Raw genomic sequence first — 112,055 nt, 5'->3', positions numbered from 1 at the left:
GGTGTCGACGAGGAACATCCGGCCCGGCTGCAACCGCATCTTCTTGACCACGGTGGCGGGGTCGAGGTCCAGGACGCCGGCTTCGGACGCCATGACCACCAGGCCGTCGTTGGTGACCCAGATGCGCGACGGGCGCAGCCCGTTGCGGTCGAGGACGGCGCCGATGACGGTGCCGTCGGTGAAGCACACCGAGGCGGGTCCGTCCCACGGCTCCATCAGCGAGGCGTGGTAGCGGTAGAACGCCCGTTGCGCCGGGTCCATCGACTCGTGGTGTTCCCAGGCCTCGGGGATCATCATCAGCACCGCGTGCGGCAGGCTGCGCCCGCCGAGGTGCAGCAATTCGAGCACCTCGTCGAAGCGCGCGGTGTCCGACGCCCCGGGGGTGCACACGGGCACCACCTGGTCGAGGTCCTGGCCCGCTCCGAACACGTCGGTCTTGATCAGCGCTTCCCGCGCCCGCATCCAGTTCTCGTTGCCGGTGACGGTGTTGATCTCACCGTTGTGGGCGACCCGCCGGAACGGGTGGGCCAGCGGCCACGAGGGGAAGGTGTTGGTGGAGAACCGCGAGTGCACGATGCCCAGCGCGCTGGTGAGTCGCTCATCCTGCAGGTCCAGGTAGAACGCCTTGAGCTGCGGCGTGGTCAGCATGCCCTTGAAGACGAAGGTCTGCCCCGACAGGCTGGGGAAGTACACGGTCTCGCGGCCCGGGCCATCCTGGCCGGGCCCCTTGGTGCCGAGCTCGTGCTCGGCGCGTTTGCGCACCACATACGCGCGGCGCTCCAGCTCCATGCCACTGGCGCCGGCCAGGAAGACCTGACGGAACGTCGGCATCGCGTCGCGCGCCAGTGCGCCCAGCGAGGAGTCGTCGGTCGGCACGTCTCGCCAGCCCAGCACCTCGAGGCCCTCGGCCTCGGCGATCTTGCCGACGGACTCACAGGCTGCCGCCGCGTCCTTCGACGACTGCGGCAGGAACGCGATGCCGGTGGCGTAGCTGCCGGGCTCGGGCAGCTCGAAGTCGCAGACAGCCCGACAGAACTCGTCGGGAACCTGCAGCAAGATGCCCGCACCGTCACCGGTGTGCGGCTCGGCGCCCTGGGCGCCGCGGTGTTCCAGGTTCAGAAGCGCGGTGATGGCCTTCTCGACGATGTCGCGGCTCCGTCGGCCGTGCATATCGGCCACCATCGCCACGCCACACGCGTCATGCTCGAACGCGGGGTTGTACAGCCCCTGAGCGTTGGGCGCCATTCCCACCTACCTTTTTCCATGCACACGCCGGGTCACGGCGCGCTACTGACGGCAATCGTCGACGAGGGCGTTAGCCGGTCTGGCGATTGAGGCACCTTCGTGCAGCACTGAACGACGGCCCTTTTCCCACTCGCCACAAGTGTTGAAAACGATATGACAAAGGGCCCCTGACATGCCAACTTAGTGCGACCTAACAAGTTTTGCCCGGCAATCTGCGGCACCGGCGCCGAGCCCTGCCGATCACGGATGAATAACGTTGCCCCGGAGGTCATTTGACGACGGCCCCGGCGCCCGACCGGCAAACCCGGCGGTTCGGCCGAAACCGACCATCGGAAGAAACCGTTTGCTGGAGCACGAGCATCGCTTTCTGTAGTGCGATGACACCATTGTCATACTTTGCGCGGACGCCGGACAGATTCTTAGAGAATTGACACCAGGATGCAGGCAAACGTTTTCCGGCCCCTCAGACGGCCAAAAACCATCGCCACCAGCCGAACCCGCTGCCGTTCAACGGTTCTGCCGATGCACCCGCAAGCCTACCGAGCTCATCGGCCACCTCCTGCCGACGTCGACGTGATCTGCCTTTCACTTTACCCGCCGGGGGTATACAGCGACGCGAGTGGCGCGTCAGGCTGCAGCAATGGCCTACCCGCCCAACACCCCACTCGGCCGCTTCGGCATCGAGACGCTCGAGCAGGGGCCCGAACGCTGCGTGGCCACGGTGCCGGCGGCGCCCCTGGTCAACCCGCTGACCCACACACCCACCGTCGCCACGCTGGCCCTGCTGGTCGACCACCTCGGCGGCCTGATCAACCACTGCCGGCGCGGGCCGGGCCAGTGGACGGTCAGCAGCGAGTTGTCGCTGGAGGTGGTCCCGGACGCGGTGGACGTCCTCGCCGCCTCAGCCGGCGCCCCGGTGCTGGGCGTGTCGCGCCCGCTGGGCCGTCGCGACAATGACGCGCTGGGGCTGTGTGAGTTGAGTTCCGAAGGCCACGCGCTCGCGACGGCGACCGTGCGGTCGTTCTACATCGCGGCGCCGGACACCGTCGCGCAGGACTGGCCCAGCGACTCCGCCGGCGTCCCTGCCGGGCCCACTCTGCGTGAGTTGATGACCCTGGATGTCGGCGAAACCGGGGGTGCGGCAACGGTTCTGCTGCAGGGCGAGGATCCGGCGCTGAACAACCTCGTCGGCGTGGTGCACGGCGGAATCTCGTCGATGGGTCTGGAACTGGCGGCGTCTGCCGAGGTGAACCGGGACGCCGAAGGTGAGCCGTATCGCACCGCGTCGCTGCGGGTCAACTTCCTGCGCCCGTTCCACAGTGGCGCGCAGGCGCGCTATGTGGCCGACCGCCTGCATCGTGGGCGCAGCACCGGGGTGGCCGAGGCCAGGGCGGTGGGCAGCGACGGTCGGGTGGCGATGCTCGGCCGGCTGACGGCCTACCGCTGACCGCCGCTGCCCCTAGGAGTCAGGACTTCTTCGCCTTGCTGGCGGCGGACTTCTCGGTCGAGGTGCCCTCGTTCACCAGCTCACCACCGGAGTTCTCCAGGTGGGCACGGACGAACCACTGGAACTTCTCCAGCTCGCCGGCGTGGGCGATGAGCATGTCCTGGGACACCAGATCGAGCTCCTCGAGCTGCTCGATCGACTTGCGGGTGTCCTCGATGACGCCGGTGTACACCAGGTCGAGAGCGGCCAGATGGGCCTGCACGGTGTCCCGGTTGACCGAGTAGTCGTCCCAGGTGCGGTCGTTGATGATCGCTCCGGGAGTGCCCTTGGGCGACGTGCCGAGAGCGGCGATCCGCTCGGCGGCCTCGTCGGCGTATCCACGGACCAGCTCGACCTGGGGGTCGATCATCTCGTGCACGCCGATGAAATTCGGGCCCACCACGTTCCAGTGCACGTGCTTGAGGGTCAGGTGCAGGTCGTTGTACCTGCTGAGAGCCTTCTGGAGCAGCTCGGCGACTTCTGCGCCCTGCTTGTCAGTCATTCCGGGAACGGTGAATGTAGTCATTTCAGCTCCTTCGTTCGTCGGCCGACGTGTACCCGAGCGCCTGGGCCGGTAATCGCCTCCGGTCCCATGTCACATTTCGGCCAGATTCGGGATCGGCATCCGTGGCCCGAAGCGGGCGTACACGGCCAGCCCGCTGGCGCCGAGCAGACGCACGGCGCGGTGCCGATGCGGGCGCATGGGTTCCAGCAGCTCGACCATCTGCGCGTCGTCGATCGGGCGCCCGAGCAGGCTGCGCCCCACCACGGTGGCCAGGTGGTAGTCACCCACCGACAGCGCGTCGGGGTCTCCGAATGCCCGCTGGGCGGTTTCGGCCGCGGTCCACTCCCCCACCCCGGGCAGGGACATCAGCGCGCGGCGGGCAGCCGCTGCCGGTCGGTCGACCAGCCGCTCCAGCGCATCGGCGCGCTGGGCGCACCCCACCACCGTCCGCGCCCGCCCGGGGTCGACGTTGGCGCGGTGGAACTCCCACGACGGGATGCGACGCCAGACGTCCGCGGCCGGCGGCACCCGCAGACGTGACGGCGCCGGCCCCGGGGCGGGGGCGCCGTACCGCGTCACCAGCCGGCGCCACGCCGCGAAGGCATCCTTACCGGCCACCCGTTGCTCGATCACCGCCGGGATCAGCGCCTCGAGTACCCGCCCGGTGCGGCCGAGCCGCAGGTGCGGCACCCGGCGCAGCGCCGCGGCGATGGTGGGCTCGGTGGGCTCGAAGCCGGACGCGTCGTCGTCGGCTCCGAGCAGTGCCGGCAGCGTGTCCGTGAACTCGACGGCCCCCGGCCCCCACGCCTCGCAGTCGACGGTGTCGACCGCTGCGCGCCGGATGCGTGCGGTCACGGGTCCGGTGCGCATCAGGCTGGTGCGCCAGATCGAGCCGTCGACGTCGTCGTAGTAGCACGGGTCCCCGCCGCCGCGCCGCAGCGGACTCAGGGTCAGGCCGGGGCTGGCGGGGCCGGCGAACACCACGCTGGCCGAACTGCGCACCTCGTCAGCCTAGGAGCCGACTCCGACATCGGCCTTGTCCGGATAGAACGCGAGATGGCCGGCGATCGCGGCAACCGCCGGGTAGGGCGCCTCGTAGGTCCATACCGCGTCCTCGACGGTCTGCCCGTCCGCGGTGGCGAGGTGGTAGTAGCTGGCGTCGCCCTTGAACGGGCAGTACGTCGCGGTGTCACTGCACTTCAGGCGGCCCTGCACCACATCATCGAGCGGGATGTACTGCACAGCGGGGTAGCTGGCCTCGCGCAGTGTCAGCGCGGCATCGGTTTCGGCGACCACCTCGCCGTTCACCCGCACCACGACGTGTCTGCCGGTCGGCTCGACGGTGATGGGGTGGGCTTCGGTGGGCTCCAACACAGGTCGGTCGGTCATGACACCATTCAACGCCTTCCGGACGGCGCTGCCATCCCCGTCAGTGCGGGCGGCCCGCGATCCGGTCGGCGACGACCGCGATCGGCGAGGTGCCGGCGCTGCCGCGGAACTCGTGCCAGTCGGCGGCCTGGTAGGCCAGATACATGCCGCGCACGCCGATCCAGCGCAGGGGCTCGGGTTCCCAGCCGCGCGACCGGTGCCCGACCCAGGGCAGCTCGGTCAGCGCCGACGACCGGCCGAGCACCAGGTCGGTCAGCGTGCGGGCGGCCAGATTGGTGGCGGTCACGCCGTGGCCGACGTACCCGCCGGCCCACCCCAGACCCGAGGACGCCTCGAAGTCGACCGTCGCCTCCCAATCCCGCGGCACGGCCAGCACACCACACCAACCGTGCGCGATCGGCACGTCGGCGACCTGCGGCAGGATCGAGTGCAGCGTCTGTCGCAGCCGCGTGATGGTGCGTCGCGGTACCTGACCGTCCCGGTCGAGCCGGGAACCGAACCGGTAGGGCACGCTGCGTCCGCCGATGGCGATCCGGTCGTCGACGGTCCGCTGGGCGTAGAAGAAACCGTGCGCGGTGTCGCCGAGCGTCTCCCGGCCCTGCCACCCGATGTCGTCCCAGATCCGTTGCGGGATGGGTGCGGTGGCGATCATCGAGCTGTTCATCGGCAGCCAGCGGCGTCGCAGCCCGGGCAGCCTCGCGGTGAAGCCCTCGGTGGCGCGCAACACGATCGGCGCGCGCACGGTGCCCCACGGCGTGGCGACGCCACCCGGGCCGATCTCGGTCGCCGGGGAGCGCTCGTACAGGTCGACCCCGAGGCGTTGCACGGTGTCGGCCAGACCGCGTGCCAGCGATGCGGGTTGGATCCGGGCGCAGTGCGGATTGTGGTAGGCGGTGAGCACTCCGGAAAGCCGGATGCGCTGCGCCGATTCGCCCGCGGTGAGAGTCGCGACGCCGTCGACGCCCCACCGGCTCTCGGCGTCGGCGGCCGCGGCCAGCCGGGTCGCCTGCGCCGGGTTGCGCGCGATCTCGAGGGTGCCACCCTTGACGATGCCGGCGTCGATGTTCTCCCGGGCGGCGACGTCGATCACTTCGTCGACAGCGTCGTTGAGCGCACGCTGCCAGGCCACGACGGCCTCGCGGCCGTATTGGCGCGCCATCCGCTCGCGGTCACCGGGAACGAGTCCGGACAGCCAGCCCCCGTTGCGTCCGGACGCGCCGAACCCGGCGAACCGGGCCTCGAGCACCACGATGCGCAGCGACGGGTCGGCCTGCTTGAGGTAGTAGGCGGTCCACAGGCCGGTATAGCCCGCGCCGACGATGCAGACGTCGGCGTCCCGGCTGCCGGGCAGCGGCGGGCGGGGCACCGGGGGTCCGTCGAACCAATGCGACACGTGACCGTTCGTGGGTGCAGGGGTGGGCGCGTGGCTGGGCACCGGGAGATTCTGACAGCTGCGCCGTGTTGCCTGTTAACGCTTGGCGGCCCGCAGACCCACCCAGAACGTGGCGGCCTCCCGGATGGATTCCTCGACCGGCCGCGGCAGCCAGTCCAGTTCGCGGCGGGCCTTGGTGCAGTCCAGCGGAGCCTCGGCGCGCATCAACCGCAGCGACCCCAGCGAGAGTCGCTCGTCGGTGCCCGTCAGCCGGGCTTTGAGGCTGCCCAGCGCGGCCATGGCGTAGGCCGCGGGAAGCGGCAGGGTTCGTGACGGGGCGGGAACGCCGGCGGCCTCGGCGGCAATTCGTACCACCTCGGCGTTGGAGATCATCTTCTCCGACACCAGATAGCGCTCGCCCACCCGGCCCTTGTCGGCAGCGGCGATCAGGGCCTGTGCCGCATCGTCGATCCCCACCGCCTCGAGTTCGATGCCTCCCATCACGAACGGGAGCTTGCCTAACGCGGCGCCGGCGATGATCGCCCCGTGCGGCGTGCGCCCCCAGTCACCGGCGCCGTACGTGGTCGACACGCACATCGCGACCGCGGGCAGTCCACGCTCCCGCGCGTAGTTCATCACCAGGTTCTCGGCCTGCACCCGGGACTGCACGTAGGGCGTCAACACGGTCGGATCGGGGATCACGTCCGCCTCGGTGGCGGTCCGACCGCGGCGCCGGTCCACGGTGACATAGCTGCTGGTGTAGACGAATTTCCGCAACCCGGCGGCAATGTCGGGCTGCACCGCGACCTCGAGGACGTTGCGGGTGCCCTCGACGTTCGTGCGGAACAGCGGCGTCGGGTCGTTGAGCCAGCCGCGGGTGTCGACGACGCAGTAGTAGACGTCACGCGCGCCGGTCATCGCCGAGCGCAGCACGGCACTGTTCCAGATGTCGCCGACATAGCGGGTCACGGTCAGGTCGTCGATGCCGATCGTGTTGGCCCCGTCGCGCACCATCACCCGCACGTCGTGTCCCGCGGCGACGAGCTGACGCGTGACATGGCTGCCCAGGTAACCGTTCGCGCCGATGACGAGCACGGGCGCGGTCACCGCGCGGCACCCATCTGGGCCATCCACGCCGCCGCCTCGTCCGGCAGCGTGCCCAGCTCCTGCGCCTTCTTGCACCATTTCAGCGTCGCCTTGACGAATCTCAGCGGGTTGTAGATGTCCTCCTGACGGCACCAGCGGCCATCTCCGGCGTAGGTGACGATCGAGATGTTGGTGGCGCTGATGATCGTGCCGTCGCCCGGGTCGCGCATCGGGTTGTCCAGCTCGCAGATGACCCGGCCGGTCGCGTCGTCGAACACAGCCCACAGGGACGGGAACGACGTCATGCAGCTGCCCGGGAACGTCTCCATCGTCTTCCAGATCCAGGGCCGGACCTGCTCGCGGCCGCGCATGGTGCCCGCCGCGTGTTCGATGTAGAGCACGTCGTCGGTGTACTGGTCGACCCAGGGATCCCAGTCGCGGGTCTGCGCCGCCCGGTCGACCGTCTTCTCGAAGCCCGCGAACGCCTCGACGAGTTCATCTCGGCTGAAGGTGTTGCCCGTCACACCCGAAACTAGAACATGTTCTACCGGTTGCTGTCGAGGGGTCTGCCGATGCGGATTAAACGCGCACGCCAGGCGGTTATACCGGCACCATGACTCAGCGATACCACAAGAATCCCCAGGCGGTGGACGCGCTGTCGCCGGAGCAGTACCGCGTCACCCAGCGCAACGGCACCGAGCGGCCGTTCACCGGCGAATACTGGGACAACCACGAACCCGGCATCTACGTCGACGTGGTGTCCGGGGAACCGCTGTTCGCCTCGGTCGACAAGTTCGACAGCGGATCGGGCTGGCCGAGCTTCACCCGGCCTCTGCGCGCGGCCGAGGACGGCGCCGACAACATCGTCTCCAAGCGCGACTTCTCCCACCTGATGGTCCGCACCGAGGTGCGTTCGGCCCACGGCGACAGCCACCTCGGGCACGTGTTCACCGACGGACCGCGTGAAGCGGGAGGGCTGCGCTACTGCATCAACTCCGCGGCGCTGCGGTTCGTCCACCTCGACGACCTCGAAGCGCAGGGCTACGGGCAGTACCGTGGGTTGTTCGTCGATATCGACGACACAGTCGAGAAGGAGCAAGCGTGAGCGACTACAAGCGAGCCGTTCTGGCCGGCGGCTGTTTCTGGGGCATGCAGGATCTGATCCGCAAGCAGCCGGGCGTGGTGTCCACCCGCGTGGGTTACACGGGCGGGCAGAACGACCATCCGACGTACCGCAACCATCCGGGGCACGCCGAGGCGGTCGAGATCGTCTACGACCCCGCACAGACCGACTACCGCGCGCTGCTGGAGTTCTTCTTCCAGATCCACGATCCGACGACGAAGAACCGCCAGGGCAACGACGTCGGCACCAGCTACCGCTCGGAGATCTTCTACGTCGACGACGAGCAGCGCCAGGTGGCGCTGGACACCATCGCCGACGTCGAGGCCTCCGGGCTGTGGCCGGGCAAGGTCGTCACCGAGGTCAGCCCCGCACCCGACTTCTGGGAAGCCGAACCGGAGCATCAGGACTACCTGGTGCACTACCCGGGTGGCTACACCTGCCACTTCCCGCGGCCGGGCTGGAAGCTGCCCAAGCGCACTGAGGTCTGACTCGATTCACCGCGGCCGGCGGTGCACGACCACCCGGCCTCCGCTCTTGGGCGTATAGGCCACGCCCCGCGAGTGGGTCTTCTCGGCGGGGGCGTCGGTGGGTTCGATCACGAAGTGCCGCAGCACTGTTCGCAGCACGATGTCCATCTCCACGTTGGCGAAGGCGGCACCCACGCAGCGCCGGGTGCCGCCGCCGAACGGGATGTGCGCGAACGTGGGCGGGCGCTGACCGATGAATCGGTGCGGGTCGAATCGGTCCGGGTCGGGGAAATCCTGGGCACGGTGGTGCATCTGGGACAGCGCGACGACGATGGAGTAGCCCTGCGGGATGGTGTACTCGCCGAGATCGAATGAGGGCGCGTACACGTGGCGTCCGGCGAAGTCGATGACGGTACGCACCCGCTGCACCTCGAGGATGACCGCCTGCCGGTATTCGTTGTCCTCGGTGTCGGCCTCGGCAGCCAACCTGGCCAGCACGTCGGGGTGGCGGCTGACGCGCTCGAAGGCCCAACCCAGCGTGGCTGCGGTCGTCTCGTGGCCGGCCGCGAGCAGCGTGAGCAGTTCGTCGCCGATGTCCTGGCGCGACATCGAGGACCCGTCCTCGTAGGTGCTCTTCAGCAGCAACGCCAGCACGTCGTCGCGGTCGTCGAAGTCCGGGTCGGCCTGCACGGCGTCGATCAGTCGGCCGATCACCTCGTCGTAGCGCCGACGGTAGCGCGCCAGCCGTCCCCACGGGCTGAACCGGCCGTAGGTGCGTGCCGGGGTGGGCAGCACCGCCAGTCGGGAACCGAGGGTGACCCACGGCGGGATGATGCGGCGCAGCTCGTCCAAATGCGCTCCGTCGGCGCCGAATACCGCCCGCAGGATGGCGTTCAGGGTGATGCGCATCATCGGTTCGAGGGTCTCGAACGGCGTGCCCTCGGGCCAGTTCTGGGCTTCGCGCAGCGTCTCTTCTTCGAAGATGGCCTCGTAGTTGCGAATGCTCTTGCCGTGGAACGGTGGGGTCAGCAGCCGGCGTCGCCGCCGATGGTCGGCGCCGTCGAGGGCGAACACCGAACCCGACCCGAGTACCCGCGACAGGTTCGGCTGGATGTTGCCGACGTCCTCGGTGTTGGCCATGAACAGTTCCTTGGCCAGTGCCGGGTCGGCGACGATCACGGTGCGGCCGAACACCGGCAGCTGCAACGTGAACACGTCTCCGCATCGGCGGACGATCTGTGCGACCGTCCACTTCCGTGACGTCGTGAAGCCCAGTCCCTGGATCAGCCGGGGCACGGGCGGGGTGGGTGGCAACCGCACCTCACGGGGCGCTGGGGCGCTCCGTTCGGCAGTGGTGATCGTCGCTTCGGTCATCCGCAATCGGCTCCGCTCTGGTACTTGGGTGTACCGCGCTCGTGTCCGGTACGGTACCGCTTGGTACCACGGGGTCGCAAGGGGGTGTCGCGATCATGACCGCCGTTCCCGCCGACTCGGCGGTGACCGCTCGGCTGCTCGACGGCTTGGCGGCCTCGGTCCGCGAGCGCGGCTACCGCGACACGACCGTCGCCGACATCGTCCGGCACGCGCGCACGTCCAAGCGAACCTTCTACGAGCACTTCGACAGCAAGGACCGCTGCCTGATCGAATTGCTACGCCGCAACAACGACGACCTCATCGCCGCCATCCTGGCCGCGGTCGACGCGCAGGCGGACTGGCCGGTCCAGATCCGTCAGTCCGTCGACGCCTACGTCGAGCACATCGGCGCCCGGCCCGCCATCACGCTGAGCTGGATCCGGGAGGCGCCGGCCCTGGGCGCGCAAGCGCAGCCGTTGCACCGCCAGGCCATGGTGAAACTGACCGACATGCTGGTGACGCTGACCGGGAACCCGGGATTTCGCCGTGCCGGTATCGGCCCGGTCTCCGCTTCCTCCGCGCTGATCCTGTTGGGCGGCATACGGGAACTGACCGCGCTCGTGGTCGAGGACGGTGGTGACGTCCACGAGATCGCCGGTCCCGCGGTGGCCGCGGCGACGGCGCTACTGGGTCCGCACTGACCTCACCCGAGGATCAGACGCGCCGACCTCTCGAGTCGGCGCGCGATCTCGTCGTAGGAGACGTAACCCATGCCCGCGCGGACCAGCACCCCGGAGTACAGCATCTCCAACGTGTCGATCACGTCCGGGTCGGTCTGAGGTCCCAGCGCGCCGGCCAACCGGTCCCGGATGTCGCGGCCGATGCGCAGCCGCAGCACCTCGACATCGGGATCCTTGCCCAACAGCGCGGTCGTCACGGCGCCGGCGAACTCCGGCTCGTCGGCGACCAGGAGCGAGATGTGCCCGAGCACGTCGACCACCCGGGCGACGGGATCATCCGACTCGTGATCGACGTGGGGCGAACCGGCCAGCCGGCGCCAGAACACCTCGGCCACGAGATGCTCCTTGGAGGAGAAGTACGTGTAGGCCGTGGCGGCGCCGACGCCCGCCTCCGCGGCGACCCTGCGCACGGTCAGAGCGGCGAATCCATCCCGGGCGAGCAGCTCGACCGAGGCCCGGCCCAACCGCTCCACGGTGTCGGCCTGTCGGGCCGTCAGACGGCGCCGAGTCGACTCCAGGGCCGGATCGGACACATGTCCGGACGCTACTACAACGACCTGTGACCAGCAACGGTAAGTTGGGCGCCATGAGCGATACGACGGCGCACCCCGACACCGCACTACCCCCGGCCGCCGCCGAGCTGTTCGAACTCGCCGAACGCGTCACGGGTTTCATGCCCGCTGATGAGGGCCGCGCCCTCTACGACACCGCGCTGCACTACCTGGGCGACGGCGTCGCGGTGGAGATCGGGACGTACTGCGGCAAGTCCACCGTCATGCTCGGCGCCGCCGCCCAGCAGACCGGTGGGCTGCTGTACACCGTCGACCATCACCACGGCTCCGAGGAACACCAGGCCGGCTGGGAGTACCACGACTCCTCGATGGTCGACCCGGTCACCGGCCTGTTCGACACCCTGCCGACGCTGCGCCACACCCTCGACGCCGCGGGCCTCGACGACCACGTGGTGGCGATCGTGGGACGCTCGCCGGTGGTCGCCCGCGGTTGGCGAACCCCGTTGCGGCTCTTGTTCATCGACGGTGGCCACACCGAAGAGGCGGCCCGCCGCGACTTCGACGGCTGGGCGCGGTGGGTGTCGGTCGGCGGGGCACTGGTCATCCACGACGTCTTCCCCGACCCCGCCGACGGCGGGCAGGCGCCCTTCCACATCTACCGCCGCGCGCTGGACACCGCAGAGTTCCGCGAAGTCGCGGCGACCGGTTCGATGCGGGTGCTCGAACGCGCGACGGGCGATCCGGGCACGCTCGGCGGCGCGCAGGTCAGCGCTCGCTGATCACGCACTCGCAGTCGTAGTCTCCCTCGAGACCCCGCGGCAGATCGGGACCGCGGAAGATGCCGCTGCCCGGCGTCGCGCAGGACAATGCATCCGCCGCGAGGATCACCGCCGCACCGGTCCAGGTGGTGCGTTCGACCGGCCAGCGTTTGCCGTCGGCGTACACCAGGCCGGTCCAGTACGAACCGTCCTCCTCGCGGAGGTGGTGCATGGCCGCGAACTGCGCATGCGCGCGTCCTCGGTCGCCGATCGCGTCCAATGCCATGACCAGCTCACAGGTCTCGGCACCGGTCACCCACGGCCGGTCGTCCACACACCGGATCCCCAGATCCGGAACCACGAAATCGTCCCACCGCTCGTCGATCCGGGAGCGCGCCCGGGGCCCGCGCAGCGCGCCGCACAACACCGGGTAGTACCACTCCATCGACCAGCGGTCCTTGGCGACGAACGCTTCGGGGTGTTCGACGATCGCGTGACCCAACCGCCCGACGGCGACCTCCCACTCGGGCTGCGGGTCGTCGACATAGTCGGCCAGCGCCAAGGCGCACCGGATGCTGTGATGAATGCTGGCGCAGCCGGTGAGCAGGGCCTCCTCGGCGATACCGGACGGGCTTGCCGCCCAGGCGATCTCGCCGGTGCCGGACTGAAGGCTCAGGACGAAGTCGATCGCCTTGACCACAACCGGCCACATCGTCTCGGCGAATCGGCGGTCGCCGGTGACCAGCACGTGATGCCACACACCGGTGGCGATGTAGGCGCAGAAGTTGCTGTCACTGTTGGCGTCCTCGATGACGCCGTTGCGCAACTGGATGGGCCAGGTGCCGTCGTCGCGCTGGGTGCGCAACGACCAGTCGAAGGCCGCCCGCGCCGGCTCGAGCAGTCCCGCGACGGTCAGCGCCATCGCGTTCTCGATGTGGTCCCACGGATCGGTGTGCCCGCCGTGCGACCACGGGATGGCACCGGACGGCTCCTGCGTCGCCGCGATGGACTCCGCCGTCTGGCAACACTGGTCGGGACTGAACGCCCCGGGCACACCGGGGATCTCAGGCATCGGCCGGAGGTTTCCTGAAGTAGAGCGCCACACTCTTGCCGATCAACGGGTTGAGCGCGGCCTCGGCAGTGCGGGTGAGCCACGGCCGGCTCATCATGTCCCACACCAACAGCTTGTGATACGCCGTCACCGCCGGATGATCTGACTTCTCGGTACCGACGGCGCATTTGAGCCACCAGTACGGCGCGTGCAGCGCATGAGCGTGATGGGTGGCAGTCAGTTCGAGGCCGTGCGCGAGCACCTTGTCGCGCAGTTCGTCGGCGCGGTAGATGCGGATGTGACCGCCTTCGTTGGCGTGATATTCATCCGAGAGCGCCCAGCAGATCCGCTCGGGCAACCACCGCGGCACCGTGATCGCCAGCGCACCACCGGGTCTGAGGACCCGCACCAGTTCGGAGATCGCCCGGTCATCGTCGGGCACATGCTCGAGGATCTCCGAGGCGATGACGCAGTCGAAGGTGGCGTCGGCGTACGGCAACTCCAGCGCGTCGCCTTTGACGGCCTCGCCCCGGGCCGAAGCGGGTGCCTCCCCCTCGGCTTTCATCGCCTGCAGGATCTCGTCGACATCATTGAGATCGGCGACGTTCTGGTCGAAGCCGATCACGTCGGCGCCACGGCGGAATGCCTCGAAGGTGTGCCGGCCGGCACCACACCCGACGTCGATGACCTTGCTGCCCGGCCCCACCTCGAGCCGGTCGAAGTCCACGGTCAGCATGCCGCGACCCGCCGACAGGCGCGCTCGTAGACCGAGACAGTCTGCGCGGCAACCGATTCCCAACTGAATACGTCCAGCGCACGGCGCCTTCCGTTGTCGCCGAGCCTGCGCAGCTCCAGCGGCGAATCCAGCAACTCGCCCAGTACCCTGGTCAACTCGTCGACGTCGGCGGGAGTGACCAGCCGCGCACATTCACCGTCGGGTCCGACCACTTCGGGCAGCGCACCGGCCCGGCTGGCGACAATCGGAGTCCCGCTGGCCATCGCCTCCACCGCGGGAAGCGAAAAGCCCTCGTACAGCGACGGGATGCACGCCACCTCGGCGGAGGCCAGCAGCTCTGCCAGTTCGGCGTCGGACAACCCGCTGGAACTGTGCACGATGTCGGAGATACCCAACTCGGCGATCAGCTTCTCGGTCGGGCCGTTGGGCTCGAGCTTGGCGACCAGCTGCAGCTCGAGATCACGCTCGATGCGTAACCGGGCGATGGCGTGCAGCAGGTGGCTCACGCCTTTGAGCGGCACGTCGGCGCTGGCGATCGCGATGACACGGTTGCGCACCCGGTTCGGCGCGGGTTGGAACAACTCGGTGTCCACTCCCAGCGGTACGACATGCAGCTGGTCGGGGCTGACCGCGAAGTCCTCGGCGATGTCGGCGGCCGAGGTCGACGACACAGTGACCAGCTCGGGAATCCGGCGTGCTACGTCCTTCTGCATCTCGGCGAAGCCGTACCACCGGCGCACCAGCGGCTTGCGCCACCACTTCGCCGCGGCGACGTCGAGGACCCGGTCCCGGGTGATCGGATGGTGCACGGTGGCCACCACCGGCAGCCCGGCCTCGGCGATCGCCAACAGACCGGTACCCAGGCACTGGTTGTCGTGCACGACGTCGAAGTCGGCGCGCCGGTCGGCGAGCAGCCGGGCCACCCGCATGCTGAACGTCTTGGGTTCGGGGAAGCCCGCAGTCCACGTGGTCAGCAGTTCGCGGACGTCGATGCTGGTCTTGATCTCGCTGGGCCGCGGGATCCGGAACGGGTCGGGCTCGCGGTAGAGGTCCAGGCTGGGCACCTTGGTCAGGCGCACCCGCGGATCCAGACCGTCCGGGTACGGCTGCCCGGAGAAGAGTTCCACGTCATGGCCGAGCTCGACCAGGCCGCGGCTCAGGTGTCGTACGTAGACGCCCTGGCCACCGCAATGGGTCTTGCTCCGATAGGACAGCAACGCAATGCGCATGGTCAGCTCACATACCCCGCGCAGCGCTCACGCGCATACCCCGCGCCGCGCTCACGCACATACCCCGCGCCGCGCTCACGCGCGAGGATCCGGATGGAATGCCGCACTGAGCAGGCCAAATCGATTGGAGCAAGGAATCCGAACCCTCCTGGACATGTGTCCAGACTATAGTTTGACGTGCTAGCTGACGCAACGCGTGCGCTAGCTCTGACTACCACAGTCACCTGTTGACGTCCCCGCCGACCTCGGCGCAGTGCGTCTCACCGGGGCGGGAACCCGCCGGTGGCGACCGGGCCCCAGCGCCGCGGGGTGATCCGGATCAGACATTTGCCCTGCTCGACCATCGCCCGGCGGTAGTCATCCCAGTCGGAGTGCTCACCGGCAACCGACCGGAAGTAGTCGACGAGCGGTTCGAGCGCCTCGGGCAGGTCCAGGACTTCGCCGTCCCCGTCGACCTGGACGTAGGGCCCGTCGAAGTCGTCGGAGAGCACGACGACGCTCGTGCGCGGGTCGCGGCGGATGTTGACCGACTTCGCCCGCTGCGGATAGGAGGCGATCACCAGGCGCCCGTCGCCGTCCACCCCACCGGTCACCGGCGAGCTCTGCAGCGACCCGTCGCGGCGGTGGGTGGTCAGCACCATGCGGTGCCGCGGTCGGATGAACTCGAGCAGGTCGGCCCCTGAAACCGGCTCGGCGGTCGCGATGCGTCTGGCCATCGGTTCAGCGTATCGAGTTGTCGGTCCGACTCCGTACTCTGTCGAACATGAGTTCGAACAGCCCGCTTGTCCGTGAAACGACCGCCGTGACCCCTGTGCTCGACGCCGCAGATGACGCTTTGAGCGCCTTTCAAGCCCTGACCGACCTGCCGGTACACACCCTGCGCCCGGCCGATCAGCGGGCGCTGCTGCTGCGCCTGGACGCCATGGAACGTCGGCTGGCCGCGCTGCAGCGGCGTCTGCTGGCGCGGTTGGTCACCGGGCCGCCCCCGGTGCAGTTTGCCGGCGCTCCCTGGGCCGAAGTGCTCGCGCGGCGGCTGCGCATCTCGATCGGTGAAGCGGAGAAGCGCATCGCCGAGGCCACGGCGGGCTCCGCCGCTCCGCGCGATCAGGCCGTGACAGCCCGCGTCGCGCCGCTCGGCAGCACGAAGGCGAAAGCCCGCGGAAAGCCGAGTCCGGTCAGGCGTCCGCGGCGCAGCGCGTCCACCGACACCGACCGAGTCGCCCCGGAGGACGGCTCGTAGCACCGCAGCGCGTCGCCACTGACCTCGACCAGCAGCACCCAGTGCCGCGGGACGACGCGCCCGATGAGCACCGCCACCGGCCGGCCTTCGCCCACCGCGGCGAGCACATCGGCCAGTCGGTCGCATCGCCCTCGCCGGCACCGCCACCGGTAGCGCAGCCCGCACACCCGGGCTCGTTCGGTGAGCGCACGTGCCATTCCCGCCGGCGTGGTTCCCAGACGGCGCGGCCACACGGCGTTCACCTGGGCGTGCACGCGCTGCTGTTCCCTGGCGAACCAGGCATCAGCCACGCCGGCCTCGCGCAGCATCGAACCGTACTCAGCGTCCAGCATCGCCCCGGCGACCACGGCGACCGCCGGCCCGCAGGTGATCCCGTCACGCTGCCGCAGGGCGCCCACAGCAAACTTCATGCGCCACGCCCTTCCCGCCGTGAATTTTTCGCCGGCTTTGGGTACTTGCCACGTTAGGCACAACGACGTGGGGAGATGCGCATGTTCACGACAGCGACGGTGGGGCACCGATGACGTTCAACATCACCCCGACAGCAGCCCAGCACGACCTGGCCCGCCGCACCCACGAGTTCGCCGAACAGGTCATCCGCCCCGTCGCCGCCGAGTACGACCAGCGCCAGGAGTTTCCCTGGCCGGTCCTGGAACAGGCCGCTGAGCAGGGCTTCTACAGTCCATTGTTCTACCGGGACCTGATCGGTGACCCGACCGGGCTGTCGCTGCCGATGTTCATGGAGGAACTGTTCTGGGGCTGCGCGGGGATCGGGTTGGCGGTGGTGATGCCGGCGCTGGCGCTGTCGGCCATCGGGCAGGCCGCCACCCCCGAACAGATGCTGCAGTGGGCGCCGGAGTGTTTCGGTACCCCCGGCGACCTGAAGCTGGCCGCGCTGGCGATCTCCGAACCCGAGGGTGGCAGCGACGTGCGCAACCTGCGCACCAGGGCGCGCCGCGACGGCTCGGGCCCCGACGCGGACTGGATCATCGACGGACACAAGATGTGGATTGGAAACGGCGGCATCGCCAATGTGCACGTGGTCAACGCCGTCGTCGACGAGGAACTCGGGCACCGCGGGCAGGGTCTGTTCATCGTCCCCGGCGGTCTGCCGGGCCTGGAGATGGTCCGCAAGCTCGACAAACTGGGCTGCCGGGCGTCGCACACCGCCGAGCTGAAGTTCAACGGCGTCCGCGTGCCCGCCGACCATCTGCTCGGCGGGCAGGAGAAACTCGAGCGGCGGCTGGCCCGCGTGCGCGAGGGCGGGCCCAAGCGGTCGGGATCGGCAACGTTGGGCACGTTCGAGCAGACCCGCCCCATGGTCGCCGCGCAGGCTCTCGGCATCGCCCGGGCGGCGTTGGAGTACGTCACGGAATACGCCAATCGGCGTGAGGCCTTCGGCGCGCCCATCATCGACAACCAGGGCATCGCGTTCCCGCTCGCCGACCTGGCCACCAGTCTGGATGCGGCGCGGTTGCTGACCTGGCGGGCGTCGTGGATGGCCGCCACCGGTGTGGCGTTCGAGCGCGGCGAAGGATCGATGTCGAAACTGGCCGCCAGCGAGCTCGCGGTGCGCACCACCGAACGAGCCATCCAGACCATGGGCGGCTGGGGATACATCTCCGACCACCCCGTCGAGAAGTGGTACCGCGACGCCAAGCTGTACACCATCTTCGAGGGCACCAGCGAGATCCAGCGGATCGTCATCTCCAAGGCGCTCGGCGCGGCCGACGGGAAGCCTCCGCTGCACGTCGACCTCGAACCCACCGGCGGTCCGCTCAACCGCGTCTTCGGCCGGGGCACGCCGGTGCGCACCCGTGTCGCCGACACCGCGCTGACGATGAAGGACCGGGTTCCCGCGCCGGTGATGCAGATGGCGATGAAAGTGCTTCGGCCGCCCAGCAAGTAGGGCCTGCGGATCGCGCCGGACGGAACCGGCGGTCACGCTAATCTACTGCTGTGACCAGTGACGACTCCCTGGAGCAGGCGCTCGCCGGTGGCGCGCCCCAGCTGGTGGGTTGGTTTCGCTTCCACTTCGCCGACGAACGGTGGGAGTGGTCCGACGAGGTTCAGCTCCTGCACGGCTATCAGCCCGGGACCGTGACCCCGACCACCGAACTGGTGCTCTCGCACAAGCACCCCGACGACTACCGGCAGGTCGCGGCGACCCTAGAGGAGATGCGCCGCGAGCACCGGACGTTCTCGACGCGGCATCGCATCATCGACACCCGCGGCGATGTGCACGAGGTGGTCGTCATCGGCGATCAGCTCCGCGATGCCGACGGCCGGTTGATCGGCACCCACGGTTTCTACGTCGACGTCACCCCCAACGAGGCAATGGCCAAGGCGATGGTCAGCGCGGCGCTCGACGAGATCACCGAGAACCGCTCCGTCATCGAACAGGCCAAGGGGATGCTGATGCTGGTCTACCGGGTCGATGCGGACACCGCGTTCGAGCTGCTGCGGTGGCGCTCGCAGGAGACCAACGTGAAACTGCGGATGCTCGCCGAACGGTTGCTGGTCGATTTCGCCGGCCTCGACTACGAGGAGACCCTGCCGCCCCGCGCCACGTTCGACCACCTGTTCCTGACTGCTCACCAGCGGGTGGACCGCACCAGCGATACCGTGGGCACGTGACCGCCTCGAAGAAAGCGCTGATCATCGTCGACGTGCAGAACGACTTCTGCGAGGGCGGCTCGCTGGCTGTCGCCGGGGGCGCGGACGTGGCGCGCGGCATCAACGCCCTGCTGGGCGGCGGCTCGAGGTACGCACACGTGGTGGCCACCAAGGATTTCCACATCGACCCGGGCGGGCATTTCTCCGACCACCCGGATTACGTCGACTCGTGGCCACCGCACTGCCGGGTCGACACCGGCGGGGTGGAGTTCCACCCCGACCTGGACACCGCGCCGATCGAGGCGGTGTTCAAGAAGGGCCATTACACCGCCGCCTACAGCGGCTTCGAGGGTGCCGACGACGACGGCACCGGACTGGCCGAGTGGCTGCGCTCCCGGGGCGTCGAGGCTGTCGACGTCGTGGGCATCGCCACCGACCACTGTGTGAAGGCCACCGCAGCCGATGCGGTCGCCGCCGGATTCGCCACCCGGGTGCTGCTGGACCTGACCGCCGGCGTGTCGCCGGCGACCACCGCGCAGGCGGTCGAGGCGCTGCGCTCTGCCGGGGTCGACGTCGCGTCCTGACCTGTGACCCACCCGACGGTTGCACCACCCCCTCGGGTGGGCATCCCATAGGGTCGCCACACGCCGTCATCCGACGAATCCGCATCGCGCTAGCACAGGAGAATCGCCTTGACCGAGATCGCCAGCTCACCGGGCAACGTCATGGCTGTCGAGCCGTGGCCCGGCAAGGCCTACCCCCTCGGCGCCACCTACGACGGGTCCGGCACGAACTTCGCGTTGTTCAGTGAGGCCGCCGAGCTGGTCGAGTTGTGCCTGTTCGACGCGGACGGCACGGAAACCCGCATCACGCTGCCCGAGGTGGACGGATTCGTCTGGCACGGTTTTCTGCCCAACATCGAGCCCGGGCAGCGCTACGGCTACCGCATCCACGGCCCCTATGACCCCGGGGCCGGCGTGCGCTGCAACCCGAACAAGTTGCTGCTCGACCCCTACGCCAAGGCCATCGACGGGACGTTCGACTGGAACCAGTCGCTGTTCAGCTACAACTTCGGCGACCCCGACAGCCGCAACGACGACGACTCGGCGGCCAGCATGCCCAAGTGCGTGGTCATCAACCCGTACTTCGACTGGGGGGTGGACCGCCCGCCCGGCCACGAATACGCCGACTCCGTCATCTACGAGGCCCACATCAAAGGCCTCACCGAGACGCACCCCGACATCCCGGAGCAGATTCGCGGCACCTACGCCGCGGTCGCCCACCCGGCCATCATCGACCACCTGGTCGCGCTGGGGATCACCGCGATCGAGCTGATGCCGGTGCACCACTTCGCCAACGACTCCACGCTCGTCGACAAGGGCCTGTCCAACTACTGGGGCTACAACACCATCGGTTTCCTGGCCCCGGACTCCAAGTACAGCTCCAACCCCAACCCCGGCGGGCAGGTGCAGGAGTTCAAGACCATGGTGCGCACGCTGCACGAAGCGGGCATCGAGGTCATCCTCGACGTGGTCTACAACCACACCGCCGAGGGCAACCACCTGGGTCCGACGCTGTCGATGCGGGGCATCGACAATGCCGCCTACTACCGCCTCGTCGACGACGACAAGCGCTACTACATGGACTACACCGGAACCGGCAACAGCCTCAACGTCGGTCACCCGCATTCGCTGCAGCTGATCATGGATTCGCTGCGGTATTGGGTGACCGAGATGCACGTCGACGGGTTCCGTTTCGACCTGGCCTCCACCCTGGCCCGGGAGTTCTACGACGTCGACAAGTTGTCGACGTTCTTCGAACTCGTCCAGCAGGATCCGACGGTCAGTCAGGTCAAACTCATCGCCGAGCCGTGGGACGTCGGACCCGGCGGGTACCAGGTCGGCGGCTTCCCGCCGCAGTGGACGGAATGGAACGGCAAGTACCGCGACACCGTGCGCGACTACTGGCGCGGCGAGCCCGCCACCCTCGACGAGTTCGCCTCCCGGCTCACCGGCTCGGCCGATCTCTACGAGAACACCGCGCGGCGACCCGTCGCCTCGATCAACTTCATCACCGCCCACGACGGTTTCACGTTGCGGGACCTGGTCTCCTACAACGAGAAACACAACGAGGCCAACGGCGAGGACAACAACGACGGGGAAAGCCACAACCGGTCCTGGAACTGTGGCGCCGAAGGCCCCACCGAGGACGCCGAGGTCAACACGTTGCGCGCCCGGCAACAACGCAACTTCCTGACCACGCTGCTGCTGTCCCAGGGTGTCCCGATGATCGCGCACGGCGACGAACTCGGCCGCACCCAGCAGGGCAACAACAACGTGTACTGCCAGGACAACGAGCTGTCCTGGGTGGACTGGTCGGCGGCGGACACCGATCTGATGGAGTTCACCCGCACCGTGTCACAGCTGCGTACCGCGCATCCCGTGTTCCGCCGGCGCCGGTTCTTCACCGGGCAGCCCATCGAGGCGGGCGGACTGCCCGACATCCTGTGGCTCAACCCGGACGGCTCGGTCATGTCGAGCGAGGACTGGGGCACCGGTTACGCGAAGTCGATCGCGGTCTACCTCAACGGCAATGCCATTCCCTACATGGACCTGCGCGGAATCCGGGTCACCGACGCGTCGTTCCTGCTGTTCTTCAACGCCCACTACGAGCCGATCAAGTTCAAGGCGCCGAAGAAGAAGTTCGCGCCGCAGTGGCGCCCCCTCATCGACACGGCGACCGGGGTGGTGCCCGACGACGCGAAGACCCTCAAGGCGTCGGCCACCTTCGAGGTCGCCGCGCGCGGACTGGTCGTCCTCGAGGCCATCCCCGAGTAGCCCGAGCACCGGCCACCTGAAAGACGTTGCGCGACACTGCGCTTAGCAGCCCAGTTCAGCGTTTTTCGGCGCGCTGTGTGTTAGCTTGAAGATGCTGTGCAACCGTGACCGCCGAGTCGGCGTCGGGTTCCCGACTGCCGCCGGCCGGGCGGGCCGGAGTAGGAGCCGAAGAGCGGCGGTGACCTACCCGGCGGTCACGGTTGCCAGCTCTGCTCTCGACCTCCGCGGATCAACCGAGAATGCGCTGGATCGACCGCATCGGGATCGGCAGCCAGGACGGCCGGAACTTGGCCTCGTACGCGGCTTCGTAGATCGCCTTGTCGAGTTCGTAGGCGGCCAGCACCTCACCCGACTCGCGGGGGTCGGTTCCGGCCACCGCCGCGTAGCCCTCGCAGAACGCGGTGCTGTTGCGCTGGACCCATTCCCGTGCCCGCGCGGCAACCTGCCGGTCCCGCTCGTGGTCGGCGGACAGGTCGACCAGCCGCTGATAGGCGGCGTACTCGAAGGATCGCAGCACGCCGGCCACGTCGCGCAACGGGGAATCGGGCCTGCGCCGCTCCTCCAGCGGCTGTCCCGGCTCGCCTTCGAAGTCGATCAGCAGCCAGTTCTCCGGCGTGCGCAGCACCTGCCCCAGGTGCAGATCGCCGTGCACCCGCTGTACCGTGATCTGCTGGCCGGCGAGCTTGCGGTACCGCTCCTCGATCAGGGCGGCGTGCCCGCCCAGGTCGGGCACGGATGCGGCGGCGGACTGCAGCCGCTCGAGCACGGTGTCGACCGGGAAATCCATGGTGGACGTGCCGAGTTCGGCGGCCAGCGTGGCATGCACGGAGGCCACCGCCTCACCCAGCCGGTAGGACTCGCCGGCGAAGTCACCGCCGACTTCGTCGGCATAGAGGTCGCCCTCGGCGAACAGGTCGCGCGTGCTGGCCGTGGCCATGTCCCAGCCCTCGGCACTGTTGGCGGCGAACTCGGTCACCATGCCGAGCGCACAGGGCTGCGAACCCGCCGCATCCCAGGCGGTCTCATACGAGCCGAGCAGCGGCGCGATGTGTGGGTTGCCCGCCCGGGCCAGCACCCGGTTCAGCTCGATGTCGGGGTTGATGCCGGGGGTGAGGCGACGGAAGACCTTGAGCACCGCCCGGTCCTCGAAGATGACGCTGGTGTTGCTCTGCTCGACGCCCGCCATGCGCGGAACAGCGGTCGTCGGCAGGTCGGCGCCGGGTTCCTTCTCGAAGCGCAGAGCACCGATGGAGGCCGACGAATCGATCAGGGACAGCAGCTGTTGCGCCGCGTCGGGATCGTAGAGCGCATCGCAGGCCACCCGCTCCCCGTCGGGTCCCGCGACGGTTCCGATGGTGGCGACGTCGCTGTACTCGTCGATCGGCTCGGCGCCCCAGCGCAGCAGCACCTGGTAACGCTCTGTGCCGCCGTCGGTGTAGGCCACGTCGAGCAGCACCAGTTCGACGCCGTCGGACAACGCGGTGACGGCCGAAGGTCGTACGGAGGCCAGTTCTCGGCTGCGCCCGGCGTACCAGCGCTGGCTGACGATCCAGTCGGCGAAGGGCAGATTGTCGACGGTCATCACTGCTCGCCTCCCTCGGTGGGGTCGGGTCGCAGCATGAACCAGTAGAAGCCGTGGCCGGGGAGGGTGAGTAGATAGGGCAGATTGCCGATGCGGGGGAACTCGACGTGACCGGTCATCTCCACCGGGATGTGTCCGTTCCAGGCCTGCAGGTTGAGTTCGATGGGCTGCGGGAAACGCGACAGGTTGTTCACACACAGCACGACGTCGGTGCGGCCGTCCTGCTCCAGTTCGCGCACATACGCCAGCACCGACGGGTTGGTGCCGCCCAACTCGCGGAATGACCCGACCGCGAACGCATCGTGCCGGCGGCGGATGGACAGCATCGTGCGGGTCCAGTTCAACAGCGAGGTCGAGGTGTCGCGTTGGGCTTCGATGTTGACCGACTGGTAGCCGTAGATCGCATCCTGGTTGGGCGGCAGGTAGAGCCGCCCGGGGGTGGCGGTGGAGAATCCCGCGTTGCGGTCGGGGGTCCACTGCATCGGGGTGCGCACCGCGTCGCGGTCGCCCAGCCAGATGATGTCACCCATCCCGATCTCGTCGCCGTAGTACAGGACCGGCGAACCGGGCAGCGACAGCAGCAGCGCGGTGAACAGCTCCATCTGGTTGCGGTCGTTGTCCAGCAGCGGCGCCAGGCGCCGGCGGATGCCGACGTTGGCCTTCATGCGCGGATCCTTGGCGTACTCCGCGTACATGTAGTCGCGCTCTTCGTCGGTGACCATCTCCAGCGTCAGCTCGTCGTGGTTGCGCAGGAAGATCCCCCACTGCGCCATCTCCGGGATGTCCGGGGTCTGGGCGAGGATCTCCGAGATCGGGAAGCGCGACTCGCGGCGCACCGCCATGAAGATGCGGGGCATCAGCGGGAAGTGGAACGCCATGTGGCATTCGTCGCCACCGGTCTCGGGGTCCCCGAAGTACTCGACGACATCGGCGGGCCACTGGTTGGCTTCGGCGAGCAGCACCCGGCCCGGGAACTCGTCGTCGATGACCTTGCGGCAGTGCTTGAGGAAGGCGTGGGTCTCGGGCAAGTTCTCGCAGTTGGTGCCCTCCCGCTCGAACAGGTAGGGCACCGCGTCGAGGCGGAAGCCGTCGATGCCGAGGTCCAGCCAGAACCGCAGCACGTCGATCATCGCTTCCTGCACCGCAGGGTTGTCGTAGTTCAGGTCGGGCTGGTGCGAGAAGAACCGGTGCCAGTAGAACTGCCGCCGCACCGGGTCGAATGTCCAGTTGGACTCCTCGGTGTCGACGAAGATGATCCGCGCGTCGGGGTAGGGCTCGCTGGTGTCACTCCAGACGAAGAAATCGCCGTAGGGGCCGTCGGGATCACGGCGCGATTCCTGGAACCACGGATGCTGATCGGAGGTGTGGTTCATGACGAGGTCGGTGATGACGCGGATGCCGCGGCGGTGTGCGGCGTCGAGCAGCTCGACGAAATCCTCGACGGTGCCGAACTCGGGAAGGACCTTGTAGAAGTCCCGAATGTCGTAGCCGCCGTCGCGCAGCGGGGAGTCGTAGAAGGGCGGCAGCCACAGGCAGTCCACGCCCAGCCACTTCATGTAGTCCATTCGCTCGGTCAGGCCGCGTAGGTCGCCGATGCCGTCGGAGTTGGAGTCGTAGAAGGCGCGTACCAGAACCTCGTAGAAGACCGCCTTCTTGAACCACACGCGGTCCTCGGGGAGGGCGCGCGCGTGGGTGAAGTCTTCGGCGGTCGGGTGTTCGACTACCCCGTCTTCGACGTGGCTGCCCTCCGCCGGGCCTGCTGAGCGGGTGCGAGTGCTGTCGTCCATAGGTGTTTCCAACCTACCCAGGTCTGACGGAAATGAATCACCCGAGCGGAGCGAGAATCAGATCACCGAGCACCCGGCCCGCGCCGAAGCGGGTCAAGGCAGGAAGCGTTCGGCGCCGGGGGTGCGCACGTATCGCAGACTGTTGGCCTGCCGGTATCCGATGACACCGCCGCCGAACGTCAGCAGCAGCAGTCCCGCGACGCCGGGCAGGGCCACCGCGGCCAGCTCGGCCAGCGTCGGGTTGGTCAGCGCGCGGGGATATCCCAACCGAGGGGGTGGGCCGGACAGCGGGGTCGACACCGACTGCGGTGCCGATTCGGCACTCGGCGGCAGCGAGCCACGGATCACCGGGGTGCGCACACCGGCGGTGCCGGGCGCCGTCACACCTGGCGCGGGAGCGGCGACCGCCTCCACCGGCCGGGCGCCCTGCCCGCCCACGGTGGCGACGCGGGGCACCGCCACCACGAGCGGTGCGCGCATCACCGGGGCTTCGGACATCACGCCGCCGCCTCCGCCGCCCGCGGTGGTCGTGCCGGTCGCCGCGTCGACGACGGGCTCCTCCTCCTGGGTGCGGATGGACGGACCCGGCGGGGCCGGCGTGGGGTTGACGACCAGCGACTGGAGGAATCCCTGCAGGGTCGGTACGGAGACCTCGACGGTCGTGTAGAACGACGAGACCGTCGGCCACGTCCCGGCGGGTATCTCGTCGGCCGCAGGCAGGCGAGGCACCGGAATCCTCATGGTGATCGAGGAGTTGCTGTAGTCGAACATCCGCGGGGTTTTCGGCGGCGGGAGCGGACCGCGGCTGGAGCCGTCACGCTCACTTGCGGTGTCCTCGTCGTCGATCGGGACCAGGGTGTCGCCGTCGAAGTCCCCGAAGTCCCCGGATTCCGCGGCGTCGTCGAGTGCATCGGAGCGGATCGTCGGCGGATCGGAGTCGCCGGTTTCCCCGGCATCACCGTCGTCATCCCCGGCGGAATCGTCCGCGTCGGCTTTGCTGGCGGTGCTGTCCTCCCCCGAGCCGTCACCGGCACTGTCGGAACCCTGGCTGCTGGTTCCGGAATCGGAGGGCTGCGCGACGGCCGGCGCCGCGCCCGGGCCGGCGATCAACAGACCTGCCGAGACCAGACCGGCGAGCGCGGCGGCGCGCAACGAAGGCTCGCCCATGGTGCCCCAATTCTTGCCCGGATCGGTTGCTCGGCAGGTCGGTGTTCTCACCGAGATTCTCGCACATCCGCACCGCCGAATCCGCTGAGTGCAGTTGCTGACGGGAGACGATCAATCGACGTCCGCGTCATTTTGTTTCGGCGCCACGCCGACCCGATCCGGCCACCCGCTATCGTGCCGGGGGTGAGCTCCGCAGGCCCGACACGCGACCACGGTGATCCCGGCGACGCACCCACCGTCCCCCCTGCGCTGACCGAACCCGCCGACACCCGGCGCCCGTCGGCGGCCGAGGAGGCGCGAACCATCGCGGCAGCCACCAACACCGGCACCCTGGCCTCGCTGACCGCCGACGGGGACCCGTGGGCGTCGTTCGTCACCTACGGCTTGCTGGGCGGGGCACCGGTGCTGTGTGTGTCGAACCTGGCCGAGCACGGCCGCAACCTCGCCCACGACCCGCGAGCCAGCCTGGCGATCGTCGCCCCCAGCAGCCAGGCCGACCCGCTGGCCAGTGGCAGGGTCACGCTCGCCGGGCACGTCGAGCAGCCCGTCGGCGACGAACGCGACGCCGCCCGGGCCGCGCACCTGAGCGCGGTCGCCGCCGCGAGGTACTACATCGACTACAGCGACTTCACGCTGTGGGTGCTGCGGGTGTCCCGGGTGCGCTGGGTGGGCGGCTACGGCCGGATGGATTCGACGACGGGCCCGGACTACGCCGCCGCCGAACCGGATCCGGTGACCCCGCGGGCGGCGGGTGCGGTGGCGCACCTCAATGCCGACCATGCCGACAGCCTGGTGGCGATGGCCCGCACGCTGGGCGGCTATCCCGACACCGTCGCCGCGACCTGCACCAGCGCCGACCGATACGGCTTGGACCTGCGGCTGGACACCGATCGCGGGATGGCCTACACCCGAATCGGATACGCCGGCCCCATCAATTCGATCGACGAATTACGTTCGGCCACGGTCGAGTTGGCGCAACGGGCGCGCCGGAGCTGAACTACCATCCCCGTCATGGCTGAGCACAACCCTCCGCGCCCGCAGACCTGGCAGGCGGCGTTCGAGTTGATCCGCGACCGCGGACACGAGCACCGCGCCGAACCGTTCCGGCTGGCCAGCGGCCAACTCAGCCACGACTACATCGACGGCAAGTACGCCGTCGACACCGGAGAGCGCCTGGCGGTGGTCAGCCGCGCCGTCGCCGATCTCGCCTCGGCCCACGGCATCGAGTACGACGCCGTCGGGGGACTGACCATGGGTGCCGACCCGCTGGCACACGGCGTCGCAATGGTCACGGGCAAGGCGTGGTTCTCCGTGCGCAAGGAACAGAAGCAGCGCGGCCGGGAGCAGTGGATCGAGGGCACGCGCCTGCAGGCGGGTGACCGGGTCCTGCTCGTCGACGACGTCATCAGCACCGGCGGCTCCACCGAGATCGCCCTCGAGCGCGTGACCGCGCTGGGCGCCGTGGTCGCCGGCGTCATTCCGATGGTCGACCGCGGCGACATCGCCGCCGGCCGCTTCGCCGCCCGCGGTGTCCCCTTCGTCGCGTTGGTCAGCTACCGCGACCTGGGCATCGAGCCCGTTCGCGACGTCTGATACCTCAGTCGCGGACGACTCAGTCACGAACCACGAGGACGCCGTCGGGTTCCACTCCGACGGTGACGCGGTCGCCGGACGCCAGCCGCCGGGCAGCCGAACTCGGCATCTGGGCCGTCAGCGCCACCCCGTCCGCGAGCGTGATCGCAACCCGGGAGACGGCCCCGAGGAACGCCACCGAGGCGACCGTGGCCGAGCCCGCGGGATCACCACTCACGGTGAGGGATTCGGGCCGGACCCGGGCCGTGCCGGCGCCGTGGTCCACCGACCCCGGCAGGGTCGGGACGCCGACTCCGAGCAGCGTCGCCCGGCCGCCGGACACGTGTGCGGGCACCTTGTTGTTCAGGCCGACGAAGTCGGCGACGAACGGCGTTGCGGGGTGGGCGTACAGCTGCGCGGGCGCGGCCACCTGTTCCAGTCGACCCCTGTTCATGACCGCGACCCGGTCGGCTATCGCCAACGCCTCCTCCTGGTCGTGGGTGACGAGCAGCGTGGTGGTCCCCACCTCGGACTGGACCCGCCTGATCTCGTCGCGCAACTGGACGCGCACCTTGGCATCCAGCGCTGACAGCGGCTCGTCGAGCAGCAACACCTGCGGTTCGATCGCCAGCGCCCGGGCCAGCGCCACCCGCTGCTGCTGACCTCCCGACAACTCGGTGGCGTACCTGTCCGCATAGGCGGCCAGCCCGACCAGGTCGAGCATCCGGGCCGCGCGGTCGCGTCGCTCCCTTCTGCCCCTGCCACGCATCTTGAGCCCGAACGCGACGTTGTCGAGCACGCTCAGATGCGGGAACAGGCTGTAGGCCTGAAACACCATGCCCATATCGCGCCGGTTCGCCGGCGTCCGGTGCAGGTCCACCCCCGCCACCGACACCGTCCCCGACGTCGCCTCGTCCAACCCCGCCACGATCCGCAGCGCGGTGGTCTTCCCACACCCGGACGGGCCCAGCAGTGCCACCAGTTCACCGGGCCGGATGTGCAGCGTCAGGCCGTCGAGGGCTCGTGAGTCTCCGTAGACGCGGGTGAGTTCGTCGATGTCGAGGGCCTGACCGCCGTCCTCGCCGCGGCTCATCGCGCCGCCGCTGCGGTTCTGCGGCGCCGCCGGGTGAGCAGCGACAGCGCCGACAACAGGACGAAACCGAACACCAGCGTCGCCAGCGACGCGGCCACCGAGGTGGGGCCGTCGCTCTTGCCCAGCAGGACGATCTGCACCGGCAGGGTCTGGTATCCGCTCAGCGAGGCGATGGTGTACTCCCCCAGCACCACCGCGGTGGAGATGAACGCCGCCGACACCATGCCCGGCCAGATGTTGGGCACCACCACCTGCAGCGTGGCGGTGAACCACCCGGCTCCCAGCGAGCGGGCCGCCTCGGTGAGGGTGCGCAGATCCACGGCGGACAGCGAGGCGTCCAGTGCCCGGTACGCGAACGGCAGGACGACGACCACGTAGACGAACGCCAGCGTCAACGCCGACTCACCCAGTAGGTAGGTCACCCACAGATACACGTTGCGCAACCCGACCACGATCACCAGTGCCGGGATCGTCAGGGGCAGCAGGCACAGGAACTCGACCGGGCGCCTGGCCCACGGGGCCCGCAACCGCACCCAGATCATGGTCGGCACCAGCACGCTCAGCATCCCGGCCACCGTCAGGACCGCCAACAGCACCGACACCGCGATCGCGTCGTACAGCGCCTCGTCGTGCACCAGGTTCGCCCACGCCTGCCACGTGCGCCCGTCCCGGTTCCGGGTGGAGAAGTCGGCCATCGCGTACAGCGGGAACAGGAAGAACAACCCGAAGCCGACCCACAACATCGTCCGCGTCCACCGCGCACCGACGGTCACGACAGCCACCGATCGCTGCGGCGCACCACCAGGCGGTAGGCGGCCATGACGACCGCCACGACGACGATCATCTCCAACGCCAGCGAATACGCGAATCCGGCCTGCCCGAGCACCACGTCGCTGGTCAGAGCGGTGCGGATGAGCAGCGGCACGATCAGGCTGCCCTGACTGACCAGTGCCGCCGCGGTGGCGTATGCGGCGAACGCGTTGGCGAACAACAGCAGGACCGAACCGAGGAACGCCGGCCTCAACAGCGGCACGGCGACGTCGCGCCAGTAGGCCCACGTCGACGCACCCAGGCTGACGGCCGCCTCGCGCCACTGGCTGCGCAACCCTTCGAGAGCCGGGGTGAACACGATGACCATCAGCGGGATCTGAAAGTACGTGTACACCAACACCAGTCCGCCGAGGCTGTACAGCCATCCCGACCCGGCCAGGTTCCACCCGGTGAGCTGTTGCACCCACAATGTCAGCACGCCGTTCACCCCGACGGTGGCCAGGAACGCGAAAGCCAGTGCCACGCCGCCGAACTGGGCCAGCACACTACACAGGGCCAGCACCGCCCGCCGCAACGTCGAGTCGGGCGCAGCGCTGACGATCAACCAGGCCAGCACCGCTCCCGCCGCGGCACCCACCAGCGCGCTGATCGCGGACAGCAGCAGACTGTTCGTCAGCGCGGACAGCGCCGTGCGGGTGAACAGCGCCGCGATCCGGTCCAGTGTGAACACCCCGTCGGCGTAGACCGCGCCGATCAGCACCGTGATGGTCGGGATGATGAGGAACACCACCACGACGATGCCGAACGGCAACAGCGGCAATGCTTCCCGGAGCATCCGCGCGGCGCGGCGACCGGAGATGACCACCCTCAGCCCACAGCCGCGGCCCAGTTGTCCGCGAGGTACTTCGACGCGGCCTCGGTCTGCTGCGGTGTCGGCACCGTCACCGGGCCGTCCACGACGGGCAGCGCCGCGGCCACCGCCGGGTCGAGCGTCCCGTCGGCCAGCATGTTGTCGGCCCGGACCGGGCGAACCCCGCCCTCGGCGAACAGGTTCTGCCCCTCGTCGCTGTACAGGAACTCCTGCCACAAGCGGGCGGCCGCCGGGTGCGGAGCGTCCTTGTTGATGGCCTGGTAGTAGTAGCCGGCGACCGGGTTGTCCGGTGGGACAACGACGGTCCAGGACGGCAGCTTCTTCGTCTGCGCGGCGTTCGTGTAGTTCCAGTCGATGACGACCGGCGTCTGCCCGGACTCGATGGTCGCCGGTGTCGGGTCGACCGGAAGGAAGTTCCCTGCCTCGTTGAGTTGGGCGAAAAACTCGACACCGGGGGCGATGTCGTCGGCCGACCCGCCCTGCGACAACGCGGCCATCATGACCCCGGAGAACGCGGCTCCGGCCTGCGTCGGGTCACCGTTGAGGGCCACGCTGCCCCGGTATTCGGGTTCGAGTAGGTCGTCGACACCCGTGACCGGCGGCACGGCGGCCGAGTCGAAGCCGATCGACATGTAGCCACCGTAGTCGTTGACCCAGGTGCCGTCGGCATCCTTGAACGCCGCCGGGATGTCGTCGAACGTCTCGACCCGATAGGGCGCGAACATCGAGGTGTTGGCCAGCGCCACTGCCTGGCCCAGGTCGAACACATCGGGTGCGCTGCTGCGCCCCTTCTGCTGGTTGGCGGCGTTGATCTCGTCCTGGCTGGACGCATCCGGCTGCGCCGAGTTGACCTTGATGCCGTACTTGTCGGAGAAGGCCGAGATGATGGCTCCGTAGTTGGCCCAGTCCGGCGGCAGCGCAATGACATTCAGCTCGCCTTCGGCCTGGGCCGCTTCGACGAGCTCGGCCATCCCACCGAAGTCCGCGGCCGACGTCGTCTGCCCGGCCTCGACCCCGGACGGTGTCTCGGTTCCGGAGCCGTCGCGTTCCGGAGGTGCGCAGGCCACTGCGCCGACGAGCAGTGCACCGGTTGCCACCACACCCACCATCCGGGCCAGCCGGGCTCCGCACGAGATCGTCGAGAGAATCACTGCCGAACCTTCCGATGGTCGGACGGCCGTGGGGTGTCGGCCGGGTTACCGGTGCTCGACGTCTCGGTGAATGAATTCGACCCGCCCGGTGCGCCGGTGGTGACCCTACCCTGGTCTCATGTCGGGATTCGATGCAGCAGCGGGGTTCGATGCGCCAGTGCGGTTCTCGAGCTCGCCGGTCGCGGTGCTGGGCACGGTCGGCGCCGACGGCGCACCGCACCTGGTGCCGGTGGTGTTCGCGATGCCCGAAGGCCGCACCGACGTGCTGTACACCGCTGTGGACGCCAAGCCGAAGTCGACCAGGCGGCTGCGCCGACTGGCCAACATCGAAGCGAACCCGTCCGTGAGCCTGCTCGTCGACCACTACGACGACGACTGGAACCGGCTCTGGTGGGTGCGCGTCGACGGCACCGCCACGATCCACCTGCGCGGTGACGAGGTCGCCGCCGGATACGCCGCCCTGCGCGCCAAGTACCCCCAGTACCAACGCGTCGAACTGGACGGCCCGGTGATCACCGTCGCGGTCCGGCGCTGGTCGTCCTGGCAGGGGGGTTAGCCGGAAGTTCAGGCGGGGGCAGTCCGGAACGCGAATGGAGGTCAACCGGGCAGACATCCGAGATGCCCAGCGACAGAGTTGGTTCATCCGATTCCGCCCGCCGAGGAGCCCCGATGACCACCATGCGTCTTGCCCATGACGACGACCTCACCACACGCTTCGCCCGCGACGCGGTGCCGGCGATCGACGGACTGTACCGCCACGCATTCACGTTGACCCGCAACCACGCCGACGCCGAGGACCTGTTGCAGGACACCGCTGCCAGGGCGTACGCGTCGTTCGGGTCGTTCCAGCGGGGGACCAACCTGTCGGGCTGGCTCTACCGGATCATGGTCAACACGCACCGCAACAATCACCGCCGGCAACAGCACCGCCCGACACTGTGGCTCACCGACGAGTTCAGCGACCCTCAGCTGCTGACCCATGCGCGCCGCACCGCCGGCCCCGGCTCGGCCGAGGACGAGGTGCTCGCACGGGCCGGAGACCAGCGGGTGGCTGCCGCGATGCGGGGACTGCCCGCAACATATCGGACCGCGGTGTATCACGCCGACGTCGAGGGCCGCACGTACAAAGAGATCGCCGCGCTGACCGAGGTGCCGCTCGGCACCGTCATGTCGCGCGTGCATCGAGGCCGCATCCGGCTGCGCCGGGCGCTCGCCGAGCGCGCGGCGGCCTGATCCCGCTACGACTTGGCGATCGCGGCCTCGAGTTCCTCTTCGTAGGCGCCTTCGTCGCGACCCAGCGCGATCGTGCCCGCCACCATCGCCGCGGTGGCCACCGCGATCGCCACGGCGTCCCACCGCCCCACGTCGAGGTGTTCGCCCAGCACCACCGCCCCGAGAAGTACCGCGATCATCGGCTCCAGCACCAGCATGGTGGGCACCGAGGTCTGCAGGGACCCGGCGTGGAACGCCGACTGCTGCAACAGTGTCGCGATCACCCCGAGCACGGCCAGCAGATACAACACCGGGGTCGTCACCACCGCCAGCACGCCCTGATGGGTCAGCAGGTGCATGACGAGCTTGGTCAGCACCGCGACCACACCGAACAGCACACCGACCGCCACGGCCAGCAACACCGCGCGCCGCCAGCCGGCGGTACGCACCGCGACGACAACACAGGCCAGCACCGCGACGGTGCACACCACCGCGACGATCGCCGACGTGGACAGCGACGCGGCATAGTCGCCCGGGCTGGCCTTGGCCAGCACGACGAACACGGCCAGTGCCACGGTCAGCAACACCGCCCAGGCCCACTCGCCACGGGTGACCCGCCGGCGTGCCAGCCGCGCACTCAGTGGCAACGCGAACAACAGCGCCGACACCAGGATCGGTTGCACCAGCAGCAGCGACCCGGTCGCCAGCGCCAGCGCCTGGAACACATATCCGGCGATCGCGGCCCCGGTGCCCGCCCACCACAACGGCCGGCGGACGAGGGTCTTGAACATCACGGCGCTCACGCCGTACTCGGCCGGGACGTCGATGGTGGCGCGCTGTCGCACGACGATGCCGACCGCGAGGAACACCGCGGCCAGGAGCGCCAGAAGCACTGTCAGACCTTGGCCGATCACCCGACTAGGACAGCACACTTGCCTGAGCGTCGCCCACTCCGGTCGGATGTCGGCGCGGCGGACGCAGCCGGGCCGTCGGCTAGGAGGCTTCCCGGCCGTCCACCACGCGGAGGGTGGGCCGGTCCGCGGGCTCCGGGGCGATCTTGTCGTTGACGGTGGCCACCACCGCGTCGACGCGGTCGACGGCGCGGTCACACATGCCGCGCACGCGGTCCCCGGCGGTGTCGACATCGTCGGCCGCGCTGCGCAGGTAGCCACGCAGGGTGAGGCGCAGGCGCTCACCGCGCAGACGCAGACGTCGCCGGACCCGGTCGTCGATCTCGACGGTGACGTAGGGCAACACCTGGAGCTTCATCGGCACGTCTTTCGCTCGGGGACTGCTGGCACCAGGGTAACCAGGCCTCACCCCACCTGGGTCATCGAACGACCCGCGGTCATTCCGCGCTGCCCGCGCTACACGCGGCTGCGCCGGAACGGTGCGCGGCCGGGCGGCTGCTGAGGGGGCGGCAGCAGCGGGTGGCGCGGGCGCACCGCGACCTCGGTGGGCTTCTGGGTGTCGAGGTGGAGGTCCTGTCCGGCGTGCCGGATGGTCAGCTCCCCCTCGGGACCGTCGCGCAGCGTGTAGGTGACCGTGTCGTGGTCGACGTCGACGATCACACCGAAGTTGCGCCACCGCAGCCGAAACCGCATCCCCGTGATGCCCGGCGGCAGGTGCGGGTCCAGGGAGAGCATCTTCTCGTCGTCGCGCAGCCCGCCGAAACCCTGGACCAGCGCGGTCCAGCTGCCGGCCAGCGAGGCCACATGCACCCCGTCGCTGGTGTTGCGGTGCAGGTCGCGAAGGTCGATCAACGCGGCCTCGTACGCGTAGTCGTGCGCCAGCTCGAGGTGGCCGACCTCGGCGCACATCACCGCCTGGGTACACGCCGACAGCGACGAGTCCCGGGTGGTGCGCCGCTCGTAATAGTCGACGTTGCGGGCCTTCTGCTCGTCGGTGAACGCGTGGCTCTGCCAGTGCATCGCCAGCACCAGATCCGTCTGCTTGACGACCTGGGAGGAGTAGAGCCTGAAGTAGGGCTCGTGCATCAACAGCGGGTAGTCGTTGCTCACGGTGAAATCCCACTCCCGCAGCGTGGTGAAGCCCTCGCACTGCGGGTGGACGCCGAGTTCCTCGTCGTACGGAATGTGCACGGCGTCCGCCGCGTCCCGCCAGGCGGCGATCTCTTCGTTGCCGGCGCCGAGATCGGCTGCGTCGTCGGGATTCCGCCCGCACGCCTCGGCGGCGATCCGCAGGTTCTCGGCGGCCATCAGGTTCGTGAACACGTTGTCCCGCACGACTGCGGTGTACTCGTCGGGACCGGTGACGCCGTCGATCCGCCAGCGGCCGTGACGGTCGTGATGGCCCAACGACATCCACATCCGGGCGGTCTCGACGAGCACCTTCAGCCCGCATTCCTGTTCGAGCGACTGGTCACCGGTCACCACCCGGTAGCGCTCGAAGGCCAGCGCGATGTCGGCGTTGACGTGAAACGCGGCGGTGCCCGCGGGCCAGTACCCCGAACACTCCTCGCCGTGGATGGTCCGCCAGGGGAAGCACGCGCCCTTCAGGCCGAGTTCGCGGGCCCGGTCGCGTGCCATGTCGAGGGTGGAGGCGCGCCAGCGCAGCGCGTCGGCGGCGGATCCGGGAGCGGTGTAGGTCAGGACGGGCAGCACGAATCCCTCGGTGTCCCAGAATGCGTGACCGTCGTACCCGGTTCCGGTCAGGCCCTTGCCGGGGATCGCGCGCCGTTCGGCGCGGGCGCTGGCCTGCAGGACGTGGAAGAGCCCGAAACGAACCGCCTGCTGACAGTCCGGGTCACCTTCGACCTCGACGTCGGCGCAATCCCAGAACTCGTCGAGGTAGGCGCGTTGCGAGTCCAGCAGGCCGTCCCACCCCGTGAACCGCGCGGCGGCGATGGCGGCGGCGGCCTGATCGTGCAGCGCGGGCCGGGACCGCAGGCTGGACCAGCCGTAGGTGATGTATTTGACGATGCGCAGCTTCTCGCCGGGTTTCAGTGCGCACACCACCGTGGTGCGTGCCCAGTCGTCGCCCGCGTCGCCACTGAGCTGAACCCGGCCGGGCGCCTCGACGAGGTGGTCCATCGCGGCCGCCATCATCAGCCCGCTGGCACGCGTGCGGTGCATCAGCGACGCCCCGCGTTCGCTCACTTCGTGGTCCACCGGCTCGAGCGGCTTGACCAGCAGCGCCGCCACCCGCGGATCGTCCGACGGGGCGGGCTGGTCTTCGTTGGCGACGAGTTCGGATTGCACGGTGACGCGCACGTCCTCGTCGAGGGCCTCGACGATGTACTCGATGGCGGCCAGGCCCCGCTGCGCCAGCGACACCAGCCGGGTCGACTCGATGCGCACGTGCTTACCGGCAGGCGAGCGCCATTCCGCGGTCCGGCGCAGGGTGCCCGCGCGCAGGTCGAGGACCCGTTCGTGGGCCATCAGGTCGCCGTAGCGGACGTCGAACGGCTCGTCCTCGACGAGCAGCCGGATCAGCTTGCCGTTGGTCACGTCGACGACCGACTGACCTTCCTCCGGGTAGCCGAAACCGGCTTCGGCGTAGGGCAGCGGACGGTTCTCGTAGAAGCCGTTGAGGTACGTTCCGGGAAGACCGAAAGGCTCGCCCTCGTCCAGGTTTCCGCGCATGCCGATGTGGCCGTTGGACAGGGCGAACAACGACTCGCTCTGCGGGAGCAGGTCCAGGCACAGCTTGGTCTCCCGGACGTGCCACGGTTCGACGGGGAAGGCCTCGTCGGCGATCATCATGGCAGCAGCTCCCCCAGATCACCCACGACGACGTCGGCGCCGTTGTCCCGCAACGCATCCGCCTGTCCGACCCGGTCCACACCGACGACCACCCCGAAGTCCCCGGCCCGGCCGGCCGCCACCCCGGACAGGGCGTCCTCGAACACCGCGGCGTGCGCGGGCGCCACGTCGAGCAGTTCGGCGGCCCGCAGGAACGAATCCGGGGCCGGCTTCCCGGCGAGGTGCTCCTCGCGCAGCGTCACCCCGTCGACGCGGGCTTCGACGAAGGCGTCCAGCCCGGTCAGCTCGAGCACTTCGCGGGTGTTGGCGCTCGACGAGACCACCGCGCGGCGCAGGCCCGCATCGGCGGCAGCCTGGAGATACCGGCGGGACCCTTCGAACACCTCCACCCCGTCGCGGTGCAGCACGTCGGTGAAGCTGTCGTTCTTGCGTTGTCCGAGTTTCTCGACCTCTGCGTCGTCGAGTGTGATGCCCCGGCTCTCGAGAAAGGACCGCACACCGTCCAGCCGCGGCTTGCCGTCGACGTACTCCTCGTAGTCGGCGCCGGCGTCGAACGGCACGAACTCGTCGCCGGTCTGGTCGCTGCGCGCACGAAGGTAGTCGTCGAACATCGCTTTCCATGCCTGCCGGTGCACGCTCGCGGTGTCGGTCAGGACGCCGTCGAGGTCGAAAAGGCAGGCACGGATGTCATCGGGTAGCCCCAGCATCCTGTTCACGCTAACCCGAACAGCGCCCGCAGTTCAGTCGTGCGCCACCAGATGAGCCCGGCGAAGACCAGCAGCAGCGTCACCGCGGCACCGGCCTGCACGAGGTCGCGCCTGGCCCGGGGCGCGTAGGCGAACGCCGCGGCGACGGCCGCACCGGTCACCAGCCCGCCGATGTGACCTTGCCAACTGATGTTCTGCGAGCTGATCAGCGGGATCACGAAGGTGAAGGCCAGGTTCAGCGCGATGATCACGACGACGAACCGCACGTCCATGTTCAGTTTGCGGCCCACCACGAACATCGCCCCGAACAGCCCGAACACGGCACCTGACGCGCCGGCGGTGGCCGCGTTCAGCTCCGACGCCAGGTACACCAACACCGAGCCGCCCAGCGCACTGAGGAAGTACAGCGTCCCGAACCGCAGCCTTCCCAGCGCCATTTCCAGGGGCGGGCCCACGATGTAGAGCGCCCACATGTTGAACAGGATGTGGGTCAGCCCGTAATGCAGGAACGCCGAGGTCAGCAGCCGGTACAGCTCGCCGTCGGCGACTGCCGGCGGCCACAGCACCAGCTCGCGTTCCAACCCTGCCGACGTGCTCTGTAGCAGGAACATCAGCAGGTTGACCCCGATGAGCGTGTACGTCACCACCGGGGTCGCCGAGCGGCCCGGCCGGCCGCCGAACGCGGTGCGCGCCGGGCGGACGGTGCGGGCACCTTCTCCGACGCAGTCCGGGCACTGGTGGCCGACCGCGGCGGAGCGCATGCACTCGCCGCAGATGAACCGGTTGCAGCGGGTGCAGCGGACATAGGTCTGCCGGTCCCGGTGGCGGTAACAGGTGGGGATCTGCGGCGCCTCGCTGGGAATGCTCACAGCACTCCGAAGAGTTCGATCCAGTTGCCGTCCGGGTCGGCGACGAACATCCAGCCCATGCCCGGCACCGGCGCGAACTCCGTCAGCGGCTCGACGACGTCGTACTCCGAGGCCTCGAAGGCCGCCGCCACCGCGCGCAGCCCGTTGACACCGATGGTGAAGTACCGCAGACCTGCCTGCGCCCGCCCGCCGCCGGGCGCTGCCGGCGCGGGCGGCGGCGTGGTGTAGGTGACCAGTTTCAGCACGTTCGCGCCGAGCGAGTAGCGGCGCTGCGTGCCGCCCTCGAAGTCGATGTCGCCCTGCGGCTCGAGCTCCAGGAACCCCTCGTAGAACGCGACCATCGGCTCCAGGTTCGTGGTGACGAGGCCGACCTCGATGCCCGGGGAGAGCAGATCCAGCTTCACGTCCCCCACGCTAGCGGTCGGAGGACCTGCGGTGCGGGTAACCCTGCTCGCGGTGCTGGAAGGCCAGGATCGCCGGATTGCGCACGGTTCCGTCTCGGATCTCGATGGCTCGGGCGATCGTCGGCGTCTCGTCCCAGACCGCCGGTCCGGCCAGGACCGTTTCCAGGTGGGGCAGCAGCGCCTCGCTGATCTCCCACGTCGCCGAGTTCCACAGATACGACGGGCTGTGGTCGACGGCGTAGTAGAGCACGTCGTTCGCCAGCTGGATCGTCGGCTCGGCGAACGAGGTGGGGCGGGCCCACTCGAAGCCCATGCCGGCGTCACAGGAGACGTCGACGACGAGGCTTCCGGCGGTGAACGAGGCCAGGTCTTCCTCGGTCACGAAGACCTGTGGAGCGGTGGGATCCTGCAGCACACAGTTGACCACGATGTCGTTGTCCGTCAGCAGTTCGGCCACCGGGAGCCGACCGTCGTCGGTGTCCACCCAGATGCGGTCGGGGCTGTCGGGGTCGGAGCCCATCTGCAGCATCTGCACGGACGGGATCGGCGCGGCCACGGCGGCGACATCGCGGTTGGTCAGCACCCGCACGTCATCGACGCCGTGCGCGTTCAACCCGGTGACCGCGCCGCGGGCGGTGGCTCCGAAACCCAGCACGGTCGCTCGTAGTCGGCGGCCGTAGGTCCCGGTGATGCCGGCCAGCGCCATCGCATGCAGCACCGAGCAATAGCCGGCCATCTCGTTGTTCTTGTGGAAGACATGCAGGCCGAAGCCACCGTCGGGCTGCCAGTGGTTCATCGCCTCGAAGGCGATCAAGGTCTGTCGCCGGTCGATGGCGGCCTGGGTCAGTGCGTAATCCTGTACACAGTGCGGCCATCCCCAGATGATCTGGCCCTGCCGGAATTCGGTGAGATCGGCGGCCTGCACCTTGGGCAGCAGGATGACGTCGCACGTGGCGACGATCTCCTCACGGGTCGTGATACCGCCGACGAACGGAGCCAGCATCTCGTCGGTGGCGCCGAAGTCGGCGCCGTAGCCGCTCTCCAGCAGGATCCGCGGCCGCAGGTCCTCGTCGATCCGGCCGAAATGCTCCGGGTGGATCGCCAGCCTGCGCTCGTCGGCTTTGCCGGAGCGGGCGAGGACGCCCAGGCTGAGGTGGCTCTGCGGGCCCGATTCGTCAGCTGGCATGGGGCGTCACCCTACCGGGCCGGAGAAAATGACGACATTGTGACGTCGACCGCTCCTGAGATCACGATCATCTAAGCAACCGGCCTGATTTCTGAGAGACTTCATGCCGCCGTGACCATGGCGGGACCGCTATGCCGTACGGATACCCGATAGTGCGGCGAGGATCACGCCCTGCGACTGTAACGTTTTCGCGCTCACCGGTAGCTGATCACGAGACCGGTTTGGGCACTGCGGATCTCGGCTACCTTGGAGTTGGGCGGGGATGCAGTGAAACCAAGACACGAAGGACGAATCGATCATGAAATCCAGTGGAACCGCAATGCGCCGTGTCGCCGCCGGCATCGGGGCGGGCGCGCTGTTCGGCGGTCTCGCCGCAGCCACCGTGGCCGCGCCCACGGCGGGCGCCGCGCCGGCCGAGCAGTGCAGTGCCAGCGGCATCGCCGACACGGTCAGCTCGGTGACGGGTCAGGCCCGCTCCTACCTGGACGGGCACCCCGGCGCCAACCAGGTGGTCACCGCGGCGATGAATCAGCCGTATGCCGAGGCAGAGGCCAATCTGCGGGGCTATTTCACCGCCAACCCGGCCGAGTACTACGACCTGCGGGGCATCCTGTCGCCGATCGGTGACACGCAGCGCACCTGTGGCGTGACGGTGCTGCCCGGCGAGTTGGCGACGGCCTACAACACGTTCATGGCCGGCTGAGTCGACGCATCGATGCCGCGGCGGCGGGTTCTGTCTCGCCGCCGCGGCACTTAGACTGACTTCCTATGAGGCTCACTTTGACAGCTGCGGCAGCGCTGACGGGCCTGTGTGCCGTGCTGACGGCGCCGGCCGCGGCCGCGCAACCGGATCCGCCACCCGGCCCGCCGCCGGGCCCGTCCCAGGGCACCGCGATCGACGAGGACGGAACCTACGCGGTCGGCGCGGACATCGCCCCCGGCGTCTACCAGTCCGCCGGGCCGATCGACGGCGGCGCCTGCTACTGGAAACGCACCGCCGGCGACGAGCTGGTCGACAATGCGCTGACCAAGAAGCCCGCGGTCGTGCACATCGAGGCGACCGACACCTCGTTCACCACCAGTGACTGCCAGTCCTGGCAGTTGACCAACCTGCCGCCCCCACCGGAGCCCGCCCCCGGTGACTTGATGGGCCAGTTGTCGGCGCTGATCGCCAACGGCATGTTCTCCGGGGGCCCGCGCTGACCGACGGCCGCATCGCAGTCCCCGACGACCTCGACGCCGTCACCTCGGTCGGCGCCGAGGACCACACAGCCGTGGACCCGGCCGCCGTCGAGCGGATCTGGGCTGCGGCGGAGCACTGGTACGCGGCGGGCATGCACCCTGCCATCCAGGTCTGTCTGCGCCGCGACGGACGGGTGGTGCTCGACCGCGCGATCGGTCATGCCTGGGGTAACGGTCCCGACGACCCCGCCGACGCGGTGAAGACCCCGGTGGATCCCCAGACCCCGTTCTGTGTCTACTCCGCGGCCAAGGCGATCACCACCACCGTCGCGCACATGCTCATCGAGCGCGGCGCGTTCGGCCTGGACGACCGGGTCTGCGAGTATCTGCCCACCTACACCAGCCACGGCAAGGACCGCACCACCATCCGGCACGTCATGACCCACAGCGCTGGGGTGCCGTTCGCCACCGGTCCGCGGCCCGACCTCAAGCGGATGGACGACAGCGAGTACGCCCGCGACATGCTGGGCAGGATGAAGCCGGTCTATCCGCCGGGCCTGGTGCACATGTACCACGGCGTGACATGGGGTCCGCTGATGCGCGAGATCATCTCGGCGGCAACGGGACGCAACATCCGCGACATTCTGCACGACGAGATCCTGGCGCCGCTCGGCTTCCGATGGACGAACTACGGCGTTGCGCCGCAAGATGTTCCGCTGGTGGCGCCCAGCCACGTGACGGGCACACCGCTGCCCGCGCCGATCGCGAAGGCCTTTAAGGCCGCGGTCGGCGGCACGCCGCAGCAGATCATCCCGTTCTCCAACACGCCCCAGTTCCTGACCGGGGTGATTCCGTCGTCGAACACCGTCTCCAATGCCCACGAACTCTCCCGCTTTGCTGAAATACTCTGTCGCGGTGGCGAACTGGACGGGGTGCGGGTCATGTCACCGGAGACTCTGCGATCGGCGACCGCCCCGGCCCGACGGTTGCGCCCCGACATCGCCACCGGATTGGCGCCGATGCGGTGGGGCACCGGTTACATGCTGGGATCCACCCGGTTCGGGCCGTTCGGCCGCGACGCTCCCGGCGCGTTCGGTCACACCGGGCTGACCGACATCGCGGTGTGGGCCGATCCGCAGCGGGCGCTGTCGGTGGCGGTCGTCAGCAGCGGCAAGCCGGGGCGGCACGCTGAGGCCAAGCGCTACCCGCAGCTGCTGGACCGCATCAACGCCGAGATTCCGCGGGTCTAGCGTCGCGGATGCCGCGGTAGATCCCCCACCGCACGATCCATGGCATCAGGACCCGCTCGAACGTCCACGCCGGGAACCGGAACGCGCGCCCGTTGGGTGCGAACACCTCGAGCCCGTCCGGCTGGATGCCCAGCACCGATCCCCACCGCCGAGCCGGCGGACGGTAGCTGCGCAGCGGGGTGCCCGCGAACCACGCGCGCACGTTGCGGGCGAGCAGACCGTCGGCCCGGTTGCGCGCCGAGCTCCGCAACGGGTCGGTGGCGGCGACATCGCCGATCGCGAACACCTCCGGGTGGCCGGGCACCTGCAACTGCGGGGTGACCCGCACGAAACCGTGCTCGTCGAGCAGTTCGGCCGGCAGCCACTCGGTGTTGGGGCGCACCCGCCCGATCGCCCACAGCACCAGGTCCGCCGACACGTCCGGCTGACCGGTGCTCCAGCGCACCGTCCCAGCGGTCAGCGTGTCCCCGGTGAACCCCTGCGGCAAGTCGGCCCGGTGTCCGGGATGCAGCCCGACGCCGGCCTCGATGAGGCGGCGGCGTACCCGCTCCCAGGTGCGCGGGTGATGGCCGGCCAATGCCCGCTCACCGGGAAAGAACAGGTCCACCCGAATCTGCGGCCACCTCGCGGCGATGTTGGCGGCGCTGCTCACCGCGGCCGCACCACCGCCGACCACGATCACCGACCGGGCCGCCGCGAGCTGGTCGTGGGGTGCCCGCAGCTCGGCGTCGATCTCCGTCGCGGCCTGCAGCCCGGGGCGGCGCCAGAATCCGTTGGTGACGCCGGTCGCGATGACCAGCGCGTCGTAGGCGACCGGGGTCGTCGATCCGTCGGCGCGGCTGACGGTGACCGTGCGCGCGGTGAGGTCCACGCCGGTCAGGGTGCCGTGCACGGTGCGGATCCGGTCCAGGCCGCGGAATCGCTGGAACGGGATCCAGTTGTGCCGCGCCCAATGGTCGGGATCGGCCAGCCGCCAACCCAGCTCCTGTCCGCTGACCAGCCCCGGCTTGGTCGAGATGCCGACCACGTCGGCGTGTTTGGCCAGCTTCATCGCGGTCAGCACGCCGGTGTCACCGAGGCCCGCGATGACCACCCGCCGCGTCATGCCCGCACCGTCGCCGGCGGCCTGGGTACGAACCGCGACACCCGGTCGATGACCGCCTGATAGCCCGGGCGCCGTTGCAGGCTACGGGTTTCCATCATCGGGATGCTCGCTCCCAGGAACATCGCGAGCATCGCGGCGGCGCCGGCGAACAGCCACCACGCCTGCGGTGCGGCCGCCAACCCGAACAGCGCCAGCGCGAACCAGAAGCCGAACTCTCCGAAGTAGTTCGGGTGCCGCGACCAGCTCCACAATCCACGGTCCATCACGTCCCCGGGCCGCGCCGACGCGACGAAGCGGTGCATCTGCACATCGGCGACACCCTCGAGCGTCACCGCCGCCATACCGACGATGAACGCGACGACGGCCAGCCATGCCAACCCGCCACCCGGCGTCGTCACCGCGACGTACACCGGCACCATCCCGAGGAACACCTGCAGGGTGGGGATCAGGTGGATGGCCACCAGGTCGGCGACGAACTCGAACCGTCCCGCCCGCTCACGGAACATCGGATAGCGCCAGTCCTCGTGATGCAGGCCGGGAAATGCGTAGACCCAGTTGGCGGTCAGGCGCACCGCCCACACCACCACCAGCACGGTGATCAGCCAGGTCCTCAGCGCGTCACCGTCGCCCTGACTCCACCAGTAGAACAGCAGCAGCGGCGGGATGACGCTCCAGTAGGCGTCGTAGAAGCTCGAGTTGCGGTAGGCGCGGCTGAACGCGAACACCACGAGCGTGGCGAGGATGTCGGCGATCAAGGTGTCCAGCCACAGCCGGCCGGTCGCCGGGCCCCACAGCAGCCAGGCGTAGCCGACCGCGACGGCGATCAGGTAGGCGACGGTGACGATGGCCAGCGAGCGGCCCTTGGAGCGGGTCATCCGAGCCGGACCCGGAACATCGTCGGCCAGTCCTTGCCGGTGATCAGGAACTCGTCGCCGTTGAGATGGGCGATGCCGTTGAGCACCTGCGCGCTCGGCGGGATGCCCCGTTCCCGCAGGCCGGCAGCGTCGACGACAAGGTCGACAGCCCCGTCGCCGGGGTCGATCCGCACGATCGTGTCAGTGGGCCACACGTTGGCCCACACCCTGCCCTCGACGCACTCGAGCTCGTTGAGCCCGGTGACCGGCGCGCCGTCGCGGGTCACGTCGACGCCGCCGAGCTCGCTCATGTCGCCGGGGTCGTGGAACCGCAGCCGGTCGGTGCCGTCGCTGCGGACCAGCCGCTGCCCGTCGTAGCACAGGCCCCAGCCCTCACCCGCCAGCGGGACTTCCCGCACCGGCGTCACGGTGGCGCGGTCCCACTGCACGGCCACGCCGTCCTGATAGGTGAGCTGCCAGATGCGGTCGCCGACCACCGTGATGCCTTCCCCGAAGTAGTCCCCCGGTATCGGCTCCGCGCGGTTCACCTGCCCGGTCGCCGGGTCGACCGTGCGCAGCTGCGACTGCCCGGCCAGCCCGGTGCCCTCGTAGAGCACCGAACCGTGCATCTCCAGCCCCTGGGTGAACGCGTCGGGGTCGTGCGGGATCTCGGCCAGGACGACGGGCGCGACCGAGGGGGCGGGCTCGCCCTGCGCAGCCGGAGCGACGAGGACACCGGCCAGCACGACCAGGACGGCTGCGGACAACATCCGCACTGTGTTCATACCGACGTTCTACCGTGCGACGATGGCCGAATGAAAGCGGTCAGTTGCGTGCACGGCACGCTCGACGTCGTCGACATGCCCGATCCGCGGCCGGCGGACCGGCAGCTCGTCCTGAACGTGCTGCGCTGCGGCATCTGCGGTTCGGACCTGCACGCCAAGGATCATGCCGACGAGCTGACCGAGGTGATGGCCGAAGGCGGCTATCACGACTTCGTGCGCAGCGACACCCCGGTGGTGATGGGACACGAGTTCTGCGGTGTGGTCGCCGAACGGGGCCGCAAGGTGGGCAAGGAGTTCAAACCCGGCACGCCGGTGGTGGCGTTCCCGCTGCTGCGCGCCCACGGCGGTGTACATCTGACCGGTCTGTCGCCGAAGGCTCCGGGCGCTTTCGCCGAGCAGGTGGTGGCCGAGGCCGCGATGACGTTCGCCGTGCCCAACGGCCTCGATCCGGGCACCGCGGCGCTCACCGAGCCGATGGCGGTGGCGCTGCACGCGGTCAACCGCAGCGGGATCACCCGCAGGGATGTCGCGATCGTCATCGGATGCGGCCCGGTCGGGCTGGCCGTGATCTGTCACCTCAAGGCCCGCGGCATTCAGACGATCGTCGCCAGTGACTTCTCCCCCGGACGCCGCGCGCTGGCCAGCCGGTGCGGAGCGCATGTCGTGGTCGATCCCGCGGCCGAGTCGCCGTACGAGGCGGTACCGGCGAACCGACGGGGTATGACGGCGCTGCCCGAGCTCTACGAGCTCGGCATGGGTGCGATGGAGAAGCTGCGCCGCGTGCCGGGTTGGTCGCATGTCTACCGGGCCGCCGACCGGCTCGGCGGCACCGCGCCGAAGCGGCCGGTGGTCTTCGAATGCGTCGGGGTGCCGGGGATGATCGACGGAATCGTCGGCGCCGCGCCGCTGGCGTCGCGGGTGGTGGTCGTCGGGGTGTGCATGGGCGACGACAAGCTGCGCCCGGCGATGGCAATCGGCAAGGAGATCGACCTGCGATTCGCGTTCGGCTACACGCCCCTGGAGTTCCGCGACACGCTGCACATGCTGGCCGACGGCAAGCTCGACGCCTCCGCGCTGGTGACGGGCACGGTCGGATTGGGCGGCGTCGCCGCGGCTTTCGACGCCCTGGGCGACCCCGAGGCGCACGCCAAGATCCTGATCGACCCGTCCAGCGAAGCCGTCACGCCCTAGAGAGGCAGGGGCGTGTTCGCCGAGTCGAGGTGCTCGACGGTGGTGAACACCAACTCCCGGTCGCCGATGTTCTCGATGTCGTGCAGCAGGTATTCGCCTGCGGCAAAGCTGAAGTGGCGGGTTTCCCCGGCGTCGTAGGCGACCTCCCGTGTGGTGCCGTCTGCGGTGTGCTGGCGGCTGCGGCCCGGCGTGACAGCAGTCCAGAAGTAGTCGAGGACGTGGCGGTGGGCGTGCCACCTGGCCCCCGGCGCCAACCGGATCTCCCACACCCGTACCCGGCCCTTCTCACTGAGCAACCGGGACCCGACGTGGCCGTCGTGGGCGTGGGTGTCGAACTCGGCGCGCAACTCGTCCGTCCAGCCTTGATAGTCAGTGCCGACGAGCGTCCCGGCCAGGGGCGCATCGGTCAGGAAGTCGTTGTTCGTGGTCGTCATGGCGGTGCCTTTCTCTAATGGCCCGGGCCGTAGAGGCCGAACCGGTTGTCTGGGTCACCGGGCACCCACGTGCAGGTGACCTGGGAGCGGGTGCCCATCTCCTTGACGCGGCGCAGCAGCCGCTGGCCCAGCTCGAGTTGTCCGGGTTCCCATTTGGCGAGCGCCTCGGCGATGTCGGAGCTGTCGGCGAGCGCGTCGTGCAGCGCCCACGCGTTCGCCGCCGCTTTGGCGGTGCCGGCCGCCGCGTGCGGCCGGGCGGCACTCGCGGCATCGCCGATGAGCGCCACGCGCCCGGTCGCCATCTGCTGCACCCCGACGTCATAGACCGCCTGCAGATAGGGCTGCTCGGTGCGCAACACCACCTCGGCCGCTGCCGGAGCCAACACGTTGCTTGCCGCCGAGCGCATCTCGTCAACGAAGCGGTCCTGGACCTGGCCGGGGTGCAGGGAGACCCCGGCGACGAAGCCGCGCTTGTCGGTCATCAGCTCGTCGAGTTCGTATCCCTCGGCGACATTGCGGTACCAGACGTAGTTCAGCAGTCGCTCACCGACGGACAGCCCACCCGACGGGGACGGGATCGGGTAGACGTTGATGTGGGTGTGCAGGCCAAAGCTGTAGCTGATCGAGTCGCGCAGCAGCTCGAAAGTGGCCGGTGAGACCTCGCGTTCGGGCACCGTACCCCGCCAGCCGACGTAGCCGGAGTACTCCAGCTCCGAATCCGGGGAGATGCGACGCCGGCTCGCCGAGGTGATGCCGTCGGCGAACACCACCAATTCGGCGCGCTCGATGCGTCCGGAGGCGAACCTGACCTCGACACCGTCGGCGTCCTGATCGAAGCCGGACGCGTATTCGCCGAGGTGATAGCGCTCGGTGCCGAAATCAGCGAGCAGTGCCCGGTAGAACGTCCCCCACGAGGTGTATCGCCACGGCGCCGCCTCGCGGTAGACCACCTCGTTTTCGGAACTCAGGTACTGTACGAAATGAGTTGCTGTGCTGACATTTTCGGGGTGCTGCTCGCTGCATTCGACGAACCAGCGCAGTGTGTCGGGCTGCAGCACGATGCCGCCTCCGCGCCCATCGAGATCGGTGGGGGTTCGTTCGTAGACGTCGACGTCGAACCCCAGCTTGCGCAGCAGCAGCGCCGCGGTCAGACCGCCGATCGAGCCGCCGATGACGACGGCGCGGTGTCCTGCCCAGTGCTGTCGGCCGGTGTCAGTCATGTGTCTCTCCTGTGTCGAGCCCGAGGAAGGTCCGGGCGTTGTCCTCCAGCGCGGCGTCGTCGATGCCCGCCGCGTGCGGTAGTGCGAGGGGGTCGGGCGTGCCCATGTCGAAGGGATAGTCACTGCCGCACATCAGTCTGCGTGGATCTGTCTGTGCTCTCAGCAGCTCCAGCGCAGCGACGTCGTGGGTCAATGTGTCGAACCACAACGCGGAGAACGTCTCCCGGGGCGGCCGGCTACCCCCCTGCCGGACGTCGGCGCGTTGCCGCCAGCCGTGCTCCCACCGACCGACGAGCGCCGGCGCGCAACCGCCGCCGTGCACGAGGCAGATGCGCAATCCCGGGATGTCGTCGAGGACTCCGGCGAGGATCAGGGCAGCCGCGGCGGTGGCGGTCTCGACGGGATTGCCGATGAGGTTGGCCAGGTAATGCGAGCCCCATTCGGGCCGCGGTAGCTGCATCGGGTGGACGAGCACCGCGAAGTCGAGTTCGGCAGCGAAGCCGAGGATGTCGCGCATCGGGCTCACGTCGAACGAGGTGCCGGCCAGCAGCGGCGGCACCGCGATGCCCCGGATGACCTCGGATCCGGCCACCGCCTCCATCTGCTTTCGTGCCGCGGCGGGGTCGTGCAGGGACACCAACGCCAGACCCGCGAGCCTGCCGGCGCTGTCGCGGCACACCTGGTGCAGCGTGTCGTTGAAGGTCCTGACGAAGTCGTCGACGCCGTCGTGGTCGGCGACCGGGAACGCGAACGGTGGAGCGGACAGCACCCGCGCGCCGAGCCCGGCGGTGTCGGTGTCGTCGAGTACGCGGGCGATATCGCTCATCGCGTCGGTCTCTATCGACAACGGGAGGTCCCCGAGGTGCAGTTGGCCGTCGTGGTCGCGCAGCGCGGGAAGTGGTGTGCCCGGCGCGAGGCCGAACAGCTCCCGCGGCAGCCAGTGGGCATGGATGTCGATCGGGCCGGGATGCATTGTCATGCCGCTGATCCAGCCGCTTCGAGAGCCTCGAAACGCGCGAGTACCTCGGCCTGCAACACGGCTACCGCCGGGTCGGAAGCCCGCCGCGGCCTCGGAAGATCGACATCGATGATCTCGTGGATGCGGCCGCCGGGCGCCAGCACGACGATGCGGTCGGACAGCTGGACGGCCTCGGTCACGTCGTGGGTGACGAACATGACGGTGCGGCGAGACTCCAGCCAGATGCGTTCGAGGTGTTCTCGCAGGGTGCGCGAGGTCATGGCATCGAGGTGGCTGAACGGCTCGTCCATCAGCAGCACGTCGGGTTCCACGGCGAAGGCGCGGGCGATGCCGATGCGCTGCTGCTGACCGCCGGACAGCTGGGCCGGATAACGGTCGGCACAGTGGCTCAGCCCGACCAGGTCGAGGTAATGCCGGGCGCGGTTCTGCCAGCCGTCCCGTTCGTGCTGCACGAAGCCCAGGTTGGCCATGACCGTACGCCAAGGGAGTAAGCGCGCGTCCTGGAAGACGTAGCCCACCCGCGCGTCGCGTGTTCCGGCCCGTAACCGCACGTTTCCCGAGCTGAGCGGCTCGATACCGGAGACGATGTTGAGCAGGGTGGTCTTTCCGCTGCCGGACGGCCCGACGATGGAGACGAAGGTCTCGCCGGAGATCGTGAGGTCGATCTCGTCGATCACCCGCGTGACGATCCCGCGGCGGTCCGTGAATTCTTTGACGAGGGTCTGGATTTCGATGGAGGCCATGATTTCTCGCTTTCTAAACGGAGCGCCAACGGGTGGCGTAGCGCTCGATGGGCCCGAGGATGAGCAGGTCTGCGACAACCAGCAGCAGGATGAAGACGAGCACCCACGCCAAGAAGCCGTCGAGTTGGTTGGCGTCGTACCAGTAGCGGGCCCGCCAGCCCACTCCGGAGGTGGCGCCGAACCACTCAGCCAACAGGAGCCCGTTCCACGCGCTCATGATGGCGAATCGGACCGCGGCGATGGTTGATCCGGCCACCGCGGGTGCGACGATCTCACGGAGTACCCGGATACGGGGGACGCCGAAGGCCCGCGCCATGAGAACCAGATCGGCGGGCACCGCTCTGGTCGCCTTCGCGATGTTCACCACCACGAACGGCAGGCCGGACAGGAACACGGTGACGACCGGGGTGAGCCAGCCGAAGCCGAACCACATGGTGGTCAGCAGCGCCCAGATCACCGCCGGGATGGCCAGCGCGGCGGCGTTCAGGTCGGAGAACGCGAGATCGGCCAGGCGGGACAGGCCCATCAGCACCCCGATGACCGCGCCGACGATCAGCGCCGCGGCCAGGCCGAGGACGAACCGGTTCATACTCAACGCCAGGTTGTGCCACAGTTCGCCGATCTCGGCCTCGGTGATCAACCGCTGGATCGAGTCGGTCACCGACGGCACACGGTTTCCCACGATGACGGCGAGCTGCCAGGCGGCCAGGATGCTGAGCAGTGCCGCAGTGACGGCTCCCGCCGACGTTCCCCGTGCCCGTAGCTGGTGTTGCCAGGACGAGATGACGGTCATGCGATTTCCTTCCGCCAGGCGAAGAAGCGGTTCTCCAGGGCCGCCAGGCCTCTCTCGATCAGCACCATCGCGATGATGAACAACGCGGTCCAAGCCAACATGTCGTCCACCCGGAATTCCTGGTAGGCCTTGCGGATCATGAACCCGACTCCGCTGCTCGCCCCGAACACCTCGGTGAGCGCCTCGACCTTCCACGCCATCGCGAAGCCGTAGCGCACGCCGGCGAAGACGAAGGTCGTCAGTGCCGGTAGGTAGAGATGGCGCAGGATGTCGCTTCGGCGCCGCTCGAACGCCTGACACATCGCCAGCAGGTTGCCGTCGACCGACCGCACACCTTCGGCGACGTTCATCGCGATGAACGGGAGTGCCACCAGCGCCGACACGACGATCGGGCCACCGGCGCCCACGCCGAAGATCAGCAGTCCGAAGACGGCGTAGGTCAGTCCGGGCATGTTGCCGAGGACGAAGAGCGGTAACGAGAAGTACGCGTTGAGGAATCGGCTGCGGCCCATCGCGAAACCGATCACCAACCCGCCGGCCATGGCGAGGGCGAATCCGGCGGCGATCTTGGCGATGCTGGTGGCGAAGTTCGCGACCGCCTCGCCGGAGACCACGATGGCGTACACCTGCTCACCGACTCCGACGGGGGTGGGCAGAATCGGGTCGTCGACCCAGGCTGCCAGGGCAGCCCAGGCGGCCAGGGCGAGGAGGAGAGCAGAGCCGGACACGAGCCACCGGTTGTGTCGGACGGGCCCACGTGAGCGACGACGGGACGGCGGATTCGCCGCGACCGACCCGGTGTCCGGCAGGGCGACAGTCTGGGTCACGGTTGGACTCCTTCGGTGGGCAGGAATTTCGGATCGGTCACGTCCTCGGCGATCACGCCGGTCCGCCGCATCAGGTCGAAGATGGAGCTCTCGTCCTCAGCCCACTGTTGATCGAAGCGGACCTCATCGGTAACCCAATCATGTTGGGCCACGTAGTCCTTCATGAACGCGATGTCTTCGGGCGTCGACACGGCGAAGTGCTGAGGGTAGCGCTCGATCATGTCGTCACGGTGTTGCTGCCACTCGGTGAGGCCACGATCCCACAGGTCGAGGAACGCCGACACCTCACCGGGATGCTCGTCGACCCAGTCCTTGCGCGCGACGAACACGTTGCCCATCGGCCCGTCGTGGCCGGGAGCGTCGAGCTGGGCGAACAGGTCGGCCGACGACTTTCCGTCGTACAGCGCGCGCACCGACCCTTCACGCAGCTCGCGTGCGGAGAGGTCGGGATAGCAGATGCACGCGTCGATCTCACCGCGCGCCAACAGGTTCGACAGGTTCTGGATGTCGGCGACAACGACGTCGAAGTCACCGTCCACTAGCTTGAGGCCGTGCATCTGCTCGACCAGCGCACTCCACACCAGCGTGCCGGACACCGTGGTGAACACGCCGAGCCTCTTGCCCTGCAGGTCCTCGAGCGACTGGGCCGGGTCGTCGGTACGCACCAGGATGCGACTTCGTTCAGCGTTGTAGCGGCCGATGATCACGGTCTCGCGCCGGGTCTGTTCCTCCAGATACGGCACTTCGAACGATGCCGTGGAGATGATGTCGGCGTGACCACCGGCGAAAAGGCCGAACTCGTCCCAGGTGGCGCTGCTCTCGATGGTGTAGCCGGAATCGCGCTGCCACTCCTCGACGACGCCGGTGTCGTTCATGTAGTCCCAGATCGGGTCGGGGGCGAACGTGAACCGGATGACCCCGTCGCGAGCGGTCCGCGACGATGCCGGACCACCCAGTCCGGCTGAGCACGCCGTGGTCAAGGTCAGGACGGCCGCGGCGACGACGGCCACCACGGTTCTCACGCAGGTACGAGATGAAACAGTCACCGATGACCTCCTCGGGTTGTGACGGTGATCACGAGGACCCACTGTGGTCGCCGGAAAGAACGCGGGCAATGTCTTGCGTGACACTTCTATGCTGATCTCTATGTCAGTGTCGACACATTCCTCACCGGTCCCGCCCTCGGAGCGGTGGCTGAGCGCTCTGGCCGAGATCGGCGAAGCGGTCGGCGGTGAGCAACCGGTCACCGATCTGCTCGACCGAGTCGCCCGGACAGCGTGCACCCTCCTGGACTACGACTTCTGTGCGGTGTTCCTGCCCGCGCACGGTGGCGCCGCGCTGACCATCGTGGGGTCGCACGGGTTGTCGCCCGAGTACGTCGCTCAGGTCAATGCGGACCGCCCGATCCTGCTCGACGTGCGCGGCGATCAGGAGGCGCCGACCAGCCTGGCCTTCCGGACCGGAGAAGTCGTCGCCCTTGGCGACATCGAGCAAGTTCCTGGTTTCGGCTGGGGCGGCGTCGCCCATGAGCAGGGTTATCGAGCGCTGATCTCGGTGCCGCTGCGACGCGGAGCCGAGGTCATCGGTGCGCTCAACGGCTACCGCGCCGAGCCGCATCAGTTCGACCGCGCCGAGATCGGCCTGGTCTCCACGCTGGCCAGTCAGGTGGCGATCGCGCTGGGGACCGCGCAGCTGCGAGCCCAGGAGCAGGCCACCATCCGCGAGCTCCGCCGCGCCGAGGAGGTGCATACCCTGCTCACCGCGACCGCACTGCGGGGCGAAGGCGTGACCGGGGTGTGTGCCGCGCTCGCCGAGCTGCTCGGGCAGGGGGTGCTGATCGAGGATGTCTACGGTGAAACGCTGGCCGCGGCGCACTGGCCGGGAATCGACCGCGAGCCCACCCCGGTCGAGGTGGACGAGCAGCTGCGCGCCGGCACTGTCGTCTCGGTTCGCTCCCGTGGGCCCGCAGTGGCCGGGGTGCTCCTCGATGCCGCCGTGGTCGCGCGCATCCATGTCGACGCGCCACGTGCCGAGCTGTCCGGTCTCGATGTGCGCGCCGTCGAGCAGGCTGCGGTCGTCACCGCGCTGGAGTTACTGCGGGCGCGCACCGCCGCGGAGGTCGAGCAGCGGCTGCGAGGTTCGCTCGCGGCCGACCTGCTGGCCGTCGACGACGCGGCGTTGCCGGAACTGCTCGACCGGGCGCGCCGACTGGGTTGGGATCTGTCCGGCCGCCAGACACTGGTGGTGCTGCGTTCTCCCGCAGCGAAATTCGCTGATACCCGCAACGATCGTGTGTTGGCCGTCGCCGACCGGGTCGTGTCCGCGCTGGCGGCCCGCCCGCTGGCGGCCTCCTACCGCGGCGACGTGGTGCTCGTCTGCTCCGACCGATCCCCCCACGTGTCGCCGGCCGACATCGCCGGCCGTCTCGTGGACACGCTCCGCCGGGCCGGGGTTGTCGACTACGCCGTGGCGGCGGTGTCCCGCCCAGCCAGCGCCCGGGAGTTGCCCGCGGCGTTTCGCACGGTCCGCGGCGCGCTCGACCTCGCCGCGGAGCAGCGCACGTCGACGGTCATGGATCTCGGTGACGTCACCATCGACCACCTGCTGCTGCAACTCGACGAGCCTGACCGGCTGCGCGAGTTCGCGTGCGCAGTTCTGGGCCCCGCCATCGAGTACGACCGAAAGCGGTCCACCGAACTGCTTCACACCGCCAGGGTCTTCGTCGACCATGATCTCGACCGGCGGGCCGCCGCCGGCGTGCTGCACCTGCACGTCAACACGGTCGCACAGCGCATCAGGCGGCTGGAGGAACTCACCGGGCTGCGGTTGTCACGGCCGAAAGATCTGCTCGAGCTGACCGCGGCGCTACGGGTGGCAAGGATCGCTGGGCTGGGCTGACGTTCAGGTGGCGACCGCGTCGATCGCGCGCAGGATCCGCTGCTCGCTGACCGAGCCGCGGGTTCCGAGTTGCTGGGCCCACAACGAGACTCGCAGTTCTTCGATCATCCATGCGATGTCGCGCACGTCGGCCGCCGAGGCCCGCGCCGGCGACAACGCCGCGCGCAGTTCGTCATAGGCCCGCTGCACGGCAGCGACCCGTGCCATGCGCTCACGGTCGGCCGCGGGCGCCTGCGGCAGCCGCTCGAGACGACGGCCGATCGCGAGCAGGTAGCGGGTGAGATCGGTCAACCTGTTCGGCCCGGTCGCGGCGACGAATCCGACCGGCAGCAGCCGGGCGAGCTGGCCGCGGATGTCGGCGATCGCGTCGGCCTGCGCGGCGCTGGGGACCTCCGGAAGCGCCAATTGCACGTCATGCCAGGCGGTCAGCACCTTCTCGGTGCGCCGCACCACCTCGGTCACCGTCGACGCCAGGCGCGCCGCGAGCCGCTGCTGGGCGGCGGCGAACTCGGCGCGCGTCCACACCGGTGCGGTGACCAGCGCCTGCACGGCGGCGTCGGTGCAGTCGTCGAGCAGCGCGGGCAGCGACCCGTCCGGATTGTTGGCCAGCACCAACCTCGTACGCGGATCCAGGCTCTTCTCCAGCGCCTTCGTCGTCGACGGGCCCGCCAGCCGAAGCAGCCGTGCGCTGCCCGCCGGCATGGCCGCGGTCTGCTCGGCCTGGGTCGCGAACACCCGGATGTCCACCGCGGCAACGCTGTCCACCAGTGCCGGATATCCTCGCACCGGATTGCCGGCCGCACCGCGCTGTTCGACGGCGCGCGGTATCTCCTCGAGGTCGGCCGGCCAGTTGCGCAGCCCCGTGCGTTCGACCTCGGCGCCGACGGTGTCCGCGACGGCCTGCCGCGCGGGCGCGGCCAGCCTCTGCTGCAGTTCGTCGAGGTTCTTGCCGCGCGAGACGACCGTGCCGTCCGGGCCTTCGACCGCGAAGGTGACCCGCAGGTGCGGTGGCAGCTTGTCCAGGTCGAAGGCGTCGATCGGTACCAGGATCCCGGTGCGGCGCCGCAGCTCGCGCTGTACCGCGTCGAGGAGTGGTCCACTGTCGGGGGAGATCGACGCCAGCAGGGCGCGTGCGGTGTCGGGGGCGGGAACGAAGTTGCGCCGCAGGTCTTTCGGCAGGGACTTGATCAGCGCGGTCAGCAGCTCCTCGCGCAGGGCCGGGACCTGCCAGGCGAAGTCGTCACCGCCGAGACGCGCCAGCACCTCGACCGGGACGTGCACCGTCACCCCGTCGTCGGCAGCGGTGGGGTCGAACCGGTAGGACAGCGGCAACGCCACGTCCCCGGCGGTCCACACGTCGGGCTGTTCGTCGCCGGTGTCCGAGCGCAGCAGATCCGCGCGCGTCATTGTGAGCAGCTCCGGTGTGCGGTGCCGCGCCTTGCGCCACCACCCGTCGAAGTGCCGTGCCGAGACCACCTCGGCCGGTATCCGCGAATCGTAGAACGCGAAGATCTCGTCGTCGCCGACGAGCAGATCACGGCGCCGGGCGCGGTCCTCCAGCTCGGCGAGTTCGGTTCGCAGACGGGCGTTGTCGCGGAAGAAGTGGTGCTTTGTCTGCCACTCGCCGTCGACCAGGGCATGCCGGATGAACAGCTCCCGCGACACCTCTGCATCGACTTGGGCGTAGCCGACCCGGCGGCGCGCCACCAGCGGCAGCCCGTAGAGCGTGACCCGCTCGAAAGCCATCACCGCGCCGCGCTTGGCATCCCAGTGCGGTTCGCTGTACGTGCGCTGCACCAGATGCCCGGCCACTCGTTCCACGGCCTCGGGGTCGATGCGCGCCGCGGTTCTGCCGTAGAGGCGGCTGGTTTCGACCAGATCGGCGACGACGACCCACCGGGGCGGGCGCCGGGTCAGCACCGACCCGGGCGCCAGGACGAACCGCGCGTTGCGGGCGCCGGCATAGTCCCGTCCGTCGCCCTCCCGAAATCCGATGTGCGACAACAGCCCCGCGGTCAGAGCCTGGTGTATCCGCGCAGGATCGGCTGGCTCGTCCTGTTCGGTGATGCCTAGGTCGCGGCAGATGCCTCGCAGCTGACCGACGAGGTCCTGCCATTCCCTGATGCGCAGGTAGTGCAGGAACTCGTCGCGGCACATCCGCCGAAAAGAGCTTCCCGAGCGTTCTTTCCGTTGCTCGCCGAGGTAGTTCCACAGGTTGAGGAACGACAGGAAGTCGGAGTGCTCGTCGGCGAACCGGGCATGCTTCTGGCGGGCGGCATCCTCGCGGTCGGTGGGCCGCTCCCGCGGGTCCGGAATCGACAGTGCCGCCGCCAAAATCAGCATCTCGCGGACACAGTTCTCGGCGTCGGCGGCCAGGATCATCCGGCCCAGCCGCGGGTCCACCGGGATCTGCGCCAGCCGACGCCCGACGACGGTGAGCTCGGTGCCCTCGAAGGCGCCGAGTTCCTGCAACAGCGCCACCCCGTCGCGGATGCTGCGGGCGTCGGGCGGGTCGAGGAAACCGAAGCCTTCGATGTCGCCGAATCCGAGGGCGGCCATCTGCAGGATGACCGCGGCGAGGTTGGTGCGCAGGATCTCCGGCTCGGTGTAGCGCGGGCGTGCCTCGAAGTCGTCTTCGGAGTACAGCCGGATACACACCCCGGGTGCGGTGCGACCGGATCGGCCGGCCCGTTGCGCAGCCGAGGCCTGCGAGATCGGTTCGATCGGCAGACGCTGCACCTTGGTCCGGCGGCTGTAACGGGAGATGCGCGCGGTGCCCGGATCGACCACGTAGCGGATGCCCGGCACGGTCAGCGAGGTTTCGGCGACGTTGGTGGCCAACACGATCCGCCGCCCCTGGTGGGCGGCGAACACCTTCTGCTGCTCGGCGGTCGGCAGCCGGGCATACAGCGGCAACACCTCCACGTCCGGCCCCACCGCGCCCCGCAAGGCCTCGGCGGTGTCGCGGATCTCCCGTTCCCCGGACAGGAACACCAACACATCGCCCGCGGGTTCGCTCTCCAACTCGGCGACCGCATCGACGATGGCCTCGGTCTGGTCGCGCAACTCGGTGCGCACGACGTCGTGGTCGGGGTCGTCAGGATCGTCGGAATCTCCCGCCCCCTCGACGGGCACCACCACTTCCAGTGGCCGATAGCGGATTTCGACAGGGTAGGTGCGCCCGGACACCTCGACGATCGGGGCGGGGCCGGCCTCGGTGCCGAAGTGCGCGGCGAAACGCTCCGGCTCGATGGTCGCCGAGGTGACGATCACCTTCAGGTCCGGGCGCCGCGGCAGCAGCTCGCGCAGATAGCCGAGCAGGAAGTCGATGTTGAGGCTGCGCTCGTGCGCTTCGTCGATGATCAGCGTGTCGTAGCGCAGCAGGCGGCGGTCGCGCTGGATGTCGGCGAGCAGGATGCCGTCGGTCATCAACCGGACCAGGGTGCGGTCGCTGGCCTGGTCGGTGAAACGCACGGTGTAGCCGACCGTCTCCCCCAACGGGGTGCCCAGTTCCTCGGCGATGCGGGAGGCGACGGTGCGTGCGGCCAACCGGCGCGGCTGGGTGTGTCCGATGGTCCCGCGAATACCGCGGCCCATTTCCAGACAGATCTTGGGCAGCTGGGTGGTCTTGCCCGAGCCGGTCTCGCCGGCCACGATGACCACCTGGTTGGCCGCGATCGCGGCCGCGATGTCCGCCCGCTTCGCGGAGACCGGCAGATCGGGGTAGCTGATCCGCGGTACCGCCGCCCGGCGGGAAGCCACCAATCCCTCGGCCGCGGCCAGCGCGGCGGTGAACTGGTCGAGCTTTCCCGGGTCCCCGCCGAGCTTCTTCAGGCGCCGCCCGAGCCGGGCGGCGTCACGGAGGGTGACGCCGTCGAGGCGGGCGCGCAGCTCGCGGATCGTGGCTGGGGACGGTTCGGACACCTCGGCAGACGGTTCAGCGTCTGTCGGGCGACCAGTAGGCCAGCATCTCGGCGAGCGTCTCGAACGCCGCGGTGTTGACGCCGTAGGTCGCCTCGAAGTGCACCGACAGCGGGAAGCCGAGCTCGCCCACCCCGTCGATGACGCTCTTGTAGAGATCCAGCATCATCGCCCGCCGACCCGCCGGATCGGTCTCGGCCAGCGTGCGGACGAACTGCTGTTCCGCCGCCACGGCCTCGTTGCCGGGATCCTGGATGAGCCACTCGATCAGCCCGACACGGCTCTCGACCTTCGGCACGAACCCGAATGACAGCAGGATCTCGGGCCGGTGGTCGGTGGTGGCGGCGAAGTCGCGGAGGAATCCGACGATCGCGTCGGAGTACAGCAGCTGGGTCATGCCGTAGGTCGCGCCGCGGTCGCACTTGAAGGTGAACCGGCCCTGCTCCCCCTCACGGGTGGGGATCAGGATGGCCCCGCGGTGCTCGACGACACCCTCGAACAGCGACAACGCGTCTGTCGGGGCCACACCGGTGCCCTCACCGTCGTTGAGTGTGCGGGGCACGCCGACGAAGGCGATGCCCTCGAAGCCGCTGTCGCCGAGTTCGGTCAGCCGGGTACGCAGTGCGTCCTCGTCCATGAATGCGGTGACCTGAGTACACAGGCCCTTGATGCCCGGCAGTTCCGGCTTGATCATCGACCAGAAATCCAGGACGTCGAGCTTCGGCTTCATCTCCACCGGCCGCCCGTCGTCCTCCTCGATCATCCCCGGGATCATGACGTGGCGGATGCGGTCCTCGAGTCCCGCTTCCTTGGAGCACCGCAGGACCTTCTCGGCCTCCTCCAGTGCGTGCTCGCGGCCCCGATCGACGTTCGGGGGCACCAGCTCGAGCGCGATGGTGTTCAGGCTCACAGGTATTAGCTCCACATCTGACGTACTCGGGGCGGGCAGGTCATCCGGGTGAATCACGATACCGACCCGGCGGGGCCGCCGCGTGCCCGCCTTCTGCGTGTATTCATGGAGGAAGCCTCATGAACCTTGCTCAGAAACCTCTTCAGGCCCGCGCGCTGCTGATCGTCCTGACGACGATGCTGGCGGCCGCGCTCGCGGCGTGCACCGCGGTGGAGCCCTCATCCGGGTCCACCACGTCCAGCACCGCGCTGCCCAGTTCGCCGTTCGATCCGACGACCACCGCGCCGCCGGCACCGAGCGGTCCGCGGTTGGCCTATCGATCGGCTGACGAGATCGGGGTCGTGGACGGAACGGAGGTCGTGGCGTCGGTGGCGGGCTCGTTTCCGCCGTCCAACGACCTGATCACCACCGAGGACTACCGCTTCGTGTTCGCCAGGACGGCGGACAACACGTTGACCACCCTGGATGTGTCGACCGGAGAGTCGAACACGCTGTCCGTCGACGTGGGCTCCGCCGTCGGCACCGGCGGGGGCAGCACCGTGGTCTGGTGGGAGCAGCCGAATCGGCTGATGCAGCTGGACCTGGCCGATCCCGACGCACAGCCGGCGCTGGCGCAGATCGTCGACCTGCCGCCGGTGGCCGGGATCCGGCCCGGCGAGCCGCGGCTGCTCGTGGCGCGCGGCGGCACCGCCGTCATCGCCCGCGTCGAACAGCCCCCGTCTCCGTTCGGGGGGCCCGACACGCTCTACGCGGTCCGGGGTTCGGTGCCACCGGCGTCCCTGGGGCAGGTGGATGCGAACAGTCCGGTGACGGTGGCCCGGCTCAGCGCCGACGGTGCGCGGCTGGCGTATGCCCTCTACCGCGCCACCGATGGCGCCTGCGGTACGGCGGCCGTGGAGATCACCGACGCCGACGGCTCGCAGCAGACTTACGACGTCGCCGGCACCGATGCGGAGAGCGGTTCCCGGGTGCCCAAGCTGTGGTGGCCGAGCGAGGGGCTGCCGGAGTTGAGCCTCATGACGTGGCGATGCGACCGGCCGGAGACCTACCCGCCGCTGGTGTGGCAGCTGGCCGACGACGGTATGACCCAGGTGCAACCGCCCGCGTCCGCGATTCAGATCGCCGATGTGGCGCCCGGTCAGCGGGCATTGGTGCTACCCGAGGACGGCCAGTACACCGATCCGGTCGGTGCGCTGGTGCTCGAGGAGAGCGACCGCCGATTCGCCGTCGCATCTCAGGTCGACGCCATCGCCGTCATCCCGCTCGCTCCGTAGGCTGGGAAGAGTGAGTATCGCGCTGCAGGACAGGTTCGTCAGCGACCTCCCCGAACTGGCGGTGCGCTGGCAGGCCGAGTCGGCGCCCGAACCGCGCCTGCTGGTCCTGAACACCGTCCTCGCCGGTGAACTGGGCCTCGATCCCGACTGGTTGCGCGGGCCCGGGTTGGGTCTGCTGCTCGGCACCGATGTGCCCGAGGGGGCAGCGCCGGCCGCCCAGGCCTATGCCGGCCACCAGTTCGGCGGGTTCGTGCCCAGGCTCGGTGACGGGCGTGCCCTGTTGCTCGGCGAGTTCACCGACGGTGAGGGCCGGATGCGCGACCTGCATCTGAAGGGCTCGGGACGCACGCCGTTCGCCCGCGGCGGGGACGGTCTGGCCGCGGTGGGCCCGATGCTGCGCGAATACGTGATCAGTGAGGCCATGCACGCACTCGCAGTGCCGACCACCCGCGCGTTGGCTGTGGTGGCCACCGGCCGCCCGGTGTACCGGGAGACGCAATTGCCCGGCGCCGTGCTGGCCCGCGTCGCTTCCAGCCATCTGCGGGTCGGCACGTTCCAGTACGCCGCCTCGACCGGTGATCGGGCGCTGCTCACGCGGCTCGCCGACCACGCCATCGCGCGCCATCACCCGTCGGCTGCCGGCGCCGAGCACCCCTATCTGGCGCTTTTCGACGCGGTGATCGCCGACCAGGCCGATCTGGTGGCGCGGTGGATGCTGGTCGGATTCGTGCACGGCGTGATGAACACCGACAACATGACCATCTCCGGAGAGACCATCGACTACGGTCCGTGTGCCTTCATGGAGGCCTACGACCCGGAGACGGTGTACAGCTCGATCGACAGCTGGGGCCGCTACGCCTACGGGAACCAACCCTCGGTCGCGTTGTGGAACCTGGCCCGCTTCGCCGAGGCGTTGTTGCCGTTGTTCGACGAGGACACCGAGCGTGCCATCACGTTGGCGGAGACGTCGCTGCACGCCTTCCAGGGGCACTACGACCGCCGCTGGACGGCCGGCATGGCGGACAAGCTCGGGCTGCCCGACGTGCCGGGCGATGTCGTGGGCGGATTGGCCGGCGAAGCGCTGACCCAGCTGCAGCAGAACGGGCTCGACTACACGTCGTTCTTCCGCCGGCTGGCCCAGGCCGCGCGCGGTGATGCCGAACCGGTGCGCGGTGAGTTCATCGACCTGGCCACCTTCGATGATTGGCTCACCCGCTGGCGCGCCCTGCAGCCCGACGCCGATCTGATGGACCGCGCCAACCCCGTCTACATTCCGCGCAATCACCTCGTCGAGGAGGCGCTGACGGCGGCCACCGCCGGCGACCTGGCGCCCTTCGAGGCGTTGATGTCCGCGGTCGGTTCGCCCTTCGAGGAGCGCGCCGGGCTCGAACGGTATGCCGAGCCGGGTCAGAAGGAGTTCACCGCCTCCTTCCGAACTTTCTGTGGAACCTGACCACACCGGCGTAGCGTCTCAGCGGTGAGCTCTGTGCGCCTCAGCCCCCAGGATCTGCTGTTCATCTACGGCGAGACGTCGAGCTCGAAGATACACGTCGCGGGTCTTCTGCCCTTCACTCCCCCGGCCGATGCGCCACGCGACTATCTGCGCCGCATGATCGACGAGGCGCGCCGCCAGGAGGTGGTGGCCCCGTGGAACCGCAAGCTGGCTCACCCCCGCCTGCAGTTCAGCCCGCTGCACAGCTGGGTGGAGGACGTCGACTTCGACTTCGACTATCACGTTCGCCGATCGGCGCTGGCCAGTCCGGGCGACGAGCGCGAGCTGGGCATCCTGGTGTCCCGACTGCACAGCAATCATCTGGACCTGACCCGTCCGCCGTGGGAGTTGCACGTCATCGAGGGGCTAGAGGGCGGTCGCTTCGCGCTGTACATGAAGATCCACCACGCCCTTGTCGACGGGTACAGCGCGATGCGGATGCTGGGTCGCAGCCTGTCCAAGGACCGAGAATCCCAGGACGTCCGGATGTTCTTCAACGTTCCGACGCCGGCGCGGCCGCCGCGCGAGGCCGGCACGTCGAACCCGTTGACGGCCACACTGCGAGCGCTCGGCGGTCTCGGCTCCACCGTCACCGGCGGGGTGAGCTCGGCGATCGACCTGACCAATGCTCTGGTCAACACGCAGATCCGCCGCGACGGCGAGTACGCGCACATCGCGGGGTCGGCCTCGGCGCCGCACAGCATCCTCAACGCGCGCATCAGCCGCAACCGTCGGTTCGCCACCCAGCAGTACGAGTTCGACCGGCTCAAGGCGCTCAGTTCTCAGCACGGCGCCACCATCAACGACGTGGCGCTGGCCATCATCGGAGGCGGGCTGCGCACATTCCTGGCTGACATGGACGAACTCCCCGAGCGTTCGTTGGTCGCCTTCCTGCCGGTCAACGTGCGCCCCAAGGGTGACGAGGGGGGCGGCAACGCGGTCGGTGCCATCTTGGCGCCCATGGGGACGGACATCGCCGACCCGGTGGAGCGGCTACAGACGATCACCGCGGCAACCCGCGCGTCCAAGGCCCAGCTACAGACGATGTCACCCACCGCGATCATCGCGTACAGCGCGGCGCTGCTGGCCCCGGCCGGCGGGCAGATCGCCGGGGCGTTGACCGGCGTCGCGCCGCCGTGGCCGTACACGTTCAATCTGTGTGTCTCCAACGTGCCGGGCCCGCCGGAACCGTTGTACTTCAACGGTTCCCGGCTCGAAGCAACGTATCCCGTGTCGATCCCCATCCACGGGATGGCGTTGAACATCACGCTGCAGAGCTACGCCGACACCATCAACTTGGGCTTCGTGGGCTGCCGCGACCGACTGCCCAGCCTGCAGCGTCTGGCGGTGTACACCGGGGAAGCGCTCGCCGACCTGGAGAAGGCTTCGGTCGACCAGCACGGCTAGGCCCGTCCGCTCAGAACGGTGGTGGGTCATTGGGGTCGTTGCGGTAGTCGGGTGGGCGGTTGATGGATTGCCGGAGGGCGTCGACTGCCTCTTGGCGGGCGTGCCATTCGGGGTCTCGGGGGTTGTGGGGGATGGCGTTGCGGCGGGCGCGGCGTTGTTCGGCGGCTGCTTGTTCGGCGGCGCGGTCGAGTTCGGCTTGGAGCGCGTTGTGTTGGCGGGCGGCGGTGATGTAGGCGGCGCGGTTGTCGGCGCGGGTGCGTTGGCGTAGCGGCATCTTCAGTGCCCGTCTCGGGTGGTGGCGGGGCGGTGCAGCCGGCGGGGGTCCCGGTGGTCGTGGTGGGGGGTGGGTCTGTGGTGGTGGTCCAGGTGGGGAACAGCAGCGCCGAGAACGGTCGTGTGGTGTAGGTGTGCCCGGTGGGGGTGCTGATGTGCAGGGTGCCGTCGGGTCGTTGCTGTTCGGTCCAGCCTTCCCAGAAGGTTTTGAGCAGGTGGTGTAGGCGGCATTTGCCGTTGAGGTTGGCCGGGTGGGTGGGTCCGGCGGGCCAGGGGTTGCTGTGGTCGAGGTCGGCGCCGAGGGCGGGGCGGTCGCAGCCGGGTATGCGGCAGGTCAGGTCGCGGCAGCGCACGAATTCGTCGTGGGCGGTGGTGGGCCGGTAGCCGGGGGTGACCGGCAGGGCGCGGGGGTCGGCCACTGTACGAACTGTGGCGCCGCGGGTGAGGACTTCGGCCAGCAGGGCTGGGGGTAGCACCGCTGCGCGCAGCCCGAGGATCACCGCCGGACGAGCCGGGGCGGCGGGGGCGGGGGCGGGTTGAGGTTCGGCCTGTGGCGGCGGTTTGGGGGCAGCGGGCGGCAGGTCGGTGTTGCCCGGGGATCCAGTTGTATTCGAGGTTGTACTCGAGGGCTCGGCGTTGGGCTCGAGCTCCGGGTCAGGCTCGGGTCTGGGTGCCGCCGGCGATTCAGGGTCGGTCGGGGGTGTGGGTTGCAGGTTCGCGGTGGACGGTTGAGCACTGTGCGCGGGCTCGGGGGCGCGCGCAGGTTCAGTGTCCGGTCCGGGGACGGGTTCAGGTCCGAGTTCGGAGTCGGCTTCGGCGTCGGTGTCGGTGGTGTCGTCGCTGCCGTGCAGGGCGGGGTCGGGGGTGGCGTCGAGGGTGGTGTGGTCGGCGACGACGTGGACGGTGATGCTGGTGGCGCGGGCGTCGGGGACGGCGGCGACCGGGCAGTCGGGTTGACCGCACAGGCAGCTCAGATGGAACGCTCCGGCGAACACCGCGCCGAACGCGTCGGCGCGTTTTTGGGCGGTGGTGCGCGGATCCTCGCCGCACACGCTGTTGACCATGGCTTTGAGGCGGGCCGCGGCGATCGCGGCGTCGAGGGAGTTGATCCGGCCCCACACGCTGGTGGTGCCCGCGGCCTGATCGCGGCCGCCGATGCGGACATCGCGGCCGCGGTGGGCGGTGGCCGCGCGCCGGACGGCGTCGGGGTCGAGGGTGTGGATCCACACGGTGATCGCGGTGTCGAGTTTGTCGCCGGACAGCGTCCCCCAGGTGCTGGCCGCGGTGGCGAACTGTTCGTCGAGTTGGGCCCATACCTGTTCGTCGACGACCAGGGCGCACAGCCACACGATGCGCGCGACCACGCGCTCGCTGACCTGGCCGGCCAGGAAGCGGGCGTTGAGGCGGGGCAGATGATCACGCAGGATGACCGCGGTGTCCATCAACGCCACGGCGCGGCCGTGGGAGACGGTCAGTGCGCACCCGATCTGGGCGGCGGCCTCATCAACGGGGTCACACGCCCACCGGGTGCGCACCGGATCAGCGTCGGCGGCGGTCTCGGCGCGGCGACGCCGTTCGGCCACCGCGGCCAACAGTCGGGCCTGAGCCGCGGCCGCGGCGCCCGCCCAGCCGGTGATCGCCTCGATCAACTCGCCATCCGAGACCTCGGCCAGAGCGGCCGGACATGGAAGCGAACCATCGAACATGTGTTCTACATTAATCAGCGCCGGGGACACTCAGCCGTCCCGCGACACCATCCCGCTCAGGTTGGGGATGAAAACGCAATTGGGGATAACCCTCGAGGGCAGAAAGCGCGAGTGAGGCGGCCGCAACCGGGATGGGGATGAAAACGCAATTGGGGATAACCCCAAGCAGGGTTCAACTCGCGACTCGGGACAACCCCAAGGCGGAGCGGGGTTCGGAATGGGGACAACCCCAAGCGGGGTTCGGGAATGGGAACTACCCCAAGCGGGGTTCGTGAACGGGGATGCCTTAGCCCCCTCCCAGGAGCAGAACGCCACAGACTCCGAGGGAGAAACGCACAGAGCACGACGCCGGACGAACCACCAACTACATCAACGCAGGTGACGCCGACAGCCGCGGGCCCGGCGCAAGATCGGTGGTGCGCGGCCCCCAAGCGCAGGCTCCCGCGCAGACAGTCAGGAAGTGGGCCGAACGAGCCTCACGACGAAGGCTCCTCCCAGAGCGTCAACTTCCCAGTTCGCCGCTGATTCCGCGTTCCAATGCGACCCGCGCCCGTTCCGGCAGCACGATCAATCCGTCGAGTTCGCGACGAGCCAGTTGGTAGGCACGCTCGCGTTCCTGCGCGGTCGCCGCGCTGTCGGAAGCGACTCGCAGCAGCCGCTGAGCACGGGACAGCCGCTCCTGCTCGTCGTCACCGAAGTCGCTGCGGCGGCGGCGAATTGCTTCGGCTTCGGCAATGTCGAATGCCGTCACATACTCCTGCACTGCGTCGCGGTACTCGCGGGCGGAGTCCCGGTCAGAGACGAGGTCGACCGGCTCGGCAGGCCTGAGGAAGTCCGCCCGTAGCTTGGCGCGGTGAAACCTCTCCGTCAGCGGGTCTCGCATGTCGGTCATCACCGGATAGTCGAGCAACTTCGCCACGTCCAGCTCGTAGTCCAACCATCTCGTGTCAGTCCGGTCATGCTCTTCGATGGTGCGCTCGACCGCCCGCCGCTGCGCCGCATCGGAGTCTGCCGGTAGCTGTGGGTCCGCTGGAGACGCTTGCACCTGGTCCCGCGAGCGCGCCGAGGCGATGGCCCTGAAGGTCGCATAACCCACGCCAACCAGCGGCAGCGCAATCACCAAGAGCTCGATCAGCCGGATCAGCAATCCCATCTGGCCAGGATGCCACCCGAAAAAGTTAGGGGGTTTTGATTGTGCGCTATCGGGTTATTGCTCTGTCATGCGACACAAGACATTTAACCTCGGATCCCTGTTCTTCGTGGGCGCCGCGGCGGCCGCGATCACCACTGCTCCGTTGGCGGGAGCCAATCCTCCGCCGCCGGCGCCACCGCCACCGCCGCCGCCGGCGTGCGTGAACCCCGACGGCGGACCGTGTGTGGCCGGCCCGGGCGGCGCCGAGGGCGCCATTCCAGGCGGTCCCGGGGGCGAAGCCGGTCCTGGCGGAGCCTCGGGCGCCATTCCCGGCGGCCCGGGCGGCGCGGCGGGGCCGGAGGGTGCGACCGGCAGCCTGAGTCCCGTGGGGCCGAGCGGAACCGCGGGCCCGGGCGGGGCCAGCGGCTGCATCCCCGGTGTGGGTTGCGCGACCATTCCTGCTCCCTGAGTCGACGAGAACGGACTAGCCGGGCCTGAACACGATCAGGCCCGGCTGATCCATGTCTGGACCGCTCTCCGGTCGCTCGATTCCCACCGAACGAGGCTACCGATGGTGCGGATCCGGTGGCGGGCTAACCTGTGCGGGACGCACGAGGAGGTGGCCAGGATGGGCGCGGACACGTCGGCGGGCCGGCGCTTGCTGATCGAGAACGTCCGGATCTTCGACGGTGTCTCCGAGCACCTCTACGACGGCCATGTCCTGATCGAGGGCCGCACCATCGCCGCTGTCGAGTCGTCGCCGATCAGCACCGGCGACGGCGATGTGGTCATCGACGGAGCCGGGCGCACGCTGATGCCGGGGATGACCGACGCCCATGTCCATCTGGTCGGCATGGCCAATACCGTGATCGATCTCGTCATGGGTTCGCAGACGCAGCTCGCCGCGGCGACGCTGGCGAAAGCCAAGGACACTTTGTTGCGCGGCTTCACCACGGTGCGGGACATGGCCGGCGACACCGCAGGTATCCGCAAGGTCATCGACGCCCAGCCCGAGCTGGGTCCGCGCATCTACCCCAGCCAGGCCGCGATCTCCCAGACCGGCGGGCACGGTGATTTCAGCTTCGTCTACGAGCGCCCGACGGCGCTGGGGGGCAACGAGTCCCGCGCCGAACAAATCGGTTTCATGCGGGTCGCCGACGGTCCGGAACGCGTGCTGGCCGCGGTGCGGGAACAACTCAAGCTCGGTGCCACCCAGATCAAACTGATGGTCGGTGGCGGGGCGGCATCGCTGTACGACCCGCTCTACACCGTGCAGTTCACCGCCGCCGAACTGCGGGCCGCGGTCCAGGCCGCCGAGGACTACGGCACCTACGTCGCCACCCACGTCTACAACGTCACCGGGATCCGTCGGGCGGTTGAGGCGGGGGTGAAGTCGATCGAGCACGGCCACCTCGCCGACGAGGCGACGGTCGCCATGCTCGCCGAGCGGGGCGTGTGGCTGTCCACGCAGCCGTTCGCCGAACACGATCACGGCTTCCTCAACCCGGACAGCGCCGCGAAGAACAAGGAGATCTGCGCAGGCACCGATCAGTTGTACCGATGGGCGACCAAACATGGCGTCAAGGTGGCCTGGGGCACGGATCTGCTGTTCGAGCCGGACCGGGATGCGCTGCAGAGCGAGATGATGACGCGACTGGGCGAGTACATGACCAACGCCCAGGCGCTGAAGATGGTCACCTCGGGTAACGCCGAGTTGTTCCGGCTCGCCGGCGAGCGCGACCCGTACCGGGCCGCCCGACTGGGCGAGATCCGTTGCGGCGCATGGGCCGACGTGTTGCTCGTCGACGGCGACCCGCTGGCCGATCTCGGTCTTCTCGGGGAGCCCGAGGACAATCTGTGCCTCATCGTCAAAGACGGTGTGATCGTCAAGAACAACCTGGTGCGCGCCACATGACGGCCCGGGTGCCGACGACGCTGCTCGACGGGCGCGTCATCATCATCACCGGCGCGGCCCGCGGGGTGGGCAAGGGCATCGCCGCCGCGGTCACCGAGCGCGGCGCCACCGCGCTGTTGGTCGACCGTGACGAGCGGTTACTCGCGGAGACCACCGCAGAGTTGACGGCCGCGGGCCGCCGCGTCGCACCCCTGGCGGTCGACCTTCGCGACCCCGGCAGCGCCCAACGCATCGTCGGCGCAGCGGTCGAGCACTGGGGCGCGGTGCACGGACTGGTCAACAATGCGATCGCGACCAACGAACCCAAGCGGTTCATGGAGATCACCCGCGCCGACTACGACCTGGTGTTCGATGTCGGGCCCCGGGCCACGTTCGAGTTGATGCAGGCAGTGCACCCGGTTCTGCTCGCCGGCGGTGGCGGAAGCATCGTCAATCTCGGTTCCGGCTCCGGGACGATGGGCAAGCCGAAGTTCGGCGCCTATGCCGGCGCCAAGGAGGCCATCCGCGGCATCTCCAAGGTCGCTGCGCTGGAATGGGGCCGCGACAACATTCGGGTCAACGTGGTGTGTCCGTTCGCCGAGTCCGACGGGATCCGCGCCTGGCGGGAGATGGCGCCGGACGCCTATGAACGCAGTCTGCGCGGGGTGCCGATGGGTCGGCTCGGTGACGTCTCCACCGACATCGGTCCCGCGGTGGCGTTTCTGCTCAGCGACGAAGCGTCGTTCGTCACCGCGCAAACCATCCTGATCGACGGCGGCGCAGCAGGTTTCCGCTGAAGCCCTGAAAGGAGCGGTGTGCAACCGATACCCGTCATCGCACTCACCGGGTATCTGGGCGCCGGGAAGACCACCCTGCTCAACCACGTGTTGCGCAGTCCCGACGCCCGGATCGGCGTGGTGATCAACGACTTCGGTGAACTCAACGTCGATGCCGGACTGGTCACCGGTCAGGTCGACGAGCCGGCATCGATCGCCGGCGGATGCATCTGCTGCCTGCCCGACGACGGCGGGCTCGACGTGGCGCTGGCCCGCCTCGCCGACCCGAAGTTGCGGCTGGACGCGATCATCGTGGAGGCCAGCGGCCTGGCCGACCCGCTGGCGATCGCCCGCATGCTCCGGTTCAGCGGCGTGGACGGCGTACGCCCGGGCGGCGTCGTCGACGTCCTGGACGCGGTGACACACTTTCAGACCGTGGACCGCGATCCCACCCCGCCGGCCCGCTACGCCGCGGCGACCCTGGTGGTGGTCAACAAGCTCGATCAGATCGCCGAGAACGACCGCGACACCGTGTTGCAGCGAGTGGAAAGCCGAGTGCGCGAACTGAACCCGCACGCGCAGGTCGTCGGCGCGGTCGCCGGGCGCATCGACCCCGCGCTGCTCTACGACGTGTCGGCGGCCGAGGAGGAATCGGGTCAGCTCACGTTGCGCGAGTTGTTCTTCGACGAGGCGCACGCCCACGACCCCGACCACGTGCACGCCGACGCGGTGACCGAGATCGGCGACGGCTGCGTCGATCCCGGCGCGGTGATCGATCTGCTGGAGGATCCGCCGCCGGGTGTGTACCGGTTGAAGGGCACGGTGGCGATCCGGTACCGGTCCACCACCCGTGCCTATGCCGTCAACGTGGTCGGACCGTCGATCCACCTCGCGGCCGCGCCCCCGCGCGCCAAGGCCAATTCGCTGGTCGCCATCGGGATGCATCTGGACGTCGACGCGGTGGCGAAAAGACTGCGCGACGCCCTGCTGCCGGTCGACGGGGCACCGCCGGCCGAGGGGATCCGCCGGCTGCAGCGCTATCGCCGCCTCAGCATCTGAAAGCGCGATACTGGACGGATGGCAGATCGCAACGTTCTCGGCCAACCGCTGCACGAATGTGGCACCGATCCGCTGACCGGTTTCTACCGTGACGGCTGCTGCAGCACCGGTGAGCAGGACCTCGGCCTACACACCATCTGCGGGGTGATGACCGCCGACTTCCTGGCCCACCAGCGCGGAATCGGCAACGACCTGTCCACCCCCATGCCCGCCTACCGGTTCCCGGGCCTGGTGCCCGGCGACCGCTGGTGTGTGACCGCGTTGAACTGGCTGCGCGCCCATCAGGACGGGCGGGCCTGCCCCGTCGTCCTGGCCTCGACGCACGAACGGACACTCGACGCCGTCCCGCTCGACGTCCTGAAGCGCTACGCCGTGGACGTCCCCGACGATCCCGCCGGGCTGTGAGGTGTTTACCTGAACCTCCCGGCAAATTATGATCTTGGTGCTCCTTCGCCAGGGATCGAGGAACTCCGATGGCCACATCGACTCACCGCGCCGCGCTGTTGACCTGCGGGTCGGCACTGTTGCTCACCGCATGCAGCTTCTCGTTCTCCAGTGGCGGGCTGGACCACGAGAAGCTGCAGAACGCGATCACCGACGAGCTGAACACCAGCTACGAGACGATCTCCCAACAGGTTTCGTCGGTCGACTGCCCTGAAGACCAGAATCCCGGGCCCGGCGAGAAGATCCTCTGCACCGCGCAGGTGGGTGATCAGTCGGTGCGGGTCGAGTCGACGGTCACCGACGAGGACTACAACGTCAACTTCGAAACTCTCGACACGCTCTACGATCTGCCCAGCGTCGGAACGACGCTGTCGGACGAGCTGACCAATCAGCTCGGCTTCCCGGTGACCGTGACGTGCGGGGAGGGCCTGAAGGCGGTGGAGATCGGGCAGACGTTCGACTGCACGGCCGCCGACGAGGACGGCGACGAGCGCACCGTACGGCTCACGGCGGCGCCGATCGGTGAGAACGACCAGTGGGAGCTTCTCGAGTAGTCCTCGGGCGGTGAGGCAGCCGACCCAGCGGCCGTCGGAGAACCTGGTTAGGTTTTGGATATGGCTTCGGTATTGACGGTGAACACGGCGGTCGCGCCCGCCGCGCAGACCCCACTCGGATCCGGAATCGACAAGCGGCCGAGCGCGGAGCCATTGGCGGTCCGTGCACCCGGTCCGCGGCGCGGCGGGCTGGGCAGCGGCGTCGTCGGGGACTCGATCGGCAACCCGAAGTTCCACGGCGGCGACGATCAGGCGGTGTACGCCTACGCGCGCGAAGACCTCGACGCGTGGCAGACCAAACTCGACCGTGAACTCACCAACGGCGTGTTCGGCGAGAACCTCACCACGACAGGCGTCGCCGTCACCGACAGCCTCATCGGCGAGCGCTGGGCCGTCGGCGACGACGGCCTTGTGCTGGAAGTCACCTCGCCCCGGACCCCCTGCAAGACGTTCACCTCGTGGCTCGGCATTCCCGGCTGGATCAAGACCTTCACCGCCGCCGGGGTACCCGGGGCCTACCTGCGCGTCATCAACCCCGGACGCGTGCGATCCGGTGACCGCATCGAGATCGTCGACCGCCCCGACCACACCGTGACGGTGGGGATGGTGTTCCGGGCGCTGATGCTCGAGCCCGATCTGATGCCGTCCCTGGCGGTGGCCGACGCACTGCCCACCCGCATCAAGAGCAAGATCGCGCGGAGGGCGGACCACCCGATGTGAGCTCGCTCCCACATCGTTGTTGATGCCGCGGTTGCCGTTTGACACCACCGGCGCGGCGGGAAGGCATTACGCGCGGCGGCATCGTCGGCGCCGATCATCTCGATGAAACCTCTTTCAACTCTGGAGTCATCGCTTCATGCCTGAATCGACCGGGATCGAATCCGCAACCAATGTGGCCAGCACCGCGGCCTGGGTGGCCGGGGCGGTCGTCGCCGCCTACTTCCTCGGCGTGGCGCTGTCGTGGTTACTGCACCGGTTGGGGCGCCGCAGCCAGGTCCTGCACGACGTCGCCGACCTGACCCGGCGCCCGGCGCGCGCGACGCTGATGATCATCGCCGCGACCGCCGCGGTCCAGCGCACCGCTTCCGCCGACGCCGCCTGGCGAGGGTGGGTCGACCACCTGCTGCTCCTGGCGCTGATCGCGTCCGTCACCTGGCTGGTGGCCAGTTTCGTCAAGGTCGTGGAACGCCAGATGCTGACCCGGTTCGCCGCCGGCGGGGACTCCGGGTTGGGCGATGCCGACCGGCACCGGCGCAAGATCATGACCCAGGTCACCACCCTGCGCCGACTGGCTGTTGCGGTCATCATCGTGCTGGGCGGGGCGGCGGCCCTGATGACGTTCCCGTCGTTCAGCGACATCGGCAAGACGCTGCTCGCCTCCGCCGGTGTACTGTCCGTCGTCGCCGGCCTGGCCGCGCAGACCTCGCTCGGGTCGGTGTTCGCCGGCATCCAGATCGCGTTCTCGGGGGCCATCCGGGTGGGCGACGTCGTTGTCCTGGAGGACGAGTGGGGCCGGATCGAAGAGATCACGCTGACCTATGTCGTGGTCAGGGTGTGGGATGAGCGCCGGCTCGTGCTGCCGTGCACCTACTTCACCAGCAAGCCGTTCCAGAACTGGACGCGCAACGCGACGGAGCTGATGGGCACCGCCGAGCTCGACGTGGACTTCACGGTGGCGTTCGACGGCATGCGCGCCGAGTTGGATCGCATCCTGCAGGCGAACCCGAAGTGGGACGGACGCGTGGGTGTACTGCAGGTGACCGACGCCGTCGACGGCGTCGTGCGGGTGCGCATGCTGGTCAGCGCGTCGAATGCGGGGGCGCTGTTCGATCTGCGATGCGATGTGCGGGAGGGCATGGTGCAGTGGCTGCAACGGACCAGCCCGGGCGCGCTGCCTCGCCGCCGGCTCGAGTACCAGCCCGACACCGGTGACCGTCGGGTCCAGCAGAACGGCGCCTACCGGGGTCAGCGCCAGGCCGATTCCGGATTGTTCAGCGGCAGCGCGGAGGCCGAGCGGCGCAGCCGCGAATTCGACGACGAACGCCAGCACGACACCCGGCGCAACGGCGAGCTGGCCCAGGTGCGTTACGACGGCTGAGCCCGGCACGGCGGGCAAATTGGGATGCCCAAGCGGGTCTTCCCGTGCCATCGTGACGGTCGTGCTCACCCAGGACGAACTCGCCGACCGCACCCGCCGCGCGGCACGGGCTGCGATGTCAGCGGCGCACGATCTGGGCGTGGGGGCTCAGACCGCGACCGTCCTGCACGACGTGTTCTCCGTGGTCGTGCACCTGGAGCCCGAGCCGGTGGTGGCCCGGATCCCCGTGGTGTCCACCGGTGACAGCTCTCCGCAGCGGCAAGCCGACCGGCAGCAGCGCGAGCTCGACGTCGCCGTATGGCTGCACCGCCGCGGCGTCCCGGTCATTCCGCCCTCACCACGGCTGCCCCGGCGACCGGTGCGTCGCGACGGATTCTCGATGACCTTCTGGGAGCTGGCGGACCTCGCCCCGGACCACGAACCGTACCGGGGCGTGGACGCCTGCTGGAGCGCTGAGCTGCATGCATGCCTCGTGGACTATCCGGGTGCGCTGCCGTTCCTGGCGCCGTTCAACCACGGCCTACCCGACATGATGGCTCAACTGGACACGGTGGCGCTGTTGACGACTGACGACGTCGCGCGAGCTCGCGCAGAATTCGCCTCGCTCCGCGCGTTGCTGGCCGACCGGGCCACATTCGAGCGCACGTTTCCCGGCGTCACCGTCCAGCCGATCCAGGGTGATTGCCCGTCGCACAACGTGATCCGGACCAACAGCGGCATCTGTTTCTCGGACTTCGAGGATGTCTGCGAAGGTCCGGTGGAGTGGGACCTGGCGTTGATGGGTCCGCAGACCACAGACGACTACAACCGTGCAGTCCTCGAAAGTGGTCGGCGTCAAACCGACCCGACTGTCCAACACCTGATGGATGCCGCGCGCCGATTGCAATTCATCGGAGCACTGACGTTGATCCCTCGGTTACCTGTGCTGGCGGAGGGTTTGGCAGAAGCGCTGGATGAGTGGCGGGCGAGCCCTCAGGTCGGCAGCCCGTAATCCATCGGTGGGCCACCGGGTCCCACGGCATCCTGCTCGGCGACGGCGGTAGCGACGGGCACACCGTTGCGGACGACGCCCACGACCACGACGGTCTCGCTCGGTTCGAAGCCACCGGTGATCCGGTTCGTATCGGGGGTGAGCCGGAACGTGGTGGTGTGTCCCTCGGGAGTGACGGTGGTCAGGGCATCGTCGGAAACGGCCACCACTTGGCCGGTGTGCTGGATCTCGATCGGGGCTTCGGCCGCAGCCGTGCGAGCCTGCGGAGCCGAATCGCTCGGCGCGGAATCAGCCGACCCCAAGGTCCACCCGGTCACGGCCGCCACACCGAGGGCCGACATCAACGCCGCACGGCCGGCATAGAAATGCCGGACGCGGCGGTGCCGGCCGCTGCGGGGTGTCTGCGTCATGTCGGGCCAAGTACCCGCGGGGGCGGGAGCGGAAACCCTGCACCGCGTCACCGCCAGGCGAAAACCGGCTGTTCGAGCTGGTCGACGCGGTCGCTGCGCCCCTCCAGGCACAGCCATCTCAGCTGCAACAGCACCGCTCCAGTGGGTGCATGAATCAGGTCGTTACCCAGCGGAATCTGCACCACCGGGCGCGGACTCTCAGGAATCGCGACGAACCGCGGGGAGTCCTCTCGCAGCAACTGGTGCAATCCCACGCGGTAGACCGCCACGACCTCGTCGGGCGCCGGCTGAGGGTCGAGCCGTCCACCACCCCAGATCACGACCGGGGTGATCACGTATCCGGACCGCGTCGGATAGTCGTCGAGCAGTCCGAGCACCGCGGAGTCGGCCAGTTCCACACCGACCTCCTCGTGCAGTTCCCGCAGCGCCGCTTCGACGACCGTCTCGCCGGGATCCAGCCGTCCCCCGGGCAACGCCCATTGGGCCGCATGCGACGACAACCGCGAGGCCCGGCGGCAGAGGAAGAACGCCGCTCCGCCACTGACGTCGACCATGCGGCCGTCCAGCCCGGCCTCCGGCATCGGCCGGCCGGCGATCCAGTCATCGACGGGTGCGGGATCCACCCGGTCCTCGCCGAGCACGGAGTCCACCAGCACCACCGCGACCGCAGCGTGCCGTTTGGTGGGGTCGTCGACGATACGGCGGTCATGGCCGGCCAACCGGTCCCGGATCACGTCGTGCAGCGCGCCGTCGTAAGTGAGGGTCACCGCTCGAGACTAGGAGGCGCCGGCTACAACCGCGACACGACGTATGCGGCCGCCTCGTTGACCGAGCCGTTCAGCCCGTACAGCGCATGCGCCAGATTCGGTCCGCCGCCCGGAGCGCCGGAACAGATCGTGTCACCCGAAGCGCACAGCGCCAGGGTCTTGTCGGCGTAACGCGGCCCGATCGTCACCGCCGGTGCGCCGAACTGGCGCAGGAATTCCTCGGAGGGCAGCGCGAAGAGCACCACCGCCGCCACGTGGTCGGCGACCTCCGGCGGCATCGGTGCGGGCACCGACTCGACCGGGATGCCGTCGGGCACCTGGGCCGACGTCACGAACCCGGCGACCACGGCGCCCTGGGAGTAACCGCCCAGGACGATCCGCGTGTCCGGGCAGGTGGCGGCGACGGCCTGGACGTGGTCGGCCGCGTCACGGATGCCGTCGACGACGGTGCTCGCGAAGGCCGTGCGGTCGCTGAAGTTGTCGGCGGCCGGGTAGTTCACCGCGTAGACGCCGACGGTGCGGCCCGCCGCCTGGGCGCGAACGGCATCGACGAAGGCCTGGCCGACGCCGCCGACGCCGGGTGCCTCGCCGGTGCCCCGGGCGAACACCACGTCCACATCGGGGCAGGGCTGTGCACTGGCCGACGGGGCGACCCCGCCCATCACCGCTGCGGACACACCGAACACCGCGGCGGCTGCGGCGCGGGCCAATCGTCGAATTTTCATGCCGATGCTGTACCCCCGCGCCTGAGCGGGTAACCGCACACACAGGGCCTCCGGTGAGGTCCCAGCGAATGAAAGGACGTACAGAAATGCCGAACGAACTGCAGGGCCGCAAGATCGCCTTCCTCGCCACCGACGGTGTCGAGAAGGTCGAACTCGAGCAGCCGCGTGCCGCAGTGCAGGACGCCGGCGGACACGTCGAGCTGCTGTCGGTGCAGACCGGTGAGATCGCAGCCCGCAATCACGACCTGGAGCCGGCAGGAACCTTCGTCGTGGACCGCGCAGTCGCCGACGCGCGGGTGGAGGACTACGACGGCCTGGTGCTGCCGGGTGGCACGGTCAACGCCGACAAGCTGCGGCTGGAGCGGGCAGCGGTCGACTTCGTCGGCGCGTTCATGCGCTCCGGCAAACCCGTCGCGGCGATCTGCCACGGCCCGTGGGCGCTCGTGGAAGCCGATGTCGTGCGCGACCGCACCCTGACCTCGTACCCGAGCCTGTGGACCGATCTGCGCAACGCCGGCGCCACGGTGGTCGATCAGCAGGTGTGCATCGACGGCGATCTCATCACCAGCCGGTCCCCCAAGGACCTGCCGGCGTTCTGCCAGGCGATCACCGATCAGTTCGCCAACACCCCGGCGCACACCTGAGGGGGCCGGCGATGAGTCACGTCGACATCGACGATGTGTTGTGGGACGAGTTCCACCGTGTGGTCAACATGACCTCGCGGGAGCTCTCCGAGTGGCTACGGGTCCGTTCGGCGGACGAGCACTCCGAGGCGTTCCCCGACCACGCCGGCAGCGAGACCGGCCGTCACGTGTTGGCCATTCTGCAGAAGCGCAGAGGCGACCTGACCGCCGACGACGAACGGGTGATGCGCAATGTGGTCGACCACATCCGCGCCCAGCGGCGCGAGGATCTGGAGCCGACTGCCGGGCAGGACCACTGGCGGCACCGGCTGATGACGCTCGGCCACGATCCGCTCAAGCCCGCCAGCTAGAGAGGGGCACGCGATGGAACGGGGAAACTCCAAACACGGTCAGCGCGAGGACGACGCGTTGAAATCCGAGATGCGCGGCATGTTGCAGGGCAACCGGCCCTCGCGCGTCGAAGAGTGGCGCCAGGCCGAACCACCGGCCGACGACGATCCGGACGTGCCGACGGGGCGTCCACCCGAGGCCTGACGGGTCTCACGGGGACGATGGGCAGCACGCAATTGTCGGTGCTGCCCATCGTTCAGGTATTCGCGTTCTGTGAGCGCCGGGAGCGCAGAGCCAGCCCGGCGGCGGTGAGCAGCGACAGCACCCCGACCACGGTCACCGTGATCGTCCAGGCCCGGCGATCGGAGATCTCCTCGTCGCACAACTGTGCGTAGTCCACATCCCCCACCCATTCGCTGTCGTACGGCAGTTCCTGGGGTGAGGTCTGGGTGTCGGCAGGCGCTTGCTGACGTGCGCTCTGGAGATCAGGCGCGACCGCCGTCCCACACGGCACCGGGGTGAGCCCAGGTGAGATGTTCACCGGGCTGAGCAGTCCGACGACACCGACCAGCAGGGCCACGACTCCGATCGCCAGAGCGGTTAGACGCGCAATCATGGTGTTGCCCTACCCCGATCCGTACGGGTGTACACCCCCCGGAGTCATTTGTTCAGGCCGCGCAGGAAGCGTTGGACGCTGCGGGTCAACGAGCGCGGGACGTGATCGGGGTCCATGACGTCGTTCTCGGCCAGCAGGCTGGCCTCGTCCGCCACCGTGCCCGGGGTGAACCGCCGCAACGTCCGCCCCGTGCCGCGCAACGCCTCCACCACCTCCAGGAACGTCATCCCGGCTGCCCGCAGCCGCTCGAAATCCTCCGGGGAGGCACCGAGATGCTCGCAGATCAGCCGTTGCCGCGTCGCGATGACGAACCGCGACACCCCGTGGTCGGCGTCGTTCGGTCGACCCTCGACGGCCACGTCGCATTCGCTGTCGAAGCCCATGGACCGGTTGTTCAGGTTGGACGACCCGATCCGCAACAGCCGGTCATCGACCACCAGGACTTTCGAATGGACGTAGATCGGCTTCTCCCCGTCGGTCACCGGCCAGAAGACACCGAGGCGGCCGTGCTCGTCGGCGGCCCACAGCAGGCCGAGCATCCGGTATCGAGCGCCGTCCATCGACTCCTGCTCCAGTCGGCTCTCCGAGGCGCGCGGGAGAACGACGACGACCTCCGGGCCGGCGGGGTCGCGCAGCCGGGCGGCCAGTGCCTCGACGACGGCCCGCGACGCCAGGTACTGGTTCTCCAGGTAGATGACCTCGCGAGCGGCGGCGATCGCGGCCAGGTTCAGCGTCTCGACCTCACGGATCTCGCGTTGCTCGGCGTGCAGCGGCATGGTGCGCGCGATCCCGACGTCGACTCCACGCAGCGCAGGCTCCAGCGTGTCCGGCCACGTGTCGCGGCCGGGCCCGACCGGGTCCAGCGCCCGGCCCACCGCGGTGCGCCACCGTTCGCGGGCCAGTTCGCCGAGCGCCCGCGCCGCGGCTCCGTCGACCGCGACGGCGACCTCGTGGCGCGGCGCGTAGTCGCGGCCCAGCACCCGCCGCAGCCGGTGGTCGTGCCGGTGCTCGCTGGTGTCCCATCGTTCTGCGGTGAAGTCGATGCCGCCGCAGAACGCGACCGCGTCGTCGACGACCAGGATCTTCTGGTGGTGCACCGACCCGGTGGGGTGCGCGCCGTCCACCGCGAAGTGCAGCCGCCGGCTGCTGAGCCGGTTGACCACGGCGACCGGCGTGATGCCGTACCAGAGGTCGTCGAACGCCGGCAGCAGCCGCAGATTGGACTTCAGGAGATGGATCGTCAGGTCGGGCTGCTGCCAGAGCATCCACTGCAGGAAAGCGCCCAGCCGGTTGGGGCCGGGCACTGTCGAGCCGCCGCGCTCCAAAGCGATCCGGGTGTCGAAGTCCCAGCCGACCAGCAGGATGCGGCGGCGGGCCCGCAGCATCGCCGCCTTGGCATGACGGAAGTAGTCGGCGCCGTCGACGAGGCAGGCGAATCGGTCGGCCGGTTCCACGCGCCAGCAGGTGCGACCGGGCTCCAGCAGGCTCGCGGCTGACACAGCGGTGTGTTTACCACAGTCGCCGATCCTTCGACTTCGTCGAAACAACATCTATTTGCTATGCATAGTGGGTGACGTCATCGCGCCCCCTCACCACCACGCCGCCGGCTTCGGCCCGGCCGCGGGGCGCGCTGGGCCTGATGGTCGACCCGGTGTTCGGCGCCCTGTTCTGGGGCAAGATCTTCTCGGTCGTCGCGGTGTGGACCCACGGCATCGTCGCCGCGATCGTGATGTACGACGTGACCGGGTCGGCGCTGATGGTGGGTCTGGTGGGCGTCGCCCAGTTCGCGCCCCAGCTGGTGCTGAGCCCGACCAGCGGCAAGTGGGCCGACACCGGCAATCCGGCGCGCCAGATCCTGCTCGGCCGGGTGCTGTGCGTCGCCGGCTCGGGCGTGGTCGCCGGTTGGCTGTTCATCCAGCCGGAACTGCAGGGGATGTCGGCCGCGGTGCCGGTGCTGTTGGGCACCCTGCTGGTGGGATTCGGGTTCGTCGTCGGCGGCCCGGCGATGCAGTCGATCGTGCCCAGCCTCATCCGCGACGGCGAGCTGTCGACGGCGATGGCACTGAACAGCTTTCCGATGACGATCGGGCGCATCATCGGCCCGGCGGCCGGCGCCTATCTGGCCGCCCACTTCGGACCGGCGGCGGCCTTCGCGGTCAGCGCCCTGCTGCACCTGGTGTTCACCGTGCTGCTCCTGATGGTGCGTTTTCCCGCCCGCCCGGAGCGGCGCCTCGGCGCCGACTACCGGGTGCGTACCGCCGTGCGGTACGTCCTCGGCGACCGCCCCCTGCTGCTGGCGTTGATCGCTGTCGCCATCGTCGGGGTGGCCTCCGATTCGTCGATCACACTCACCCCGTCGTTGGCCGATGAGCTCGGCGGCGGCGCCCCGCTGGTGGGCACGCTGTCGGCGCTGTTCGGGGTCGGCGCGGCGGTCGGGATGGCGACGCTGGCGTTGATGCGGGGCCGGATGCCTGCGGCCCGGGTGTCTGTCGTCGGGCTCGTCGGCCTGGGCGGCGGCTGCGCGACGCTGGCCGCGGCGACGACGCCGGCGGTGGCGATGACCGGCTTCGTGGTGGCGGGTCTGGGCTTCGGTTGGGCGATGACCGGCCTGTCGACCGTGGTGCAGGAGCGCGCGCCGGAGGAGCTGCGCGGCCGCATCATGGCATTGTGGCTGGTGGCGTTCCTCGGTTCGCGACCGATCGCGGCGGCGGTGCTCGGCGGCGCCGCCGACCTCCTCGGTGTGCTGGCGGCGTTCGCGATCGCCGCGTCGCTGTGCGCGGTGGCCGCGGTGGTGTGCCGCCCCGCGAACCTGACCGGACCGCTGCCCGTGCGCTGAAAGGGGTCCCGGGAGACGGATGAACGACATGCCGGCGTCACGGCCGCCCCGCGAGGTCGCCCTGGATCTCTACCGGTTCGGCGCGGTGGTGATCGTCGTCATCGGCCACTGGTTGCTGTCGGTGATGACCTACCGCGACGGTGAGTTCGGCCGCGACAACCCGCTGGTCCTGATGCCCTGGACGCAGTGGCTCACCTGGTTCTTCCAGGTGGTCCCGGTGTTCTTCGCGGTGGCCGGCTACGCGTCGGCGGTGTCGTGGGCGCGCAGGGACGCAGACGAGCACCCCGGGGTGTCCCGCCAGGACCGTATCCGTGCGCGGGTGGCGCGCACCCTCGGACCGACCGCGGTGTACTCGGTGTTCGTACTGCTGGTGATGAGCGCGCTGATCGTGGTCGGGCTCAGCGGGCAGGTCCGCGACGTGGCCGGCTGGGCGGTCGCCATGCACCTGTGGTTCCTGGCCGTCTACCTGATGGTGGTGCTGTTGACCCCGCTGTCGCTGGCGGCGCATCGGCGCTGGGGCCTGGCGGTGCCCGCGGTGCTGGGTGCCGCGGTCGTCGTCGTCGACGTAGTCGGCATCAGCACCGGTCACACCGGGATCCGGGTGCTGAACTACCTGTTCTGCTGGGCGGCGATCTACCAGCTGGGCATCGCATGGCACGGCGGTCTGCTGCGCCGCCGCCTGCTGCTGACGATGGCGGTCGTCGGCGCCGCGGCGCTGCCCGCGCTGGTGACCTGGGGACCGTATCCGGTGGCGATGATCGGGGTGCCGGGCGTGCGGGTGGAGAACAGCGCTCCCCCGTCGGCGGCGTTGCTCGCGCTGGCCGTGGTCCAGATCGGGGTGTTGTTCGCGATCGTGCCTGCGGTGAACCGCGTGCTGGCGCGCGGCCTGTGGCCGCGCGTGCTGAAGGTGGGCAACGCCAACGTCATGGCTCTGTACCTGTGGCACATGCTGCCGGTCATCATCGTCACTCCGATCGCCTACCCGTTCGGGCTGCTCCCGCAGCCGCCGCTGGGTTCGGGCGCGTGGTGGCTGGCCCGCCTGCAGTGGGAACTGGTGCTGATGGTGGTCACCGTCGTGTTGCTGAGCCTGTTGTCCTGGCAGCGCCGCCTGTTCGCCGCACCGCTGCCGACGTTCGGTCTGCCGGTGCCCGCCGCGGTGACCGAGGCTCTGCTCTACCTCGGCTCTGCGGCATGCGCGCTGGCGCTGGCACTGATCGCGGCCACCGGCTTTGCGCCCGACGGGGGTTTCCCGGTGCTGCCCGTGGCGCTGTTCGCCGTCGGCGCCGCCATGGTCGCGGTACGCCCGCGCATTCGGACGGCGACGGGCTGAACCGATAGCGTCACCGGTATGTCGCTGCGTGCTTTTCCTCCCGCCGCCGAACGACACCTGATCCGCTACAGCGGACGCGGCGCGTTCAGCCCGGTCGTCATCGAGCGCGCGGCGGGCACGTGCCTGTACACCGAGGACGGCAGAGAATTGCTAGACTTCACCTCGGGCCAGATGAGCGCCATCCTCGGCCATTCCCATCCGGAGATCACGGCCACCGTGGCCCGGCAGGTGGCCCGGCTCGATCACCTCTACAGCGGCTTTCTGAGCCGCCCGGTCGTCGATCTCGCCGAGAGGCTCACCGCCACGCTGCCCGCCGAACTGGACAAGGTGCTGGTGCTGACCACCGGTGCCGAGGCCAACGAGGCGGCGCTGCGGATGGCCAAGCTGGTGACCGGCAAACACGAGATCGTGTCGTTCGCCAGGTCCTGGCACGGCATGACTCAGGCCGCCGCCAACGCCACCTACAGCGCCGGGCGACGCGGTTATGGCCCGGCAGCACCCGGGAACTTCGCGTTGCCGGTGCCGCAGCGCTTCCGACCCGACATCGTCGACGCCCACGGAGACCTCGACTGGCGCCGCCAGCTCGACCTGGGTTTCGACCTCATCGACGCCCAGTCGGTGGGCAGCCTTGCCGCGTGCATCGTCGAACCGATCCTCAGCTCCGGCGGCATCATCGATCTGCCGCCGGGTTATCTGCCCGCGCTCGCCGAGAAGTGCCGGGAACGCGACATGCTGCTGATCCTCGACGAGGCCCAGACCGGGCTGTGCCGCACCGGGGACTGGTATGCCTTCGAACACGACGGCGTGGTGCCCGACATCCTGACGCTGTCGAAGACTCTGGGCGCGGGCATGCCCGTGGCGGCGGTCATCACCTCCGCCGAGATCGAGGCGGCCGCCCACGAACGGGAATTTCTGTTCTTCACCACGCATGTCAACGATCCGCTGCCGGCCGCGGTCGGCGTGACGGTGCTCGACGTCCTGCGCCGCGACGGCCTGGACCAGCGAGCCGGCGAGCTCGGCGCACGCTTGCGGCGAGGGCTCGAGGGGCTCGCCGGCCGCCACGATGCGGTGGCCGACGTGCGCGGGCGGGGTCTGCTGCTGGGGATGGAGCTGGCCGACGATCCGGCGTCCGGTGGCGCAGATCGGCTCGGCGCGGCGGTCACCGCACGGTGCATGGAGCTGGGACTGCACATGAACATCGTGCAGCTGCCCGGCATGGGCGGGATCTTCCGGATCGCTCCCCCGCTGACGGCCAGCGACACCGAGATCGACCGTGGGCTGGCCATTCTGGACGAGGCATTGACCACTGTCGGTGAGCAGGTGGCCTGATCAGCAGCCCCCTGCCCCCGGCCCCCGCCGGCGCCGATCCCGACGAGCTGTTCGAGTCGTTCTCGCTGTGGGCGCAGAGCAACGGCACAACCCTGTACCCGGCGCAGGAAGAAGCGCTGATCGAACTCGTCAGCGGGGCCAACGTCATCCTGGCCACGCCCACGGGGTCGGGGAAGTCGTTGGTGGCCACCGGCGCCCAGTACGCCGCGCTCGCAGCCGGGCGCCGCAGCTTCTACACCGCGCCCATCAAGGCCCTGGTGAGCGAGAAGTTCTTCGCATTGTGCGCGGTGTTCGGCGCCGACAAGGTCGGCATGCTCACCGGTGACGCGGCGGTCAACGCGGACGCGCCGATCATCGCGTGCACGGCCGAGGTCCTGGCCAACATCGCCCTGCGCGAGGGCGCGGACGCCCCGATCGGCCTGGTGGTCATGGACGAGTTCCATTTCTACGGCGACCCCGACCGCGGATGGGCGTGGCAGGTTCCGCTGCTGGAACTGCCGCGCGCGCAGTTCCTGTTGATGTCGGCCACGCTCGGTGACGTCACGTTCCTGCGCGAGGATCTCAGTCGCCGGACGGGCCGCCAGACGGCGTGGGTCGCGAACGCGCAACGTCCTGTGCCGCTGTTCTATTCGTATGCCACCACCCCGATGCACGAGACCATCGAAGAGCTCGTGGAGACTAAGCAGACTCCGATCTACGTCGTGCACTTCACCCAGGCCTCGGCGCTGGAACGCGCGCAGGCGCTGATGAGCATCAACGTGTGCACCAAGGAAGAGAAGGCGGCGATCGCCGAGCACATCGGCGCGTTCCGCTTCTCGACGGCGTTCGGGACGACGCTCTCGCGCCTCGTGCGCCACGGCATCGGGGTTCACCACGCCGGCATGCTGCCCAAGTACCGCCGGTTGGTCGAGCAACTGGCGCAGGCCGGCCTGCTCAAGGTGATCTGCGGCACCGACACTCTCGGGGTCGGCATCAACGTCCCGATCCGCACCGTGGTGTTCTCGGCGCTGTCCAAGTACGACGGCACCCGGACCCGGCTGCTCAACGCCCGCGAGTTCCACCAGATCGCCGGCCGGGCAGGTCGCGCCGGTTTCGACACCGCGGGCACCGTCGTCGTGCAGGCCCCTGAACACGAGGTGGCCAACCTCAAACAGTTCGCCAAGGTCGCCGACGACCCGAAGAAGCGGCGGAAGTTGGTGCGCCGCAAAGCGCCCGAGGGCATGGTGCCGTGGGGTGAGGCCACGCTGAACCGGTTGGTCGACGCCGCTCCGGAAGCGTTGACCAGCAACATGCGCGTATCGACGGCGATGATCCTCGACGTCGTGGATCGACCCGGTGACCCCTTCGAGGCGATGCGGCGGCTGCTCACCGACAACCACGAACCCCGCAAGCGCCAGCTGAAGCTGATCCGCGAGGCCGTCGGAATCGCCCGCTCGCTGTTGCAGGCCGGGGTCGTCGAGCGACTCGACGCACCCGAACCCGACGGCCGGCGCTACCGGCTGACCGTCGACCTGCCGCGTGACTTCGCGCTCAACCAGCCGCTGTCGACGTTCGCGCTGGCGGCGATCGACCTGCTCGACACCGAATCCGACAGTTACGCACTGGATGTGGTGTCGGTCATCGAGGCGACGCTGGAGGATCCGCGCCAGGTGCTCGCCGCCCAGCTGAACAAGGCGCGCGGCGAGGCGGTGGCCGCGATGAAGGCCGACGGGATCGAGTACGACGAGCGCATCGAACTGCTCGACGACATCACCTATCCCAAGCCGCTCGAGGACCTGCTCGACCACGCCTACGAGGTGTACGTGCAGAGCAATCCCTGGGCTGCCGACGGTCGGCTCTCCCCGAAGTCGGTGGTGCGGGAGATGTGGGAGCGGGCGATGACGTTTCGTGAGTTCGTCAGCGTGTACGGGTTGACCCGGTCCGAGGGGGCGGTGCTGCGCTACCTGTCGGATGCCTTCAAGGCGCTGCGCTCGGGGGTTCCCGCCGCGGCGCGCACCGACGAGCTCACCGACATCGTCGAATGGCTCGGCGAGCTGGTGCGCCAGGTGGATTCGAGTCTGCTCGACGAGTGGGAGCAGCTCACCAGCCCCGATCAACCCGCCGGCGTCACCCCGGAGGTTCGCGCCGCGCCGCCACGCCCGCTCACCGCCAACGAACGCGCGTTCACCGCGATGGTGCGCAACGCGCTGTTCCGCCGCGTGCAGCTGTTCGCCCGGGAACGCTGGGACGAGTTGGGCGAGCTGGATTCCGCGGCCGGCTGGACGGCACTGCGGTGGGCGGAGGCGGGTGAGGCGTACTTCACCGAGCACGAGTCGGTGGGCACCGGCGCCGACGCGCGCGGGCCCGCCCTGCTGGTCTTCGACCGCCGCCCAGACATCTGGCGGGTGCGGCAGATTCTCGACGACCCCGCCGGTGATCACGACTGGGGCTTCGATGCCGAGGTCGACCTCGGTGCCTCCGACGAATCCGGTTCGCTCGTTCTGCGGCTGGTGGACGCCGGCCGCATGGACTGACAGTCAGGTTCCGCCGTGCCGAAGACGATCTATGTCGTGACCCACCCCGAGGCCACCCATCACGTCGAGCGACTGGTCGGCGGATGGCATGACTCCGTGTTGACCGCCAACGGTCGGCGTGACGCGCAAGTCATCGCCCGAGTGCTGCGGGCCCGGATTCCGAGCGATGTCGAAGCGGAACTGTTCTCGTCGGACTCGCTGCGTGCCCGCACCACCGCGGAGGCCATCGGCGAGTCACTGGGAGCACATGTCATCGCGGACCCCCGACTTCGGGAGAAGTCGTACGGAATCGCCGATGGCCGTCCGCAAGGTTGGTTGGACACGCGCTTCGTTCCTCCGCCACGATCGGGCGAGCGTCTCTTGCACGATGAGGGCATACCCGGCGCTGAGACGAAGGCCGACTTTGCCGCCAGAGTGTTCGCCGCGATGGCAGAGATCACGGCCAGCGACGCGACTCACCAGGTGATCGTGACCCACGGCTTCACTCTCACCTTCATCATCGCGGCGTGGATCGAGATGCCCCTTTCTGCAGTCGGTTCTGTGAACTTCCGGGCCGACCCGGGCAGTGTCAGCACCCTCCACGAGGACGACTACTTCCACAATCGGCAAGTGTCGGCGCTTGCGGAAAGACTGGCGTTCTACGACTGAATCAATGTCTCCAGGGCCGTCCGGATCGGCTCCGGGATCGGCACCGCACGGCGGCTCTGGCGGTCGACGAAGACGTGCACGAACTGGCCGTGGGCCACGGCTTCGGTGTCGGTGTCGGTGAAGATCGCGACCCCGTAGGTCACCGACCGGTTGCCGAGTTTGTCGACGCGCAGCCCGGCTCGTAACCGGTCCGGGTAGGCCACCGGGGCTCGGTAGGAGCACTGTGACTCGACCACCAGCGCGATCACCGGCGAGTGGTGGATGTCCAGGCCGCCCTCGGTGATCAGGAAGTGGTTGGCCACGGTGTCGAAGTAGCTGTAGTACGTCACGTTGTTGACGTGGCCGTAGACATCGTTGTCCATCCACCGGGTGGTGATGGGCAGGAAGTAGCGGTAGTTCCCGGCCACGGGATCGGCGGCCATCACCAGTACCGCATCGCATCGCCGAACGTCTCGGCCAGCAGCGCCTCGTCGAAGTCGATCGGTGCGTTGCCCAGCAGGCGCTGCTGCGGCCACGCCCCCTCGGCCAGCGCCTGCGCATCGGCCGCGGTGTACCCGACGCCGGTCAACCCGTTGGGCATGCCGACGCCACGCATGATGCCGATCAGGTGCTCGGCGAGAATGCCCCCCGCGTCGCGACCGGTATCGGCGCCGGCGATGTCGGCGCCCAGGTGGTGCGCGGCCTGCAGGTGCCGGTGCGGGTCGCTGCCGGACGTCACGCGGAATGCCGAGGGAGCGTTGAGGATCACTGCCATGCCGTGTGGGACGAGGGGCTCATCACCCGGATAACCCTGCGGGTGGAACCGCCTGACCCGCCCCGCCACCGCGTAGGCCATCGCGTGTGGCGCGTGCACTCCGGCGTTGCCGAACGCGATGCCCGCCAGCGTCGCGGCCCACATCGTCTGTTCGCGCGCCTCCCGGTCGTCCGCATCGGTGACCGCGCGCTGCAAATATTCGCCCAGCAGGCGCAGCGCCTCTCGGCTGCCCAGATCGCTCCACGGGTTGGCGCCCTGGCTCATCGGGCGCTGGCTGGGTCGCTGCGGCGCCGCGCGCCGGGTGTGGGGGCGTGCGGTGTAGGACTCCAGCGCGTGCGACAGGACATCCAGGCCGCTGCACGCCACCACCTCGGAGGGCAGGGTGTCGGTGCAATCCGGATCGACCAGCGCCTCGGTCGGCCGCAATGCCGGCGCGGCGATGCCGGTCTTGGCGTGCAGGGACAGCAGGTCGAAGATCGCGATCCCGGTGACCTCGCTGCCGGTTCCCGAGGTCGTCGGGCAGGCGATGTGCGGGGCGAGGGGTCCGGGTACCGGGTTTCCGCCGCCGATGGGGGCGTTGACGTAGTCGAGGAAGTCCGCCGGGTGCGTGGCGTACAGATCGGCGGCCTTGGCGGTGTCGATGACCGATCCGCCGCCCACCGAGACGTAGCCATCGGGTTTCGTTTCCGTCGCGAAAGCCACTGCCTGCGCGAAGGATTGGTCGGTGGGTTCGACCCGGGCATCGGTGTAGGTGACGGTGTCGAGGCCCGCCGCACGCAGGGAGCGTTGCACAGTGTCGAACACCTCGAGACCGGAGACCGTCGGATCGGAGAACAGCGCGACCCGCGTCATCCCCAGCGCCCTGGCTCGGTCACCGACCTCACGCAGACACCCCCGGCCGAAGGTGACGCGTGAGGCGTCGACGGTGAACGCGGTGTCGTGGCCGTCGAGTCCGTCGGCGTCGTGGCAGCAACTCATGTCTGCATTCTCCAGTCGGGGTCGCTTCGGCGCGGCCGGATCGGCGGGGACGAGGCGGACGCGTTGACGATCAGCGCGAGCATCACCAGCGCGATGCCGGCGAGTTCGACCGGGGTGGGGTACTGCGCCAGCACCGCGGCACCCACCACCGTCGCGGTGGCGGGCAGCAGCGCCAACAGCAAGGCGAAGCGGGCCCGCCCGATCGTGGCCAGCACGGGCTGGTCCAGCGCGTAGGGGATCACGCTGGACAGCACGCCCACCCCCATGCCGAACACCCAGGTGCGGGCGTCCCCGAAGACGGAGGCGTCGTTGCCCAGCTGCACACCGACCAGCAGGGGCGCCGACAGCACCGCGGCGGCGGCCATCCCGACCGCGAGGGAGTCCAGTCCGGCACCGGCGTCTGCCACCGACTTGCCGACCAGGATGTAGCCCGCCCAGAGCGCGGCGGCGAGCAGCGCGAACAGCAGACCGACGGGGTCGACATCGGTCTGCACCCCGGCCAGCAGGACGACACCGGCCACAACCAGCGCGACGGCCGCGACGTCGCGGGCGCGGCGCGAACCCAGCGTCGCCACCGCGACGGGTCCGACGAACTCCACCGCGACGGCGGTGCCCAGCGGAATGCGCGCGATCGCCTCGTAGAACGCCACGTTCATGCCGACGGTGACGAGGCCGAAAGCCGCGGCGGCGCCGGCGCTGCGCCAGGTCCAGCCACGCCGCCATGGTCGCCGCCATGCCAGCAGCACCAGCGCCGCCGCGGCCGCGCGCAGCCAGGCCACCGTCGCGGGTTCGGTCGTCTCGAACAGGAAGACCCCGACAGCCGCGCCGAGGTATTGCGACACCGCTCCGGCCATGAAGAACATCGGCACCGACCAACCCGGCAGCGGACCCGACACACTGTCGAGTACACCAGCACGCTGCGCCCGTGGATTAGGCGGGCGGCCCGGAAGATCTCCCGCCGGCGCAGCGTTTCGACCGGATGCGGCCGGGTAACTCCGGAGCCGACTGTCGGGGCAGCGACGCCTGTCAGGTTTTCCCATTCGTCGAGTACAGGCAGGTCGAGATGAAGCAATTGGGTCGTTGGTTGGCGGCGGGCGCCGGTGCGGTGGCGGCAGCGGCGGGTACTCCGGTGGCTGCCGCCCCCGCCTACGCCGCACCGTGTCCGGACGTCGAGGTGGTCTTCGCCCGCGGGACGTTCGAGCCGCAGGGCATCGGTGCCACGGGCCAGGCTTTCGTGGATGCACTGCGGGCCAGGCTGCCCGACCGCACCGTGCAGGACTACGCGGTGAACTACCCGGCGTCGCTGGACTTCGCGACGGCAGCCGCCGGCGTCATCGACGCCAGCAACCGGGTGATGACGACGGCGGCGAACTGTCCCGACACAGAGACGGTGGTCGGCGGGTTCTCCCAGGGAGCCGCGGTGGCCGCCTACATCACCGCCGACGCGATCCCGCATGGGTACACCCCACCGCCGGGCATGACGGGCCCGATGCCGGCAGACGTCGCTGACCACGTCGCGGCCGTGGCGTTGTTCGGCAAGCCGTCCAGCGGTTTCCTGCAGATGATCTACACCGGTGCGCCACCGATCACGGTCGGGTCCCGGTACGAATCCAAGACCGTGGATCTGTGTATCCCGGAAGACCCGGTGTGTTCGCCGGGCGGCGGGGACAACGGCGCGCACGGCGCCTACGCCGTCAGGGGACTCACCGACCAGGCCGCCGACTACGTCGTGGCCGAGCTGACGGGCAATCCACAACCGGTCGACCAGGCGACCGGAGGGTAGGGCCGCGACCCCACCGCGGGGTTAGAGTCGAGGGCGATGAAGGCGGTGGTGTGCGGAGCCGGAATCGCCGGGCTGTCGCTGGCCCGTGAGCTCGCGACGCATGGTGACGAGGTCGTGCTGCTGGAACGGTCGCCGCGCCCGCGCGAGCAGGGCTACATGATGGATTTCTTCGGGCCCGGCTACGACGCGGCCGAGCAGATCGGTGTGCTGCCGGCGATTCTCGACGTGTCCTACGACATCGACGAGGCCAGCTTCGTCGACGCGAAGGGCCGGTCCCGCGCCCGGTTGCCGTACGACCGCTTCCGTCGGGCCGTCGGCGGTCGGTTGTGCAGCCTGATGCGCCCGGACCTGGAACAGGTGCTGCGTGAAGCTCTGCCGAGTTCGGTGGAGGTGCGCTTCGGCGCCGAGGTGACCGCATGTGTGGACCGCGGGCCGGACGTGGAGGTGTGCACGGCCGACGGGGCCGCGTTGGCCGCCGATGTCCTCATCGGGGCCGACGGAATCCACTCCGCCGTACGCCGCCTCACCTTCGGCGCGGAGTCGAATGCGCTGCGCTATCTCGGCTTTCACACCGCCGCCTTCGTGTTCGACGATGCGCGCATCCGCGAGGCGTGCGCCGGCCGGTTCGCGTTGACCGACACGATCGGTCGTCAGATGGGCTTCTACGCGTTACGCGACGGACGCGTGGCCGCGTTCGGCGTGCACCGTACGCCGGACCCGGGGCTGCCCGACGACACCCGCACCGCCGTCCGTGAGGCCTACCGCACCCTGCAGTGGGTGGTGCCCGAGGCACTGGCGCAGTGTCCGCCGTCGGAAGAGATCTACTACGACCAGGTCGCCCAGGTGGTGCTGCCGGCGTGGAGCGCAGGCCGGGTCGCGCTGGTCGGTGACGCGTGCCACGCCGTGTCGCTGCTGGCCGGCCAGGGCGCCTCGTTGGCTGTCGCCGGCGCCAGAGCGCTTGCCGCGCAGCTGCATTCCGGCGCTCCGCTGATGCAGGCGCTAGCGGCTTACGAAAGACAGTGGCGGCCCGTCGCCGAAGACAGACAGGCATCGGGACGGGCGACGGCCCGATGGTTCCTGCCGCGCACCCACGCCGAACTGTGGGTGCGGCGGGCAGCACTGCGATTGGCCGGTCTCCCGCTCGTCAACCGCGCCCTGGGCGCCTTCCTCTCCGGTAGCTGAGAAACGCTGGAAACAACCGGGAAACACGGCGGCCACGGGGTGGTATCCGACCGGCGATAGCTTCGATGCGCATGAACGCGCTGAAAAGTCCCGCTCTGCAGATTGCCATCGCTGCCGTCGCGGGGCTGATGTTCGGTCTGGTGGTCGGTGAGTGGGCCGCAAATCTGAAGTTCGTCGGCGACATGTTCATCCGGCTGATCCAGATGTCCATCGTCCCCTTGGTGCTGGCGTCGGTGATCGTGGCGACCGGCTCGATGACGGGCACCGGCACCGGCCGGATCGCGGTACGCACCTTCACGTGGATGCTCGGGTTCTCCTTTGTCGCAGCGGTTCTGGCCTGGCTGTTGAGTGTGCTGATCCAGCCCGGCACCGGCATGGTCTTCACCGGAGAGGTCGACGCATCCCTCGAGGAGTCCGCCGCGGAAACCGGCGGCTGGCAGGACACCCTGCTGAACTTCGTGTCGACGAACATCTTCGAGGCGATGGCCAGTGCGACGATGGTGCCGATCATCGTGTTCGCCTTGCTGTTCGGCGTCGCATTGCGCCTCCAGATCAACAGGACCGGCGACACCTCGGTGTTGTCCTTCGTCGACCAGGTCCAGCAGATCGTGCTCACCATGATCCGGCTGATCATGTACGTCGCCCCGATCGGCGTGTTCTGCCTGCTGGCGCCGCTGGCCGGAGATGTCGGGTTCGCGGTGGTCACCTCGGGCCTGAAGTACCTGGGTGCGACGCTGATCGGCGTCCTGATCCTGTTCGTGCTGTTCGTCGTGACGGTCACGCTGCTCACGCGGCTCAGTCCGTGGAAGCTTCCCGGAAAGCTCGCCGAGCAGACCGCGATCGCGGTGACGACCACCAGTTCGGCGGTGACGTTCCCCACCGTGCTGCGCAACACCGTGGAGAAGGTCGGCGTCAGCCAGAAGGTCGCGAACTTCACGCTGTCGGTCGGTTTGACGATGGGGTCCTACGGCGCGGTGCTCAACTACATGATCGTGGTGATGTTCCTGGCCCAGTCAGGTGGTATCGAGCTGGGTTTCGGACAGATCGCGCTCGGCATGGGGCTGGCGATCATGCTGAACATGGGCACCATCACGGTGCCGGGCGGGTTCCCGGTGGTGGCGACGTTCCTGGCCAGCTCGCTGGACCTGCCGTTCGAGGCGATCGGGCTACTGATCGCCGTCGACTGGTTCGCCGGCATCTTCCGCACCTTCCTCAACGTCAACGGCGACACCTTCGTCGCGATGCTGGTCGCCAACGCCGACGACGAGATCGACCGCGATGTCTACAACGGCACCAAGACCGTGACCGCCGAGAGCGTGGACCTCGACGAGTACGCCGACGTGATGGCTCGCGCGGATCAAGCGGATTGATCAGCCGGGTCGCGACGCCATCGCTGCTGGGGATCGACGAGCTGGGTGGTCGCGGTGAGGATCGCCTCCCGCACCTCGTCGGCGGTCATGTGGTCGAGCCCGGCCGATGCGCGCAGGAAAGGCGCGAACAGGCGCCAACCCAGCTGCAGTGCCACGGCATTCGCCGCGGCGAGGCGCGCGGTGTGCTCGCAGTCGTGCAGCGCTGCGATGCGGTCGAGCAGCAGCGCCACCGCCGGAAACGTCGTCTGGTACTCCACGACCGGGAAGCCTTCCAGCAGCGCGCGCGCCATCACCACGGATTGCAGGGTCAGCGCGTCTTCGATGTCTTCCAGGGGCGCCTGCCGCTCGAGAAGCTCGGCGACGCGCCGCCCGAGATGCTCCAGCGTCGCCCCGACGAGCTGTTCTTTGGTACCGAAGTACCGGAAAACCAGGCCGTGGTTCACCCCGGAACACCACGCCACTTCGCGGATCGACGTCGCCGCGGGCCCCTTCTCGGCATAGAGGTCCGCCGCCGCCGCCAGAACCGCGGCGACCACAGCGGCCCTGCCGACCGGCGCAGGCCGCGCCGACAGCTGTGTAGTCATGCGACTACAGTAGGTCCGCACCGGCGTGTAGTCAAATGACTGCACTTGACCGCATTGGGACTTAAGTCCCTGCCGAACGTGGCCGATGGCCGCAGCGTGGCGAGCCGGACGGAACCTAGCGTCGTCGCGTGAGGGCAGAACTGAAGGCCTACGAGTACGGCTATCGCATCCGGTGGTCGGGCAAGGACCGCGGTTACGTGGCGACTGTCGCGGAATGGCCGGCGATCACGTCGCCCCCTGCCGACACACCCCATGCGGCGTTGCAGTCGGTGATCAAGGCGGTCGTCCGTGAGCTGCGCCGCTGCGACGCCGAGGGCCGAGCCAGGCCGCCGACGTTGGGACGTGACGACCAGCCGCTCACGTCGGACGCGTCATGACGACGCCGCCAGCCGGGCCCGTTCGGTCACCGAGGCGACGACCCCGCCGTCGTTGAGGATGTCGGTGCCGGTCAGGTACCCGGCCTTGTCGCCGGCACAGAACGCCAGCAGTTCGGCCATCTCCTCGGGCTTGCCCCACCGCGGCACCGCGGCGTCGGCGACCATCGCCCCCGCCCCGGCATTCTCCTCGAGCCGGCCCATCTCGGTGTCGGTCGATCCCGGCGAGATCGACAGGACGCGTAAGCCCTTCGCGGTGAACCGCTCGGCCTGCGCACTGCTGTACCACCGGACGAAGGACTTGCTCACTCCGTAGGCGACACCGGAGCGGAACTCCTCGGGCAGCGACTCCCACGCCGGTCGCATCTTCTGCAGGAATGCGGCGGGATCCGACAGCGCCACCGGGAAGTGTTGCGCCGGAATCATGTCCGCCGGCAGCAGATACGCCGCCATCGAGGCGACGTTGACCAGCGCCGCACCCTGAGGAGCGACGGCGTGGAAGCGCTCACCCACGGTGACGGTCCCCACCGCATTGGTGCGCATGACGTAGTCCGCATCGCCCATGCTGGGGCTCACTCCGGCGGTGTGGATCACCGAAACCAGCTCTCCCAGGCCGCCGGCGGTGTCGAAGACCGCGCTCACGGCGTCGGGGTCGGTGACATCGGCGGACACACCGATCGCGGAGATGCCGCGGTCTTTCAGCGCCGCCACCGCCGCGTCGAGCCGCTCAGCCCGGACATCGGCCAGCACCACGGCATGGTCTCGGCCGACGACGGCGGCCGTCGCCGTACCCATGCCCCCGGCACCACCGGTGATCACCGTCACACGTGTCATTCCTAGACTGTATAACGACCTTTGGTGACCAGTGCTCGGGCATCTCAGGCTTCTTCTCAGGCTTCTTCTAGGGCCTCGCCGATCTCCTGCACCACCCGGTTGTGGTCTTCCTGGACGAGGAAGTGGCCCGCACCCAACACCAGTGCGACCGGCCACTCGATGATCTCCACCGCTGCCAGCACGCCCAACGCCCCGTAGAAAGCCAGTTGTTCGGGCCGGGGCAGCGGCACCCGTCCGATCAACGGCAGATCCACCGAGAACGACTGCCCGCGACGGACCTTCTGCACCGCTTCGCGCCGGGACGCCGACTGCTTCGGAATTTCGGCCATTTGTTGCCTTTCGGTCATGTCGGGTTGGGCCTTCAGACGCCTGCCATCCGGACCGTGGAAGGCGTGTCAACACCCGGTGTCCGCGTCACGTCCGACCCCGTGTCCGTCATGTCCCACGTCATCGCGATTCCGTTGCGGGAAGTGTATGCAGTGCTGTGGCGGCTCGGCGTTGTCGACATCGAGGACTGAAACCTGCTGACCACTCGCGGCGCCACCGTCGCCGCGACGGTGGCCACACCCGCTGTGCCCAGTCCCTGCGCCCAGCCAACCGGCCCCAACGGGGTGCACCCCAACAGCTGGCTGACTCCGGGAGTGCTGATCAGTGCGCCGAGCGCCACCAGCGACCCGACGGCGGTGGTCACCACCAGCGGGCTGTGGGAGTCGATCAGCGTCTGACCGAGCTGCGTCGACACCAGCGCCACCAGCGCCACGGTCGACGCCCGGCGCGGCTGCAGCATGAAGCCGGCCATCACCCAGGCCGAGGTGGCCGCCGCGGCAGTGGTCGCACCCCGGATCGCCACCGTGCGCCACAGCGCTGCCTGGTCCGGTCCGCGCCCGGCCTCGCCGTCGGCCACGATCGTCGGGCTGACCGCCAAGGCCGCCGCGGGCAGGGCGTCGGTCATCATGTTGACCAGCAGCAGCTGCCGGGTGTTCAACGGTGAGGAGCCCGTCAACGCCGAGCCCACGATCGAGAACGCCACTTCACCGGCATTGCCACCGAGCAGCACCGCCACGGCCGCCTGCACCCGCCGCCACAGCTGCCTGCCCTCGTCCAGGGCGTCCAGCAGGGCACCGATGCGACCGTCGAGCAGCATCACGTCGGCGGCGGTGCGAGCGGGATCGCTGCCCCGGCTCGCGACGCCGATTCCGACGGTGGCCGACCGGATCGCCGCGGCGTCGTTGGCGCCGTCCCCGACCATCGCGCACACCAGCTCGATGCGCTCGAGGGTCTGCACGACCTGCACTTTGTGTTCGGGCGTCATGCGGGCGAACACGACCTTCTCCCGCACCGCCTTCTCCTGGCCACGTCGGGGCAGCTTCGCCCACTCGGAGCCGCTGATCACGTGCTCGGCGGTGATCTGCAGCCCCATGTCACCGGCGATCGCGGTCGCGGTCACCGGATGGTCGCCGGTGATCAGCCGCACTCCGATCCCCTGGGCCGCGAGTGCCGCGAGCACCGCCGCCGAGTCCTCCCGGGGTGTGTCCGACAGCCCGAGCAGACCGATCACCTCCAGGTCGTCCGCGCACAGCTCGGCGAAGGCACGGTCGTCGCGGATCGCGGCCGAGCGCTGCCGGTCGGTGACCGTGCGGCGCGCCACGGCGATCACCCGCAGCCCGGACGCCGCCATGTCCTGCACGGTGCGTTCGACGTCGGCGTCGGCGTCGACCCGCGCGGCCAGCAGAACCTCCGGTGCGCCCTTGACGACGAGTTCGAAGCCGATCAGCGATGCCGCGAACGGCCGCCCGGACCGGAACGGCAGGTGCGCGTCGGCGGGGCCGGCGTCGAGTCCACGTTTCTGCGCGGCCTCGGCCACCGCCGCGTCGGTGGCGTGCTGATGGTTGCCGCCGTTGCTCGGCTCGGTGGCGCCGGCGGCACAGGCCACCACCTGGTCTTCGGTGATGCCGCCGAACGCGTGGACGCGGGTGGTCTGGAGCCGGTTCTCGCTGAGCGTGCCGGTCTTGTCGAAACAGACCACGTCGACCCGGCCGAGGGCCTCGACCGCTTTCGGGGTGCGAACGAGCGCGCCGGCGGCCGACAGGCGGCGCGCCGACGCCTGTTGAGCCAACGTCGCGACCAACGGCAGGCCCTCCGGCACGGCTGCGACGGCGACCGCCACGCCGCTGGCGATGGCGTCGCGCAGCGGAGTCGCCCGCAACAGGCCGAGACCGCCGACCAGAGCTCCGCCGGCAAGGCTGAACGGCAACGCGCGGTTGGTCAGTTCGCGCAACTGGGTCTGCAGTCCGACCGCGGCACTGTGCCCGGGGGCGACGTCGGCGGCCCGCCGGATCTGGGTCTGCGCGCCGACCGCGGTGACGACACCGACCGCGCTGCCGCTGACCACCGTCGTGGTGCCGTACAGCATGCAGCTGCGCTCGGCGACGATGGCGCCGGGAGTGGCATCGACACGTTTGGGCACCGGCAACGACTCACCGGTCAACGCGGACTCGTCGACCTCCAGGTCGACCGCTTCGACGATGCGGCAGTCGGCGGGAATGACCTCACCCGCCCGCACCTCGACCAGGTCGCCCGGGCGCAGCTCGTCGGCATCCACGCTGTCGGATCCGCCGCCGGTCACCCGGCGCGCCGGCGGGGCCTGGACCGCCAGCATGCGGCGCAGCAGACGCTCGGCGCGCACCTGCTGGGAGGCGGCCAACACGGCGTTGCCGGTCAGCACCGACCCGACCAGGATGGCATCGACCGGCGAGCCCAGCATCGCGCTGGCGGCCGACCCGACCGCGAGGACCGGCGTGAGCGGGTCGGACAGCTCGTCGCGCACGGCCGTGGCGAGTTCGCCCGCCAGCCGCACCGCTGCACCCGCGGTGCTGTCGACGAATCCCGCGGACGCGCGTGCGGTCGAGGCCAACCGCGACGGCGAGGGCGCAGGCCGATCGGCGGGAGGCGGCAGGGCGTCCCGGACCTGCTCGACGGGCATCGCGTGCCACTGCTGGGTCGGCGTCGGCGTGGGCGCCGCGGCGGAGAGCACGCCGCGCGCCGCGAGCAGACCCGTGGCGAGTCCGGCAGCGGCACCTGCGGTGACCGGTCCGGTCCCCTGGCCGCGCACGCCCGGGATCAGGAGCAGACCGCCGAGCAGCGAGGCGCTGGTCGCCAACTCGATGCCGCGCCGGCTGACCCGCCGGGCCGCAGGTACGGCATGCAGGATGCGCCACGTCGCAGTCAGGTCCGGGGTCAGCACGTCGGCTCCCCACGGTGGACGGGTGCCGGCGTCGAGCACGCCGATCGACAGATCGGCACGAGCCAGTGCCGCCGTGGCCGCCGACGACACCACGGCCACCGTGCGGCCTTCGTTCTGCAGCGCGACGACGGCGTCTGCGAGCGCGTCGCCGAGCGTGGTGTCGACCGGGTAGATCTCGTCGAACGACGAGCGCAACTCGTCCAGTTCGTCGCCGTCCACCGTGACGAGGTCGATGTCGGCGTTGCGCACCTCGCCGATGACCGCGGCGGCCAGTGGATGGTGCACGTGGCGGATCAGCACGCGCCCCGCGGACGCGCCGTGCCCGTTGCCCTCGCGTGCGACCGGCGCGGGGTGCCATCCGGCGCCCAGCTTCCCGCGCTGCACCTGCTCCTGCGCCCATTCCCAGACCTCGGTCCGAACCCGCTCGGCGACCTCCTCGAGGTGGCCCACCTGAAGGTCGTCGGTGAGCAGCACCCGCGGATCGACGACCACCGCGTCGACGCGGTCCAGGCGGCGCAGCGCCTCCGGGCGCATGGCGACCACATCGTGTCGGTCGGCCATCCCCCGGCTGAGCGTGGCGACGAAAGCCTCCCGGGCATTGCGGGCCGCCTTCGGTGCGGTCACCACCGCGGCGGTGGCGCCCGCAGCGAGATCGGCGGTCAGCAGCCCGACGGCCGGGGCAGCGACGCCCTGGGCGGTGCCGCTGCGCTGGGCGTGCCGTTCGATCGGCCCAGGCGGCAGCGGACAGGGTCGCGGCGGGGCAGCGGCGCCGTCGCGCTCCCCGGCCTGCGTCGCGGCCGCGTGGTCGAGATCGAGGCTGGGTTCAAGTCGCTGCCACGCATGGGAGCCGGCGGTGAGCTCTCCGACCTGGGCGAGGTGGCGGACGAACTCCACGGCCAGTGAGGCGGGCGCCTGGGTGAGCGTGTAGACGGTCGCCGCGGTCAGGCCGAGAACGGTGTCGGCGGCCGGTTTGCCCAACCTGTTCTCCACCACCGCACGCAGGCGGGGCTGGTAGTCGATGGCGGTCAGCGCAGCGGCCAGGCCCGGGGGCAGCGGGCGCCAGGGCAGCAGCCACCCGGCGGTGGCCACGCACAGCCCCGCGCCGTTGGCCGCCGCCGCCACCACGCGGCCGGTCAGCACGACGCCGTCGCCGGGCAGGTCGCTCGGGCGGCGGTCGGTGTCCGCCGGGGCGTGACGCGCCTCGGCGGCCGCGACGGCCTGGCAGAGTTCGTCCATCGAGGGGCCTCCCTCGTCGACGGACACCACGACCCTGCGCACCGAATGATTGAGGCGCGCGTCGCGGACCCCGTCGAGGTCACGCACCGCGGCCAGCACGGCCTCACCGAGTGGCCGACCGTCCTGGCCGTCGAGGCCGTGCACCTCGATCCAGCAGCGGTCCTCGTTGCGCCAACGGCGGCGCGCCGGTGTGCCGCCGACGAGTTCGCGCACCGCCGCGACCGCGCCGGAACCGGGGCCGGCGGGTGCGACCGCGTCGCCGAGGCCGCGGGCGACGGAGGACGTGACCTTCAGGCTGACATCGAGGCCGGTGGCGGCGCACGCGAGCGTGAACGCCACGGGAGCCGTGGCGAGCCGGGCCGCGCGTCCGATCAGGCGTGCTGCGTTACTCACTTGGCGGAGGCGCTACGCGCCGCCGACTTGCGGGCCGTCGACTTGCGGGGAGTCGACTTGCGGGGCGTCGACTTCTGGGCCGTCGATTTCTGGGGGGTCGATGTCTGGGGGGTGGTCACGGCCCGTGCAGTGCCGGATTCTGCGCCGCCGGACCGTTGGTTGATCTGGTGCAGGACCAGCGCGGTGCCGCCGACGGCGAGCAGCAGCGGCCACTCGACCAGTCCGGCCGCTCCGATGGCGCCGAGAGTCAGCGCCGCCGCCCCCGACGAGTGACTTCCGCTGCTCAGCCCGGAGCGCACCCCGTTGGCCGCGCCCTGGATTCCGCCGACCACACCGTTGATCGCCGCGCCCCCGACCGCGCCGGCCGCGGCGGTGGTGGTGTCTGCTACTCGCGCCACGCCCCTGAAGGCTGATTTCACAGGGTTCATGTGCACTCCTCGATACGCCGCATCAGCTGGGGCAATTCATTGTCCGGTCATTCCCCGATAACCGCCCGTTATACACAGCTTTGGTGAACAAACGATCCGGCGTCGCCCCGAACGGCTTCGGCGACACGGCGAACCAGCCGGGCCCCGTCCCGGCCAAACCCGGTGACGCCACATCGTTACCGACGTTTACCCCATCTGTCACACGGGTAACTCACGTCACAGTGGTTGCCGCTAGGTGCCACCGCCAACAGAAAGAGTCGGATGGAACGAGCACATGAACACTGTCTTGTATTTCAGCACCCGTGGCGTCGTCTATGAAACCCGCGCATACAGCAAAGCCGACATCGCTGAGCTGGTCCACGAGCAAGGCCTGCAGTGCCTGACCAGCAGTGACCGGCAGTTCGACTTCTGGTTCTCCCCGTCGATGCACCGGTGCCAGCGCCGCGCCAATCGGGCAGCCACCGAGCTGCTGCTGGCGACCACGGACTTCACCGCCACATCCGTGCCGCTGCTACGCGGCTGCGTCGTCGTCGCCACCCATGACGCCGACGGCGACCTCGATGGGCTGAGTTGGCAGCAGCTCGATCTGCTGGCCGAACGCAACCGCGCCCTGAACAGCCGGGACGACCGGGTACTGAGCCGCCGGATCGCCAGAGACCTCCGCCGTCAGCAGCGCGTCGAGCCGGTCATGCCGGCCGCTGCCGGTGCGCGCCCGGCACGACCCCGCGTTCCTGTGTCGCACTGAGCGCGGTCGCCGGTACCGAGTCGCCCATCTGCCTGCGTAGGCTCGAACCCGTACCGACGACGAAAGATTCACGATCATGAAGGCAACGGTGACTCCGGCCGCCGAGAGTGCGATCACCGATATCGCCCAGCGGCACGGTCTGTCCCGCGAGGCGGTGTTGGCCATGCTGTTCGCGGTGGAGGCCGGCGGCGGCACCATGGCTCAGTTCGCCATCCCGGAGCTCGGCGGCAGCGGACAGTGGATGCGTGGCGGCATGACCATGGTCGGCGACATGTTCGACCACACACTCAAGGCGCGCGTGGACGCACTGTGCACCGAACTCGCGCAGCTGCTCGCCACCACCACGGTGTTCCCCGCTCCGTCGTCCAGTGCTCCGGGCGCCCATGGCGGGTTCACCGCGGCCAACTGGTGGCCGGCCGATCTGGGGGTGCCCAGCGCGACGGGCGGGCAGAACGACGTCCGGTACGCCGTCTTCCCCGCGACGCGGCGCCTGGCCGTGCACCTCAACGGCGTGACCCGGGTGTTCGACACGGGTGATCACCGCGTCGCCGGGGTGTCCCAGCAGCAGGGCGGCGGGTTCGGGTCGATCGTGTTCACCAGCCAGCACGGCACCGTCGACGTCTCGAGCCTCACCGAACTCGGCGACCGGCAGGTGGCGGAAACCCCTGCCGCCGCTCCCACTCCACGCCACCGCGCGCCCGAACCGCCGTCGGGGGCGGTCGCGTCGGGCGACCAGGCCGGGATCATCGCCGCCATCGAATCCCTGGCCGGACTACACGAGCGCGGCATCCTGTCCGACGACGAGTTCGCTGCGAAGAAGGCCGAGCTGCTCGGGCGGCTCTGAGCCGGTCCGTCAGCCGCGCCCCTTGCCGAAATACAGCTCCTGGGTGGCCACGCAGACCAACTGACCGGACCGGTTGTACATCGTCGAGGTGGCCAGTCCCCGTCCGGCGATGCCGCTGGGCGACGACTGATCCGAGAGCACCCAGTCCGACAGGTCGATCGGCCGGTGGAACCACAGCGCGTGATCGATCAACGCGTTGAACGTGCTGAGCGGCGTCGCACGTCGCATGGTCAGCGCCGTCTCGAGCATCGTGGTGCCCGACAGGTACGTCAGCAGGCAACACCCCAGCACCTCGTCGCGCAGGTCGTCCTCGACCGGCTCGGCGGGACGCCACCACATCCGGATGCGGGGCGAGGGCTCCGGCTGGTCGAGCGCCAACCGCGGCGGAGCGTCGACGTAACGCAGGTCGAACGGTTGGGGCCGCACCCAGTGCCCGCCGAACTCGTCGGCGTAGGCCGCCAACTGCTCCTGCACGGGCAGCAGTGAATCCGGTTCCGGCACATCGGGTATCGGCTGCTGATAGTCGAGCGACTCGACCGGGGTGCTGAACGAAGCCAGCGCTTCGAGCAGGATCTGCCCGTTCTGGCGCGCGGTGATCTGGCGGGTCGACAGCGTGCCGCCGTCGCGGGCCACGTCGACGTCGATGTCCACGGGGTGCCGGGCATCCCCGGCCCGCACGTAGTACACGTGCACGCTGTGCGGGACCCGCCCGGGTGTGGTGCGACTGGCCGCCATCAGCGCCTGCCCGGCGATGTGGCCGCCGACGATGTGATGGGCGGGGTTGTCGAGCTGCGTGGCGACGAAGCGCAACTCATCGACGCGGTCGACCTCGAGGGTGGCGACGATGTCGGACAGCGACGGCGATCGGTAGGTCACTCCGGCATCATGCCGTAGGCATCGGAGGGCTCAGCCGGTTAGCATCCGGTGGATGAGCCAGCAGCCCGATTCGGCGGACGTGGAGCAGGAGCCGGACTACCGCTTCACGCTGGCCAACGAAAGGACCTTCCTGGCCTGGATCCGCACCGCGCTGGCGCTGATCGCCGGCGGCGTCGCCATCGTCCAGTTCGTGCCGCAGTTCGGCATTCCCGGCGTGCGGCACGCGCTGAGCGTGATCCTCACCGCGGGCGGCGGCATCATGGCGGCATTGGCCGTACGCCGTTGGCAGCGCGTGCAGGGAGCCATGCGCCGCAACGCCGATCTGCCGCCCACCCACGTCCCGGCGCTGCTGGGCGTGACGATCTTCGCGGTCACCGTCGGGGTGCTGATCGTGCTCATGATCTGGCCGCCGGGAGGCTCCTGAGGTGCCCCGCCCTGCGCCGGACAAGCCCGGTCTGCAGGCGGAGCGCACGCTGTTGTCCTGGGAGCGAAGCGCTTTCGGGTTCCTCGTCGGCGGCGCACTGGTCCTGCTGAGACCGCACGGCCCGTTGGGGTTCGGGCGCAGCGCGCTGGCCATCATCGCGGGACTTCTCGCCCTCGTGGCGCTCTGGCTCGGCTACCGGCGGTCCCGGCGCGTGCACACCGAGGCCGGGGCGACAACCCTGCCCGCGCCGACACTGGAGGTGGCCGTCCTGGGTTACAGCACAGCGGGATTCGCGCTGTTGATCGTCACGGCGCTGCTCCTGGCCCCCTGATCTCCCGTTATGGTGCAGCCATGGCTCTGGTCACCTATGAGTGCGACGATCACATCGCCACCATCACCCTCAACCGGCCCGAGGCGCGCAATGCCATCAACGGCGCGTTACGCCAGGACCTCAACGCGGCGTGGGAACGCTTCCGCGACGACGAGGACGCGTGGGTGGCGATCCTGACCGCCGCCGGCGACGTGTTCTGCGCCGGCGGCGACCTCAAGGACGGCGAGGGATCGGTCGGCACGTTTGCCGGCACCTTCTGGGAGAAGCCCACCATCAACTCGTTCGAGAGTGGGATGGAGTTGTTCAAACCCACCATCGCAGCCGTGCACGGACCGTGCGTCGGCTACGGGGTCACCGGCGTGCTGTTCTGCGACTTCGTCATCGCCTCCACGACGGCGACGTTCTCGTTCCCGGAGGTGACACTGGGAGTGCCGACCATCGTCGGGGCGATCCGGCTGCCCGAACGGGTCCGGTGGGCCGATGCGATGGAACTGCTGTTGACCGGCAAGCCCGTGTCCGCCGGGCGGGCCAAGGAGATGGGCCTGGTGTGGCGGTTGGTCGAGCCCGAGGACCTGCAGGACACCGCTCGCGCATGGGCGCGCACGCTGACCGAAGCGGCACCGCTGGCGCAGCGGGCGACCAAGGAGGTGGCCTGGCGCACCGCCAACATGGGCTGGATCGAGTCCGTGCGATTCGGCGAGACGATGCGCAAGGTCGCCGGGGCGACGCAGGACGTCGTCGAGGGGATCTCGGCGTGGCGGGAGAAGCGCGCCCCGCGCTGGCGGGGACGCTGACGATCCGCGGCCCGGCCTGGGCCGGCGCAGGATCGGCTTCGCTCAGCGGATAGGCTTCGCTCGCCTGATCTGCGTACAGTAAGTCTTTCTACCGAATTTTCGCCTTTTCGTCTCGTGGCTCCAGTGCGTGCGCGGAGGTGTTTGGCCGTAGCAGCACCGCGCTGACCTGCGCACGCGGTTGCCACTGGCTGGTCGAGGAGGCTGCGATGCACGACGAGATCCCTCTCGGCGTCGCCGCGTCCGCGGCGTGGGCGTCGGTTCCCCATCCGGTCCTCGTCGTCGACCGGGACGGGACCGTGGGTGGTCTCAGCGACTCCGCCCGGGCCGCACTGCCCCACGTGTCGGTGGGCACGGCCCTGCAGGACGCCGGAATGCCCTGGTTGGCCCGCGCGCACCGGGACTTCCTGGCGGCCGGGACCGACGCCGGCAGCGAGGTCCGCGGCGACATCGGCGCCCAGGAGTTCACCGCGCAGCCGACCACGCTGCCCGACGGGCAGGTCGCCTGGTGGCTGATGGCCCGGCCGGACGCCGTGCTCAGACAGACCCAGGTCGACCTGGCGCGTGAGCGCGAACGAGCCACGGTGCTCGACGAGGCGTCCGCGGTGCTGATGGCGTCGCTGAACCTGGAACGGTGCATGGCCGCCACGGTTCGGCTCGCGGCCGTCCACCTCGCCGATGCCGCCGTGCTCGTCGCTCCCGCCAGCGAGCACCGCCTTCCGGTGGTGTGCTGCGGTCCCGACGGATCCGTCGAGCAGCGGTGGGTCGAGGCCGATCCGGCCGACGTCGCCGGGCTCAGTGAGGCGCTGCGAGGGTTCCCGCCCGTCCCGTCGCGCTGGATCGACCCAGCCACCGTGCCGAACTGGTTGATCCCCACCACGCTGTCGGAATCGCTCGGGTCGGTCGTGATCACGCCGCTTCCCGGACACGGCGTGCCCGCGGGAGCGCTGGTTCTGCTGCGCCGCGAGTCGCACACCGCGTTCAGCGAAGGTGAGGAGATCTTCGCCCGGCTGTTCGCCGCACGCGCGGGCGCGGCGTTGTCCGCGGCCCGGCTGTATGCCGAACAGTCGGCGATCACCCGCACGCTGCTGCGTGAGCTGCTGCCACCTCGGCTGCACCGGCTGCACGGCTTCGAACTCGCCGGCGGGTACCGGGCGTCCGAGGACCACGAGTTGGTCGGCGGCGACTTCTATGACGTCCACCCCGCCGAGGCCCCCGGTGACGAAACCCTGGTCGTACTCGGTGACGTGTGCGGCAAGGGACTGGAGGCCGCGCTGCTCACCGGCAAGATCCGCAACACGCTCCAGGCTCTGGCCCCCCTGGCCGATCAGCACGAAGACGTGCTGAAGCTGCTCAACAGCGCGCTGCTGTCACCGGACAACAGCCGGTTCGCCACGGTGGTGCTGGCCTCGGTGGTGCGCCACGACACCCAGCTGAACCTGCGGCTGACGTGCGCCGGACATCCCGCACCCTTGATCGTGCGCCACGACGGCTCGGTCGAGACCGCCGATACCCGAGGTGTGCTGGTGGGTGCGTTGCCGCAGTTCAAGGCCCGCTCGTTCGAGACCACTCTGGAGCCGGGCGAGACGTGCCTGTTGTTCACCGACGGCGTCACCGAGGCGCGCGGAGGACCCCTGGGCTCAGAGATCTTCGGAGATCAGCGGCTGTCCGAGGCGCTCGCCGAATGCCTTGGCATGCCGGCCGAGGCGGTGGTCGAACGGATCATGATGCTCACCTCCCAGTGGGTGGGCCGGCTGCCCCATGACGACATCGCCGTGGTGGCCATCACCGCGCCGCGGCGCACCCATCTCACCGCGGTGGACGGCCACACCGCGGGGAGGTACACCGCGTGACCGATCGGGATACCGACACCGTCGCGGCAGTCGACCTCGCCGTGCTGCGCGACCGTCTGTGGGGGGCGGTCGTCGATCACGACGAGTACGCCGCCGCGGCCACCGTCTTCACCGCGGTGGAGGCCGGCACCGCACCGGAGGATGTGCTGCTCGAGGTGATCGCACCGGTGCAGCACCGCATCGGCAGCGAATGGGCCGCCAACCGCCTCACCGTCGCGCAGGAGCATGCCGCGACCGCCATCAACGACCGGGTGATCGCGGCGCTGGCCCACCATCCGGCCACCCGGTGCAGCGGCGATGCGGGTCGTGTGACGGTGGCGTGTGTCGACGGTGAATGGCATGCACTGCCGGCGCGGTTGTTGGCCGAGGTCCTGCGCCTGCGCGGCTGGCAGGTCGATTTTCTCGGGGCGCAGGTGCCGACCCCACATCTGATCGCCCACCTGCATCTGCACGGCCCCGACGCCGTGGCGCTGTCCTGCTCGATCCCCACCCGACTGGCCACCGCGCACGCCGCGATCACGGCCTGTCAGGCCTCCGGTGTCGCAGTGCTGGCCGGCGGCGCCGGGTTCGGCGGGGACGGGCGGTACGCGCGCCTGCTCGGCGCCGATGCGTGGGCGCCGGACGCCCGGTCGGCGGCCACCTGCCTGCGCGGGGCATTCCCCCGCGTGCCGGCCAGCCCGGCACACCAACCCATCGACGATCTCCCGCATTTGGCGGACCAGGAGTACACGATGGTCAGCACCACCGCCGGGCAACTGGTCGGTACGACCATCGATCAACTGGCACAACGCTTTCCAGCTATGGCCGGGTATTCCGAGCAACAGCGCAGGCACACGATCGACGACATCGCGCACATCGTCGACTTCCTCGCCGCGACGCTCTACGTCGACGACGACGAGCTGTTCACCGGATTCATCGGTTGGACCGCTGAGATCCTCGCCGCGCGAGGCGTTCCGACGTCCTCGCTGAACCCTGCCCTGGAGATCATCGCCAGCGAACTCATTGATTTCCCGCGCGTCCAGCGCATCGTCAGCGCCGCCCTGCACACCCTGGCCGCCACGGCCACCGACCCCTCCCTTCACGCATGAAAACCACTGTGACTGTCGACCAGACGACCCGCTCGGCAACCCTGCATCTCGCCGGCGATCTGGACTTCCGCACGAGCGACCCGTTCCTCACCACGGTGCGCCGGGTGCTCGACGACCATCCGGATCTGCAGAAGCTCAGGCTGGACTTCACCGACCTGTCGTTCTGCGACTCGGCCGGGCTGTCCGCTCTGCTGCTCGTGCACCGTCGCACGTCCGCGGCCGGTGTCGATCTGCGGCTGGATCACCGGCCACCGCAACTGGATCGGGTACTCGACGTCACCGGCGTGCTGGACCACCTGACCGCACCCTCGGGGACCGACGACGCGCAGGACGAGACGGTCGGTTAGCTGTCGGCTTCAGCGTGGCCTGACCGCTTGAGCGCATCACGCGGCCGCAGGAAGCCGGGCTGCTGCCGACGGCGCACCGCCCGCACCGTGCCCAGCGGGATGACGCGGGTGAAGAACTCGCTGGCGTCGAAGCAGAGCCGCACCTCACGCACGTAGGTCTTCGGAAGCCCGAACCGGATCAGCCCCTGGCTCACGTCGATCAGATCGGCGCGGCGCATCGCTTCCGCCAACGTGGCGTGCGGCCGACTCGACGGGTAACGGGTGAACCGATGATGCTCGGCAACGGCGACGGCCAACTCGGTCGACCAGTCCTGCCGACCCGTCCGCTGTAGCCAATCGTCCTGGACGGCAATGGACGGGACCAGGTAGTCGAGGGTGTCGAACACGGCGAGATCGTGAAAGGCCGCAGCGATCGCCAGCTTGTCGTCGCGGTCAGGATGATCGGGTCCGAGCGCACGGGCGAAGTTGATCACTCGGTAGACGTGCGCGCGGTACGCGGCCCAACCGGATTCATCTCCACCGGCGCGATGGCTGTGTGCGTCGAGGATCTCTTCGACCAGAGGCAGGGAACGGACAATCTCCATGTCAGCGACGAGCCCAACGTGCAGCCGCGTCGCGCATCCGCGGCGACACCCGGAACGAGAAGACTCCGTTGAAGACGTCTTCGCGCAGCCTGGTGAGCGTGGATGTCTTGATGCGCCAGTCCCCGTCGATCTTGCCGTAGGTCTCGTGATAGTGCCCGTAGCCGTTCAGGTTCAGCCCCGGCGCGAGGCGGACGACGTCGTTGAGCGCCCACACGCCGGTGGCTTCCGTCGCAGCGATGAGTTCGATCTCCGGCGCGTGGACCTGATGCACCGTCGGCTGCGAGCGCTTCCCCAGATTCCTGCGCACGAAGGCCACGAACTCATCGGCTCCGACGATCACCTGCCCCCCGGATTGCGCAGTGTCGCTGACGAAGTCGTCGGTGAACAGTTCGCGCCACGCATCCCACTGTTTGGTGTCCAGCAGCCGGCAGTAGCGGGCCTTGAGTTGTTTGATGGCTTCGACCTCGGCCTGGGTGGTGACGGGATCCATTCATCCTCCTGCTCAGAGTGTTCGCCCATCACAGTCAACCACCATGCCTGCACCCGAGCGTCTGTTCGGCTGCGGGGCGGGACGCCGACGATCGCAGTCGCATCCCGGCGATCACCCGGCTGAGGATGGCGCTGCGCAGCCGTCGGGGCAGCGGCCGCAGCGCCGCGGTGAGGAACGTGCCCTGCAGTCCCGGAACGACGGTGCGCCGGCGTCCCAGCGCCGCCAACGTACTGCGGGCGACCGTGTCCGGGCTCGTCGCCGAGCCCAGGTCCAGCCCTGCGCGGGGGCCGAAACCGGATCCGACCGGACCAGGTGCGACGGCGAGAACGTCGACGCCGAACGGTCGCAACTCGCCATGCAACCCCTCGGCAAGGCTCTGCACATAGGCTTTCGACGCCGCATAGTTCGCCTGACCCGGCACCCCCTGCCAACCGACGATCGACCCGAACAGCACCAGCGCGCCGGTGCCCCGACTCACCAGCCGGGAGGCGAAGGTGTGCGCCAGGCGCATGACCGCGGTGACATTGACCGCGACGAGAGCCGACTCCTCGTCCGCGGAGGTCTCCAGAACCGTACCGCTGGTGCCGAACCCGGCTGCCAGCACGACGATCCCGATGTCCATTGTGCGTGTCTGCTCCTCGACGACGGTCACACCCGCTGGGTCGGCCAGATCGACGGCCAGAACGTTGGTCTGCACGCTATGAGCGGCGGACAGGTCCGCGGCGAGCGTCGCCAACGCGTCCCGCCGGCGAGCCACCAGGACGACGTTCAGTCCCTGCGCGGCCAGGTGCTGTGACAACGCACGCCCGATGCCGTCGCTGGCGCCCGTGACGAGCGCCCACGGTCCGTACCGCTGCACATCGTTCATGACACCGTGACCTTCACCGGGTGGGCAGGCAGGAAGGCCAGTACCGCGATCGCGCCGACCAGGCAGACCCCGGCAGCGGTGAGGCAGCCGGCGTGCAGGCCGGACATGAAGGCATCACTGACCACCGTGCGCAGCGTTTCCGCGACCGCGGGCGGAGATTGCGCCGCCACGGCGAGCCCCTGCGCCAGCCCCTCGCCGGCGGCTTCCTGAGCCTGCGGGGGCGCGGCGGCGAGCACCGCACTGGCGGACAGGTCACGGATGTAGAGCGTGGAGAAGATGCTGCCCACCACCGCCACCCCGAGCGTGCCGCCCACCTGCCGGGTCGCGTCGTTGACCGCCGAGCCCGCGCCGGCCTGCTCCGGCCGCACCACTCCCATGATGGAGTCCGTCGCCGGCGCAGTGGTGAGGCCGAGACCTCCGCCGAGCAGCACCATCTGGGCCGCCACCGCCGGGTAGGACACGTCGACGTCGATGGTCGCCACCCAGGCGAAGGCGGCGGTGAGCATCACCAGCCCGACGAAGACGACCACCTTGGTGCCGATGCGGGTCACCGCCAGGCGGGTGCCGAGCACCGACCCGGCCGCGATCGACAGCGCCACCGGCAGGATTCGCACCCCGGTCTCCAGCGGGCCATAGCCCTGCAGCAACTGGAAGAACTGCGTGATCAGGAAGATGAACCCGAACAGCGCGAAGAACGCGACGGTCACCGCACCGCTGGCAGCACTGAAGCGCAGGTTGGCGAAGAGTCCGACGTCGATCAGCGGGTCGCCGGCACGGCGCTCCCACCAGACGAAGGCCACTGCTGCCACCAGTGCCACGGCGAATCCCGTCAGGGTCTGCGCGGAGGTCCACCCGTGCTCGGGCGCTTCGATGATCGTGTAGACGAGGGCACCGAGCATGACCACCGACAGCACCAGTCCGCCGCGGTCCAGGGCGGTGTCGGCGTCCGCGGCCGACCGCGGGACGAACAACACCGCTCCCAGAGCGGCGACCAGCGCGATCGGCACCAGCGCCAGGAAAAGGCTGCCCCACCAGAATGTTTCGAGGAGTGCCCCGCCGAGTATCGGTCCGACTGCCACGCCGAGCCCGGTCACCGCACCCCACACGCCGATCGCCGCGGCGCGTTGCCGGGGATCCCGGAAGGTGTCGGTGATCAACGCCAGCGTCGTCGGATAGATCAGCGCCGCCGAGATTCCCATGATCAACCGCATGGCGATCAGCTGACCGGTCGAGGTGCACAGGGCGGCGGCGACGCTGCTGACGGCGAAGAGCACCAAGCCGGCGATCAGGGTGCCACGCCGCCCGAACTTGTCACCGACGGTGCCACCGGCCAGAACCAGGGCCGCGAAGGCGAGGTTGTAGGCGTCGACGATCCACTGCAGCCCGCGCGTCGATGCGCCGAGTTCCGAGTTCAACGTCGGCAGAGCGACATTGACGATTGTCGTTTCGACGTTGATCGCCAGTGCCGCGATGAGGACGACGGCCAGAACCAGTCCGGGGCGGTGTCGCACACGACTGTGCCTTACGGGGCGGCTAGGGGTGATGGTCATGAGGTCTTACCGCCTGGTTCTCGATGTTGACGACGCTAACATCTGGATACGATGGCAGACGATGTTAGTGCTGTCAACATTTACGCGGTGATCACTGCAGGCCGTCGGCGATGACGTCGAGCAGCCGGTCGATGATCACCTGTCTGCGCGCGTGGTCGAGGCCGCTGAGCGGGCCGTCGAGAAGCAGGGTGGACAAGCCGTGCACCGCGGCCCAGGCCGCCTCGTCGAGTCCGTCGCGCCGGTCGGCGGCCAGCACGCCGGTGGCGATCAACTCGTCGATGCAGCGGATGAGAATCTGGAACGGATGGTGTTCGGGTACTCGCACCGGCTCATCGGCAGTCCCACTGTCTCCGGAGACGTTGTGGGCGAACGCCGTTCGGAACAGCCCCGGTTCGGCCAGCGCGAAGTCCAGATAGCCCCGCCCGGTGGCACGAAACCGCGCGAGTGCCCGTTTGGCCTTCGGGCCCCTCGAGGTGACGGCGTCGAGCCGAGCCGCCATCGCGTCGGCGAGCAGCGTCTGGGCGTGTTCGGTCACCGCGGCCAGGAGTTCACCGCGGTCGGCATAATGGCGGTAGGCCGCCGAATTACTGACCCCGGCCAGTCGCTGCACATCGCGCATCACGACGGCATCCGGGCCACCTGTGCGGGCCAGGTCGACGGCATGATCGAGAAGGACCTGACGCAGGTTTCCGTGGTGATAGGTATCGGAGCGTCGGGAGGTCAGCGCGACTCCTTCCCAGAGCTGATGTTGACGACATTAACATCTGCGTCAGAGTGCAGTCAGCCGCCGTACCGGCCCACCTTCTCGGCGAGGTCGTCGAGGATGCGCAGCGACGCATCGCGGGGCTTGGTCGGCAGCAGTAAGCCCACGTGATCGAATCCCACGTCCTCGGCGGCGCGCCAGTAGTCCGGGTCGGGCGGCGCGGCGAAGATCGTCAACGGCACGTCGTAATCGGCGTTCTCGCGGATCTGCGCCACCCGCCGAGCCAGCCGGTCCGCGGGGAGCGGGTTGGAGATCCACCCCGCCCGGTGGCGGATGATGCGCCGGACGGTCGCGTCGGAGTCCCCGCCGATGTAGACGGGCGGATGCGGTTCACGCACCGGTTTCGGCCGCTGATACGACGAGTCGAAATCGACGTAACGGCCGTGGTACTCGGCAGGCTCCGCGGTCCAGAGCTCTTTGATCGCCTCGATCCGCTCGTCCAGCAGCGCTCCGCGCGTGCGCGGGTCCGTGCCGTGGTCGGCCATCTCCTCGAGGTTCCATCCAGCGCCGACGCCGAAGACGAAGCGGCCCCCGGAGATCACGTCCACGCTCGCGGCCTCTTTGGCCGTGGTGATGGGGTCGCGCTGGATCAACAGCGCGATGCCGGTGATGAGGTCGATGCGTGACGTCACCGCGGCGGCCGCAGCGAGCGTCACGAAGGGATCCAGCGTGCGGTAGTAGATCGACGGCAGGTCGCCGCCGAGCGGGTAGGCCGACTCCCGGCTGGCCGGGATGTGGCTGTGCTCGGCGACAGCCAGCGACTCGAAGCCCCGCTCCTCGATGGCACGGGCCAAGGTCACCGGGTCGATGGTGTCGTCGTTGACGAAGGTGGCGATCCCGAACTTCATACCTGAAGGTTGTACACCCCCTTCGGGCCTCACCGTTTCAGCCGCGTAGGCAGCGGGAAGGATTCCATCACGGTTCGATGGTCGACAGCGCCAGGGAGGTAGGCCCTGTGATCCGTGCTCTTGCCGCTCGGTTCGCCCGACGGGTGGGCGCCGTGTTCCCCGGTGTGGCGATGAGCGCCGACAACGCGCTGATGTTGATCAAGGCCGTCATCGCGGGAACGATCGCCTGGGCGCTGGCCACCGATGTGTTCCACGCCAGCAACGCGTCGTTCGCCGCGTTCGCCGCCATGCTGCTGATGCAGCAGACCATC

112 protein-coding genes and 1 pseudogene (2 of these 113 only partly in view) are annotated in these 112,055 nt (G+C 69.3%); 51 read left to right on the top strand and 62 right to left on the bottom strand.

The window, feature by feature from the left end:
- A protein-coding gene (gene gltB, locus ACEWX3_RS01335) for a glutamate synthase large subunit (RefSeq protein WP_374158510.1) crosses the window boundary here: on the bottom strand, window positions 1-1,245 show its beginning. The gene continues 3,339 nt to the left of window position 1, outside the view; 1,245 of the gene's 4,584 nt are visible here — the first part of the coding sequence; it begins with the start codon at window positions 1,243-1,245; the stop codon falls past the left edge of the window.
- Window positions 1,246-1,885: 640 nt separating this feature from the next.
- Here gltB and ACEWX3_RS01330 point away from each other — a divergent pair.
- The gene (locus ACEWX3_RS01330) at window positions 1,886-2,692 is read left to right on the top strand and encodes a PaaI family thioesterase (RefSeq protein ID WP_374158509.1); all 807 of its coding nucleotides are present in this window, start codon (window positions 1,886-1,888) and stop codon (window positions 2,690-2,692) included.
- A gap of 19 nt (window positions 2,693-2,711) precedes the next feature.
- Here the strand turns inward: ACEWX3_RS01330 and ACEWX3_RS01325 are convergent, their stop codons facing one another.
- The 6 genes from ACEWX3_RS01325 to ACEWX3_RS01300 all read right to left on the bottom strand — a co-directional run bounded on the left by ACEWX3_RS01325 (window position 2,712) and on the right by ACEWX3_RS01300 (window position 7,607).
- A complete protein-coding gene (locus tag ACEWX3_RS01325) occupies window positions 2,712-3,257 on the bottom strand; it encodes a Dps family protein (protein ID WP_207068627.1) in 546 nt (181 codons plus the stop codon).
- Between the two features lie 69 nt (window positions 3,258-3,326).
- Window positions 3,327-4,238 (bottom strand): DNA-3-methyladenine glycosylase, encoded by a 912-nt coding sequence (locus ACEWX3_RS01320; RefSeq protein WP_207068626.1) that lies wholly within the window; start codon window positions 4,236-4,238, stop codon window positions 3,327-3,329.
- Window positions 4,239-4,247: 9 nt separating this feature from the next.
- Window positions 4,248-4,625, bottom strand: coding sequence for a DUF427 domain-containing protein (locus tag ACEWX3_RS01315; protein WP_374158508.1), 378 nt, complete (start codon window positions 4,623-4,625; stop codon window positions 4,248-4,250).
- Window positions 4,626-4,665: 40 nt separating this feature from the next.
- Window positions 4,666-6,060 carry an NAD(P)/FAD-dependent oxidoreductase gene (locus ACEWX3_RS01310; protein ID WP_374158507.1) on the bottom strand — a complete coding sequence of 465 codons (1,395 nt, stop codon included), beginning with the start codon at window positions 6,058-6,060 and terminating at the stop codon, window positions 4,666-4,668.
- Between the two features lie 33 nt (window positions 6,061-6,093).
- Window positions 6,094-7,104, bottom strand: a complete 1,011-nt coding sequence (locus ACEWX3_RS01305; RefSeq protein WP_374158506.1) for an NAD-dependent epimerase/dehydratase family protein — start codon at window positions 7,102-7,104, stop codon at window positions 6,094-6,096.
- The gene (locus tag ACEWX3_RS01300; RefSeq protein WP_374158505.1) at window positions 7,101-7,607 is read right to left on the bottom strand and encodes a nuclear transport factor 2 family protein; all 507 of its coding nucleotides are present in this window, start codon (window positions 7,605-7,607) and stop codon (window positions 7,101-7,103) included. The genes ACEWX3_RS01305 and ACEWX3_RS01300 overlap by 4 nt, the downstream gene beginning before the upstream one ends.
- A gap of 89 nt (window positions 7,608-7,696) precedes the next feature.
- On the opposite strand from ACEWX3_RS01300, the gene msrB reads away from it, so the two are divergent.
- Window positions 7,697-8,188 (top strand): peptide-methionine (R)-S-oxide reductase MsrB, encoded by a 492-nt coding sequence (gene msrB / locus ACEWX3_RS01295; protein WP_207068622.1) that lies wholly within the window; start codon window positions 7,697-7,699, stop codon window positions 8,186-8,188.
- Window positions 8,185-8,694 carry a peptide-methionine (S)-S-oxide reductase MsrA gene (gene msrA / locus ACEWX3_RS01290; protein ID WP_152519207.1) on the top strand — a complete coding sequence of 170 codons (510 nt, stop codon included), beginning with the start codon at window positions 8,185-8,187 and terminating at the stop codon, window positions 8,692-8,694. Before msrB ends, msrA begins: the two co-directional genes overlap by 4 nt.
- Window positions 8,695-8,700: 6 nt before the next feature.
- On the opposite strand, the gene ACEWX3_RS01285 is transcribed toward msrA, so the two are convergent.
- Window positions 8,701-10,047 (bottom strand): cytochrome P450, encoded by a 1,347-nt coding sequence (locus ACEWX3_RS01285; protein WP_374158504.1) that lies wholly within the window; start codon window positions 10,045-10,047, stop codon window positions 8,701-8,703.
- A 95-nt stretch (window positions 10,048-10,142) separates the two neighbouring features.
- Between ACEWX3_RS01285 and ACEWX3_RS01280 the strand changes: the two genes are divergently transcribed.
- On the top strand, window positions 10,143-10,727 hold the full coding sequence (locus ACEWX3_RS01280; RefSeq protein ID WP_374158503.1) for a TetR/AcrR family transcriptional regulator: 585 nt from the start codon (window positions 10,143-10,145) through the stop codon (window positions 10,725-10,727).
- 2 nt (window positions 10,728-10,729) lie between these two features.
- Here the strand turns inward: ACEWX3_RS01280 and ACEWX3_RS01275 are convergent, their stop codons facing one another.
- On the bottom strand, window positions 10,730-11,299 hold the full coding sequence (locus tag ACEWX3_RS01275) for a TetR/AcrR family transcriptional regulator (RefSeq protein WP_207068619.1): 570 nt from the start codon (window positions 11,297-11,299) through the stop codon (window positions 10,730-10,732).
- 53 nt (window positions 11,300-11,352) lie between these two features.
- Here ACEWX3_RS01275 and ACEWX3_RS01270 point away from each other — a divergent pair, with 53 nt between their 5' ends.
- Complete coding sequence (locus ACEWX3_RS01270) at window positions 11,353-12,057, top strand: class I SAM-dependent methyltransferase (RefSeq protein WP_207068618.1); 705 nt, start codon at window positions 11,353-11,355, stop codon at window positions 12,055-12,057.
- Here ACEWX3_RS01270 and ACEWX3_RS01265 read toward each other — a convergent pair.
- The 5 genes from ACEWX3_RS01265 to ACEWX3_RS01245 form a co-directional block, all read right to left on the bottom strand.
- On the bottom strand, window positions 12,044-13,108 hold the full coding sequence (locus ACEWX3_RS01265; RefSeq protein WP_207068617.1) for a prenyltransferase: 1,065 nt from the start codon (window positions 13,106-13,108) through the stop codon (window positions 12,044-12,046). The genes ACEWX3_RS01270 and ACEWX3_RS01265 overlap by 14 nt on opposite strands.
- Window positions 13,101-13,823, bottom strand: a complete 723-nt coding sequence (locus ACEWX3_RS01260) for a class I SAM-dependent methyltransferase (RefSeq protein WP_374158502.1) — start codon at window positions 13,821-13,823, stop codon at window positions 13,101-13,103. The genes ACEWX3_RS01265 and ACEWX3_RS01260 overlap by 8 nt, the downstream gene beginning before the upstream one ends.
- Entirely contained in the window at window positions 13,817-15,052 is a 1,236-nt protein-coding gene (locus ACEWX3_RS01255; protein ID WP_207068615.1) for a glycosyltransferase family 4 protein, read from the bottom strand. Before ACEWX3_RS01255 ends, ACEWX3_RS01260 begins: the two co-directional genes overlap by 7 nt.
- A gap of 260 nt (window positions 15,053-15,312) precedes the next feature.
- On the bottom strand, window positions 15,313-15,768 hold the full coding sequence (locus ACEWX3_RS01250; RefSeq protein WP_221358871.1) for a PPOX class F420-dependent oxidoreductase: 456 nt from the start codon (window positions 15,766-15,768) through the stop codon (window positions 15,313-15,315).
- A 388-nt stretch (window positions 15,769-16,156) separates the two neighbouring features.
- A complete protein-coding gene (locus tag ACEWX3_RS01245) occupies window positions 16,157-16,702 on the bottom strand; it encodes a hypothetical protein (RefSeq protein ID WP_374158501.1) in 546 nt (181 codons plus the stop codon).
- 110 nt (window positions 16,703-16,812) lie between these two features.
- Here ACEWX3_RS01245 and ACEWX3_RS01240 point away from each other — a divergent pair, with 110 nt between their 5' ends.
- The 4 genes from ACEWX3_RS01240 (at window position 16,813) to glgX (ending at window position 21,745) form a co-directional block, all read left to right on the top strand.
- On the top strand, window positions 16,813-18,201 hold the full coding sequence (locus tag ACEWX3_RS01240) for an acyl-CoA dehydrogenase family protein (protein ID WP_207068612.1): 1,389 nt from the start codon (window positions 16,813-16,815) through the stop codon (window positions 18,199-18,201).
- Between the two features lie 50 nt (window positions 18,202-18,251).
- On the top strand, window positions 18,252-18,929 hold the full coding sequence (locus ACEWX3_RS01235; RefSeq protein ID WP_221358865.1) for a PAS and ANTAR domain-containing protein: 678 nt from the start codon (window positions 18,252-18,254) through the stop codon (window positions 18,927-18,929).
- Window positions 18,926-19,492: an isochorismatase family protein gene (locus ACEWX3_RS01230; RefSeq protein ID WP_221358863.1), complete on the top strand. Its 567-nt coding sequence runs from the start codon at window positions 18,926-18,928 to the stop codon at window positions 19,490-19,492. Before ACEWX3_RS01235 ends, ACEWX3_RS01230 begins: the two co-directional genes overlap by 4 nt.
- A gap of 141 nt (window positions 19,493-19,633) precedes the next feature.
- Complete coding sequence (gene glgX / locus ACEWX3_RS01225) at window positions 19,634-21,745, top strand: glycogen debranching protein GlgX (RefSeq protein ID WP_374159988.1); 2,112 nt, start codon at window positions 19,634-19,636, stop codon at window positions 21,743-21,745.
- 229 nt (window positions 21,746-21,974) lie between these two features.
- On the opposite strand, the gene ACEWX3_RS01220 is transcribed toward glgX, so the two are convergent.
- The 3 genes from ACEWX3_RS01220 to ACEWX3_RS01210 form a co-directional block, all read right to left on the bottom strand.
- Window positions 21,975-23,327 (bottom strand): maltokinase, encoded by a 1,353-nt coding sequence (locus tag ACEWX3_RS01220; RefSeq protein ID WP_221358861.1) that lies wholly within the window; start codon window positions 23,325-23,327, stop codon window positions 21,975-21,977.
- On the bottom strand, window positions 23,327-25,114 hold the full coding sequence (gene treS / locus ACEWX3_RS01215) for a maltose alpha-D-glucosyltransferase (protein WP_207068608.1): 1,788 nt from the start codon (window positions 25,112-25,114) through the stop codon (window positions 23,327-23,329). The genes ACEWX3_RS01220 and treS overlap by 1 nt, the downstream gene beginning before the upstream one ends.
- 93 nt (window positions 25,115-25,207) lie before the next feature.
- The gene (locus ACEWX3_RS01210) at window positions 25,208-26,281 is read right to left on the bottom strand and encodes a hypothetical protein (RefSeq protein WP_374158500.1); all 1,074 of its coding nucleotides are present in this window, start codon (window positions 26,279-26,281) and stop codon (window positions 25,208-25,210) included.
- Window positions 26,282-26,464: 183 nt separating this feature from the next.
- Here ACEWX3_RS01210 and ACEWX3_RS01205 point away from each other — a divergent pair, with 183 nt between their 5' ends.
- Together ACEWX3_RS01205 and ACEWX3_RS01200 are read left to right on the top strand one after the other, a co-directional pair.
- Entirely contained in the window at window positions 26,465-27,277 is an 813-nt protein-coding gene (locus tag ACEWX3_RS01205; protein WP_374158499.1) for a HugZ family protein, read from the top strand.
- Window positions 27,278-27,292: 15 nt separating this feature from the next.
- On the top strand, window positions 27,293-27,874 hold the full coding sequence (locus tag ACEWX3_RS01200) for an orotate phosphoribosyltransferase (protein ID WP_152519224.1): 582 nt from the start codon (window positions 27,293-27,295) through the stop codon (window positions 27,872-27,874).
- Window positions 27,875-27,893: 19 nt separating this feature from the next.
- Here the strand turns inward: ACEWX3_RS01200 and ACEWX3_RS01195 are convergent, their stop codons facing one another.
- The 4 genes from ACEWX3_RS01195 to ACEWX3_RS01180 are packed head-to-tail and all read right to left on the bottom strand — an operon-like array spanning window position 27,894 to window position 31,697.
- Window positions 27,894-28,946 (bottom strand): ABC transporter ATP-binding protein, encoded by a 1,053-nt coding sequence (locus ACEWX3_RS01195; RefSeq protein WP_374158498.1) that lies wholly within the window; start codon window positions 28,944-28,946, stop codon window positions 27,894-27,896.
- Window positions 28,943-29,689, bottom strand: a complete 747-nt coding sequence (locus ACEWX3_RS01190) for an ABC transporter permease (protein ID WP_374159987.1) — start codon at window positions 29,687-29,689, stop codon at window positions 28,943-28,945. The genes ACEWX3_RS01195 and ACEWX3_RS01190 overlap by 4 nt, the downstream gene beginning before the upstream one ends.
- Before the next feature lie 26 nt (window positions 29,690-29,715).
- Window positions 29,716-30,552 (bottom strand): ABC transporter permease, encoded by an 837-nt coding sequence (locus tag ACEWX3_RS01185; protein ID WP_374159986.1) that lies wholly within the window; start codon window positions 30,550-30,552, stop codon window positions 29,716-29,718.
- A 32-nt stretch (window positions 30,553-30,584) separates the two neighbouring features.
- A complete protein-coding gene (locus ACEWX3_RS01180; RefSeq protein WP_374159985.1) occupies window positions 30,585-31,697 on the bottom strand; it encodes an ABC transporter substrate-binding protein in 1,113 nt (370 codons plus the stop codon).
- Window positions 31,698-31,857: 160 nt separating this feature from the next.
- Between ACEWX3_RS01180 and ACEWX3_RS01175 the strand changes: the two genes are divergently transcribed.
- Together ACEWX3_RS01175 and ACEWX3_RS01170 are read left to right on the top strand one after the other, a co-directional pair.
- A complete protein-coding gene (locus tag ACEWX3_RS01175) occupies window positions 31,858-32,295 on the top strand; it encodes a TIGR03668 family PPOX class F420-dependent oxidoreductase (protein WP_374158497.1) in 438 nt (145 codons plus the stop codon).
- A gap of 113 nt (window positions 32,296-32,408) precedes the next feature.
- The gene (locus ACEWX3_RS01170; protein ID WP_374158496.1) at window positions 32,409-32,972 is read left to right on the top strand and encodes a sigma-70 family RNA polymerase sigma factor; all 564 of its coding nucleotides are present in this window, start codon (window positions 32,409-32,411) and stop codon (window positions 32,970-32,972) included.
- 5 nt (window positions 32,973-32,977) lie between these two features.
- On the opposite strand, the gene ACEWX3_RS01165 is transcribed toward ACEWX3_RS01170, so the two are convergent.
- The 7 genes from ACEWX3_RS01165 to ACEWX3_RS01135 form a co-directional block, all read right to left on the bottom strand.
- Complete coding sequence (locus ACEWX3_RS01165; protein ID WP_207068602.1) at window positions 32,978-33,865, bottom strand: DMT family transporter; 888 nt, start codon at window positions 33,863-33,865, stop codon at window positions 32,978-32,980.
- Window positions 33,866-33,944: 79 nt separating this feature from the next.
- Window positions 33,945-34,220 carry a hypothetical protein gene (locus tag ACEWX3_RS01160; protein WP_374158495.1) on the bottom strand — a complete coding sequence of 92 codons (276 nt, stop codon included), beginning with the start codon at window positions 34,218-34,220 and terminating at the stop codon, window positions 33,945-33,947.
- Window positions 34,221-34,318: 98 nt separating this feature from the next.
- Window positions 34,319-36,673, bottom strand: coding sequence for a glycoside hydrolase family 65 protein (locus ACEWX3_RS01155; protein WP_374159984.1), 2,355 nt, complete (start codon window positions 36,671-36,673; stop codon window positions 34,319-34,321).
- Window positions 36,673-37,383: a beta-phosphoglucomutase family hydrolase gene (locus ACEWX3_RS01150; protein WP_221358850.1), complete on the bottom strand. Its 711-nt coding sequence runs from the start codon at window positions 37,381-37,383 to the stop codon at window positions 36,673-36,675. Before ACEWX3_RS01150 ends, ACEWX3_RS01155 begins: the two co-directional genes overlap by 1 nt.
- Before the next feature lie 5 nt (window positions 37,384-37,388).
- On the bottom strand, window positions 37,389-38,252 hold the full coding sequence (locus ACEWX3_RS01145) for a rhomboid family intramembrane serine protease (protein ID WP_374158494.1): 864 nt from the start codon (window positions 38,250-38,252) through the stop codon (window positions 37,389-37,391).
- The gene (locus tag ACEWX3_RS01140; RefSeq protein ID WP_374158493.1) at window positions 38,249-38,656 is read right to left on the bottom strand and encodes a VOC family protein; all 408 of its coding nucleotides are present in this window, start codon (window positions 38,654-38,656) and stop codon (window positions 38,249-38,251) included. Before ACEWX3_RS01140 ends, ACEWX3_RS01145 begins: the two co-directional genes overlap by 4 nt.
- Before the next feature lie 10 nt (window positions 38,657-38,666).
- Window positions 38,667-39,842 carry a N(5)-(carboxyethyl)ornithine synthase gene (locus tag ACEWX3_RS01135; RefSeq protein WP_374158492.1) on the bottom strand — a complete coding sequence of 392 codons (1,176 nt, stop codon included), beginning with the start codon at window positions 39,840-39,842 and terminating at the stop codon, window positions 38,667-38,669.
- A gap of 298 nt (window positions 39,843-40,140) precedes the next feature.
- Between ACEWX3_RS01135 and ACEWX3_RS01130 the strand changes: the two genes are divergently transcribed.
- The 3 genes from ACEWX3_RS01130 (at window position 40,141) to lipE (ending at window position 42,274) form a co-directional block, all read left to right on the top strand.
- Window positions 40,141-40,545 carry a heme-binding protein gene (locus tag ACEWX3_RS01130; protein ID WP_221358844.1) on the top strand — a complete coding sequence of 135 codons (405 nt, stop codon included), beginning with the start codon at window positions 40,141-40,143 and terminating at the stop codon, window positions 40,543-40,545.
- Between the two features lie 65 nt (window positions 40,546-40,610).
- On the top strand, window positions 40,611-41,045 hold the full coding sequence (locus tag ACEWX3_RS01125; RefSeq protein WP_207068594.1) for a hypothetical protein: 435 nt from the start codon (window positions 40,611-40,613) through the stop codon (window positions 41,043-41,045).
- The gene (lipE, locus tag ACEWX3_RS01120) at window positions 41,042-42,274 is read left to right on the top strand and encodes a lipase LipE (RefSeq protein WP_374159983.1); all 1,233 of its coding nucleotides are present in this window, start codon (window positions 41,042-41,044) and stop codon (window positions 42,272-42,274) included. The genes ACEWX3_RS01125 and lipE overlap by 4 nt, the downstream gene beginning before the upstream one ends.
- On the opposite strand, the gene ACEWX3_RS01115 is transcribed toward lipE, so the two are convergent.
- Genes ACEWX3_RS01115 through ACEWX3_RS01105 form a run of 3 tightly spaced genes read right to left on the bottom strand, consistent with a single transcriptional unit; the run spans window position 42,249 to window position 45,018 of the window.
- Window positions 42,249-43,379 carry an FAD-dependent oxidoreductase gene (locus tag ACEWX3_RS01115; protein WP_207068593.1) on the bottom strand — a complete coding sequence of 377 codons (1,131 nt, stop codon included), beginning with the start codon at window positions 43,377-43,379 and terminating at the stop codon, window positions 42,249-42,251. The two genes, lipE and ACEWX3_RS01115, sit on opposite strands and share 26 nt — an antisense overlap.
- Window positions 43,376-44,254: a DUF1295 domain-containing protein gene (locus ACEWX3_RS01110; protein ID WP_207068592.1), complete on the bottom strand. Its 879-nt coding sequence runs from the start codon at window positions 44,252-44,254 to the stop codon at window positions 43,376-43,378. The genes ACEWX3_RS01115 and ACEWX3_RS01110 overlap by 4 nt, the downstream gene beginning before the upstream one ends.
- Window positions 44,251-45,018 carry a glutaminyl-peptide cyclotransferase gene (locus ACEWX3_RS01105; RefSeq protein ID WP_374158491.1) on the bottom strand — a complete coding sequence of 256 codons (768 nt, stop codon included), beginning with the start codon at window positions 45,016-45,018 and terminating at the stop codon, window positions 44,251-44,253. Before ACEWX3_RS01105 ends, ACEWX3_RS01110 begins: the two co-directional genes overlap by 4 nt.
- Before the next feature lie 30 nt (window positions 45,019-45,048).
- On the opposite strand from ACEWX3_RS01105, the gene ACEWX3_RS01100 reads away from it, so the two are divergent.
- Complete coding sequence (locus ACEWX3_RS01100) at window positions 45,049-46,209, top strand: zinc-binding dehydrogenase (protein WP_374158490.1); 1,161 nt, start codon at window positions 45,049-45,051, stop codon at window positions 46,207-46,209.
- On the opposite strand, the gene ACEWX3_RS01095 is transcribed toward ACEWX3_RS01100, so the two are convergent.
- Genes ACEWX3_RS01095 through ACEWX3_RS01065 form a run of 7 tightly spaced genes read right to left on the bottom strand, consistent with a single transcriptional unit; the run spans window position 46,206 to window position 52,227 of the window.
- Window positions 46,206-46,643 carry a hypothetical protein gene (locus ACEWX3_RS01095; RefSeq protein WP_374158489.1) on the bottom strand — a complete coding sequence of 146 codons (438 nt, stop codon included), beginning with the start codon at window positions 46,641-46,643 and terminating at the stop codon, window positions 46,206-46,208. The two genes, ACEWX3_RS01100 and ACEWX3_RS01095, sit on opposite strands and share 4 nt — an antisense overlap.
- Before the next feature lie 14 nt (window positions 46,644-46,657).
- A complete protein-coding gene (locus tag ACEWX3_RS01090; protein WP_374158488.1) occupies window positions 46,658-47,863 on the bottom strand; it encodes an NAD(P)-binding protein in 1,206 nt (401 codons plus the stop codon).
- Window positions 47,856-48,842 (bottom strand): amidohydrolase family protein, encoded by a 987-nt coding sequence (locus ACEWX3_RS01085; RefSeq protein WP_283615435.1) that lies wholly within the window; start codon window positions 48,840-48,842, stop codon window positions 47,856-47,858. The genes ACEWX3_RS01090 and ACEWX3_RS01085 overlap by 8 nt, the downstream gene beginning before the upstream one ends.
- On the bottom strand, window positions 48,839-49,585 hold the full coding sequence (locus tag ACEWX3_RS01080) for an ABC transporter ATP-binding protein (RefSeq protein ID WP_207068586.1): 747 nt from the start codon (window positions 49,583-49,585) through the stop codon (window positions 48,839-48,841). Before ACEWX3_RS01080 ends, ACEWX3_RS01085 begins: the two co-directional genes overlap by 4 nt.
- Before the next feature lie 13 nt (window positions 49,586-49,598).
- Complete coding sequence (locus tag ACEWX3_RS01075; protein WP_207068585.1) at window positions 49,599-50,378, bottom strand: ABC transporter permease; 780 nt, start codon at window positions 50,376-50,378, stop codon at window positions 49,599-49,601.
- Window positions 50,375-51,205: an ABC transporter permease gene (locus tag ACEWX3_RS01070; RefSeq protein WP_374158487.1), complete on the bottom strand. Its 831-nt coding sequence runs from the start codon at window positions 51,203-51,205 to the stop codon at window positions 50,375-50,377. The genes ACEWX3_RS01075 and ACEWX3_RS01070 overlap by 4 nt, the downstream gene beginning before the upstream one ends.
- Window positions 51,202-52,227, bottom strand: coding sequence for an ABC transporter substrate-binding protein (locus ACEWX3_RS01065; RefSeq protein ID WP_286183565.1), 1,026 nt, complete (start codon window positions 52,225-52,227; stop codon window positions 51,202-51,204). Before ACEWX3_RS01065 ends, ACEWX3_RS01070 begins: the two co-directional genes overlap by 4 nt.
- Window positions 52,228-52,351: 124 nt before the next feature.
- Between ACEWX3_RS01065 and ACEWX3_RS01060 the strand changes: the two genes are divergently transcribed.
- Window positions 52,352-54,103 carry a helix-turn-helix domain-containing protein gene (locus ACEWX3_RS01060; protein ID WP_374158486.1) on the top strand — a complete coding sequence of 584 codons (1,752 nt, stop codon included), beginning with the start codon at window positions 52,352-52,354 and terminating at the stop codon, window positions 54,101-54,103.
- A gap of 3 nt (window positions 54,104-54,106) precedes the next feature.
- Here the strand turns inward: ACEWX3_RS01060 and hrpA are convergent, their stop codons facing one another.
- Together hrpA and ACEWX3_RS01050 are read right to left on the bottom strand one after the other, a co-directional pair.
- On the bottom strand, window positions 54,107-58,027 hold the full coding sequence (gene hrpA, locus ACEWX3_RS01055) for an ATP-dependent RNA helicase HrpA (RefSeq protein WP_374158485.1): 3,921 nt from the start codon (window positions 58,025-58,027) through the stop codon (window positions 54,107-54,109).
- Between the two features lie 13 nt (window positions 58,028-58,040).
- Window positions 58,041-58,934 (bottom strand): mycobacterial-type methylenetetrahydrofolate reductase, encoded by an 894-nt coding sequence (locus tag ACEWX3_RS01050; RefSeq protein WP_374158484.1) that lies wholly within the window; start codon window positions 58,932-58,934, stop codon window positions 58,041-58,043.
- Window positions 58,935-59,053: 119 nt separating this feature from the next.
- On the opposite strand from ACEWX3_RS01050, the gene ACEWX3_RS01045 reads away from it, so the two are divergent.
- Genes ACEWX3_RS01045 through ACEWX3_RS01035 form a run of 3 tightly spaced genes read left to right on the top strand, consistent with a single transcriptional unit; the run spans window position 59,054 to window position 63,107 of the window.
- Window positions 59,054-60,208: a hypothetical protein gene (locus ACEWX3_RS01045; protein WP_286183564.1), complete on the top strand. Its 1,155-nt coding sequence runs from the start codon at window positions 59,054-59,056 to the stop codon at window positions 60,206-60,208.
- A gap of 10 nt (window positions 60,209-60,218) precedes the next feature.
- On the top strand, window positions 60,219-61,661 hold the full coding sequence (locus ACEWX3_RS01040) for a YdiU family protein (RefSeq protein ID WP_374158483.1): 1,443 nt from the start codon (window positions 60,219-60,221) through the stop codon (window positions 61,659-61,661).
- Window positions 61,662-61,685: 24 nt separating this feature from the next.
- A complete protein-coding gene (locus tag ACEWX3_RS01035; RefSeq protein ID WP_374158482.1) occupies window positions 61,686-63,107 on the top strand; it encodes a wax ester/triacylglycerol synthase family O-acyltransferase in 1,422 nt (473 codons plus the stop codon).
- A gap of 26 nt (window positions 63,108-63,133) precedes the next feature.
- Here ACEWX3_RS01035 and ACEWX3_RS01030 read toward each other — a convergent pair whose 3' ends face one another.
- Window positions 63,134-65,086 carry a DUF222 domain-containing protein gene (locus tag ACEWX3_RS01030; protein WP_374158481.1) on the bottom strand — a complete coding sequence of 651 codons (1,953 nt, stop codon included), beginning with the start codon at window positions 65,084-65,086 and terminating at the stop codon, window positions 63,134-63,136.
- 502 nt (window positions 65,087-65,588) lie between these two features.
- Window positions 65,589-66,239, bottom strand: a complete 651-nt coding sequence (locus ACEWX3_RS01025) for a hypothetical protein (RefSeq protein ID WP_374158480.1) — start codon at window positions 66,237-66,239, stop codon at window positions 65,589-65,591.
- 67 nt (window positions 66,240-66,306) lie between these two features.
- Between ACEWX3_RS01025 and ACEWX3_RS01020 the strand changes: the two genes are divergently transcribed.
- From ACEWX3_RS01020 to ACEWX3_RS00980, 9 genes are all read left to right on the top strand, one after another.
- Window positions 66,307-66,687 carry a hypothetical protein gene (locus ACEWX3_RS01020; protein WP_374158479.1) on the top strand — a complete coding sequence of 127 codons (381 nt, stop codon included), beginning with the start codon at window positions 66,307-66,309 and terminating at the stop codon, window positions 66,685-66,687.
- 159 nt (window positions 66,688-66,846) lie between these two features.
- Window positions 66,847-68,133 (top strand): amidohydrolase family protein, encoded by a 1,287-nt coding sequence (locus ACEWX3_RS01015; protein ID WP_374158478.1) that lies wholly within the window; start codon window positions 66,847-66,849, stop codon window positions 68,131-68,133.
- Complete coding sequence (locus tag ACEWX3_RS01010; protein ID WP_221361938.1) at window positions 68,130-68,909, top strand: SDR family NAD(P)-dependent oxidoreductase; 780 nt, start codon at window positions 68,130-68,132, stop codon at window positions 68,907-68,909. Before ACEWX3_RS01015 ends, ACEWX3_RS01010 begins: the two co-directional genes overlap by 4 nt.
- An 18-nt stretch (window positions 68,910-68,927) precedes the next feature.
- Window positions 68,928-69,947, top strand: coding sequence for a GTP-binding protein (locus tag ACEWX3_RS01005; RefSeq protein ID WP_374158477.1), 1,020 nt, complete (start codon window positions 68,928-68,930; stop codon window positions 69,945-69,947).
- An 18-nt stretch (window positions 69,948-69,965) separates the two neighbouring features.
- Complete coding sequence (locus ACEWX3_RS01000) at window positions 69,966-70,352, top strand: DUF2237 family protein (protein WP_207066099.1); 387 nt, start codon at window positions 69,966-69,968, stop codon at window positions 70,350-70,352.
- A 68-nt stretch (window positions 70,353-70,420) separates the two neighbouring features.
- Complete coding sequence (locus tag ACEWX3_RS00995) at window positions 70,421-70,945, top strand: DUF4333 domain-containing protein (protein WP_207066100.1); 525 nt, start codon at window positions 70,421-70,423, stop codon at window positions 70,943-70,945.
- A 60-nt stretch (window positions 70,946-71,005) separates the two neighbouring features.
- Window positions 71,006-71,665 carry an MOSC domain-containing protein gene (locus ACEWX3_RS00990; protein ID WP_374158476.1) on the top strand — a complete coding sequence of 220 codons (660 nt, stop codon included), beginning with the start codon at window positions 71,006-71,008 and terminating at the stop codon, window positions 71,663-71,665.
- A 136-nt stretch (window positions 71,666-71,801) separates the two neighbouring features.
- Window positions 71,802-73,043, top strand: coding sequence for a mechanosensitive ion channel family protein (locus ACEWX3_RS00985; protein WP_207066102.1), 1,242 nt, complete (start codon window positions 71,802-71,804; stop codon window positions 73,041-73,043).
- A 52-nt stretch (window positions 73,044-73,095) separates the two neighbouring features.
- On the top strand, window positions 73,096-74,034 hold the full coding sequence (locus tag ACEWX3_RS00980; protein WP_374158475.1) for a phosphotransferase: 939 nt from the start codon (window positions 73,096-73,098) through the stop codon (window positions 74,032-74,034).
- Here the strand turns inward: ACEWX3_RS00980 and ACEWX3_RS00975 are convergent.
- From ACEWX3_RS00975 to ACEWX3_RS00965, 3 genes are read right to left on the bottom strand one after another with little or no spacing between them, the layout of a single operon-like run.
- Window positions 74,016-74,444, bottom strand: a complete 429-nt coding sequence (locus ACEWX3_RS00975; RefSeq protein ID WP_207066103.1) for a hypothetical protein — start codon at window positions 74,442-74,444, stop codon at window positions 74,016-74,018. The genes ACEWX3_RS00980 and ACEWX3_RS00975 overlap by 19 nt on opposite strands.
- A gap of 47 nt (window positions 74,445-74,491) precedes the next feature.
- On the bottom strand, window positions 74,492-75,211 hold the full coding sequence (locus tag ACEWX3_RS00970) for a CoA pyrophosphatase (protein ID WP_374158474.1): 720 nt from the start codon (window positions 75,209-75,211) through the stop codon (window positions 74,492-74,494).
- 23 nt (window positions 75,212-75,234) lie between these two features.
- A complete protein-coding gene (locus tag ACEWX3_RS00965; RefSeq protein WP_207066105.1) occupies window positions 75,235-75,936 on the bottom strand; it encodes a cutinase family protein in 702 nt (233 codons plus the stop codon).
- Window positions 75,937-76,022: 86 nt separating this feature from the next.
- Here ACEWX3_RS00965 and ACEWX3_RS00960 point away from each other — a divergent pair, with 86 nt between their 5' ends.
- Genes ACEWX3_RS00960 through ACEWX3_RS00950 form a run of 3 tightly spaced genes read left to right on the top strand, consistent with a single transcriptional unit; the run spans window position 76,023 to window position 77,114 of the window.
- Complete coding sequence (locus ACEWX3_RS00960) at window positions 76,023-76,580, top strand: type 1 glutamine amidotransferase domain-containing protein (RefSeq protein ID WP_207066106.1); 558 nt, start codon at window positions 76,023-76,025, stop codon at window positions 76,578-76,580.
- Window positions 76,581-76,591: 11 nt separating this feature from the next.
- On the top strand, window positions 76,592-76,930 hold the full coding sequence (locus tag ACEWX3_RS00955) for a DUF3140 domain-containing protein (protein WP_374158473.1): 339 nt from the start codon (window positions 76,592-76,594) through the stop codon (window positions 76,928-76,930).
- A 13-nt stretch (window positions 76,931-76,943) separates the two neighbouring features.
- A complete protein-coding gene (locus ACEWX3_RS00950; protein ID WP_207066107.1) occupies window positions 76,944-77,114 on the top strand; it encodes a hypothetical protein in 171 nt (56 codons plus the stop codon).
- A 52-nt stretch (window positions 77,115-77,166) separates the two neighbouring features.
- On the opposite strand, the gene ACEWX3_RS00945 is transcribed toward ACEWX3_RS00950, so the two are convergent.
- The gene (locus ACEWX3_RS00945) at window positions 77,167-77,526 is read right to left on the bottom strand and encodes a hypothetical protein (RefSeq protein ID WP_286182783.1); all 360 of its coding nucleotides are present in this window, start codon (window positions 77,524-77,526) and stop codon (window positions 77,167-77,169) included.
- Between the two features lie 44 nt (window positions 77,527-77,570).
- Window positions 77,571-79,025 (bottom strand): phospholipase D-like domain-containing protein, encoded by a 1,455-nt coding sequence (locus tag ACEWX3_RS00940; RefSeq protein ID WP_374158472.1) that lies wholly within the window; start codon window positions 79,023-79,025, stop codon window positions 77,571-77,573.
- 140 nt (window positions 79,026-79,165) lie between these two features.
- Here ACEWX3_RS00940 and ACEWX3_RS00935 point away from each other — a divergent pair, with 140 nt between their 5' ends.
- Genes ACEWX3_RS00935 through ACEWX3_RS00915 form a run of 5 tightly spaced genes read left to right on the top strand, consistent with a single transcriptional unit; the run spans window position 79,166 to window position 86,182 of the window.
- Window positions 79,166-80,362 (top strand): MFS transporter, encoded by a 1,197-nt coding sequence (locus ACEWX3_RS00935; protein ID WP_374159982.1) that lies wholly within the window; start codon window positions 79,166-79,168, stop codon window positions 80,360-80,362.
- A gap of 19 nt (window positions 80,363-80,381) precedes the next feature.
- Window positions 80,382-81,692 (top strand): acyltransferase, encoded by a 1,311-nt coding sequence (locus tag ACEWX3_RS00930; RefSeq protein WP_374158471.1) that lies wholly within the window; start codon window positions 80,382-80,384, stop codon window positions 81,690-81,692.
- Between the two features lie 18 nt (window positions 81,693-81,710).
- The gene (locus ACEWX3_RS00925) at window positions 81,711-83,021 is read left to right on the top strand and encodes an aspartate aminotransferase family protein (protein ID WP_207066110.1); all 1,311 of its coding nucleotides are present in this window, start codon (window positions 81,711-81,713) and stop codon (window positions 83,019-83,021) included.
- Window positions 83,021-85,534 carry a DEAD/DEAH box helicase gene (locus ACEWX3_RS00920; protein ID WP_374159981.1) on the top strand — a complete coding sequence of 838 codons (2,514 nt, stop codon included), beginning with the start codon at window positions 83,021-83,023 and terminating at the stop codon, window positions 85,532-85,534. Before ACEWX3_RS00925 ends, ACEWX3_RS00920 begins: the two co-directional genes overlap by 1 nt.
- Window positions 85,535-85,549: 15 nt before the next feature.
- Window positions 85,550-86,182 (top strand): histidine phosphatase family protein, encoded by a 633-nt coding sequence (locus ACEWX3_RS00915; RefSeq protein ID WP_374158470.1) that lies wholly within the window; start codon window positions 85,550-85,552, stop codon window positions 86,180-86,182.
- Here ACEWX3_RS00915 and ACEWX3_RS00910 read toward each other — a convergent pair.
- The 3 genes from ACEWX3_RS00910 to ACEWX3_RS00900 are packed head-to-tail and all read right to left on the bottom strand — an operon-like array spanning window position 86,173 to window position 88,768.
- Window positions 86,173-86,604, bottom strand: coding sequence for an acyl-CoA thioesterase (locus tag ACEWX3_RS00910; RefSeq protein WP_374158469.1), 432 nt, complete (start codon window positions 86,602-86,604; stop codon window positions 86,173-86,175). The two genes, ACEWX3_RS00915 and ACEWX3_RS00910, sit on opposite strands and share 10 nt — an antisense overlap.
- Window positions 86,604-87,914 (bottom strand): hydroxyacid-oxoacid transhydrogenase, encoded by a 1,311-nt coding sequence (locus ACEWX3_RS00905; RefSeq protein WP_374158468.1) that lies wholly within the window; start codon window positions 87,912-87,914, stop codon window positions 86,604-86,606. The genes ACEWX3_RS00910 and ACEWX3_RS00905 overlap by 1 nt, the downstream gene beginning before the upstream one ends.
- Complete coding sequence (locus ACEWX3_RS00900) at window positions 87,911-88,768, bottom strand: DMT family transporter (protein WP_207066237.1); 858 nt, start codon at window positions 88,766-88,768, stop codon at window positions 87,911-87,913. The genes ACEWX3_RS00905 and ACEWX3_RS00900 overlap by 4 nt, the downstream gene beginning before the upstream one ends.
- Before the next feature lie 209 nt (window positions 88,769-88,977).
- Between ACEWX3_RS00900 and ACEWX3_RS00895 the strand changes: the two genes are divergently transcribed.
- From ACEWX3_RS00895 to ACEWX3_RS00885, 3 genes are all read left to right on the top strand, one after another.
- Window positions 88,978-89,697, top strand: coding sequence for a cutinase family protein (locus ACEWX3_RS00895; RefSeq protein WP_374158467.1), 720 nt, complete (start codon window positions 88,978-88,980; stop codon window positions 89,695-89,697).
- Between the two features lie 36 nt (window positions 89,698-89,733).
- A complete protein-coding gene (locus ACEWX3_RS00890; protein ID WP_374158466.1) occupies window positions 89,734-90,879 on the top strand; it encodes an FAD-dependent oxidoreductase in 1,146 nt (381 codons plus the stop codon).
- A gap of 71 nt (window positions 90,880-90,950) precedes the next feature.
- Entirely contained in the window at window positions 90,951-92,249 is a 1,299-nt protein-coding gene (locus ACEWX3_RS00885; RefSeq protein ID WP_374158465.1) for a dicarboxylate/amino acid:cation symporter, read from the top strand.
- On the opposite strand, the gene ACEWX3_RS00880 is transcribed toward ACEWX3_RS00885, so the two are convergent.
- A complete protein-coding gene (locus ACEWX3_RS00880) occupies window positions 92,237-92,833 on the bottom strand; it encodes a TetR/AcrR family transcriptional regulator (RefSeq protein ID WP_374158464.1) in 597 nt (198 codons plus the stop codon). The genes ACEWX3_RS00885 and ACEWX3_RS00880 overlap by 13 nt on opposite strands.
- Window positions 92,834-92,961: 128 nt before the next feature.
- Here ACEWX3_RS00880 and ACEWX3_RS00875 point away from each other — a divergent pair, with 128 nt between their 5' ends.
- The gene (locus ACEWX3_RS00875) at window positions 92,962-93,210 is read left to right on the top strand and encodes a hypothetical protein (RefSeq protein ID WP_207066118.1); all 249 of its coding nucleotides are present in this window, start codon (window positions 92,962-92,964) and stop codon (window positions 93,208-93,210) included.
- Here ACEWX3_RS00875 and ACEWX3_RS00870 read toward each other — a convergent pair.
- The 4 genes and pseudogenes from ACEWX3_RS00870 to ACEWX3_RS00855 form a co-directional block, all read right to left on the bottom strand.
- Complete coding sequence (locus ACEWX3_RS00870; RefSeq protein WP_374158463.1) at window positions 93,205-94,041, bottom strand: SDR family oxidoreductase; 837 nt, start codon at window positions 94,039-94,041, stop codon at window positions 93,205-93,207. The two genes, ACEWX3_RS00875 and ACEWX3_RS00870, sit on opposite strands and share 6 nt — an antisense overlap.
- A 56-nt stretch (window positions 94,042-94,097) precedes the next feature.
- Window positions 94,098-94,370: a hypothetical protein gene (locus ACEWX3_RS00865; protein WP_374158462.1), complete on the bottom strand. Its 273-nt coding sequence runs from the start codon at window positions 94,368-94,370 to the stop codon at window positions 94,098-94,100.
- Between the two features lie 131 nt (window positions 94,371-94,501).
- Window positions 94,502-98,914: pseudogene (locus ACEWX3_RS00860) on the bottom strand (HAD-IC family P-type ATPase); the annotation flags it as partial.
- Window positions 98,911-99,342: a hypothetical protein gene (locus ACEWX3_RS00855; protein ID WP_207066122.1), complete on the bottom strand. Its 432-nt coding sequence runs from the start codon at window positions 99,340-99,342 to the stop codon at window positions 98,911-98,913. The gene ACEWX3_RS00855 and the pseudogene ACEWX3_RS00860, both read right to left, overlap by 4 nt.
- Before the next feature lie 274 nt (window positions 99,343-99,616).
- On the opposite strand from ACEWX3_RS00855, the gene ACEWX3_RS00850 reads away from it, so the two are divergent.
- Both ACEWX3_RS00850 and ACEWX3_RS00845 read left to right on the top strand, forming a co-directional pair.
- Window positions 99,617-100,087, top strand: coding sequence for a hypothetical protein (locus tag ACEWX3_RS00850; RefSeq protein ID WP_221361920.1), 471 nt, complete (start codon window positions 99,617-99,619; stop codon window positions 100,085-100,087).
- Between the two features lie 76 nt (window positions 100,088-100,163).
- Entirely contained in the window at window positions 100,164-100,931 is a 768-nt protein-coding gene (locus ACEWX3_RS00845) for an SHOCT domain-containing protein (protein WP_207066124.1), read from the top strand.
- A gap of 9 nt (window positions 100,932-100,940) precedes the next feature.
- On the opposite strand, the gene ACEWX3_RS00840 is transcribed toward ACEWX3_RS00845, so the two are convergent.
- Window positions 100,941-101,807: an acyl-CoA thioesterase gene (locus ACEWX3_RS00840; RefSeq protein ID WP_374158461.1), complete on the bottom strand. Its 867-nt coding sequence runs from the start codon at window positions 101,805-101,807 to the stop codon at window positions 100,941-100,943.
- A 52-nt stretch (window positions 101,808-101,859) separates the two neighbouring features.
- Here ACEWX3_RS00840 and ACEWX3_RS00835 point away from each other — a divergent pair, with 52 nt between their 5' ends.
- The 6 genes from ACEWX3_RS00835 (at window position 101,860) to ACEWX3_RS00810 (ending at window position 106,641) form a co-directional block, all read left to right on the top strand.
- A complete protein-coding gene (locus tag ACEWX3_RS00835) occupies window positions 101,860-102,231 on the top strand; it encodes a YidH family protein (protein WP_207066126.1) in 372 nt (123 codons plus the stop codon).
- A 1-nt stretch (window position 102,232) separates the two neighbouring features.
- Entirely contained in the window at window positions 102,233-102,562 is a 330-nt protein-coding gene (locus tag ACEWX3_RS00830; protein WP_207066127.1) for a DUF202 domain-containing protein, read from the top strand.
- 20 nt (window positions 102,563-102,582) lie between these two features.
- The gene (locus tag ACEWX3_RS00825; protein ID WP_207066128.1) at window positions 102,583-103,356 is read left to right on the top strand and encodes an enoyl-CoA hydratase/isomerase family protein; all 774 of its coding nucleotides are present in this window, start codon (window positions 102,583-102,585) and stop codon (window positions 103,354-103,356) included.
- Between the two features lie 206 nt (window positions 103,357-103,562).
- Window positions 103,563-105,206: a PP2C family protein-serine/threonine phosphatase gene (locus ACEWX3_RS00820; RefSeq protein WP_374158460.1), complete on the top strand. Its 1,644-nt coding sequence runs from the start codon at window positions 103,563-103,565 to the stop codon at window positions 105,204-105,206.
- Window positions 105,203-106,294 (top strand): B12-binding domain-containing protein, encoded by a 1,092-nt coding sequence (locus tag ACEWX3_RS00815; protein ID WP_374158459.1) that lies wholly within the window; start codon window positions 105,203-105,205, stop codon window positions 106,292-106,294. The genes ACEWX3_RS00820 and ACEWX3_RS00815 overlap by 4 nt, the downstream gene beginning before the upstream one ends.
- Complete coding sequence (locus ACEWX3_RS00810) at window positions 106,291-106,641, top strand: STAS domain-containing protein (protein ID WP_207066131.1); 351 nt, start codon at window positions 106,291-106,293, stop codon at window positions 106,639-106,641. Before ACEWX3_RS00815 ends, ACEWX3_RS00810 begins: the two co-directional genes overlap by 4 nt.
- On the opposite strand, the gene ACEWX3_RS00805 is transcribed toward ACEWX3_RS00810, so the two are convergent.
- The 6 genes from ACEWX3_RS00805 to ACEWX3_RS00780 all read right to left on the bottom strand — a co-directional run bounded on the left by ACEWX3_RS00805 (window position 106,638) and on the right by ACEWX3_RS00780 (window position 111,744).
- On the bottom strand, window positions 106,638-107,225 hold the full coding sequence (locus tag ACEWX3_RS00805) for an HD domain-containing protein (RefSeq protein WP_374158458.1): 588 nt from the start codon (window positions 107,223-107,225) through the stop codon (window positions 106,638-106,640). The genes ACEWX3_RS00810 and ACEWX3_RS00805 overlap by 4 nt on opposite strands.
- A 1-nt stretch (window position 107,226) precedes the next feature.
- Window positions 107,227-107,715, bottom strand: a complete 489-nt coding sequence (locus ACEWX3_RS00800; RefSeq protein WP_207066133.1) for a nuclear transport factor 2 family protein — start codon at window positions 107,713-107,715, stop codon at window positions 107,227-107,229.
- 34 nt (window positions 107,716-107,749) lie between these two features.
- A complete protein-coding gene (locus tag ACEWX3_RS00795; RefSeq protein WP_374158457.1) occupies window positions 107,750-108,583 on the bottom strand; it encodes an SDR family NAD(P)-dependent oxidoreductase in 834 nt (277 codons plus the stop codon).
- A complete protein-coding gene (locus tag ACEWX3_RS00790) occupies window positions 108,580-110,094 on the bottom strand; it encodes a DHA2 family efflux MFS transporter permease subunit (RefSeq protein WP_374158456.1) in 1,515 nt (504 codons plus the stop codon). The genes ACEWX3_RS00795 and ACEWX3_RS00790 overlap by 4 nt, the downstream gene beginning before the upstream one ends.
- A 130-nt stretch (window positions 110,095-110,224) precedes the next feature.
- Entirely contained in the window at window positions 110,225-110,818 is a 594-nt protein-coding gene (locus ACEWX3_RS00785) for a TetR/AcrR family transcriptional regulator (RefSeq protein WP_374159980.1), read from the bottom strand.
- Window positions 110,819-110,913: 95 nt separating this feature from the next.
- Window positions 110,914-111,744, bottom strand: coding sequence for an LLM class F420-dependent oxidoreductase (locus ACEWX3_RS00780; RefSeq protein ID WP_374158455.1), 831 nt, complete (start codon window positions 111,742-111,744; stop codon window positions 110,914-110,916).
- Between the two features lie 107 nt (window positions 111,745-111,851).
- On the opposite strand from ACEWX3_RS00780, the gene ACEWX3_RS00775 reads away from it, so the two are divergent.
- A protein-coding gene (locus ACEWX3_RS00775; protein ID WP_374158454.1) for an aromatic acid exporter family protein crosses the window boundary here: on the top strand, window positions 111,852-112,055 show its start. The gene runs 990 nt beyond the window's last position; the window shows 204 of its 1,194 coding nt (coding positions 1-204); its start codon is at window positions 111,852-111,854; the stop codon falls past the right edge of the window.

Origin of the sequence: Mycobacterium sp. G7A2 (assembly GCF_041902445.1) — a bacterium.
In the GTDB taxonomy this organism is placed as follows: domain Bacteria; phylum Actinomycetota; class Actinomycetes; order Mycobacteriales; family Mycobacteriaceae; genus Mycobacterium.
Note: the sequence above shows the minus strand (reverse complement) of the source record. Positions and strands in the feature narration are given on the sequence as shown.

Coding starts and splice junctions, on each gene's coding strand:
- ACEWX3_RS01330 (WP_374158509.1), top strand. CDS start 1,886: ATGGCCTACCCGCCCAACACCCCACTCGGCCGCTTCGGCATCGAGACG.
- ACEWX3_RS01325 (WP_207068627.1), bottom strand. CDS start 3,257: ATGACTACATTCACCGTTCCCGGAATGACTGACAAGCAGGGCGCAGAA.
- ACEWX3_RS01315 (WP_374158508.1), bottom strand. CDS start 4,625: ATGACCGACCGACCTGTGTTGGAGCCCACCGAAGCCCACCCCATCACC.
- msrB (WP_207068622.1), top strand. CDS start 7,697: ATGACTCAGCGATACCACAAGAATCCCCAGGCGGTGGACGCGCTGTCG.
- ACEWX3_RS01285 (WP_374158504.1), bottom strand. CDS start 10,047: ATGACCGAAGCGACGATCACCACTGCCGAACGGAGCGCCCCAGCGCCC.
- ACEWX3_RS01280 (WP_374158503.1), top strand. CDS start 10,143: ATGACCGCCGTTCCCGCCGACTCGGCGGTGACCGCTCGGCTGCTCGAC.
- ACEWX3_RS01270 (WP_207068618.1), top strand. CDS start 11,353: ATGAGCGATACGACGGCGCACCCCGACACCGCACTACCCCCGGCCGCC.
- ACEWX3_RS01265 (WP_207068617.1), bottom strand. CDS start 13,108: ATGCCTGAGATCCCCGGTGTGCCCGGGGCGTTCAGTCCCGACCAGTGT.
- ACEWX3_RS01260 (WP_374158502.1), bottom strand. CDS start 13,823: ATGCTGACCGTGGACTTCGACCGGCTCGAGGTGGGGCCGGGCAGCAAG.
- ACEWX3_RS01255 (WP_207068615.1), bottom strand. CDS start 15,052: ATGCGCATTGCGTTGCTGTCCTATCGGAGCAAGACCCATTGCGGTGGC.
- ACEWX3_RS01250 (WP_221358871.1), bottom strand. CDS start 15,768: ATGGCCAGACGCATCGCGACCGCCGAGCCGGTTTCAGGGGCCGACCTG.
- ACEWX3_RS01245 (WP_374158501.1), bottom strand. CDS start 16,702: ATGAAGTTTGCTGTGGGCGCCCTGCGGCAGCGTGACGGGATCACCTGC.
- ACEWX3_RS01240 (WP_207068612.1), top strand. CDS start 16,813: ATGACGTTCAACATCACCCCGACAGCAGCCCAGCACGACCTGGCCCGC.
- glgX (WP_374159988.1), top strand. CDS start 19,634: ATGGCTGTCGAGCCGTGGCCCGGCAAGGCCTACCCCCTCGGCGCCACC.
- ACEWX3_RS01220 (WP_221358861.1), bottom strand. CDS start 23,327: ATGACCGTCGACAATCTGCCCTTCGCCGACTGGATCGTCAGCCAGCGC.
- treS (WP_207068608.1), bottom strand. CDS start 25,114: ATGGACGACAGCACTCGCACCCGCTCAGCAGGCCCGGCGGAGGGCAGC.
- ACEWX3_RS01210 (WP_374158500.1), bottom strand. CDS start 26,281: ATGGGCGAGCCTTCGTTGCGCGCCGCCGCGCTCGCCGGTCTGGTCTCG.
- ACEWX3_RS01200 (WP_152519224.1), top strand. CDS start 27,293: ATGGCTGAGCACAACCCTCCGCGCCCGCAGACCTGGCAGGCGGCGTTC.
- ACEWX3_RS01195 (WP_374158498.1), bottom strand. CDS start 28,946: ATGAGCCGCGGCGAGGACGGCGGTCAGGCCCTCGACATCGACGAACTC.
- ACEWX3_RS01190 (WP_374159987.1), bottom strand. CDS start 29,689: ATGTTGTGGGTCGGCTTCGGGTTGTTCTTCCTGTTCCCGCTGTACGCG.
- ACEWX3_RS01185 (WP_374159986.1), bottom strand. CDS start 30,552: ATGCTCCGGGAAGCATTGCCGCTGTTGCCGTTCGGCATCGTCGTGGTG.
- ACEWX3_RS01180 (WP_374159985.1), bottom strand. CDS start 31,697: ATGGTGGGTGTGGTGGCAACCGGTGCACTGCTCGTCGGCGCAGTGGCC.
- ACEWX3_RS01175 (WP_374158497.1), top strand. CDS start 31,858: ATGTCGGGATTCGATGCAGCAGCGGGGTTCGATGCGCCAGTGCGGTTC.
- ACEWX3_RS01170 (WP_374158496.1), top strand. CDS start 32,409: ATGACCACCATGCGTCTTGCCCATGACGACGACCTCACCACACGCTTC.
- ACEWX3_RS01160 (WP_374158495.1), bottom strand. CDS start 34,220: ATGAAGCTCCAGGTGTTGCCCTACGTCACCGTCGAGATCGACGACCGG.
- ACEWX3_RS01155 (WP_374159984.1), bottom strand. CDS start 36,673: ATGATCGCCGACGAGGCCTTCCCCGTCGAACCGTGGCACGTCCGGGAG.
- ACEWX3_RS01150 (WP_221358850.1), bottom strand. CDS start 37,383: ATGCTGGGGCTACCCGATGACATCCGTGCCTGCCTTTTCGACCTCGAC.
- ACEWX3_RS01135 (WP_374158492.1), bottom strand. CDS start 39,842: ATGCCAGCTGACGAATCGGGCCCGCAGAGCCACCTCAGCCTGGGCGTC.
- ACEWX3_RS01130 (WP_221358844.1), top strand. CDS start 40,141: ATGAAATCCAGTGGAACCGCAATGCGCCGTGTCGCCGCCGGCATCGGG.
- ACEWX3_RS01125 (WP_207068594.1), top strand. CDS start 40,611: ATGAGGCTCACTTTGACAGCTGCGGCAGCGCTGACGGGCCTGTGTGCC.
- ACEWX3_RS01115 (WP_207068593.1), bottom strand. CDS start 43,379: ATGACGCGGCGGGTGGTCATCGCGGGCCTCGGTGACACCGGCGTGCTG.
- ACEWX3_RS01110 (WP_207068592.1), bottom strand. CDS start 44,254: ATGACCCGCTCCAAGGGCCGCTCGCTGGCCATCGTCACCGTCGCCTAC.
- ACEWX3_RS01105 (WP_374158491.1), bottom strand. CDS start 45,018: ATGAACACAGTGCGGATGTTGTCCGCAGCCGTCCTGGTCGTGCTGGCC.
- ACEWX3_RS01100 (WP_374158490.1), top strand. CDS start 45,049: ATGAAAGCGGTCAGTTGCGTGCACGGCACGCTCGACGTCGTCGACATG.
- ACEWX3_RS01095 (WP_374158489.1), bottom strand. CDS start 46,643: ATGACGACCACGAACAACGACTTCCTGACCGATGCGCCCCTGGCCGGG.
- ACEWX3_RS01090 (WP_374158488.1), bottom strand. CDS start 47,863: ATGACTGACACCGGCCGACAGCACTGGGCAGGACACCGCGCCGTCGTC.
- ACEWX3_RS01085 (WP_283615435.1), bottom strand. CDS start 48,842: ATGACAATGCATCCCGGCCCGATCGACATCCATGCCCACTGGCTGCCG.
- ACEWX3_RS01080 (WP_207068586.1), bottom strand. CDS start 49,585: ATGGCCTCCATCGAAATCCAGACCCTCGTCAAAGAATTCACGGACCGC.
- ACEWX3_RS01075 (WP_207068585.1), bottom strand. CDS start 50,378: ATGACCGTCATCTCGTCCTGGCAACACCAGCTACGGGCACGGGGAACG.
- ACEWX3_RS01060 (WP_374158486.1), top strand. CDS start 52,352: ATGTCAGTGTCGACACATTCCTCACCGGTCCCGCCCTCGGAGCGGTGG.
- ACEWX3_RS01045 (WP_286183564.1), top strand. CDS start 59,054: ATGAACCTTGCTCAGAAACCTCTTCAGGCCCGCGCGCTGCTGATCGTC.
- ACEWX3_RS01030 (WP_374158481.1), bottom strand. CDS start 65,086: ATGTTCGATGGTTCGCTTCCATGTCCGGCCGCTCTGGCCGAGGTCTCG.
- ACEWX3_RS01025 (WP_374158480.1), bottom strand. CDS start 66,239: ATGGGATTGCTGATCCGGCTGATCGAGCTCTTGGTGATTGCGCTGCCG.
- ACEWX3_RS01020 (WP_374158479.1), top strand. CDS start 66,307: ATGCGACACAAGACATTTAACCTCGGATCCCTGTTCTTCGTGGGCGCC.
- ACEWX3_RS01015 (WP_374158478.1), top strand. CDS start 66,847: ATGGGCGCGGACACGTCGGCGGGCCGGCGCTTGCTGATCGAGAACGTC.
- ACEWX3_RS01010 (WP_221361938.1), top strand. CDS start 68,130: ATGACGGCCCGGGTGCCGACGACGCTGCTCGACGGGCGCGTCATCATC.
- ACEWX3_RS01000 (WP_207066099.1), top strand. CDS start 69,966: ATGGCAGATCGCAACGTTCTCGGCCAACCGCTGCACGAATGTGGCACC.
- ACEWX3_RS00995 (WP_207066100.1), top strand. CDS start 70,421: ATGGCCACATCGACTCACCGCGCCGCGCTGTTGACCTGCGGGTCGGCA.
- ACEWX3_RS00990 (WP_374158476.1), top strand. CDS start 71,006: ATGGCTTCGGTATTGACGGTGAACACGGCGGTCGCGCCCGCCGCGCAG.
- ACEWX3_RS00985 (WP_207066102.1), top strand. CDS start 71,802: ATGCCTGAATCGACCGGGATCGAATCCGCAACCAATGTGGCCAGCACC.
- ACEWX3_RS00975 (WP_207066103.1), bottom strand. CDS start 74,444: ATGACGCAGACACCCCGCAGCGGCCGGCACCGCCGCGTCCGGCATTTC.
- ACEWX3_RS00965 (WP_207066105.1), bottom strand. CDS start 75,936: ATGAAAATTCGACGATTGGCCCGCGCCGCAGCCGCCGCGGTGTTCGGT.
- ACEWX3_RS00960 (WP_207066106.1), top strand. CDS start 76,023: ATGCCGAACGAACTGCAGGGCCGCAAGATCGCCTTCCTCGCCACCGAC.
- ACEWX3_RS00955 (WP_374158473.1), top strand. CDS start 76,592: ATGAGTCACGTCGACATCGACGATGTGTTGTGGGACGAGTTCCACCGT.
- ACEWX3_RS00950 (WP_207066107.1), top strand. CDS start 76,944: ATGGAACGGGGAAACTCCAAACACGGTCAGCGCGAGGACGACGCGTTG.
- ACEWX3_RS00945 (WP_286182783.1), bottom strand. CDS start 77,526: ATGATTGCGCGTCTAACCGCTCTGGCGATCGGAGTCGTGGCCCTGCTG.
- ACEWX3_RS00935 (WP_374159982.1), top strand. CDS start 79,166: ATGGTCGACCCGGTGTTCGGCGCCCTGTTCTGGGGCAAGATCTTCTCG.
- ACEWX3_RS00930 (WP_374158471.1), top strand. CDS start 80,382: ATGAACGACATGCCGGCGTCACGGCCGCCCCGCGAGGTCGCCCTGGAT.
- ACEWX3_RS00925 (WP_207066110.1), top strand. CDS start 81,711: ATGTCGCTGCGTGCTTTTCCTCCCGCCGCCGAACGACACCTGATCCGC.
- ACEWX3_RS00910 (WP_374158469.1), bottom strand. CDS start 86,604: ATGGCCGCCGATCCCGTGGCCGGGAACTACCGCTACTTCCTGCCCATC.
- ACEWX3_RS00905 (WP_374158468.1), bottom strand. CDS start 87,914: ATGAGTTGCTGCCACGACGCCGACGGACTCGACGGCCACGACACCGCG.
- ACEWX3_RS00900 (WP_207066237.1), bottom strand. CDS start 88,768: ATGGCCGGAGCGGTGTCGCAATACCTCGGCGCGGCTGTCGGGGTCTTC.
- ACEWX3_RS00895 (WP_374158467.1), top strand. CDS start 88,978: ATGAAGCAATTGGGTCGTTGGTTGGCGGCGGGCGCCGGTGCGGTGGCG.
- ACEWX3_RS00890 (WP_374158466.1), top strand. CDS start 89,734: ATGAAGGCGGTGGTGTGCGGAGCCGGAATCGCCGGGCTGTCGCTGGCC.
- ACEWX3_RS00885 (WP_374158465.1), top strand. CDS start 90,951: ATGAACGCGCTGAAAAGTCCCGCTCTGCAGATTGCCATCGCTGCCGTC.
- ACEWX3_RS00880 (WP_374158464.1), bottom strand. CDS start 92,833: ATGACTACACAGCTGTCGGCGCGGCCTGCGCCGGTCGGCAGGGCCGCT.
- ACEWX3_RS00870 (WP_374158463.1), bottom strand. CDS start 94,041: ATGACACGTGTGACGGTGATCACCGGTGGTGCCGGGGGCATGGGTACG.
- ACEWX3_RS00865 (WP_374158462.1), bottom strand. CDS start 94,370: ATGGCCGAAATTCCGAAGCAGTCGGCGTCCCGGCGCGAAGCGGTGCAG.
- ACEWX3_RS00855 (WP_207066122.1), bottom strand. CDS start 99,342: ATGAACCCTGTGAAATCAGCCTTCAGGGGCGTGGCGCGAGTAGCAGAC.
- ACEWX3_RS00850 (WP_221361920.1), top strand. CDS start 99,617: ATGAACACTGTCTTGTATTTCAGCACCCGTGGCGTCGTCTATGAAACC.
- ACEWX3_RS00845 (WP_207066124.1), top strand. CDS start 100,164: ATGAAGGCAACGGTGACTCCGGCCGCCGAGAGTGCGATCACCGATATC.
- ACEWX3_RS00835 (WP_207066126.1), top strand. CDS start 101,860: ATGAGCCAGCAGCCCGATTCGGCGGACGTGGAGCAGGAGCCGGACTAC.
- ACEWX3_RS00825 (WP_207066128.1), top strand. CDS start 102,583: ATGGCTCTGGTCACCTATGAGTGCGACGATCACATCGCCACCATCACC.
- ACEWX3_RS00820 (WP_374158460.1), top strand. CDS start 103,563: ATGCACGACGAGATCCCTCTCGGCGTCGCCGCGTCCGCGGCGTGGGCG.
- ACEWX3_RS00810 (WP_207066131.1), top strand. CDS start 106,291: ATGAAAACCACTGTGACTGTCGACCAGACGACCCGCTCGGCAACCCTG.
- ACEWX3_RS00805 (WP_374158458.1), bottom strand. CDS start 107,225: ATGGAGATTGTCCGTTCCCTGCCTCTGGTCGAAGAGATCCTCGACGCA.
- ACEWX3_RS00800 (WP_207066133.1), bottom strand. CDS start 107,715: ATGGATCCCGTCACCACCCAGGCCGAGGTCGAAGCCATCAAACAACTC.
- ACEWX3_RS00795 (WP_374158457.1), bottom strand. CDS start 108,583: ATGAACGATGTGCAGCGGTACGGACCGTGGGCGCTCGTCACGGGCGCC.
- ACEWX3_RS00780 (WP_374158455.1), bottom strand. CDS start 111,744: ATGAAGTTCGGGATCGCCACCTTCGTCAACGACGACACCATCGACCCG.